This window comes from Microbacterium sp. bgisy189 (assembly GCF_057707225.1).
In genome coordinates this window covers 1-113,386 of the sequence record NZ_JBYIPT010000007.1, presented here as the reverse complement: position 1 = coordinate 113,386, position 113,386 = coordinate 1, and the positions used below count along the sequence as shown (strand labels likewise).

The 113,386-nt window shown below is 69.1% G+C and carries 114 protein-coding genes (1 of these 114 cut by a window edge); 29 read left to right on the top strand and 85 right to left on the bottom strand.

Annotated features, from left to right (window positions below):
• Positions 1-522 carry the beginning of a tyrosine--tRNA ligase gene (gene tyrS / locus AC3ENX_RS10450; RefSeq protein WP_434811820.1) on the bottom strand. It extends 783 nt beyond the left edge of the window, so the window shows 522 of its 1,305 coding nt (coding positions 1-522); it begins with the start codon at positions 520-522; its stop codon lies off the left edge, out of view.
• A gap of 66 nt (positions 523-588) precedes the next feature.
• Between tyrS and AC3ENX_RS10445 the strand changes: the two genes are divergently transcribed.
• On the top strand, positions 589-1,185 hold the full coding sequence (locus AC3ENX_RS10445) for a hypothetical protein (RefSeq protein ID WP_434811819.1): 597 nt from the start codon (positions 589-591) through the stop codon (positions 1,183-1,185).
• 7 nt (positions 1,186-1,192) lie between these two features.
• Here AC3ENX_RS10445 and AC3ENX_RS10440 read toward each other — a convergent pair whose 3' ends face one another.
• The 8 genes from AC3ENX_RS10440 to argC all read right to left on the bottom strand — a co-directional run bounded on the left by AC3ENX_RS10440 (position 1,193) and on the right by argC (position 9,663).
• Positions 1,193-1,822 (bottom strand): SatD family protein, encoded by a 630-nt coding sequence (locus tag AC3ENX_RS10440; protein WP_434811818.1) that lies wholly within the window; start codon positions 1,820-1,822, stop codon positions 1,193-1,195.
• 64 nt (positions 1,823-1,886) lie between these two features.
• Positions 1,887-3,320: an argininosuccinate lyase gene (argH, locus tag AC3ENX_RS10435; RefSeq protein ID WP_434811869.1), complete on the bottom strand. Its 1,434-nt coding sequence runs from the start codon at positions 3,318-3,320 to the stop codon at positions 1,887-1,889.
• Between the two features lie 18 nt (positions 3,321-3,338).
• A complete protein-coding gene (locus AC3ENX_RS10430; RefSeq protein WP_434811868.1) occupies positions 3,339-4,421 on the bottom strand; it encodes a heparan-alpha-glucosaminide N-acetyltransferase domain-containing protein in 1,083 nt (360 codons plus the stop codon).
• The gene (gene argF, locus AC3ENX_RS10425; protein ID WP_434811817.1) at positions 4,421-5,344 is read right to left on the bottom strand and encodes an ornithine carbamoyltransferase; all 924 of its coding nucleotides are present in this window, start codon (positions 5,342-5,344) and stop codon (positions 4,421-4,423) included. The genes AC3ENX_RS10430 and argF overlap by 1 nt, the downstream gene beginning before the upstream one ends.
• A complete protein-coding gene (locus AC3ENX_RS10420) occupies positions 5,341-6,564 on the bottom strand; it encodes an acetylornithine transaminase (RefSeq protein ID WP_434811816.1) in 1,224 nt (407 codons plus the stop codon). Before AC3ENX_RS10420 ends, argF begins: the two co-directional genes overlap by 4 nt.
• A complete protein-coding gene (gene argB, locus AC3ENX_RS10415) occupies positions 6,561-7,463 on the bottom strand; it encodes an acetylglutamate kinase (RefSeq protein WP_434811815.1) in 903 nt (300 codons plus the stop codon). Before argB ends, AC3ENX_RS10420 begins: the two co-directional genes overlap by 4 nt.
• On the bottom strand, positions 7,460-8,617 hold the full coding sequence (gene argJ, locus AC3ENX_RS10410) for a bifunctional glutamate N-acetyltransferase/amino-acid acetyltransferase ArgJ (RefSeq protein ID WP_434811814.1): 1,158 nt from the start codon (positions 8,615-8,617) through the stop codon (positions 7,460-7,462). Before argJ ends, argB begins: the two co-directional genes overlap by 4 nt.
• Positions 8,614-9,663, bottom strand: coding sequence for an N-acetyl-gamma-glutamyl-phosphate reductase (argC, locus tag AC3ENX_RS10405; RefSeq protein WP_434811813.1), 1,050 nt, complete (start codon positions 9,661-9,663; stop codon positions 8,614-8,616). Before argC ends, argJ begins: the two co-directional genes overlap by 4 nt.
• Before the next feature lie 284 nt (positions 9,664-9,947).
• Between argC and AC3ENX_RS10400 the strand changes: the two genes are divergently transcribed.
• Positions 9,948-11,072: an AAA family ATPase gene (locus AC3ENX_RS10400; protein ID WP_434811812.1), complete on the top strand. Its 1,125-nt coding sequence runs from the start codon at positions 9,948-9,950 to the stop codon at positions 11,070-11,072.
• A gap of 71 nt (positions 11,073-11,143) precedes the next feature.
• Entirely contained in the window at positions 11,144-11,461 is a 318-nt protein-coding gene (locus AC3ENX_RS10395) for a hypothetical protein (protein WP_434811811.1), read from the top strand.
• Between the two features lie 10 nt (positions 11,462-11,471).
• Here the strand turns inward: AC3ENX_RS10395 and AC3ENX_RS10390 are convergent, their stop codons facing one another.
• The 12 genes from AC3ENX_RS10390 to infC form a co-directional block, all read right to left on the bottom strand.
• Positions 11,472-13,052 (bottom strand): hypothetical protein, encoded by a 1,581-nt coding sequence (locus AC3ENX_RS10390; protein ID WP_434811810.1) that lies wholly within the window; start codon positions 13,050-13,052, stop codon positions 11,472-11,474.
• Complete coding sequence (locus tag AC3ENX_RS10385; protein ID WP_434811809.1) at positions 13,034-13,804, bottom strand: ABC transporter ATP-binding protein; 771 nt, start codon at positions 13,802-13,804, stop codon at positions 13,034-13,036. Before AC3ENX_RS10385 ends, AC3ENX_RS10390 begins: the two co-directional genes overlap by 19 nt.
• 63 nt (positions 13,805-13,867) lie before the next feature.
• Positions 13,868-16,375, bottom strand: coding sequence for a phenylalanine--tRNA ligase subunit beta (gene pheT / locus AC3ENX_RS10380; RefSeq protein ID WP_434811808.1), 2,508 nt, complete (start codon positions 16,373-16,375; stop codon positions 13,868-13,870).
• Positions 16,375-17,436 (bottom strand): phenylalanine--tRNA ligase subunit alpha, encoded by a 1,062-nt coding sequence (gene pheS / locus AC3ENX_RS10375; RefSeq protein ID WP_434811807.1) that lies wholly within the window; start codon positions 17,434-17,436, stop codon positions 16,375-16,377. The genes pheT and pheS overlap by 1 nt, the downstream gene beginning before the upstream one ends.
• A gap of 52 nt (positions 17,437-17,488) precedes the next feature.
• The gene (locus tag AC3ENX_RS10370) at positions 17,489-18,418 is read right to left on the bottom strand and encodes an amino acid ABC transporter permease (RefSeq protein ID WP_434811806.1); all 930 of its coding nucleotides are present in this window, start codon (positions 18,416-18,418) and stop codon (positions 17,489-17,491) included.
• On the bottom strand, positions 18,415-19,062 hold the full coding sequence (locus tag AC3ENX_RS10365) for an amino acid ABC transporter permease (RefSeq protein WP_434811805.1): 648 nt from the start codon (positions 19,060-19,062) through the stop codon (positions 18,415-18,417). The genes AC3ENX_RS10370 and AC3ENX_RS10365 overlap by 4 nt, the downstream gene beginning before the upstream one ends.
• A gap of 71 nt (positions 19,063-19,133) precedes the next feature.
• Positions 19,134-20,051 (bottom strand): glutamate ABC transporter substrate-binding protein, encoded by a 918-nt coding sequence (locus AC3ENX_RS10360; protein WP_434811804.1) that lies wholly within the window; start codon positions 20,049-20,051, stop codon positions 19,134-19,136.
• A gap of 59 nt (positions 20,052-20,110) precedes the next feature.
• Positions 20,111-20,905, bottom strand: coding sequence for an amino acid ABC transporter ATP-binding protein (locus AC3ENX_RS10355; RefSeq protein ID WP_434811803.1), 795 nt, complete (start codon positions 20,903-20,905; stop codon positions 20,111-20,113).
• Between the two features lie 86 nt (positions 20,906-20,991).
• Entirely contained in the window at positions 20,992-21,792 is an 801-nt protein-coding gene (locus AC3ENX_RS10350) for a TrmH family RNA methyltransferase (RefSeq protein ID WP_434811802.1), read from the bottom strand.
• Between the two features lie 82 nt (positions 21,793-21,874).
• A complete protein-coding gene (gene rplT / locus AC3ENX_RS10345; protein WP_434811801.1) occupies positions 21,875-22,255 on the bottom strand; it encodes a 50S ribosomal protein L20 in 381 nt (126 codons plus the stop codon).
• 29 nt (positions 22,256-22,284) lie between these two features.
• Positions 22,285-22,479 carry a 50S ribosomal protein L35 gene (gene rpmI, locus AC3ENX_RS10340; RefSeq protein WP_005048908.1) on the bottom strand — a complete coding sequence of 65 codons (195 nt, stop codon included), beginning with the start codon at positions 22,477-22,479 and terminating at the stop codon, positions 22,285-22,287.
• A 48-nt stretch (positions 22,480-22,527) separates the two neighbouring features.
• Complete coding sequence (gene infC, locus AC3ENX_RS10335; RefSeq protein WP_434811867.1) at positions 22,528-23,142, bottom strand: translation initiation factor IF-3; 615 nt, start codon at positions 23,140-23,142, stop codon at positions 22,528-22,530.
• A gap of 262 nt (positions 23,143-23,404) precedes the next feature.
• On the opposite strand from infC, the gene AC3ENX_RS10330 reads away from it, so the two are divergent.
• A complete protein-coding gene (locus AC3ENX_RS10330) occupies positions 23,405-23,812 on the top strand; it encodes a DUF1844 domain-containing protein (RefSeq protein ID WP_434811866.1) in 408 nt (135 codons plus the stop codon).
• Positions 23,813-23,827: 15 nt separating this feature from the next.
• On the opposite strand, the gene AC3ENX_RS10325 is transcribed toward AC3ENX_RS10330, so the two are convergent.
• The 6 genes from AC3ENX_RS10325 to AC3ENX_RS10300 are packed head-to-tail and all read right to left on the bottom strand — an operon-like array spanning position 23,828 to position 28,165.
• Positions 23,828-24,607, bottom strand: coding sequence for an SseB family protein (locus tag AC3ENX_RS10325; RefSeq protein ID WP_434811800.1), 780 nt, complete (start codon positions 24,605-24,607; stop codon positions 23,828-23,830).
• Entirely contained in the window at positions 24,591-25,337 is a 747-nt protein-coding gene (gene priA / locus AC3ENX_RS10320) for a bifunctional 1-(5-phosphoribosyl)-5-((5-phosphoribosylamino)methylideneamino)imidazole-4-carboxamide isomerase/phosphoribosylanthranilate isomerase PriA (RefSeq protein ID WP_434811799.1), read from the bottom strand. The genes AC3ENX_RS10325 and priA overlap by 17 nt, the downstream gene beginning before the upstream one ends.
• 50 nt (positions 25,338-25,387) lie before the next feature.
• Positions 25,388-26,053: an imidazole glycerol phosphate synthase subunit HisH gene (gene hisH, locus AC3ENX_RS10315; protein WP_434811798.1), complete on the bottom strand. Its 666-nt coding sequence runs from the start codon at positions 26,051-26,053 to the stop codon at positions 25,388-25,390.
• Positions 26,050-26,661 carry an imidazoleglycerol-phosphate dehydratase HisB gene (hisB, locus tag AC3ENX_RS10310; protein WP_434811797.1) on the bottom strand — a complete coding sequence of 204 codons (612 nt, stop codon included), beginning with the start codon at positions 26,659-26,661 and terminating at the stop codon, positions 26,050-26,052. Before hisB ends, hisH begins: the two co-directional genes overlap by 4 nt.
• Positions 26,658-27,743 carry a histidinol-phosphate transaminase gene (locus AC3ENX_RS10305; protein ID WP_434811796.1) on the bottom strand — a complete coding sequence of 362 codons (1,086 nt, stop codon included), beginning with the start codon at positions 27,741-27,743 and terminating at the stop codon, positions 26,658-26,660. The genes hisB and AC3ENX_RS10305 overlap by 4 nt, the downstream gene beginning before the upstream one ends.
• Before the next feature lie 56 nt (positions 27,744-27,799).
• Positions 27,800-28,165, bottom strand: coding sequence for a LysM peptidoglycan-binding domain-containing protein (locus AC3ENX_RS10300; protein WP_434811795.1), 366 nt, complete (start codon positions 28,163-28,165; stop codon positions 27,800-27,802).
• 255 nt (positions 28,166-28,420) lie between these two features.
• Here AC3ENX_RS10300 and lexA point away from each other — a divergent pair, with 255 nt between their 5' ends.
• Together lexA and AC3ENX_RS10290 are read left to right on the top strand one after the other, a co-directional pair.
• Positions 28,421-29,086 carry a transcriptional repressor LexA gene (gene lexA, locus AC3ENX_RS10295; RefSeq protein ID WP_434811794.1) on the top strand — a complete coding sequence of 222 codons (666 nt, stop codon included), beginning with the start codon at positions 28,421-28,423 and terminating at the stop codon, positions 29,084-29,086.
• A gap of 55 nt (positions 29,087-29,141) precedes the next feature.
• Entirely contained in the window at positions 29,142-31,073 is a 1,932-nt protein-coding gene (locus AC3ENX_RS10290) for a S9 family peptidase (protein WP_434811793.1), read from the top strand.
• Positions 31,074-31,172: 99 nt separating this feature from the next.
• On the opposite strand, the gene hflX is transcribed toward AC3ENX_RS10290, so the two are convergent.
• Positions 31,173-32,693, bottom strand: coding sequence for a GTPase HflX (hflX, locus tag AC3ENX_RS10285; RefSeq protein ID WP_434811792.1), 1,521 nt, complete (start codon positions 32,691-32,693; stop codon positions 31,173-31,175).
• A gap of 72 nt (positions 32,694-32,765) precedes the next feature.
• Between hflX and AC3ENX_RS10280 the strand changes: the two genes are divergently transcribed.
• Positions 32,766-33,407, top strand: coding sequence for a class I SAM-dependent methyltransferase (locus tag AC3ENX_RS10280; protein WP_434811791.1), 642 nt, complete (start codon positions 32,766-32,768; stop codon positions 33,405-33,407).
• Positions 33,408-33,416: 9 nt separating this feature from the next.
• Here the strand turns inward: AC3ENX_RS10280 and dapF are convergent, their stop codons facing one another.
• The 16 genes from dapF to AC3ENX_RS10200 all read right to left on the bottom strand — a co-directional run bounded on the left by dapF (position 33,417) and on the right by AC3ENX_RS10200 (position 49,146).
• A complete protein-coding gene (dapF, locus tag AC3ENX_RS10275; RefSeq protein ID WP_434811790.1) occupies positions 33,417-34,283 on the bottom strand; it encodes a diaminopimelate epimerase in 867 nt (288 codons plus the stop codon).
• Positions 34,284-34,425: 142 nt separating this feature from the next.
• Complete coding sequence (gene miaA, locus AC3ENX_RS10270; protein WP_434811789.1) at positions 34,426-35,346, bottom strand: tRNA (adenosine(37)-N6)-dimethylallyltransferase MiaA; 921 nt, start codon at positions 35,344-35,346, stop codon at positions 34,426-34,428.
• The gene (gene miaB / locus AC3ENX_RS10265) at positions 35,343-36,890 is read right to left on the bottom strand and encodes a tRNA (N6-isopentenyl adenosine(37)-C2)-methylthiotransferase MiaB (RefSeq protein ID WP_434811788.1); all 1,548 of its coding nucleotides are present in this window, start codon (positions 36,888-36,890) and stop codon (positions 35,343-35,345) included. Before miaB ends, miaA begins: the two co-directional genes overlap by 4 nt.
• A gap of 59 nt (positions 36,891-36,949) precedes the next feature.
• Positions 36,950-37,630, bottom strand: coding sequence for a regulatory protein RecX (locus AC3ENX_RS10260; protein WP_434811787.1), 681 nt, complete (start codon positions 37,628-37,630; stop codon positions 36,950-36,952).
• Positions 37,627-38,685, bottom strand: coding sequence for a recombinase RecA (gene recA, locus AC3ENX_RS10255; RefSeq protein ID WP_434811786.1), 1,059 nt, complete (start codon positions 38,683-38,685; stop codon positions 37,627-37,629). Before recA ends, AC3ENX_RS10260 begins: the two co-directional genes overlap by 4 nt.
• A 256-nt stretch (positions 38,686-38,941) precedes the next feature.
• Entirely contained in the window at positions 38,942-39,166 is a 225-nt protein-coding gene (locus AC3ENX_RS10250; protein WP_434811785.1) for a DUF3046 domain-containing protein, read from the bottom strand.
• A 10-nt stretch (positions 39,167-39,176) separates the two neighbouring features.
• The gene (locus tag AC3ENX_RS10245) at positions 39,177-39,497 is read right to left on the bottom strand and encodes a helix-turn-helix domain-containing protein (protein ID WP_434811784.1); all 321 of its coding nucleotides are present in this window, start codon (positions 39,495-39,497) and stop codon (positions 39,177-39,179) included.
• A gap of 143 nt (positions 39,498-39,640) precedes the next feature.
• Complete coding sequence (locus AC3ENX_RS10240; RefSeq protein ID WP_434811783.1) at positions 39,641-40,174, bottom strand: CinA family protein; 534 nt, start codon at positions 40,172-40,174, stop codon at positions 39,641-39,643.
• An 8-nt stretch (positions 40,175-40,182) separates the two neighbouring features.
• The gene (gene pgsA / locus AC3ENX_RS10235; protein WP_434811782.1) at positions 40,183-40,758 is read right to left on the bottom strand and encodes a CDP-diacylglycerol--glycerol-3-phosphate 3-phosphatidyltransferase; all 576 of its coding nucleotides are present in this window, start codon (positions 40,756-40,758) and stop codon (positions 40,183-40,185) included.
• Positions 40,759-40,790: 32 nt separating this feature from the next.
• The gene (locus AC3ENX_RS10230) at positions 40,791-43,472 is read right to left on the bottom strand and encodes an FtsK/SpoIIIE family DNA translocase (protein WP_434811781.1); all 2,682 of its coding nucleotides are present in this window, start codon (positions 43,470-43,472) and stop codon (positions 40,791-40,793) included.
• Positions 43,473-43,547: 75 nt separating this feature from the next.
• Positions 43,548-44,036, bottom strand: a complete 489-nt coding sequence (locus AC3ENX_RS10225) for a GNAT family N-acetyltransferase (RefSeq protein ID WP_434811780.1) — start codon at positions 44,034-44,036, stop codon at positions 43,548-43,550.
• A 23-nt stretch (positions 44,037-44,059) separates the two neighbouring features.
• Positions 44,060-45,736, bottom strand: coding sequence for a ribonuclease J (locus tag AC3ENX_RS10220; RefSeq protein WP_434811779.1), 1,677 nt, complete (start codon positions 45,734-45,736; stop codon positions 44,060-44,062).
• A 62-nt stretch (positions 45,737-45,798) separates the two neighbouring features.
• A complete protein-coding gene (gene dapA / locus AC3ENX_RS10215; protein ID WP_434811778.1) occupies positions 45,799-46,776 on the bottom strand; it encodes a 4-hydroxy-tetrahydrodipicolinate synthase in 978 nt (325 codons plus the stop codon).
• Between the two features lie 270 nt (positions 46,777-47,046).
• The gene (locus AC3ENX_RS10210; RefSeq protein ID WP_434811777.1) at positions 47,047-47,811 is read right to left on the bottom strand and encodes an SDR family NAD(P)-dependent oxidoreductase; all 765 of its coding nucleotides are present in this window, start codon (positions 47,809-47,811) and stop codon (positions 47,047-47,049) included.
• Between the two features lie 25 nt (positions 47,812-47,836).
• Positions 47,837-48,334 (bottom strand): dihydrofolate reductase, encoded by a 498-nt coding sequence (locus AC3ENX_RS10205; RefSeq protein ID WP_434811776.1) that lies wholly within the window; start codon positions 48,332-48,334, stop codon positions 47,837-47,839.
• A complete protein-coding gene (locus AC3ENX_RS10200; RefSeq protein WP_434811775.1) occupies positions 48,331-49,146 on the bottom strand; it encodes a thymidylate synthase in 816 nt (271 codons plus the stop codon). Before AC3ENX_RS10200 ends, AC3ENX_RS10205 begins: the two co-directional genes overlap by 4 nt.
• A gap of 108 nt (positions 49,147-49,254) precedes the next feature.
• Here AC3ENX_RS10200 and AC3ENX_RS10195 point away from each other — a divergent pair, with 108 nt between their 5' ends.
• The 4 genes from AC3ENX_RS10195 to AC3ENX_RS10180 all read left to right on the top strand — a co-directional run bounded on the left by AC3ENX_RS10195 (position 49,255) and on the right by AC3ENX_RS10180 (position 51,676).
• A complete protein-coding gene (locus AC3ENX_RS10195; RefSeq protein ID WP_434811774.1) occupies positions 49,255-49,692 on the top strand; it encodes a TlpA family protein disulfide reductase in 438 nt (145 codons plus the stop codon).
• Positions 49,685-50,284, top strand: coding sequence for a DUF4395 domain-containing protein (locus AC3ENX_RS10190; protein WP_434811773.1), 600 nt, complete (start codon positions 49,685-49,687; stop codon positions 50,282-50,284). The genes AC3ENX_RS10195 and AC3ENX_RS10190 overlap by 8 nt, the downstream gene beginning before the upstream one ends.
• A gap of 80 nt (positions 50,285-50,364) precedes the next feature.
• Positions 50,365-50,790 (top strand): OsmC family peroxiredoxin, encoded by a 426-nt coding sequence (locus tag AC3ENX_RS10185; protein WP_434811772.1) that lies wholly within the window; start codon positions 50,365-50,367, stop codon positions 50,788-50,790.
• Positions 50,783-51,676 (top strand): TIGR01777 family oxidoreductase, encoded by an 894-nt coding sequence (locus tag AC3ENX_RS10180; RefSeq protein WP_434811771.1) that lies wholly within the window; start codon positions 50,783-50,785, stop codon positions 51,674-51,676. Before AC3ENX_RS10185 ends, AC3ENX_RS10180 begins: the two co-directional genes overlap by 8 nt.
• A 13-nt stretch (positions 51,677-51,689) precedes the next feature.
• On the opposite strand, the gene AC3ENX_RS10175 is transcribed toward AC3ENX_RS10180, so the two are convergent.
• The gene (locus AC3ENX_RS10175; RefSeq protein ID WP_434811770.1) at positions 51,690-52,127 is read right to left on the bottom strand and encodes a hypothetical protein; all 438 of its coding nucleotides are present in this window, start codon (positions 52,125-52,127) and stop codon (positions 51,690-51,692) included.
• Complete coding sequence (gene dapB, locus AC3ENX_RS10170; protein ID WP_434811769.1) at positions 52,124-52,936, bottom strand: 4-hydroxy-tetrahydrodipicolinate reductase; 813 nt, start codon at positions 52,934-52,936, stop codon at positions 52,124-52,126. Before dapB ends, AC3ENX_RS10175 begins: the two co-directional genes overlap by 4 nt.
• A gap of 84 nt (positions 52,937-53,020) precedes the next feature.
• Here dapB and AC3ENX_RS10165 point away from each other — a divergent pair, with 84 nt between their 5' ends.
• A complete protein-coding gene (locus AC3ENX_RS10165) occupies positions 53,021-53,491 on the top strand; it encodes a GNAT family N-acetyltransferase (RefSeq protein ID WP_434811768.1) in 471 nt (156 codons plus the stop codon).
• A gap of 25 nt (positions 53,492-53,516) precedes the next feature.
• Here the strand turns inward: AC3ENX_RS10165 and AC3ENX_RS10160 are convergent, their stop codons facing one another.
• The 4 genes from AC3ENX_RS10160 to AC3ENX_RS10145 form a co-directional block, all read right to left on the bottom strand.
• Positions 53,517-54,365 carry an aminoglycoside phosphotransferase family protein gene (locus AC3ENX_RS10160; RefSeq protein ID WP_434811767.1) on the bottom strand — a complete coding sequence of 283 codons (849 nt, stop codon included), beginning with the start codon at positions 54,363-54,365 and terminating at the stop codon, positions 53,517-53,519.
• 2 nt (positions 54,366-54,367) lie between these two features.
• Entirely contained in the window at positions 54,368-54,967 is a 600-nt protein-coding gene (locus AC3ENX_RS10155) for a histidine phosphatase family protein (RefSeq protein WP_434811766.1), read from the bottom strand.
• A gap of 81 nt (positions 54,968-55,048) precedes the next feature.
• Complete coding sequence (locus AC3ENX_RS10150; protein ID WP_488184911.1) at positions 55,049-56,080, bottom strand: aldo/keto reductase; 1,032 nt, start codon at positions 56,078-56,080, stop codon at positions 55,049-55,051.
• A 196-nt stretch (positions 56,081-56,276) separates the two neighbouring features.
• Positions 56,277-58,526, bottom strand: a complete 2,250-nt coding sequence (locus tag AC3ENX_RS10145) for a polyribonucleotide nucleotidyltransferase (protein WP_434811764.1) — start codon at positions 58,524-58,526, stop codon at positions 56,277-56,279.
• A gap of 294 nt (positions 58,527-58,820) precedes the next feature.
• Between AC3ENX_RS10145 and AC3ENX_RS10140 the strand changes: the two genes are divergently transcribed.
• Genes AC3ENX_RS10140 through AC3ENX_RS10130 form a run of 3 tightly spaced genes read left to right on the top strand, consistent with a single transcriptional unit; the run spans position 58,821 to position 60,589 of the window.
• Complete coding sequence (locus tag AC3ENX_RS10140; RefSeq protein ID WP_434811763.1) at positions 58,821-59,000, top strand: DUF5302 domain-containing protein; 180 nt, start codon at positions 58,821-58,823, stop codon at positions 58,998-59,000.
• 55 nt (positions 59,001-59,055) lie between these two features.
• A complete protein-coding gene (locus tag AC3ENX_RS10135) occupies positions 59,056-59,760 on the top strand; it encodes a gamma-glutamyl-gamma-aminobutyrate hydrolase family protein (protein ID WP_434811762.1) in 705 nt (234 codons plus the stop codon).
• A gap of 31 nt (positions 59,761-59,791) precedes the next feature.
• A complete protein-coding gene (locus AC3ENX_RS10130; RefSeq protein WP_434811761.1) occupies positions 59,792-60,589 on the top strand; it encodes a DNA/RNA non-specific endonuclease in 798 nt (265 codons plus the stop codon).
• Positions 60,590-60,592: 3 nt separating this feature from the next.
• On the opposite strand, the gene AC3ENX_RS10125 is transcribed toward AC3ENX_RS10130, so the two are convergent.
• Together AC3ENX_RS10125 and AC3ENX_RS10120 are read right to left on the bottom strand one after the other, a co-directional pair.
• Positions 60,593-61,237, bottom strand: a complete 645-nt coding sequence (locus tag AC3ENX_RS10125) for an FMN reductase (protein ID WP_434811760.1) — start codon at positions 61,235-61,237, stop codon at positions 60,593-60,595.
• Positions 61,234-62,433 carry an LLM class flavin-dependent oxidoreductase gene (locus AC3ENX_RS10120; protein WP_434811865.1) on the bottom strand — a complete coding sequence of 400 codons (1,200 nt, stop codon included), beginning with the start codon at positions 62,431-62,433 and terminating at the stop codon, positions 61,234-61,236. The genes AC3ENX_RS10125 and AC3ENX_RS10120 overlap by 4 nt, the downstream gene beginning before the upstream one ends.
• 155 nt (positions 62,434-62,588) lie before the next feature.
• On the opposite strand from AC3ENX_RS10120, the gene AC3ENX_RS10115 reads away from it, so the two are divergent.
• A complete protein-coding gene (locus tag AC3ENX_RS10115) occupies positions 62,589-63,752 on the top strand; it encodes an acyltransferase family protein (protein ID WP_434811759.1) in 1,164 nt (387 codons plus the stop codon).
• A 152-nt stretch (positions 63,753-63,904) separates the two neighbouring features.
• Complete coding sequence (locus AC3ENX_RS10110) at positions 63,905-64,918, top strand: isopenicillin N synthase family dioxygenase (RefSeq protein ID WP_434811758.1); 1,014 nt, start codon at positions 63,905-63,907, stop codon at positions 64,916-64,918.
• Between the two features lie 192 nt (positions 64,919-65,110).
• Here the strand turns inward: AC3ENX_RS10110 and rpsO are convergent, their stop codons facing one another.
• Positions 65,111-65,380 (bottom strand): 30S ribosomal protein S15, encoded by a 270-nt coding sequence (gene rpsO, locus AC3ENX_RS10105; protein ID WP_239277182.1) that lies wholly within the window; start codon positions 65,378-65,380, stop codon positions 65,111-65,113.
• Positions 65,381-65,549: 169 nt separating this feature from the next.
• Between rpsO and AC3ENX_RS10100 the strand changes: the two genes are divergently transcribed.
• The gene (locus AC3ENX_RS10100) at positions 65,550-66,860 is read left to right on the top strand and encodes an MFS transporter (RefSeq protein WP_434811757.1); all 1,311 of its coding nucleotides are present in this window, start codon (positions 65,550-65,552) and stop codon (positions 66,858-66,860) included.
• 78 nt (positions 66,861-66,938) lie between these two features.
• On the opposite strand, the gene AC3ENX_RS10095 is transcribed toward AC3ENX_RS10100, so the two are convergent.
• From AC3ENX_RS10095 to AC3ENX_RS10085, 3 genes are all read right to left on the bottom strand, one after another.
• On the bottom strand, positions 66,939-67,496 hold the full coding sequence (locus AC3ENX_RS10095; protein WP_434811756.1) for a YceI family protein: 558 nt from the start codon (positions 67,494-67,496) through the stop codon (positions 66,939-66,941).
• A 141-nt stretch (positions 67,497-67,637) separates the two neighbouring features.
• Positions 67,638-68,006 carry an FKBP-type peptidyl-prolyl cis-trans isomerase gene (locus AC3ENX_RS10090; RefSeq protein ID WP_434811755.1) on the bottom strand — a complete coding sequence of 123 codons (369 nt, stop codon included), beginning with the start codon at positions 68,004-68,006 and terminating at the stop codon, positions 67,638-67,640.
• 136 nt (positions 68,007-68,142) lie between these two features.
• Positions 68,143-69,315: a PrsW family intramembrane metalloprotease gene (locus tag AC3ENX_RS10085; protein WP_434811754.1), complete on the bottom strand. Its 1,173-nt coding sequence runs from the start codon at positions 69,313-69,315 to the stop codon at positions 68,143-68,145.
• Between the two features lie 81 nt (positions 69,316-69,396).
• Here AC3ENX_RS10085 and AC3ENX_RS10080 point away from each other — a divergent pair, with 81 nt between their 5' ends.
• On the top strand, positions 69,397-70,263 hold the full coding sequence (locus tag AC3ENX_RS10080) for a fumarylacetoacetate hydrolase family protein (protein ID WP_434811753.1): 867 nt from the start codon (positions 69,397-69,399) through the stop codon (positions 70,261-70,263).
• A gap of 52 nt (positions 70,264-70,315) precedes the next feature.
• Here the strand turns inward: AC3ENX_RS10080 and AC3ENX_RS10075 are convergent, their stop codons facing one another.
• The 5 genes from AC3ENX_RS10075 to AC3ENX_RS10055 form a co-directional block, all read right to left on the bottom strand.
• Positions 70,316-70,780 (bottom strand): DUF4190 domain-containing protein, encoded by a 465-nt coding sequence (locus AC3ENX_RS10075; RefSeq protein WP_434811752.1) that lies wholly within the window; start codon positions 70,778-70,780, stop codon positions 70,316-70,318.
• Between the two features lie 38 nt (positions 70,781-70,818).
• Positions 70,819-72,285 carry an aspartate ammonia-lyase gene (locus AC3ENX_RS10070; RefSeq protein WP_434811751.1) on the bottom strand — a complete coding sequence of 489 codons (1,467 nt, stop codon included), beginning with the start codon at positions 72,283-72,285 and terminating at the stop codon, positions 70,819-70,821.
• A 123-nt stretch (positions 72,286-72,408) separates the two neighbouring features.
• Positions 72,409-73,308, bottom strand: a complete 900-nt coding sequence (locus AC3ENX_RS10065; RefSeq protein ID WP_434811750.1) for a metallophosphoesterase — start codon at positions 73,306-73,308, stop codon at positions 72,409-72,411.
• A gap of 44 nt (positions 73,309-73,352) precedes the next feature.
• The gene (locus AC3ENX_RS10060; RefSeq protein ID WP_434811749.1) at positions 73,353-73,688 is read right to left on the bottom strand and encodes a peptidase; all 336 of its coding nucleotides are present in this window, start codon (positions 73,686-73,688) and stop codon (positions 73,353-73,355) included.
• Positions 73,685-74,983, bottom strand: a complete 1,299-nt coding sequence (locus AC3ENX_RS10055; protein WP_434811748.1) for an inorganic phosphate transporter — start codon at positions 74,981-74,983, stop codon at positions 73,685-73,687. The genes AC3ENX_RS10060 and AC3ENX_RS10055 overlap by 4 nt, the downstream gene beginning before the upstream one ends.
• Before the next feature lie 199 nt (positions 74,984-75,182).
• On the opposite strand from AC3ENX_RS10055, the gene AC3ENX_RS10050 reads away from it, so the two are divergent.
• Entirely contained in the window at positions 75,183-77,288 is a 2,106-nt protein-coding gene (locus tag AC3ENX_RS10050; protein WP_434811747.1) for a S9 family peptidase, read from the top strand.
• A gap of 94 nt (positions 77,289-77,382) precedes the next feature.
• Here the strand turns inward: AC3ENX_RS10050 and AC3ENX_RS10045 are convergent, their stop codons facing one another.
• From AC3ENX_RS10045 to AC3ENX_RS09985, 13 genes are all read right to left on the bottom strand, one after another.
• Positions 77,383-77,649 carry a DUF559 domain-containing protein gene (locus AC3ENX_RS10045; RefSeq protein WP_434811746.1) on the bottom strand — a complete coding sequence of 89 codons (267 nt, stop codon included), beginning with the start codon at positions 77,647-77,649 and terminating at the stop codon, positions 77,383-77,385.
• 766 nt (positions 77,650-78,415) lie between these two features.
• On the bottom strand, positions 78,416-79,444 hold the full coding sequence (locus AC3ENX_RS10040) for an ATP-dependent 6-phosphofructokinase (protein WP_434811745.1): 1,029 nt from the start codon (positions 79,442-79,444) through the stop codon (positions 78,416-78,418).
• Positions 79,445-79,540: 96 nt separating this feature from the next.
• Entirely contained in the window at positions 79,541-81,715 is a 2,175-nt protein-coding gene (locus tag AC3ENX_RS10035) for a DEAD/DEAH box helicase (RefSeq protein ID WP_434811744.1), read from the bottom strand.
• A 213-nt stretch (positions 81,716-81,928) separates the two neighbouring features.
• A complete protein-coding gene (locus tag AC3ENX_RS10030) occupies positions 81,929-84,115 on the bottom strand; it encodes a heavy metal translocating P-type ATPase (RefSeq protein WP_434811743.1) in 2,187 nt (728 codons plus the stop codon).
• A 7-nt stretch (positions 84,116-84,122) separates the two neighbouring features.
• A complete protein-coding gene (locus AC3ENX_RS10025) occupies positions 84,123-84,329 on the bottom strand; it encodes a heavy-metal-associated domain-containing protein (protein WP_434811742.1) in 207 nt (68 codons plus the stop codon).
• A gap of 63 nt (positions 84,330-84,392) precedes the next feature.
• Positions 84,393-85,274 (bottom strand): glycerophosphodiester phosphodiesterase, encoded by an 882-nt coding sequence (locus tag AC3ENX_RS10020; RefSeq protein ID WP_434811741.1) that lies wholly within the window; start codon positions 85,272-85,274, stop codon positions 84,393-84,395.
• Between the two features lie 85 nt (positions 85,275-85,359).
• A complete protein-coding gene (locus AC3ENX_RS10015) occupies positions 85,360-86,223 on the bottom strand; it encodes an aldehyde dehydrogenase family protein (RefSeq protein WP_434811740.1) in 864 nt (287 codons plus the stop codon).
• Entirely contained in the window at positions 86,220-87,662 is a 1,443-nt protein-coding gene (locus AC3ENX_RS10010; protein WP_434811739.1) for an aldehyde dehydrogenase family protein, read from the bottom strand. Before AC3ENX_RS10010 ends, AC3ENX_RS10015 begins: the two co-directional genes overlap by 4 nt.
• Before the next feature lie 20 nt (positions 87,663-87,682).
• Complete coding sequence (gene deoC, locus AC3ENX_RS10005; protein ID WP_434811738.1) at positions 87,683-88,702, bottom strand: deoxyribose-phosphate aldolase; 1,020 nt, start codon at positions 88,700-88,702, stop codon at positions 87,683-87,685.
• A 51-nt stretch (positions 88,703-88,753) separates the two neighbouring features.
• Entirely contained in the window at positions 88,754-89,911 is a 1,158-nt protein-coding gene (locus tag AC3ENX_RS10000; RefSeq protein ID WP_434811737.1) for an ROK family protein, read from the bottom strand.
• A gap of 47 nt (positions 89,912-89,958) precedes the next feature.
• Positions 89,959-90,708, bottom strand: coding sequence for a hypothetical protein (locus tag AC3ENX_RS09995; protein WP_434811736.1), 750 nt, complete (start codon positions 90,706-90,708; stop codon positions 89,959-89,961).
• A 114-nt stretch (positions 90,709-90,822) separates the two neighbouring features.
• Complete coding sequence (locus tag AC3ENX_RS09990) at positions 90,823-91,782, bottom strand: bifunctional riboflavin kinase/FAD synthetase (protein WP_434811735.1); 960 nt, start codon at positions 91,780-91,782, stop codon at positions 90,823-90,825.
• Complete coding sequence (locus AC3ENX_RS09985; protein WP_434811734.1) at positions 91,779-92,228, bottom strand: hypothetical protein; 450 nt, start codon at positions 92,226-92,228, stop codon at positions 91,779-91,781. The genes AC3ENX_RS09990 and AC3ENX_RS09985 overlap by 4 nt, the downstream gene beginning before the upstream one ends.
• Positions 92,229-92,411: 183 nt before the next feature.
• On the opposite strand from AC3ENX_RS09985, the gene AC3ENX_RS09980 reads away from it, so the two are divergent.
• Positions 92,412-93,512: a peptidoglycan DD-metalloendopeptidase family protein gene (locus AC3ENX_RS09980; protein WP_434811733.1), complete on the top strand. Its 1,101-nt coding sequence runs from the start codon at positions 92,412-92,414 to the stop codon at positions 93,510-93,512.
• Between the two features lie 6 nt (positions 93,513-93,518).
• Here the strand turns inward: AC3ENX_RS09980 and AC3ENX_RS09975 are convergent, their stop codons facing one another.
• The 3 genes from AC3ENX_RS09975 to AC3ENX_RS09965 are packed head-to-tail and all read right to left on the bottom strand — an operon-like array spanning position 93,519 to position 95,439.
• Positions 93,519-93,887: a hypothetical protein gene (locus AC3ENX_RS09975; RefSeq protein ID WP_434811732.1), complete on the bottom strand. Its 369-nt coding sequence runs from the start codon at positions 93,885-93,887 to the stop codon at positions 93,519-93,521.
• Positions 93,884-94,771 carry a tRNA pseudouridine(55) synthase TruB gene (gene truB, locus AC3ENX_RS09970; protein ID WP_434811731.1) on the bottom strand — a complete coding sequence of 296 codons (888 nt, stop codon included), beginning with the start codon at positions 94,769-94,771 and terminating at the stop codon, positions 93,884-93,886. The genes AC3ENX_RS09975 and truB overlap by 4 nt, the downstream gene beginning before the upstream one ends.
• A 23-nt stretch (positions 94,772-94,794) precedes the next feature.
• Entirely contained in the window at positions 94,795-95,439 is a 645-nt protein-coding gene (locus tag AC3ENX_RS09965; protein ID WP_434811730.1) for a nucleoside/nucleotide kinase family protein, read from the bottom strand.
• 36 nt (positions 95,440-95,475) lie between these two features.
• Between AC3ENX_RS09965 and AC3ENX_RS09960 the strand changes: the two genes are divergently transcribed.
• Entirely contained in the window at positions 95,476-96,342 is an 867-nt protein-coding gene (locus AC3ENX_RS09960; RefSeq protein ID WP_434811729.1) for an HhH-GPD family protein, read from the top strand.
• Positions 96,343-96,430: 88 nt separating this feature from the next.
• Here the strand turns inward: AC3ENX_RS09960 and rbfA are convergent, their stop codons facing one another.
• The 4 genes from rbfA to nusA all read right to left on the bottom strand — a co-directional run bounded on the left by rbfA (position 96,431) and on the right by nusA (position 101,044).
• Positions 96,431-96,868: a 30S ribosome-binding factor RbfA gene (gene rbfA / locus AC3ENX_RS09955; protein WP_434811728.1), complete on the bottom strand. Its 438-nt coding sequence runs from the start codon at positions 96,866-96,868 to the stop codon at positions 96,431-96,433.
• Between the two features lie 67 nt (positions 96,869-96,935).
• Positions 96,936-99,686: a translation initiation factor IF-2 gene (infB, locus tag AC3ENX_RS09950; protein ID WP_434811727.1), complete on the bottom strand. Its 2,751-nt coding sequence runs from the start codon at positions 99,684-99,686 to the stop codon at positions 96,936-96,938.
• A gap of 92 nt (positions 99,687-99,778) precedes the next feature.
• On the bottom strand, positions 99,779-100,045 hold the full coding sequence (locus AC3ENX_RS09945) for a YlxR family protein (protein ID WP_434811726.1): 267 nt from the start codon (positions 100,043-100,045) through the stop codon (positions 99,779-99,781).
• Between the two features lie 9 nt (positions 100,046-100,054).
• Positions 100,055-101,044, bottom strand: a complete 990-nt coding sequence (gene nusA / locus AC3ENX_RS09940) for a transcription termination factor NusA (RefSeq protein WP_434811725.1) — start codon at positions 101,042-101,044, stop codon at positions 100,055-100,057.
• 122 nt (positions 101,045-101,166) lie between these two features.
• Between nusA and AC3ENX_RS09935 the strand changes: the two genes are divergently transcribed.
• Together AC3ENX_RS09935 and AC3ENX_RS09930 are read left to right on the top strand one after the other, a co-directional pair.
• The gene (locus AC3ENX_RS09935) at positions 101,167-102,675 is read left to right on the top strand and encodes an alanine/glycine:cation symporter family protein (RefSeq protein ID WP_434811724.1); all 1,509 of its coding nucleotides are present in this window, start codon (positions 101,167-101,169) and stop codon (positions 102,673-102,675) included.
• 10 nt (positions 102,676-102,685) lie between these two features.
• Complete coding sequence (locus AC3ENX_RS09930) at positions 102,686-103,486, top strand: DUF1206 domain-containing protein (RefSeq protein ID WP_434811723.1); 801 nt, start codon at positions 102,686-102,688, stop codon at positions 103,484-103,486.
• An 8-nt stretch (positions 103,487-103,494) separates the two neighbouring features.
• Here AC3ENX_RS09930 and AC3ENX_RS09925 read toward each other — a convergent pair whose 3' ends face one another.
• The 4 genes from AC3ENX_RS09925 to AC3ENX_RS09910 form a co-directional block, all read right to left on the bottom strand.
• Positions 103,495-104,559 carry an LOG family protein gene (locus tag AC3ENX_RS09925; RefSeq protein ID WP_434811722.1) on the bottom strand — a complete coding sequence of 355 codons (1,065 nt, stop codon included), beginning with the start codon at positions 104,557-104,559 and terminating at the stop codon, positions 103,495-103,497.
• Between the two features lie 62 nt (positions 104,560-104,621).
• Positions 104,622-106,379, bottom strand: coding sequence for a proline--tRNA ligase (locus AC3ENX_RS09920; protein WP_434811721.1), 1,758 nt, complete (start codon positions 106,377-106,379; stop codon positions 104,622-104,624).
• Positions 106,380-106,415: 36 nt separating this feature from the next.
• Positions 106,416-106,955 carry a pyridoxamine 5'-phosphate oxidase family protein gene (locus tag AC3ENX_RS09915; RefSeq protein WP_434811720.1) on the bottom strand — a complete coding sequence of 180 codons (540 nt, stop codon included), beginning with the start codon at positions 106,953-106,955 and terminating at the stop codon, positions 106,416-106,418.
• A 32-nt stretch (positions 106,956-106,987) separates the two neighbouring features.
• The gene (locus AC3ENX_RS09910) at positions 106,988-108,001 is read right to left on the bottom strand and encodes a hypothetical protein (protein ID WP_434811719.1); all 1,014 of its coding nucleotides are present in this window, start codon (positions 107,999-108,001) and stop codon (positions 106,988-106,990) included.
• Positions 108,002-108,136: 135 nt separating this feature from the next.
• On the opposite strand from AC3ENX_RS09910, the gene AC3ENX_RS09905 reads away from it, so the two are divergent.
• The 5 genes from AC3ENX_RS09905 to AC3ENX_RS09885 form a co-directional block, all read left to right on the top strand.
• On the top strand, positions 108,137-109,552 hold the full coding sequence (locus tag AC3ENX_RS09905; RefSeq protein ID WP_434811718.1) for an RNB domain-containing ribonuclease: 1,416 nt from the start codon (positions 108,137-108,139) through the stop codon (positions 109,550-109,552).
• On the top strand, positions 109,549-110,190 hold the full coding sequence (pcp, locus tag AC3ENX_RS09900; RefSeq protein WP_434811717.1) for a pyroglutamyl-peptidase I: 642 nt from the start codon (positions 109,549-109,551) through the stop codon (positions 110,188-110,190). Before AC3ENX_RS09905 ends, pcp begins: the two co-directional genes overlap by 4 nt.
• Positions 110,191-110,337: 147 nt before the next feature.
• The gene (locus AC3ENX_RS09895) at positions 110,338-111,930 is read left to right on the top strand and encodes an isocitrate lyase (protein WP_434811716.1); all 1,593 of its coding nucleotides are present in this window, start codon (positions 110,338-110,340) and stop codon (positions 111,928-111,930) included.
• Between the two features lie 92 nt (positions 111,931-112,022).
• Positions 112,023-112,670 carry a GntR family transcriptional regulator gene (locus tag AC3ENX_RS09890; protein ID WP_434811715.1) on the top strand — a complete coding sequence of 216 codons (648 nt, stop codon included), beginning with the start codon at positions 112,023-112,025 and terminating at the stop codon, positions 112,668-112,670.
• A gap of 28 nt (positions 112,671-112,698) precedes the next feature.
• Positions 112,699-113,386, top strand: a 688-nt coding sequence (locus AC3ENX_RS09885) for a pyridoxal-phosphate dependent enzyme (RefSeq protein WP_434811714.1), incomplete at its 3' end; no start/stop codon positions are given.

Below are 113,386 nucleotides of genomic sequence, written 5' to 3'. Positions count from 1 at the left end.
GTTCAGGCGCGCGGCGACGGCATCCTTCTTGAGCATCGTGCCGACGCGGTAGTGCTTGCCGATCTCACGCAGGAAATCGATCGCACTCATCGGCGCGGTCCAGTCGAGGTTGTTCACCATGCGCGCGGCGTTGTCGCCCTCGAAGCTCAGGAACCGCTCGACCTGCGCGCGCAGGTACCCGACCCACTCGGCAACCGTGTCCTTCGTGTTGAGCGTGCGCTCGGACGACGGACGAGGATCACCGATGAGACCGGTCGACCCGCCGACGAGACCGAGCGGCTTGTGGCCGGCCAACTGCAGACGACGCAGCAGAAGGAGCTGCACGAGGTTGCCCAGGTGCAGGCTCGGCGCTGTCGGGTCGAACCCGCAGTAATACGTGATCGGGCCGCCGGAGAGCAGGGCGCGCAGCGCCTCCTGGTCGGTGGACACGTGCACCAGGCCGCGCCAGACGATCTCATCCCAGACGTTCTCGAACGTCGGATCGTTGGCGGGCGCCAGGGCGCTCACGATGGTTTCGGACACGCGTTCCAGGCTATCAGCGGGCGTGTGTCCGCCAGTCGCATCCGGGGCCCGTGTCAGACTGGCGCCATGGACCTCCCCGTGCCGGACATCGTGCTGATCACCGCCCTGTCGATCACCGTGTTCGGTGCACTGTGCACCGCGCTCGTGCTGACGATGCTCAATCTGCGGACGCCGCGAACCGCACCGCTCGCCGTCGCGGCGGGGCTGCTGGTGCTCGCCGTCGTCGTCGTTTCGGTGACCCCCGTCGGCGTTCCGGCGCTTCTCGGCGCGATCATCGCGCTGCTGGCCGTCGCCGTCGCCGTCTTCGGCGGAAACCCGATCACCCGACGCGTCCTCGACATCGCCACCGGCGGGCGCGTGCGCGAGACGGCCGACGGTGGCATCCTGCTGCCTGCGCGACGTGATCCGGCGGCAGCAGCGGGCGAGATGGAGCCGCTGCTGCGCGGAGGGACGACGATCGGCTACCTCGAACGACTCGCCGTCGCCGTGGGCGTGATCTCGGGCTATCCGGAAGCGATCGCCGTCATCGTGGCGATCAAGGGCATCGGGCGATTCTCCGAGCTGGCCGCCGCTGAGGCGCGCGAACGGTTCATCATCGGCACACTCGCGAGTCTCGTCTGGGCCTGCGTGTGCGGCGCGATCGTGCGTCTCGCGCTGTGGTGAGCTTCTCTCAGGACTGACGCAGCACGGCGAAGCCCTCGATCAGGGCGGTCGCTCCCCCCCGCGACAGCGCCTGCGAGACGGCGGACTGCGTGATGCCTTCGTCTGCGGCCAACTGCCGCTGCGTGCGACCCAGGCACCTGCCGTACGTGAGCCTGCGCGTGCGTTCGGTCATGTCGGCGACGATGCGGTCGCGCGCGAGGAGGTAGGCGTTCACGGCCGGCAGACCGGTCCCGTCGATCCCGTCCGCAGCGACCACCCACGTCCGGGCCTCCGGCGCAGCGCGCTGCTCGAACGCGTGGACCTTCTCGATCGCAGCGCGTGCAGCCCACCAGCCCGGCCCGTCCGGGATGGGACCGTCGACCGCGGGCACCTCGCCGAGCTCCCCCACGCCGATGCCGAAGCGCAGATCGACCCCGTCGGGAAGTGCGAGTCGCACGAGCAGCGTGCCGAGCAGTGCCGCAGTGAGGTCGGGGTACACGCCCTGCTGCTCGTCGCCGACCGTCGGACGCAGCTGCCGAGAGGCCAGCGGCAGATCGCGCTCCGCTGCCGCGATCGCGTCGTCGATCGCGCGCTGCGCACCGGTTCGATCCTCGAGCCGGCGCGAGCCGACGATGTCGGCGGTCACTGCGACGTTCATGACATCAGGGTATCACTTATCTTTTCGAGATATTAGTGAAAGTCTAATGTTCTCGGGATATCAGTCAGACCCCGACCGCGAGAGCAGCCGACTGCGCGCGGGAGACCAGCTCGGCGCGCTGCTCCGCAACACGGACGCCGGCCGTCCCGCCCGCGCCCGTCCGCGACGCGACGGAGCCCTCGATCGACAGCACACTGCGCACATCTGCGGTCAACCGCGGCGACACCGACGCGAGCAGCGCGTCGTCGGCATCCTCCAGCCCGATCCCCCGCTCCTCGCACGCGCGAACGAGCGAGCCCGAGATCTCGTGCGCGTCACGGAAGGGGACGCCCTGCTTGACGAGCCACTCGGCGACATCGGTCGCCAACGAGAAGCCCTGCGGTGCCAGCTCCGCCATCCGCGCGGTGTCGAACCGCATCGTCGCGATCATGCCGGCGAAGGCCGGGAGGACGACTTCGAGTGTCTGGACCCCGTCGAAGACAGGCTCCTTGTCCTCTTGCAGGTCGCGGTTGTACGCGAGCGGCAGCGCCTTCAAGGTGGCCATCAACCCGGTCAGGTTGCCGATCAGGCGCCCCGCCTTGCCACGAGCGAGTTCGGCGATATCGGGGTTCTTCTTCTGCGGCATGATGCTCGAGCCGGTCGAGAAGCCGTCATCGAGGGTGACGAACCCGAACTCGCGGGTGTTCCAGATGATGACGTCCTCCGCGAAGCGCGACAGGTCGACGCCGATCATCGCGGCGATGAAGGCGAACTCGGCCACGACATCGCGGGCCGATGTGCCGTCGAGCGAGTTCTCTGCCGGCCGACTCAGCCCCAGCGACTCGGCCACGAGCTGCGGGTCGAGGCCGAGCGTCGCCCCGGCGAGCGCTCCCCCGCCGTACGGCGAGACCGACGCACGTGCCGACCAGTCGCGGAGGCGTTCGAGGTCGCGCACGAGCGGCCACGCGTGCGCCTGCAGATGGTGCGCCAGCAGGATCGGCTGCGCGTGCTGCAGGTGGGTGCGGCCCGGCATGATCGCGTCGGGGTGCGCATCGGCCTGCGCGACGATCGCGTCGATGACGCGCAGCACATCACGGGCGATGACCCGTGCGTGATCGAGCAGATACAGCCGCACGAGCGTCGCGATCTGATCGTTGCGGCTGCGCCCGGCACGCAGCTTTCCGCCGAGCTCGGCACCGACTTCGGCGATCAGCGCTGCCTCCAGCGCGCCGTGCACGTCTTCGTCTTCGGGCGCCGCAACGAGCGACCCGTCCTGGACGGCCCGCCCCAGCGCGTCGAGGCCCGCGTGCATGCGCGCCGCTTCATCGGCGGTCAGGTAGCCGGCAGCTTCGAGCGCCGTCGCATGCGCGTGCGAGCCTGCGAGATCGTAGGAAGCCAGCGCCCAGTCGAAGTGCGTCGAGCGACTCAACGCGGCGAGCTCGGGTGAAGGCCCCGACGCGAAGCGCGCACCCCACAGCGCCCCTTCGTTGGTCCCCTGGCCGTCGGTCTGTCCCGTCATGTCACTCACCTGACCAGCCTACCGACGGCCGGAACCGACGACCGCGCGGGTGACTGCGGCGACGAGTCGCTCCAACGGCCCCCGACCCACCAGCAGCGCCCACACGGTGCACACCAGCAGCGTGCCGATCACGAACGGGACGAACGGATCAAGATCGCGGAACCCTGCGAGCTGCCCGCTGTCGCCGAGGACGCCGGCCGCCCAGATCGCCCACACCACCAGCTGCCCGGCATAGGCGGTGAGCGGCATCGTGCCGACCGCCCGCACCGGCAGCACGAGCCAGGTCAGCGGTGTGCGGCACAGCAAGAGACAGAGCCCGATCACGGCGACCGCGAAACCACCGGAACCGAATGCCTCCAGGATGCCGCTGGAGTGCGCATCGGCTGTCCACACCTGCGCCACCAGCGAGCCGTCTTGCACGGGCGACAGCCGCTCGGCGGCCACGGCATCGAGTCCGTACGCGACCATCGCCACCGCGCCGCCTCCGACGAGCAGTCGGACCGCGACCGCAGCGCTGCGCAGTCGGCTGCGACCGATCGCGAGCCCTGCGGCGACGAACGCGATCCACAACGGGAACGGGTAGTGCCAGCCGACGAGGGTGCTCGCTTCGGATCCGAGTGCCGATGACCAGATCGGCAGGGCGTTCAGCATCGGGACGAACCACGGCACGACCAGCGCAACGGCGACCGCGACGGCCCAGAGCACCGGCGCCGACAGCGTCAGCAGCGGCAGCGCGAGCAGAAAGAGGATGCCGTAGGCGGGCAGGATCACGAACACGGGAACGCCCGTGAACACCAGCGCAACGCCGATCGCCCAGATCAGTCCCGCGCGCACGGCGAGCGAGCGTCGCGCGCGTCGCAGCCGCTCACCGCGGACCGGTGACGCACCGCCGGTCACCAGCGCGATCGAGACCCCGGCGAGCGTCGCGAACAGGATCGACGAACGGCCGTTCGCGACGTCGATCCACGTCGCGGGTCGGGTCCAGTCGAACGGGTCGATCCACAGCAGGTGCGCAGCGAGCATGCCGAGCACCGCCAGCCCGCGGGCAAGGTCGATACCGTGTATGCGTCCCGGACCGTTCCAGGACGCAACGGCACGCATCACTGCTGGCGCAGCAGCCACACCAAGAGTGCCTTCTGGGCGTGCAGGCGGTTCTCCGCCTCATCCCACACGACACTCTGCGGTCCGTCGATCACGTCGGCATCCACTTCGTACCCGCGGTCAGCGGGCAGGCAGTGGATGAAGATGGCGTCGTCCTTGGCGAGCCCCATGGTCTCCTGAGAGACCTTGTAGCCGCCGAGGTCGCGAAGCCGCGCGGTCTTCTCCTCCTCCTTGCCCATCGACACCCAGGTGTCGGTGACGATGACGTCGGCACCGGCGGCGGCTTCGAGCGGATCGGTGAACAGTGACACCGATCCCCCAGTCTGCGCGGCGATGCGATCGGCATCGGTCACGACATCGGCGCGCGGCGCGTACGCGTCGGGCGACGCGACCCGCACGTGCATGCCGGCGGTGACGCCGGCGAGGATGTAGGAGTGCGCCATGTTGCACTCGCCGTCGCCGAAGAAGGTGAGGGTGAGCCCCGCGAGTTCGCCCTTGTGCTCGCGGATCGTGAGCAGGTCGGCGAGCAGTTGGCAGGGGTGGAAGTCATCGCTCAGCGCGTTGACGACCGGCACCCGCGTGCCGCGCGCCATCTCTTCGAGGCCCGCCTGCGCGTAGGTGCGCCAGACGATCGCGGCGACCTGACGTTCGAGCACGCGTGCCGTGTCGGACGGTGTCTCTTTGCCGCCGAGCTGGCTGTTGGCCGTCGAGATGATCAGCGGTGAGCCGCCGAGGTCGGCGATGCCGACCGCGAACGAGACCCGCGTGCGGGTCGAGGACTTGTCGAAGATGACGGCGACCGTCTGCGGACCTTCGAGGGGCTTCAGCTTCCAGCGGTCCTTCTTCAGCGCGAGCGCGAGATCGAGGATCTCGGCCTGCTCTGCGGGGCTCAGGTCGTCGTCGCGCAGCAGGTGGCGGGTCATGCGGGCACCTCCGTGGTGGTGTCGGTCAGCAGGAGCGCATCGGTGACGGTGGCCAGTGCGCGGGCGAACAGGTCGGCGAACTCGTCGATCTCGACGTCGCCGATCGTGAGCGCCGGGGCGATGCGGATGGTGGTGTCGTTGGCGGCGTTGACGATCAGCCCGTGCGTCTGGGCGGCGGCGACGACGGCAGGAGCGACCGGGTGGCGCAGCGCGATGCCGATGAGCAGGCCCTGGCCGCGGGTGCCTTCGACAAGCGGCGAGCCGATCGCCTCGATCGCGGCGCGCACCTGCGGCCCGCGGGAGGCGGCATTGCCGACGAGATCAGCCCGCTCGATCTCCCCGATGACGGCGCCGGCGACGGCTGTCGCCAGCGCATTGCCACCGAAGGTCGAGCCGTGCGTGCCCGGATAGAACAGCTCGCTCGCGGCGCCGAAGGTGATGAGCGCCCCGATCGGGAATCCTCCGCCGATGCCCTTCGCGACCGTGATGGCGTCAGGGGTGATGCCGGCGTGCTGGAACGCGAACCACTCGCCGGTGCGACCCGCGCCTGTCTGGATCTCGTCGATGATCAGCAGCGCACCGTGACGCTCGGTCAACTCGCGCGCCGCGGCGAGGTAACCCTCGGGCAGTTCGAGCACCCCAGCTTCGCCCTTGATGGGTTCGAGGAACAGCGCCGCGACCTGATCGTTCATGGCGGCTTCGAGCGCTTCGATTGTCGAATCGAGGAACTCCACACCGGGGACCATCGGGCCGAACGGCTCCTGCATCCACGGCTTGCCGGTGAGGGCGAGCGTGCCCATCGTGCGGCCGTGGAACGCGTCACGAAGCGCCAGGATGCGGGGGCGCTCGGCGCCGCCGTGGAGTCGTGCGAGCTTGAAGGCAGCCTCATTGGCCTCGGCGCCGGAGTTGCCGAAGTAGACGCGACCGGTCTCACCCGTGCCCGCCAGCCGCTTCAGCGTTGCCGCGAGTTCGAGCTGCGGCGGGGTCGCGAAGTAGTTCGAGACATGCGACAGGGTCGCGGCTTGTCGGGCGACGGCATCCACGAACACCGGGTGAGAGTGACCGATCGAGGTCACCGCGATGCCGGCGAGGAAGTCGAGGTAGCGTGCGCCGTCGGCATCCCACAGGTACGAACCCTCGCCGCGCTCGAGGAGCGCGAAGCGCGCCCCCGCGTTGCGCACGAGATCCTGATCGACTGCGTCCTGCCATGTCGCGCTCACTTCGCGACCACCTCCGTACCGATTCCCTGCTCTGTGAAGATCTCGACGAGCACCGAATGGGGCTGACGTCCATCGATGATCGCCGCCGTGTCGACGCCGCCGTCGACCGCGTCGAGGCAGGCCTGCATCTTCGGGATCATGCCCGACTCCAGTCGCGGCAACATCTCGCGCAACTCAGCGGCGGTCAGGTGCGAGACGAGCGAGTCACGGTTCGGCCAGTCGGCGTAGAGCCCTGCGACATCGGTGAGGACGACGAGCTTGGTGGCCTCGAGCGCGACGGCGAGCGCCGCAGCGGCGGCATCAGCGTTGACGTTCAGCGACGCACCCGGACTGTCGAGGTCGGGCGCGATCGAGGAGACGACGGGGATGCGGCCCGCCTCGAGGTGGTCGAGCACGGGACGCGGGTCGACCGTGACGACGTCGCCGACGGCGCCGAGATCATGGTGCTCGCCGTCGATCAGGATGCCCTTGCGACGCCCGCCGAACAATCCGGCATCCTCACCCGAGAGCCCCGTCGCCAGCGCAGCGCCGTGCGTGTTGATCTTGCCGACCAGCTGCGGGTTGATCTGACCGGTGAGCACCATGCGCACGACGCCGATCGCCTCGGTCGAGGTGACGCGGTACCCGCCCTTGAACTCGCTCGGGATGGCGAGTCGGTCGAGCATCTGCGAGATCTGCGGTCCGCCGCCGTGGACGACGACCGGCTTGACGCCGACGTAGCGGAGGTAGGCGATGTCTTCTGCGAACGCATCCTGCAGCTGTTCGGAGACCATGGCGTTGCCGCCGTACTTGATGACGATGATCTGGTCGCGGAAGCGCTTGAGCCACGGCAGCGACTCGACGAGCACGCCCGCCTTGGCGGCCGCCTCTTCGGGGGTGGTGTGCTGGATGTCGGTCATGAGGAGTACGCGCTGTTCTCGTGGACGTAATCGTGCGTCAGGTCGTTCGTGAGGATCGTCGCCGCTGCGTCGCCCGTGCGCAGGTCGATGAGGATGTGCGTGGCGCGGGGCGTCAGGTCGACCTCTTCGCGCGGGCGGTCGGGGCCGCCGGCGTGACACACGCGCACTCCGTTGAACGAGACGTCGACGTCGTACGGGTCGAACGCGGCATCCGTCGTGCCGATCGCCGCGAGCACCCGGCCCCAGTTGGGGTCGTTGCCGAAGATCGCGGCCTTGAAGAGGTTGTTGCGGGCAACCGAGCGACCGACGGTGACGGCGTCGTCCTCGGACGCGGCACCGACGACCTCGATCGTGATGTCGTGGCTGGCGCCCTCGGCATCCTGCTGCAGCTGCGACGCGAGGTCGCCGCAGATCGTGATGAGCGCTTCGCGGAAGGCGTCCGGGTCAGGATCGGCACCGGATGCACCGGAGGCCAGCAGCGTCACCTGGTCGTTGGTCGACATGCAGCCGTCGGAATCGAGCCGGTCGAAGCTCACGGCCGTGGCAACGCGCAGGTGGGCGTCTGCCTCCTCGGCGCCGAGGACGGCGTCGGTGGTGAGGACCACGAGCATGGTCGCAAGACCGGGGGCGAGCATGCCCGCACCCTTCGCGATGCCGCCGATCGTCCAACCTTCGCCTGAGACGGTTGCCGTCTTCGACCGGGAGTCGGTCGTCATGATCGCTTCCGCGGCGGCCTGTCCCCCCTCGGGGTCGAGATCAGCGATCGCCGCTTCGGTGCCGCTGAGGACCTTGCCGCGGAACACCTCGTCGCCGGTGCCGATGAGCCCGGTGGAGCACACCAGGATGTCGCCGGCGCTCACCCCGAGCAGGTCGGCCGCCTTCTCGGCGGTTTGGTGCGTCGTCTGGAAGCCGAAGGACCCGGTGAAGCAGTTCGCGCCGCCCGAGTTGAGGACGATCGCCTCGACGGTGCCGTCGGCGATCGCCTGCTGCGACCACAGGATCGGGTTCGCCTTGGCGCGGTTGCTCGTGAAGACGGCCGCGCCGACCTTGAGCGGGCCGCGGTTGACGATGACCGCGACGTCGGGCTTGCCGGTCGACTTGAGGCCTGCGGCGACGCCTGCCGCTTCGAATCCCTTGGGTGCGGTGACGGTCACGGCGCGACTCCATTCACGCTCAGGCCCGTCGCCTCGTCGAGGCCGAGGGCGATGTTCATCGATTGGACGGCTGCTCCCGCGGTGCCCTTGACGAGGTTGTCGACGGCGGTGACGACCACGACGCGGTTCGCGGCGCGGTCGATCGCGAGCCCCATGAGCGCCGTGTTGGCGCCCTGCACGTCGGCGGTGCGGGGGAAGTGGCCCGCCGGCAGCAGCTGCACGAATGTCTCGTCACCGTACGCCTGCTCCCACGCGGCACGGATCTCGGCATCCGTCACCCCCTGCGCGATCGGGGCGGTCGAGGTCGCGAGGATGCCGCGGGACATCGGTACCAGGACGGGCGTGAACGAGATGCGGATGCCGTCGGCGGGCGCCCCGGCCGCGGCGAGCGCCTGCGCGATCTCGGGGATGTGCCGGTGCGTGCCGCCCACAGCGTACGGGTTCGCACTGCCGAGGATCTCGGCGGCGAGCAGGTTGGTCTTCAGCGACTTGCCGGCACCCGACGGGCCGACCGCGAGGACCGTGACGATGTCGCCCGGATCGATCACGCCCGCGGCGACCCCGGGCGCCAGTGACAACGCGACCGTGGACGCGTTGCAGCCGGGCGCGGCGATCCGTGTCGCACCGACGAGCGCGTCGCGCTGCCGGGCACCGCCGACCGGCAGCTCGGGCACGCCGTACGTCCACGGCTCGTGGAAGGTGCCGCCGTAGAACGCGTCCCACGCGTCCTGCGAGGTGAGCCGGTGATCGGCGCCTGCGTCGATGACGAGCGGGGCGCCGGCGAGCGCGTCGGTGTATTGACCGGACTGTCCATGCGGCAGCGCGAGGAAGACGACGTCGTGGCCTGCGAGGATCTCGGGTGTCGTCTCTTGCAGCGTCAGGTGCGCGAGCGAGCGCAGGTGCGGTTGGTGTTCGATGAGCGGCTGCCCCGCATTGGAATGCGCGGTGACGGTGCGGATCTCGATGTCGGGATGTGCGGCGAGCAGGCGCAGGATCTCGCCGCCGGCATAGCCGGATGCGCCGGAGACGGCGACCGAGTAGGTCATGGATTCCACCTTATTGTCTGAAGCAGGGCCACCCGATCCGGGTGACAGAGCACGGCAACGGCGACTCCGGCGGCTCGACCCGGTTCCGTGCAGAATCGGGGAGCTCGCGGGGGTCGCCTAGCGTCGGCGGCCGCGGGTGCTCAGACGACGTCGGCGCGCGCGGAGAACCGTGGGAACGGTGGTGATCGCGGCCGAGGGCATGCCATGACGGTAGCGCCGCGGATCGCGTGCCGCAAATCGCGGCGCACGAAGCCGGTGTCGGCACCGGCGGGCAGGATGGTCGCATGCTCACCACACTCGCCGTCGCCGGGTATCGCTCGCTGCGTGACGTGATCGTGCCGCTCGGGCAGTTGACGGTCGTCACGGGCCCGAACGGGTCGGGCAAGTCCAATCTGTACCGCGCCCTGCGGCTGCTGGCCTCGGCCGCGCGCGGTGAGGTGATCGGTGCGGTCGCGCGCGAAGGCGGACTGCCGTCGGTGCTCTGGGCGGGCCCCGAGCAGGGCGGCACGCAGGGCACGGTGCGCAAGAAGCCCGTCGCCGTGCAGCTCGGATTCGCGTCGGATGAACTCGGCTACCTGCTCGACCTGGGCATCCCGCAGGTCGATCAGGCGAGCCCCTTCGCGCGTGACCCCGAGATCAAGCGGGAGCAGGTGTTCTCCGGCCCTGTGGCCAAACCCGCGACCCTGCTGATCGACCGGACCCGGCAGAACACCCGCGTGCGCGACGGCGGCTGGATCGACCTGCGACAGCAGCTCGCGCCCTACGAGAGCATCATCACCGACCTCGCCGAAGGCGACACCGCGCCCGAGCTGCTGGCCCTTCGACGGCTTATGGGAGCGTGGCGGTTCTACGACCACTTCCGCGTGGACCCTGACGCCCCTGCGCGTCGTGCGCAGATCGGCACGCGAACCCGGGTGCTTTCGCACACCGGCGATGATCTCGCAGCGACCTGGGCGACCATCGTCGATGCAGGCCACGGAGCCGCCCTCGACGCAGCGGTGGATGCCGCGTTTCCCGGGGCCCGCGTCGACGTGACCGCCGAGGCCGGGCTGTTCCGACTGCAGCTGCGGCAGCGTGGCTTGCTGCGCCCGCTGGAGACGGCCGAATTGTCGGACGGCACGCTGCGGTTCCTGTTGCTGTGCGCGGCGCTCCTGCCGGCTCGCCCTGCTCCCCTGCTGGTGCTCAACGAGCCCGAATCGAGCCTGCACCACTCGTTGCTGCCGGCACTCGCGGAGTTGATCCGTGCGGCCGCCGAGCGGACGCAGGTCATCGTCGTCAGTCACGCAGCACCGCTGGTGGGCGCCCTGCCGGAGCCGGCCCGTGTCGAACTCGCCCCCGATCTCGGCGGCACACGCGTCGTCGATCAGGGATTCATGGACGTCCCCGCATGGAACTGGGGCCGTCGCTGAATCGGGGTTGACGACCGCTGGCTTGCAGCGCAAACGACTTTGCATGGACGACGACACCACCCGAGACGACCATGTCGACTCCGGCGCTGATCGGAGCGATCATCGGCGCGACGATGAGCGCGAAGGCCGCGATCGCGGTGGAGCAGGTCGCGATGTTCCTCCTCGCGTTCGGCGGCGGGCTGTTCCTCCCGCCGATGATGTTCCCCGACTGGCTGGACGTCGCGTCGCGGTTCCTTCCCGTCCGGCAGGCGCGAGAGATCGTGGTCGGTGCCGCGAGCGGCACCGAGATCCCGTTGTGGGCGGTGCTCGGCATCGCCGCGTGGATCATCGTGCTCGGCGCCCTCGCCGTCTGGCTGTTCCGCCGCGACGAAGGCCGACGCTACCGCTGACGCGGCAGGGTCAGCGCGGGAACGCGCGGATGCGTGCGAGCAGGCTCGGTCCGGTGCGATCCAGGGTGCGACCGCCCACGTGCACCCCGACTGCGACGGTCACGCCGCCCAGCACCACGCCGACGGCGAGCGCGGTCCACCCCAGCATGGCCGAACCGCTCGTGATCGACACGATCGACAGGACGAGCGCCGGCGAGGAGACCACCGCGATCGCGGCGAGCACGACGAACACCAGCAGACTGCCCACGAACGTCTGTCCGGGCACACTCTTGAACGGGCTGTCACCGGGCGCGGCCACGGGCGAGACGATGAGGGCCGACGAGACCGCTGACACGCCGTACCCGACCAGCAGCACGCTCAAGGCCGCCCCGAGCACGGCAGGGGTCGCGGTCGCACTGCCCGACACGGCAGCCGTCACGACGGCGACGAGGATGACGAGCGGTACGCCGAGGCAGGCGGCGCCCAGCACACGGCCGAGTCGGTCGTCGCGGCCTCGGATGCCGGTGGCCAGCACCGACGCGAACGCGGTGCCGTCGTAAGAGATGTCGGTGTAGCACGCGATCGCCAGCACGAGCGCGACCAGCACCGCAGAGGCTGCGAACAATGCCCCCTGTGTGCCGGAGGTGAACAGGAACAGCACCGGGAACAGCGGGACGAGCAGCAGTTGCCGAAGGTATCGCGGATCGCGCAGCCACGCGGTCAGTGAGCGCGCCCATGTTGCACCGACCGGTCCCGTCGGCATGCGCCCGAACCAGCCGACTGCACCGGAGGCGACCGTGCGACTCGCGCGCCCCGCCCCGGCGGAACGCGACAATTCGAGCGCGCGCGCCCACAACAGCCAGAGGATGATCGGGGTGCCGATGGCGATCGCCAGGCGGGCGACGGCCGGCAGCCAGAGGCCTGCCGCAACGTCGGCCGGTACCGACCAGGCAGCGCCGAGGGGCGTCCAGGCGAGCACGTCGGCCGCGGTCTGCATCCTCGTGCCGAGGTCGCCGCCCGCGTCGAGCAGCACAAGCAGCCCTGTCACGATCGGCCCCGACAGCATGAGCACTGCGAGCACCAGTGTGCCGACGAGTTCGCGTCCGCGACGGCTCCCGCCGAGCCCCGTTGCGAGGGTGGTCGTCAGTCGCGCGGCGATGACCGCGGTCACGACGCCGAGCAACGCCATCGGCACTGCCACGACTGCCGCAGCAGGCCACCGCACCCACAGGATCACCGTCATCAGCGCGACGAGCGTCGTGACGATACCGGGAACCCCCGTCAGACCGACTGCGGCCAGCGCCACCTGCACCTGCCTGCGGGTGAGCGGAAACGGTGCGAGACGTTCCGCGTCGACGGTCGATTCCATGCCGGCGACGACGATGGGCCCGACCACCCAGCCGAGCGTGAGCACCGCCCCACCCACGACGACGATGAGGCGTGCCGTCTCCGCACCCTGCAGCAGCGCTGCGGCCACGAGCCCCGTCGCCACGAGGACCAGGATACTGATGGCCCACAGCACGCCGGCGCAAAAGCCGACCAACTGCCACGGGTTGCGCAGCAGGGTGTTCGCGAGTGCGCGGTATCGCAGCCTCAGGACGGTCGCAACCACTGCGGCCCCTCCGTCGCGTGACGCCCGCCCACGAGGGAGACGAATCGGTCCTGCAGGGTCTGTCCGTCACGCACCTGGTCGATCGTGCCGGCCGCGAGCACCCGCCCCGCAGCGATGACGGCGACGTGGTCGCACATGCGCTGCACGAGATCCATCGAGTGGCTCGAGACGATGACGGTGCCGCCGGCCGTGGTGTAGCCGCGGAGCACGTCCTCGATGTTCGCGGCCGAGACAGGATCGACGGATTCGAACGGCTCGTCGAGCACGAGCACCCTCGGCGCGTGCACGAGCGCACAGGCGAGCGCGGTCTTCTTCGTCATGCCGGCCGAATAGTCCGCAACCATCGTTCCGGCAGCCTCACGCAGATCCATCATCGCGATGAGGTCGGCGACGCGCCCGGCAATCTCATCGCGCGCGATGCCGAACATCATCGCCGTGTAGGTCAGCAGCTGCTCGCCGGTGAGTCGGTCGAACAAGCGCACCCCGTCGGCGAGATTGCCGATCATCGACTTCGCACGCACCGGCTCGGCCCACACGTCGACACCGTGCACGAAGGCGCGACCGCCGTCGGGGCGCAGAAGTCCCGTGGCCATGGACAGGGTCGTCGTCTTGCCGGCGCCGTTCGGACCGACGAAGCCGTAGAACGAACCTTGCGGCACATCCAGGGTGAGCGTGTCGACGGCGAGCTTCTCACCGAACCGCTTGGTCAACCCCTCCCAATGGAGGGCGGGCGGCGTCGGAGCATCGGTCATGCTCCGAGCCTATGGGCGCGGCAGAGCGACACGCCTCCCCCGCGAGTCTGATCTCGTGCTGGTTCAGTCGCGGATCGCGGCGCCGAAGCGCTCCGCCGCGACCGCAACCCCCGCGAGCTTCGCCTCAGACGCCTCGGCCGCAGTCAGTGTGCGGTCCTCAGCGCGAAAGCGCAACGCGAACGTGAGGCTCTTCGAGCCCTCCGGCAGTCCCGCCCCGCGATAGTCGTCGACAAGACGGAGCGATTCGAGCAGTGGACCGGCACCGTCCACGAGTGCGGTGCGCACAGCGGCGGCTGAGACTGCGGCATCCACGACCAGCGACACATCCTGCGTCGCTGCGGGGAACGTCGTGAGCGACGCTGCGGCCTCGGGGTCGCCCGCGAGGGAGAGGATGCCGTCGAGATCGAGTTCTGCGACGTACACCCGACCCGGCAGGTCGGCCTCGGCGGCCACCGCGGGCAGCAGTTCGCCGACGTAGCCGACCTCGACGTCGCCGACCGACAGGACGCCGGTGCGGCCGGGGTGCAGCGCTGCGCGCTGCCCCTGCGCGACGTCGATGCGGACCCCGGCTGCGGTCGCGATGGTCTGGACGGCGCCGAGCGCGTCGGCCAGTTCGAACGCCGTGGCCGCGTTGCCGGGAGCCTTCGCCACGGCGTTGCCGGACAGCAGCACCGCGACGTGCCGCGGCTGCGGCGGCAGCGACGCGTTCAGGTGCGCGAGCGTCGCGTCGTCGGGACGCTCGGCGAGCGGCGGAACCGTCTCGGTGCCGTAGACCACTCCCGGCTCCGGGCGGAAGACGATCCCGGTTTCGAACAGGGCGAGGTCGGTGAAGCCGCGTGACACGTTGCGGTGCGCGACCTGCATGAGGCCGGGAACGAGCGTGCGACGCAGGAACGGCGCCTGCCCGTCCAGTGGGTTCGCGAGCTTGACCGAGGGCAGGTGCTCCCCGGACGCCGATGCGTGCAGGTCGTTGGTCGCCTCAGTCGTGAACGGGAACGACGGCGTCTCGACGTAGCCGGCCGCTGCCAGCGCGTTCGCGACGCGGCGACGCCCCTTCTGCAACGCCGTCAACCCGCGCCCGGATGGCGGGGTCGGGACGATGGAGGGGATGCGGTCGAGCCCGTGGATGCGGGCGACCTCTTCGGCGAGCGTCCACTTGTCGGTGAGGTCGGGTCGCCACGACGGCGGGATGACGCTCCACGTGTCCCCCGCGTCGGAGACCTCGCAGCCGATCGTCTCGAGCGCGCCGGTGATCTCGGCATCCGTGTAATCGACACCGATCAGCTGCGGCACGAACGCCTTGGGCAACGCGATCTCGGCGAGGAACACCTCGCCGAACAGGGCACCGCCGACCTCCTGATCGAGGGTGCCGCCGGCGTGGGCGACCATGAGGTCGGCGACGCGGCGCGCTGCCACGAACGGGATGAGCGGGTCGACGCCACGCTCGAAGCGACGCGACGCCTCGCTGGGCAGCTTGTGACGGCGGGCGGTGCGCGCGATCGAGACGGTGTCGAAGATGGCCGCTTCGATGAGGACGTTGCGGGTGGCATCGGTCATCTCGGTCGTGCCGCCACCCATGACACCGGCCAGCCCGATCGGTCCGGACTCGTCGGTGATCAGCAGGTCCTCACCCGACAGGGTGCGCTCCTTGCCGTCGAGCGTCGTGAGCTTCTCGCCCTCGTCCGCGCGACGGACGGTGATGCCGCCGGCGAGCTGATCGAGGTCGTAGCCGTGGATCGGGTTGCCCAGTTCGAGCATCACGTAGTTGGTGATGTCGATGAGCACACCGAGCGAGCGGATGCCGGCGAGCGTGAGCCGCGCGACCATCCAGGGCGGTGTCGGACGGGACGGGTCGACACCGCGCACGATTCGGGCGACGAACTCGGACGCGCCGACCTTGCCGCGGATGGGTGCACGATCGTCGACGGCAACGGGAAAGCCGTTGCCGGGCTCGACGTCTGCCCAGTCCCGCTCGGCGGGATCGCGGAAGGTCGCTCCGGTGGCGTGACCGTACTCGCGGGCGATGCCGCGCACACTCATCGCGTAGCCGCGGTCGGGTGTGACGTTCACGTCGACGGCGACGTCATCGAGTCCGAGCAGCGCGATCGCGTCGACGCCCACCTCGGGGTCGAGGCCGAGCTGGACCAGCCGCAGGATGCCGCTGTGCTCGTCGCCGAGCCCGAGCTCCTTCGCCGAGGCGATCATGCCGTCGGAGACATGCCCGTACGTCTTGCGTGCCGCGATCGGGAACGGACCGGGCAGCACAGCGCCGGGCAGGGTCACCACGACCTTGTCGCCCTCGAAGAAGTTGCCGGCACCGCATACGATGCCGCGGATACCGCCGTTCGCCTCACCGACGTCGACCTGGCACCAGCGGATGGTCTTGCCGTTGGACTGCGGCTCGGGCGTGAACTCGACGACCCGGCCGACCACGATGGGACCTGTCAGGTCGAACCCGTGCACGTCCTCTTCTTCGAAGCCGACCTCGACGAGCGCCGCGAGGACGTCCTCCGGCGTGGTCGCCGCGGGGACGTCGACGTATTCACGCAGCCACGAAAGCGGGACGCGCATCAGACCACCATTCCGAACTGCTCGCTGAAACGGACATCGCCCTCGGCCATGTCACGCATGTCCTGCACGTCGGAGCGGAACATGAGCGTGCGCTCGATGCCCATTCCGAACGCGAACCCGGAGTAGACCTCCGGATCGATCCCCGCCGCGCGCAGCACGTTGGGGTTGACCATGCCGCATCCGCCCCACTCGATCCAGCGCGCCCCGCCCTTGAAGGTCGGGTGCCACAGGTCGAGCTCAGCTGACGGCTCGGTGAAGGGGAAGTAGTTCGTGCGGAACCGCGTCTTCGCCTCGGCACCGAACAGCACCTTCGCGGCGTGGTCGAGCGTGCCCTTGAGATTCGCCATCGTGATGCCCTTGTCGATCACGAGGCCCTCGAACTGGGTGAAGGCAGGCAGGTGGGTCGCGTCGAACTCATCGGTGCGGAACACGCGTCCCGGGCACAGCACGTAGATGCCGCGCCCCTCGTTCACGAGGGCGTCGTGTCGCTCGAGCATCGAACGCACCTGCACGGGGCTGGTGTGCGTGCGCAGCAGCAGATGCCTCGAGACGGGATCGACGAAGAAGGTGTCCTGCATCTGTCGCGCCGGGTGGTCGACGTCGAAGTTGAGCGCATCGAAGTTGAACCACTCGTGCTCGAGCTCGGGGCCTTCGGCGATCTCCCACCCCATGCCGACGAACAGATCGGCGATCTCCTCCTGCAGGAGCGAGATGGGATGCCGCGCGCCCACGCGTGCGCGCGGTGCGAGCGCGGTGATGTCGACGCGCTCGGCTTCGAGCTGCGCCGCCGTCTCGGCCTCGGCGAGCTCGTCCTCTCGGGCGGCGAGCGCCTGGTTCACCTGCCCGCGGGCCCCGCCGACCAGCTTGCCGAATGCGGCCTTCTGGTCGTTCGGCACGTGGCGCATCTGCGCGTTCAGCTGGGCCAGCGGCGAGCCTTCGGCGGTGTGCGCCGCACGCGCGGCTTTCAGCGCGGCGGTGTCGGCGGCCGCGGCGATGGCGCCCAGCGCCGCCGCGACAGCGGACTCGACCGCTTCGGGTGTGATCTGGGGTGCGTCGGACACGAGAGACGAGTCTACCGGCGGGCGCGCGTTCGGCCCGCCGGTGGCGCGTCAATCAGGTGTTTCCGATGTTGAACTTGCCGGCGCCTTTCTGCGCCGCGATGAGTTCGGTGTCGGTGCCGGGTGCGACCGGGTGGTGCAGGGGGTCGACCATCGCCGCGCCTCCGCCGGCGGCATCGCCGCCGCGCGGCGAACGTCGCAGCCGCCGCTCGAGGGTTCTCGCGAGCCACGACAACAACAGACACATCGCGATGTAGATCGCGCCGATGACGATGCCCGACTGCAGAATTGGGCGGCCCGGCTGCGATGTGAGCTGCTTGGCGAAGTAGAGCAGTTCGGGGTAAGTGATGATGAAGCCGAGCGCGGTGTCCTTCAGCGTGACCACGAGCTGAGCGACGATCACCGGGAGCATCGCGCGCACGGCCTGCGGGAGCAGCACGAGTCGCATCACGCCGCTCTTGCGGAGACCGATCGCGTAGCCTGCTTCCTTCTGGCCGCGCGGCAGCGATTCGATGCCAGCACGCAGCGCCTCGGCGAGCACCGAGCCGTTGTACGCCACGAGTGCGATCACCACCGCCCAATACGGCTCCATGCGCACCCCGACCGTGGGCAGACCGTAGTACATGAGCATCATGAACACGAGCACCGGGACGGCGCGGAACACCTCGGTGATCCATGCGACGGGGACGCGGACCCACGCGTGGTCGGAGAGGCGCCCGATCGCGAGGATGAACCCGACGGCGAGCGAACCGATCGCGGCGAGCCCGAAGGCCGCGAGGGTGTTGCCGAGGGCGCGCAGAATGCCCATCCAGACGTTGCTGAACGTGAAGATGTACCACTTCTCTGCGGAGAACTGCCCCGTCACGGCGAACCGGTAGACGATGAAGGCGAGGACTGCGGCGACCACGAGGATCGTCGCGACGCCCAGGATGCGGTTGCGGAGGATCGCCCGGGGTCCGGGCACGTCGTACAGGACGGAAGTCATCGCGCGATCCTCCACTTGTTCTCGAGGTGTCGTTGCAGCCAACTCAGCAGCAGGACCAGGACGACGAAGACGAGCGCGACCCACAGGAGCACGACGAGCGCGTTCTCGCCCCGCTCGCTCAGGTTCGCGCGGATGACTCCGAGTTCCGCCACCGAGAAGCCGGCGGCGACGGTGGTGTTCTTCAGCAGGGCGATGAACACGCTCATCATGGGAGGCACGACCGACCGGAAGGCCTGCGGCATGACCACGAGCGTCATGACCTGACCGAAGGACAGGCCGATCGCCCGCGCCGCTTCGGCCTGACCGACAGGGACCGTATTGATGCCCGCGCGGATGACCTCTGCGACATAGGTGGCCGTGTAGATGCCGAGCGCCCAGATGCCGAGCACCGTGAAGCCCGGACTCGGCAACCCCAACTGCGGGTAGCCGAAGGCGAAGAAGAAGAAGACGAGTGTCAACGGGGTGTTGCGGATCGTGTTGACGTAGAGCGTGCCGAATGCTCGCGCCACCGGTATAGGTGAGACCCGCATCGCTCCGACGATCGTTCCGAGGATCAGCGCGATGGCGCCCCCGGCGAAGAACAGCAGCAACGTGTTGCCGAGTGCCTCGCCCCACAGGTCGAGGTTTTCGGTGATGACGCCCACATCGTCTCCTTGGGTGATTCAGGGTGGGGGCGCGGGCGCCCCCACCCTGGATTCATGTGGTCAGTGGTCGATCAGTACGCGTCCACCGCGGGCTGCTCGACCGTGATGCCCGACTCGCCGAGGTTGGCGTCGAAGATCGCCTGCCACGTGTCGCCGCCCTCCGTGAAGAGGTCGTTGATGTGCGCACGGAGCGCGTCGTCACCCTTGGCGAGACCCACGCCGTAACGCTCCTCGCTGAAGGGTTCACCGACGACCTTGATCTCGTCGGGGTACTGCGCGGCGTAACCGATCAGGATCGCCTGGTCGGTCGTGACCGCGTCGACGGTGCCGTTGATGAGCGCATCGACGCACGCGGAGTACAGGTCGAACTCCTCAGTCGGCACGTCGGGGTAGTTCGACTTGATGTTCTGGATCGGGGTCGATCCGGTCGCGGAGCACACCGTCGTGTCGGCGCTCAGGTCGTCCTCGCCCGTGATCTCGCTGTCGGCAGCGACGAGCAGCCCCTGTCCGGTGAGGAAGTAGGGGCCCGCAAAGTCGATCTGTTCCTTGCGCGAATCGGTGATCGAGTACGTGCCGACGTAGTAGTCGACATCACCGTTCACGATCGCCTGCTCGCGGTTCGCCGAGGCGATCGCCTTGTATTCGATCTTGTCTGCGTCGTAGCCGAGCGAGGCTGCGATCCAACGGGCGATGTCGACGTCGAAGCCTGAACGCTCCCCTGTCGTCGCGTCGAGGTAGCCGAGACCGGGCTGGTCCTCCTTGACGCCGACGATCACGCCGTCACGCTCCGTGATGGCGTCGAACGTGGGGCTGCCCTCGAGGGCGACGTCGGTTGCGACCTCCCACATGGCGCCGGAATCGGTGTCTCCGTCGGTGTCGCCGTCACCGCCCGTGCCGGGGCTGGTCGGGCTGCCGCTGTTGCAGGCGGTGAGAGCGAGAGCCGCGATCGCGATTCCTGCGAGCGCTCCGCCGATACGCATCTTGCGCATGAGATCCTCCTGGTTTCGTATCTCTGGGTGTGACCGCGCCGGTGCAAGGCGCGGACGTCTTAGTGGGTGAGGAGCTTCGAGAGGAAGTCCTTGGCGCGGTCGCTCTTCGGGTTGTTGAAGAACTCTTCGGGCGTCGCTTCCTCGACGATCTGCCCGTCGGCCATGAAGACGACGCGATCGGCCGCCTTGCGGGCGAAGCCCATCTCGTGGGTGACGACGATCATCGTCATCCCCTCCTGCGCGAGGCCGACCATGACGTCGAGCACCTCGTTGATCATCTCGGGGTCAAGCGCGCTGGTGGGCTCATCGAAGAGCATGACCTTCGGCTTCATCGCGAGCGCGCGGGCGATCGCCACACGCTGCTGCTGACCGCCCGAGAGCTGTGCCGGCAGCTTCGCGGCCTGATGCCCGACGCCGACACGGTCGAGCAGCTCTTTGGCGAGCTTGTCGGCCTCGGCCTTCTTCATGCCCTTGACCTTGATCGGCCCGAGGGTCACGTTCTCGAGGATCGTGAGGTGTGCGAAGAGGTTGAACGACTGGAACACCATGCCGACGTCGGCACGGAGCGCCGCGAGCGCCTTGCCTTCTTTGGGCAATTCCTTGCCGTCGATCGAGATCGATCCGCTCGTGATGGTCTCGAGCCGGTTGATCGTGCGGCAGAGCGTCGACTTACCCGACCCCGAGGGGCCGATGACCACGACGACCTCACCGCGACCGACCGTCAGCTGGATGTCTTTGAGGGCGTGGAAGTCGCCGTAGTGCTTCTGCACGTTCTCGACGACCACGAGCGGCTCGCCGCGGCGCACATTGATGTTCGACGTCTTCGGCGCCGAACCCTGATCGGGACTCGTCATGGGTTCACCCTAGGTGCGCTCATACGCTCGCACCCAGGACCTTGACCGCGCCTTTACCGATCTGTAACAGGCGCGGAACAGTTCGGTCAGTCCACGGTGCGCTGCGCGAAGGCGCTTTCGTACAGGCAGACGCTGGCCGCCGTGGCGAGGTTCAGCGACTCGGCTGCGCCGTAGATCGGCAGCCGCAGCGACAGGTCGACGCGCGCGAGCGCCTCGTCGTCGAGTCCCCGCGCCTCGTTGCCGAACAGCCATGCTGTCGGCTCCGCGAGCACCGCGCGGTGGGCGAGGAAGTCATCACCGCCGACATCCGCTGCGATCACGCGGAGTCCGGTCTTGCGCGCACGGTCGACCGTCTCGGCGAGGTCGGCGCCGACGACGATCGGCAGGTGGAACAGCGACCCTGTCGTCGCCCGGACGACCTTCGGGTTGTAGGGATCGACGGTCCGGCCCGTGAGCACCACGGCATCCGCACCCGCCGCATCGGCCGCGCGGATGATGGTGCCGAGGTTGCCGGGGTCGCGCACTTCTTCACAAATGACGATCAGCCGCGGCGACTCGGCGAAGACGTCTTTGGCCGCAGTCGGCGACTGCCGGGCGACCGCCACGATCCCCTGCGGAGTGACCGTGTCGGCCATCGCATCGAGCACCGCCTCGGTCGTGAACACGACCTCCTGCCCCGCATCGCGAGCCGCGTCACGGACGTCCTGATGCTTCTCCATGGCGCTCGGCGTGGCGAACAGTTCGACCAGCGTGTCGGGTCGGAAGGCCAGCACCTCGCGTGCCGCCTGCGGCCCCTCGAGCAGGAACAGCCCGGTCTCCTGACGGGCGCTGCGCTTGGACAGCTTGGCGACCGCGCGCACACGCGGGGAACGGGGGTTCTCGAGCACGTTCTCAGTGTATTGATCCGACGCCGGATACGACGGAAGGGCGCCCTCCCGTGGGAGGACGCCCTTCTCGGACTCGCAGGTGTTACGCCTTGGGAGCGTTGACGTCGGCGGGCAGCGCCTTCTTCGCGGTCTCGACGAGCGAGGTGAAGACGGCGGGCTCGTTGACGGCCAGCTCGGCGAGCATGCGACGGTCGACCTGGACGCCGGCCAGGTTCAGACCCTGGATGAAGCGGTTGTAGGTGAGGCCGTTCTGACGGCTCGCAGCGTTGATGCGCTGGATCCACAGACGACGGAAGTCGCCCTTGCGCTTGCGACGGTCGCGGTACGCGTAGACGAGCGAGTGGGTGACCTGCTCCTTCGCCTTGCGGTACAGACGCGAACGCTGACCCCGGTAACCGGAGGCGCGCTCGAGGATGACGCGACGCTTCTTGTGGGCGTTGACGGCCCGCTTGACTCTAGCCATTTCTCAGTGATTCCTTACGTGCGTCGGCGTCAGATGCCGAGGAGCTTCTTGGCGACCTTCGCGTCACCGGGGGCCAGGATCTTGTCGGCCGACAGGCGGCGCGTGCGCTTCGTGGGCTTGCCCTCGAAGTTGTGGCGCAGGTTCGCCTGCTGCTTCTTGATCTTTCCGCTTCCGGTGACCTTGAAGCGCTTCTTGGCGCCCGAGTGGGTCTTCTGCTTCGGCATGTCTCTTCCTTCGTTGTGGTTCCCGCCGGGGCGGGAGTCTGGGGGCGCTTACTCGGCGGGAGCGGGCGCGGGTTCCGTGTCGGTGGCGCGGGCCTGGCGTGCGGCTTCCTTGTTGGCTGCGCGCTGGGCGTTCTGCTCCGTCTTGACCTCGGACTTGTTCTTGTGCGGTGCGACGACCATCACCATGTTGCGTCCATCGATCGTGGGGTTGGATTCCACGGTGCCGAACTCGGCGACATCCTCGGCGAACTTGCGCAGCAGACGCACACCCTGCTCGGGACGCGACTGCTCACGCCCACGGAACAGGATCATGGCCTTGACCTTGTCGCCCGCCTTGAGGAAGCCCTCGGCGCGCTTGAGCTTGGTCGTGTAGTCGTGGGCCTCGATCTTCAGGCGGAAGCGGACTTCCTTGAGGACCGTGTTGGCCTGGTTGCGTCGGGCCTCTTTGGCCTTCTGCGCCGTCTCGTACTTGAACTTCCCGAAATCCATGATCTTGACGACGGGAGGCTTCGAGTTGGGGGCGACTTCGACCAGGTCGAGGTCTGCCTCCTGAGCCAGACGCTGAGCGACTTCGATGCGGACGACGCCGACCTGCTCTCCGTTCGGCCCGACGAGGCGGACCTCGGGGACGCGGATGCGCTCATTGGTGCGGGGATCGCTGATGCGGAACTCCTAGTGTCGATGCGGGTGACGGCCCCGGGGCACATGGCTGTGCCTCGGGCGGAAGAGGTTCGCATCCACCCAGCTCGACGCACGCGTCGGTCAGTGCAGTTCCAGCACCCTGAATCCCTTGCGGGCTACCCCGTGGTGCGGGGCGGAGTGCGTGACCCGGTAGCCTGGAGCGGCAAGCGCGGGTGGGATGTGATCCTCTTTCGACCCGGAGCAGAACACTCCGGTGCCCGCCAAGTCTAGCAGAGAGCAGCACGTGGACACGACGGCATCCGACGCCCCCCGCCCGAACGACACCGACGAGGCCCGTCAGGCCCGGTGGGAAGAGCAGGAGCAGGCCGCCCGCGCAGCCACGCGCGACATCGCCGACGTACCGGCGGTCGAGGTCATCACGACGGCCGCCGTCCACCTCATGAGCGCTGCGGCGGTGAAGGTCGGACTCGCCGACGATCCCGACCAGCAGAAGGACCTCGACGAAGCGCGAAAGCTCATCAACGCCCTCGCCGGCCTCATCACCGCGGGCGCCCCGGAGATCAGCGACATGCACGCACGGTCGCTCCGCGACGGCCTGCGCTCGGTGCAGCTCGCCTTCCGCGAGGCATCCGTCATCCCTGACCCGATCGGCCAAGGACCCGGCGAGAAGTACACCGGCCCGGTCAACTGACCGCTCCCCCTGGTGTCAGCCGGCCCGGAGAAGCTTGACGGTCAAGCTGTCGACGAGCAACGCGATGCGGTCGTCGGCTGCCCAGCGGGCCGCGAGGCGCTGCAGGATCGCGTCGAGTTCGACGCCGTCGAGACCGTCGACCAGGTGCAGCCGCACGATCAGCTCGGGACCGCGGAGCCGGGATGCCGGATCCCCCGGCGCGACCGACAGGTCGAGCACGCCGAGCTCGCCGCCGATGCTGTGTTGCAGGCCCGCGAACACCTCGGGCGACGTGTGCGCCGGCTCCCATCGCTGGCCCTGACCGACGGCCCACACGGCGGGACGGCGCAGCACGAACTCCGTTGCCGAACCCGGATCGAGGACGATCAGCTCGGTGTCGTCTTCGGCTGCAGCGAGCGCGGTGCGCACCCCGTCGGCGGGCACGGGGCGCGCCGTAGGGTCCCAGGCAGCCATCGCCGCGACCGAGGAGAAGACCGGCAGGATGCGGCGGCCGTCGGGCGCGGCGACAGTGACGATCGAGAGCTCCTGCGTCTTGTCGACGCGCAGGCCTGTCGGCCCGACCCCCTCATCACCCTTCTCAGCCACCAACGGAATGAGCAGGCGCGCCGACCGGTACGCGTCGACGACGGCACCGGCATCCCCCGAACCGTCTCGGAAGGCGGTCAGTGCGCCCAGCAGCGCCGGATCGGCCGATCCGTCATCGTCTGCGTGGCGGTTCGGTTCGAAACTGCGACCCTGCCAGGGCACGCCCGCCGAATCGCCCGGGGTGCAGGAGTGGTCAGCCTCCGGCGACATCCAGCGCCTCGGCGAGGGTGAACGCGCCCGCGTAGAGCGCCTTGCCGACGATGGCGCCTTCGACGCCGTGCGGCACGAGCTCGCGCAGCGCAGCGATGTCATCGAGGCTCGAGACACCGCCCGATGCGACGACGGGCTTGGCCGTGCGGGAGGCGACCTCGCGCAAGAGTTCGAGGTTCGGGCCCTTGAGGGTGCCGTCCTTCGTCACGTCGGTGACGACGTAGCGGCTGCAGCCCGCGTCCTCGAGACGTTCGAGCACCTGCCACAGGTCGCCGCCGTCCTGCGTCCAGCCGCGCGCCGCGAGCGTCGTGCCCCGCACGTCGAGCCCGACCGCGATCGCGTCGCCGTAGCGGCCGATCACGTTGGCGGCCCACTCGGGGTTCTCAAGGGCGGCGGTGCCGAGGTTGATGCGCGTGGCACCCGACTCGAGCGCCGCTTCGAGCGTCGCATCGTCGCGAATGCCGCCGGACAGCTCGATCTGGACCCCACGCACCTGCTTGATCACCTTGCGGAGGACGCCGGCGTTGCTGCCGCGCCCGAATGCCGCGTCGAGGTCGACGAGGTGGATCCACTGCGCACCCTGACGCGCCCAGGCCAGCGCAGCGTCGACGGGGTCCCCGTAGTTGGTCTCGGTGCCCGCGGCGCCCTGCGTAAGGCGGACGGCCTTCCCGTCGGCGACATCGACGGCAGGCAGCAGGATCAGTTCAGGGGTTGACGCGAAATCGTTCATGGCTCCAGGGGATTCGGGAGGGTGCGCCCAGACGCGCACAAGGAGTGAGACTAGCCCTGCGGCAGCGACCCAATCCAATTGGTCAGGACACGGATGCCGGCATCACCGGACTTCTCGGGGTGGAACTGCGTGGCCGACAGCGGACCGTTTTCGACTGCCGCGAGGAACGGCGTGCCGTAGTCGCACCACGTGAGCGCGGGCTGCCGGAACGGCTTGATGACGTCGAGCGTCCAGTGCTGGGCGGCGAACGAGTGGACGAAGTAGAACCGTTCGTCTTCGACTCCGGAGAACAGCGTCGATCCTTCACCGGCGCGTACCGTGTTCCAGCCCATGTGCGGCAGCACGGGAGCATCGAGCTCGGTGACGGCGCCGGGCCACTGCCCCATGCCTTCGGTGTCGACCCCACGTTCGACACCGTGCTCGAACAGGATCTGCATGCCGACGCAGATGCCGAGCACCGGAAGGCCGCCCGCCAGTCGGCGCTCGATCAGTTCGTCGCCGCGACTTTCGCGGAGTGCATCCATGACGGCGCGGAACGCGCCGACGCCGGGCACGACGAGCCCCGCAGCATCCTGGATCAGAGCACGGTCGGAGGTCAGACGCGCATCGGCACCGGCCAGCGCGAGCGCTTTGGTGACCGAGTGCACGTTGCCGGAGCCGTAGTCGAGCACGGCGACCAGCGGTCGCTCCCCCGACGACGCGTGCTGCTCCGTCACAGGGCACCCTTCGTGCTGGGGATGCCGACGACCAGCGGGTCGAGCGACTTCGCCTGTCGGAACGCGCGTGCGAAGGCCTTGTACTCCGCCTCGGCGATGTGGTGCGGGTCTCGGCCGCCGAGCAGCATGACGTGCATCGTGAGCCCGCCGTTGAAGGCGATGGCTTCGAACGTGTGACGCACGAGCGATCCGGTGAAGTGGCCGCCGATCAGGTGGTGCTCGAATCCGGCCGGCTCACCGGTGTGAACGAGGTACGGGCGCCCGCTGATGTCGACGACGGCCTGCGCGAGCGCCTCGTCGAGCGGCACGAGCGCGTCACCGTAGCGAGAGATGCCCGATTTGTCTCCGAGCGCCGAGCGGATCGCCTGCCCGAGCACGATCGAGATGTCCTCGACCGTGTGGTGTGCGTCGATATCGGTGTCGCCGGAGGCACGAACGGTCAAGTCGGTCAGCGAGTGCTTCGCGAATGCGGTGAGCATGTGGTCGAAGAACGGCACCGTCGTGTCGATGTGGCTCTGACCGGACCCGTCGAGATTCAACTCGAGTTCGACCGTGGATTCGCTCGTCGCGCGACGGATCGAGGCCGTGCGGGGCGCGGGGGTGCTCATGCGCCCGAGTCTATCGAGGCGAGAGCGTCGAGGAATGCCGTCGTCTCCTGCTCCGTGCCGGCCGTCACGCGGAGGCTGCCGGGGATGCCGACGTCGCGGATGAGGATGCCGCGATCGTAGAGCGCTTGCCACGTGGCGGCCGGGTCGTCGACACCCGAGAACAGCACGAAGTTCGTCCAACTCTCGTACGGCGTGTAATCCAGCGCCTCAAGCGTGGCCGAGATGCGGTCGCGCTGCCCGACGATGTCGTCGACCATGCGCAGCATGGTCGGCGCGTGCCGCAGCGCGGCCGATGCCGCCGCCTGCGTCAGGGCGCTCAGGTGGTACGGGAGTCGCACGAGTCGCAGCGCGTCGATGACGGCGGCGTCGGCGGCGAGATAGCCCACACGCGCGCCGGCGAAGGCGAACGCCTTGCTCATGGTGCGCGAGACGACGAGACGTTCACGCCCGGGCATCAGGGTGAGTGCCGACTGGGTCTCACGCGGTGCGAACTCCTGGTATGCCTCGTCGACGATCACGATGCCCTCGGTCGCCTCGTAGACGGCCTCGATGACGTCGAGGCCGACGGGCGAGCCGGTCGGGTTGTTCGGTGCGCACAGGAACACGATGTCGGGGCGAGCCGCCTCGACCTGCGCGGCAACGCCCTCAGGAGCCAGCGAGTAGTCGGCCTCGCGCGTCCCCGCGACATAGGTGGCGCCGGTCGCGCGGGTCAGCAGCGGATACATCGAATACGTCGGCGCGAATGAGAACGCGGTTCGTCCCGGCCCGCCGAACGCCTGCAGCAGGTGCTGCAACACCTCGTTGGATCCGTTCGCCGCCCAGATCTGGTCCCTCGTGAGCCCGTGCCCGAGATAGTCGGCGAATCCCTCGCGGAGCCCCGTGAACTCGCGATCGGGATAGCGGTTGACGTCACGCAGGGCCTGGGCGACGGCATCGAGGATGTCGTCCGCGACTTCGCCGGGAACCGGATGCGTGTTCTCGTTGACGTTGAGCGCAACCGGCAGTGGCGCCTGCGGCGCACCGTACGGTGTCAGTCCGCGCAGATCGTCACGGATGGGTAGATCATCGATCCTCGTGCTCACTCCCCCATGCTAGGACGCCGCCGCGGAGGGTTGACGCCGCATGACGCCTTCGGCTATCAGTCGACATACTCCGCAGGGATGGCGAGCGACTGGCCCGCTTCGAGCTGCGTGGAACCGAGCACGTTGAGCCGGATGATCGCATCGACGACATCACGGGGGTCGGCCCCGGGAGCGACCCGCTCGGCGATCGCCCACAGGCTGTCGCCGGGCATGACCGTGACCATCTCGAACGCTCCCGCCGGTGCACCGTCGACCGACGTGGCGATCGCGCCACCGCCGGAGACGATCGCGATGCTCAGCGCGACGACAGCCGGGAGCGACGCCAGAACGGCGAGGACCCGACGCCCGCGGACGGTCAACCGCAGCCGCGTCGACGGCACGGTGCGGAATGCGGGGCTGCCTGCGATGTCGATGGCGGTCATGGTGTCCTCCTCGGGAGTCGAGAGATTCGCATCCGACACTCGGCCGGGAGGGCCGGATGCGAATCTCTTTTCCGAACGTATCTTCGATATAGTCGGATGTCAAGTGGCCGGTGTGATCGGACATCGATCGAAGGCGACACGCGGCCACCTGCCGATCGGTGGGCGAAACAGCGGATACCGTTTCGACGAGAACACCCCATCACCGACCTCCGACATTCGAAGAAGCATCGGAGCGGGACGAAGGAGCACGGGACCATGAGCGAGAAGCCGCAGACCCGCCGGCGCAAGAACCTGAGCGACAAGCAGCTGGCGATCCTCGAGGTGATCCAGCGCTCCATCGCGCACCATGGATACCCGCCCAGCATGCGCGAGATCGGGGATGCCGTCGGCCTGAAGTCGCTGTCGAGCGTGACGCACCAGCTCAACCAGCTGGAGCTGAGCGGCTACCTGCGACGCGACGCCGGCAAGACCCGCGCCATGGAGGTGCTGATCGACCTGCCCGGCGTCAGCGGCGAGAACCCGGCCGACACCGCACCGGCGGTCGGCGACGCAGCGCTCGTGCCCCTCGTGGGGCGCATCGCCGCGGGCGTGCCGATCACGGCGGAACAGCAGGTCGAAGAGATCTTCCCACTCCCGCGTCAGCTCGTCGGCAAGGGCGACCTCTTCATGCTGAAGGTGAGCGGCGATTCGATGATCGACGCCGCCATCTGCGACGGCGACTGGGTCGTGGTGCGCTCGCAGGCGACCGCCGAGAACGGCGACATCGTCGCGGCTATGCTCGATGAGGAGGCGACCGTCAAGACGTTCCGCCAGCGCGACGGCCACACCTGGCTGCTCCCCCGCAACTCCGCCTTCGAGCCCATCCTCGGCGACGACGCCGTCGTGCTCGGGAAGGTCGTGGCGGTCCTCCGAACCGTCTGACGCCACTCGAGCGCCGCGAGCCCGCCGATCAGTCACGCGGGCGTAGCGTGGACGCGTGACCGAGACAGCACCATACGGATCCTGGCCCTCCCCACTCACCGCCACACAGGCATCAGCGGGCTCGCGGCGCCTCGACGGCGCCGCGTTCGTGGGCGATGAGATCTGGTGGGGCGAAGGCATTCCCGCAGAGGGAGGGCGCACCAGCGTGCGCCGACGCACCGTGACAGGCGACATCGAGACGGTGCTGCCGGCTCCTTGGAACGCACGCTCGCGGGTACACGAATACGGCGGCGGGTCGTGGGCGGCGGCATCCGACGGCAGACTCTTCTTCGTCGAGAAGACCGACCAGCGCGTGTGGCTGTTCGCACCGGGTGCCGACCCCGTGCCGTTGACGGCAGACACCGACGGCGCCGTTCGCTACGGAGGCCTGTCGTGGCAGCAGGGACTGCTGCTGGCGATTCGCGAAGACCACGCCGCGGCCCGCATGCCGGAGGGCCACGTCGGCGTTCCGGTTCCGCTCCGCACGATCGTGACGATCCCGACCCACCCGGGCGGCGAGGTCGCCGAACTCGCGGGCGGCACCGACTTCGTCGCACAGCCGGCGCTTTCCGCAGACGGGCAGCGCCTCGCGTGGGTGGGATGGGATCACCCGGCCATGCCCTGGGATCGCACGCGCGTGTTCGTGCGCGATCTGGGCTCGCCCGATGCCCCGGCCGCAGTGACTTCGGGAGCGACGTCCGCACTGCAGCCCGAGTGGGTCGACGACGACCTGATGCTGATCGACGAACCGCAGGGTCGGTGGAACCTGCAACGTCTGCGCCGCAGCGACGCCGGCGGATTCGCGGATGCCGAGGCGTTCGCACCCGCCGACGCCGACACCGGCGGTGGGCTGTGGGTGCTCGGCCTGCGCTGGTACGCGCCGATGATCGACGGCGGTGTCGTCGCCACCCGCACGAACGGCGCCGATGCCGTCGTGCGAATCGATCCCGACGGCAGCGTCCGCGCGCTCGAGGTGCCCGTCGCCTCACGCGCCGTGATCGAGGACAGCGACGGCGAGCGCGTGCTCGTGTCCGGCGTCGCCCCGGGGGTCACGGGGCTGTGGGTGATCGCCGCCGATGGCGCGGTCGAACTCGTGCACGGCGGATCGACGGGTCTCGAGGAGGCCTGGCTTCCCGAGGCGCGCCCGGTGACGTTCGCGGGACGACACGGCGACGTGCACGCGTTCGACTACGCGCCGACCAGTCCCACGCACGCCGCCCCTGACGGCGCCCTCCCCCCGTATGTCGTGCTCGTACACGGCGGCCCGACGGCCCATGTCGGCCCGATCGCCGACACGAAGACCGCCTACTACACCAGTCGCGGCATCGGCGTGCTCGACGTCAACTACGGCGGCTCGACCGGGTACGGCCGTGCCTACCGTGAGCGACTGCGCGGCCAGTGGGGAGTCGTCGATGTCGACGACGTCGCCACGGCCGCCGAGGGCCTCGCCGCCGAAGGCCGTGCGGATGCGGCACGGATCGCGATCGAGGGTGGTTCGGCCGGCGGCTGGACCGTCCTCGGCGCGCTGACCGCGACCGACGCGTTCGCCGCCGGGATCAGCCGCTACGGTGTCGGCGACGCGCGCATGCTCGCCGAAGACACCCACGACTTCGAAGCCCGCTACCTCGACGGTCTCATCGGCCCGCTCCCTGAGGCGGAGCAGCGCTACCTGGAGCGGTCGCCGCTCAGCCGCGCGGACCGCTTCCGCGTGCCGCTCCTGCTGCTGCAGGGCGCCGACGACGCCGTCGTCCCGCCCTCGCAGTCCGAGGCCATCCGCGACGCGCTGGCCGCACGCGGCATCCCGCACGCCTACGTGCTGTACGAGGGCGAGGGACACGGCTTCCGCAAGGCGGAGACCATCGTGCACGCGCTCGAGAGCGAACTCGCCTTCCTCGGCGAGGTGTTCGGCTTCGAAACGCCCGGGGTGGCGCCGATCGAGCTGGCCTGACCGTTTCGTCTCGGCGCTGCGCGCCTCGCTCAACGACCGGAACGGCATCCACCCGGTCGCTGAGCGAGCGCAGCGAGACGAAGCGCCACGGACCCCGGCTCAGTCGACGGCGAACGGCGCGAGGTCTGCGGCGAGCTTCTCGGAGACGTGCGCGTGCACGGCCGTGCCGCCCTCCTCGTGCTTCGTCGAGACGATGTGGCCACTCGAGTGGACGGCGGAGACGAGATCGCCCCGGTCGTAGGGCACGAGGGCGCGCACCTCGACCGCCGGCAGCGGCAAGGCGGCTTCGATCGCCGCCCGAAGCTCGACGACACCTTCGCCCGTGCGCGACGAGACGAAGTGCGCCTTGGGTTCGAGGCCGCGCAATACCAGGCGGGTGTCATCGTCGAGCAGGTCGGCCTTGTTGAACACGACGATCTCGTGCGTGGACCGCGCACCCACATCGCCCATCACGTCGCGCACCGTCGCGAGCTGTGCCGCAGGGTCAGGGTGTGCACCGTCGACGACGTGCACGATGACGTCTGCGTCGCCGACCTCCTCGAGCGTCGACCGGAAGGCCTCAACGAGCTGGTGCGGCAGGTTGCGCACGAACCCGACCGTGTCGGTCAGCGTGAACACGCGACCGTCGGCAGCTTCGGCGCGGCGGACCGTGGCATCCAGTGTTGCGAACAGCGCGTTCTGCACGAGCACGCCCGCGCTGGTCAGCCGATTCAGCAGACTCGACTTGCCGGCGTTGGTGTAGCCGGCGATCGCCACCGAAGGGATCGTGTTGCGCTTGCGCTCGGCACGCTTGGCCTCACGGCCCGGCTCGAACCCGCGGATCTGCCGGCGCAATTGCGCCATGCGGGTGCGGATACGGCGACGGTCCAGTTCGATCTTCGTCTCACCCGGGCCACGCGAGCCCATGCCTGCGCCGCCGGCACCCACCTGACCACCGGCCTGCCGGCTCATCGACTCACCCCAGCCGCGCAGGCGCGGCAGGAGGTACTCGAGCTGGGCGAGTTCGACCTGGGCCTTGCCCTCGCGACTCTTGGCGTGCTGGCTGAAGATGTCGAGGATGACGGTGGTGCGGTCGATGACCTTGACCTTCACGACATCTTCGAGGGCGCGCCGCTGGCTGGGTGCGAGCTCGGTGTCGGCGATGACCGTGTCGGCGCCGACCGCTGCAACGAGGTCGCGCAGCTCGGCCGCCTTGCCGCGACCGATGTAGGTGGCGGGGTCGGGATGCGGACGACGCTGCAACACACCGTCGAGGACGACCGCGCCGGCCGTCTCGGACAGCGCGGCGAGCTCTCGCAGCGAGTTCTCCGCGTCTTCATGCGACCCCTGCGGGTAGACGCCGATCAGCACGACGTTCTCGAGACGCAGCTGACGGTATTCGACTTCGGTGACGTCTTCGAGCTCGGTGGACAGGCCGGGAACGCGGCGCAGCGCTGCGCGCTCCTCGCGGTCCCACTGTTCGCCGTCGGTGTCGCCGTACGCGACGGTCGACTCGTCCTGCAGTGCCTGGGCCCCGCCGAACACGCGAACGCCCGACCGCGCGTCGGCGCGCGAGAGCACACGATCGACCGGGTCCACCGGCGTCTCGTCCGTGCTGTGGGGGGTTGTGGTGTCGGTCATGGGGTCCTTTCGATGCTGAGCCTTGCAGTCTAGCTTCCCGCGGAGTCCTGCGGCTCCGCTACGATCGCTGACGTGGGGAGCGACCATTACTTCAGCGCCGCCCCGTCCAGTGCCGAGCACCTCCGCCGCATCCGTGTGTCCATCGCCGGTCGCGACATCGAGGTGACGACCGCGGGCGGGGTGTTCAGTCCCGACCACGTGGATTCCGGCACCGCCGTGCTGCTGGCGAACACGCCCCCGCCGCCGCCGGGCGGCAATCTGCTCGACCTCGGCTGCGGATGGGGACCGATCTCGCTCACGCTCGCGACGCAGTCACCGCACGCGACCGTGTGGGCCGTCGACGTCAACGAACGCGCACTCGACCTCGTGCGCCGCAACGCCGACGCACTCGGGCTCTCCAACATCAACGCCGTGCGACCGGAGGATGTTCCCGTCGACGTCTCGTTCCGCACGATCCGCTCGAACCCGCCGATCCGTGTCGGCAAGAGCGTGCTGCACGACCTCATGGAGACGTGGATCCCCCGGCTGGACGAACGCAGCGACGCGTGGCTCGTCGTGCAGCGCAACCTGGGGTCCGACTCGCTGCAGCGATGGCTCGCCGCGACCTTCGAGGGCGGCTACAGCGTGACGCGCGCAGCCACCGGACGCGGCTTCCGTGTGCTGAAAGTTCGGCGCCACGGCACGCCCCGCACCGAGGCCATCGACCTGCCCTGACAGGTGCGTTCAGGCGAGTGCGACCTCGCCGGAGAACACGAGCGATGCCGGGCCGGACAGCAGCACGTGCTCCCCGTCTTGGTGGGTGACCACACGCACGCCGAGGCGGCCACCGGGAACGTCGACGCTCCAGCGGTCGGGGGCGGCGTTTCCCGCCCAATGGCGCACGGCGAGTGCGGCCGCTGCCACGCCGGTGCCGCACGACAGCGTCTCACCGACGCCGCGTTCGAACACCCGCATCCGGATCGAGCCCACGCCCGCGTGGACGAGGGGGTCCGCCGGGACGACGAATTCGATGTTCGCGCCGGCTGCCGGCGTCGGGTCGAGCATGGGTTGGACCGAGAGGTCGAGGCCCTCGAGCTCGTTCCCGCTCGAGAGGGCGACGACGACGTGCGGGTTGCCGACGTCGATGCCCTGGCCGGGGCGCGCGACCGGGAGCCCTTTGGCGCGCACGAGCACGTCGGCGTCGTCGGCGCGCCAGACGCCGAGGTCGACCTCGAAGCCCGCGTCGGTGCGGGTGACGGCCTTCGTGCCGGCGCGGGTGCCGATGACGACGGCCTCACCCACCGCGAGGTCGACCAGTCCCGCTTCGACGAGGTACTTGGCGTACACGCGGATGCCGTTGCCGCACATCTCGGCGGCCGAGCCGTCGGCGTTGCGGTAGTCCATGAACCACTCGGCGTCGGGCGTCGAAGCGCCCTCGGAGAGCGCGCCGGACCGCACGACGCGAAGGATGCCGTCGCCGCCGATGCCGAACCGGCGGTCGGTGAGGACGGCGACCTGGGCGTCGCTGAGGGTCAACTCGCCATCGGGGTCGGCGATGATGACGAAGTCGTTGCCGGTGCCGTGGCCCTTGGTGAACGCGATGGTGGACACCCGTCGATTCTAGGCGGGCACCACCGGGTCAGTCGGCGATGAGTCGCTTGCCGGTGTTCCAGGTCATCTCGAGCGGCCGCTCCTCCGCCGCTTCCACGAGACGATGCTCGATCGGCGATGTCGAAGGGCCGGATCGTCGGGCTCATGCCGACGAGTCCGCCAGAGCCGCCACATCGGCATCCGGGCCGACCCACTGGATGCCGGGGTACCGCTTGAACCACGACACCTGCCGGCGCGCGTAGCGGCGGGTGAGCGCCTGGGTCTGGGCGATCGCCTCGGTCTGGTCGAGTGTGCCGTCGAGTTGCGCGAGCGCCTGCGCGTAGCCGATGGCGCGGCGGGCGGTGACGCCGTCATCGAGTCCGCGTGCGCGCAGTTCAGCGGCTTCGGCGACGATCCCGGCGCGCCACATGCCTTCGACGCGCGCACCGAGCCGCACGACGAGGTCGGCACGGTCGACGTGGACGCCGACGATGCGAGTGTCGGGGCGCCAGAGCGTGGGCTCTGCAGGCAGCGCCGCACCGTGATTCTCGCCACCGGCGAGGGCGACTTCGAGCGCCCGCACGATGCGCCGCCCGTTCCTCGGATCCACACGGGCCGCGGTCGTCGGGTCGATGTCCCGCAGCCGGGCGAGGAGCGCGCCGGGCCCGTCACGCTCGAGGTCGGCCTCGAGCTGCGCGCGCAGGTCGTCGTCGTGCGGCGGAAACCGGAAGTCGAACACGACGCTTGAGACGTACAGCCCCGAGCCGCCGACCAGGATCGCGTCGGCGCCGCGGCCGAAGATGTCGGCGACGACGGTGCGGGCACGCAGTTGATAGGCGGCGACGGCGGCTTCTTCAGTGACGTCGAGCTCGTCGAAGAGGTGATGCGGGATGCCGCGGCGCTCATCAACCGGCAGCTTGGCCGTGCCGATCTCCATGCCGAGATACAGCTGCATCGCGTCGGCGTTGACGATCTCGGCTCCGCGCCCGGTCGCGCGGAGGTGCTCGGCCAGGTCGAGCGAGAGCGCGGTCTTTCCGGTGCCGGTCGCCCCGACCACGGCCCACAGCCGCGGGGCTGCGCTCACTGTCCGCGAAGACGCAGCGTGGGAAGCCCCAGCGACACGGCGCCGCCGCCGTCGCCCGCCGGTGTCGGCACCGCGCAGGATTCCGCCTGCGAGCGATCCCACGCGTCGCCGGCGCGCGTGCGACGGATGCGCAGCGGGGCGCCGTCGGTACTGTCGGCGAGCAGGTGGAACGGCGCGCCGTGGGTCACGGTGACCGAGACGATGTCGCCCGGCCGCGGGATCTCTGAACCGGCGGGCACTTCGAAGTGGACGAGACGGTTGTCTTCGGCGCGCCCGGTGAGGCGGTGGGTCTCGGCATCCTTCTTGCCTTCGCCGGTCGAGACGAGCACCTGCAGTTCACGACCGATCTGACGCTGGTTCTCTTCGAGGCTGATGCGCTCCTGCAGCGCGACGAGCCGCTCGTACCGTTCCTGCACGACGGCCTTGGGCACCTGGTCGGGCATCGTGGCTGCGGGCGTGCCCTCACGGATCGAGTACTGGAACGTGAACGCGCTCGCGAACCGTGCCTGCTCGACGACGCGCATCGTGTCTTCGAAGTCCTCGTCGGTCTCGCCGGGGAAGCCGACGATGATATCGGTGGTGATCGCGGCGTGCGGAATGCGCTCGCGAACCCGGTCGAGGATGCCCAGGAACCGTTCGCTGCGGTATGAGCGGCGCATCGCCTTGAGGATGCGGTCGGATCCGGACTGCAGCGGCATGTGCAGTTGCGGCATGACGCCGGGGGTCTCGGCCATCGCGTCGATGACGTCGTCGGTGAAGGCGGCTGGGTGGGGGCTCGTGAAGCGGATGCGCTCGAGCCCATCGATCTGCCCTGCCGCGCGCAGCAGCTTGCCGAACGCCTGACGGTCGCCGAACTCGACGCCGTAGCTGTTGACGTTCTGTCCGAGAAGGGTGACTTCGAGGGCGCCGTCGTCGACGAGCAGTCGGATCTCGCTGAGGATGTCGCCAGGACGGCGATCCTTCTCCTTGCCGCGCAGGCTCGGGACGATGCAGAACGTGCAGGTGTTGTTGCAGCCGACCGAGATCGACACCCACCCGCTGTAGACGGAGTCACGCTTGGTGGGCAGCGTCGACGGGAAGACCTCGAGGGATTCGAGGATCTCGAGTTCGGCGTCGCCATTGTGGCGAGCGCGCTCGAGGAGGGCCGGGAGCGAACCCATGTTGTGCGTGCCGAAGACCACATCGACCCACGGCGCTTTGTCGAGGACGGCGTCCTTGTCCATCTGCGCGAGGCACCCACCGACGGCGATCTGCATCCCGTCGTGCTTGTCCTTGCGCGACTTGAGGTGCCCGAGGGTGCCGTAGAGCTTGCCCGCCGCATTGTCGCGGACGGCGCAGGTGTTGATGACGATGACGTCGGCCTCGTCGTCGGCTTCGGCGCGAACGTAGCCGGCCGATTCGAGCGAACCGGAGAGTCGTTCGGAATCGTGGACGTTCATCTGGCAGCCGAAGGTGCGCACCTCATAGGTGCGTGCACGGCCGTCTGCGGTGACGGCTGCCGACGACGGCGCGATCAGAGTCGGGGATGCGGACGGGGAAGTCATGATCGCACCATTCTACGAGCCGCACCTGCACACGGCCGCGCTCGCGCTGACCGTGTGCGTCAGTCGAATCTGACCCGCGACCGAGGCGAGGACACTTCATCGAGCGCCTGTCGAGCCGCCGAGAGCGCGACTGCTCCGTAGCCACGGCGTGCGAGTTGCCCTGACAGTCGCCGGAGGGCGACGTCGCGCTCGAGATCACCAAGCCCGGACGCCTTCTTGCGGGCGAACTCGAGGGCGCGCTCCGCCTCGTCGTCGGGGAGGGTGCCGAGCGCGGCGTCGACGATCTCACGCGGGATGCCGCGAGAGGAGAGCGTCTGCGCGATCATCTGGCGCCCCTGCGCTTTGCGCTCGGTCGCCGCATGCGCGAGCTGCTCCGCGAGCCGCGCATCGTCGAGGTAGCCGTTGCGTTCCGCGCGCTCGATGAGTGCGTCCGACGTCTCGGGATCGAGCTCGGATTCGGCCAGCACGGCCCGCGCCTCGCGAATGGAGAGCGATCGCGTGCGCAGTCGCTTGAGGAGGCGCTTCTCGGCATCGACGGCAGCTTCGCTGTCGATGCCTGGCCGCTCGTCGTCGATCCAGGTCGCGTGCCAGTCGGGTGCAGATTCGACCGTTGACGGCTCTTGCGTCACCGCACGGCGGGCCGCTGCACGGTCGTCGGTGGCGCCGAACAGCGGGATGACCGGGGCGAGGTCAGCGGATCGCTCCGTGCCCTCGCCCCGCATGTCGTCCGTCATGATCATGCCGGGCGACGGGCAGCCAGTTCGTCGGAGACCGGCCCGTCGGCGGCGGCGGGTCGAGGCTGGCCGATGCCGAGCTTCTGCTTGATCTTGCCTTCGATCTCGGCGGCGATGTCGTCGTTCTTGATGAGGAAGTTGCGGGCGTTCTCCTTGCCCTGCCCGAGCTGCTCCCCCTCGTAGGTGTACCAGGCGCCCGACTTCTTGACGATGCCGTGCTCGACACCGAAGTCGATCAGGCTGCCTTCGCGGGAGATGCCGACACCGTAGAGGATGTCGAACTCGGCCTGCTTGAACGGCGGGGCCATCTTGTTCTTGACGACCTTCACACGGGTCCGGTTGCCGACCGCGTCGGTGCCGTCCTTGAGCGTCTCGATACGGCGGATATCCATGCGCACGGAGGCATAGAACTTGAGCGCCTTTCCGCCGGCGGTTGTCTCGGGCGAACCGAAGAACACACCGATCTTCTCGCGCAGCTGGTTGATGAAGATCGCCGTCGTCTTGGTCTGGTTGAGGCCACCGGTGAGCTTTCGCAGCGCCTGCGACATGAGGCGGGCCTGCAGACCGACGTGCGAGTCGCCCATCTCACCCTTGATCTCAGCCTCGGGCACGAGCGCGGCGACGGAGTCGATCACGACGAGGTCGATGGCGCCCGAGCGGATCAGCATGTCTGCGATCTCGAGTGCCTGCTCGCCCGTGTCAGGCTGCGACACGAGCAGTGCGTCGATGTCGACGCCCAGCTTCTGGGCGTAATCGGGGTCGAGGGCGTGCTCCGCGTCGATGAACGCGGCGATGCCGCCGGCGCGCTGCACGTTCGCGATCGCGTGGAGGGTGAGGGTCGTCTTTCCCGACGATTCCGGGCCGTAGATCTCGACGATGCGTCCACGCGGGATACCGCCGATGCCGAGCGCGACGTCGAGCGCGATGGAACCGGTCGGGATGACCTCGACGGGGGCGCGCTCGTCGCTGCCCAGGCGCATGACCGAGCCCTTTCCGAACTGACGGTCGATTTGAGCGAGGGCCGATTCGAGGGCCTTTTCGCGGTCTGCGGGTGATGGCATGGTGTGCTCCTTCTGCACCTCGTCCGTCGGCGGTCTGTCCGCTCCCGGTATCCGTGTCGCCTGTAGGCTGTCGCGCTCCTCGCTGAGGAGACTGCGACAAGGCGGGGTGTCATGGTGACGTCGAACACGCTATGGGCGACCTCCGACATTGCGTCGATGATCGACCCGGATTGTGGACAACGTCCTTCCGAGACCCGTTGTGAAGGAGCCTACGTTCGAATCGAACGAATCTTCGATGACACGCCGTGGCGCATCGTCACCGATCGCGCGGGTCCAGCCGTCCGACGCCGTAGCGGCGATCACGCGGCACATCGGCTTCCTCGCAGAGCGCGAGCCAGACGTCGCGCGTCGAGATGCCGGCCTTGAGCGCTTCTGCTGCGGTGCGATAGCCGACCCGCGCGAGCGCGAGGTCGTCGAGCATGGCGCGGCCGCGAGCACCGAACTCGGCGTCGACGGCGCGATCGAATTCGCTCAGCCGCATCCGTGCCGACTCAGTGCAACGAGAGCTCGGGAGCGACGAGGTCGTCGCCGAGACCCGCGAGGTCGTCGGGCACGACGTCGGGGAAGGTCTGCAGTCCCTCGAGCACGGAGATGCGGTCGCCGACCTCACGCATGACGGCCGAGATCGGCACGTCGAGCGCCTCGGCCACGGCCGCGAGGATCTCACTCGAGGCCTCTTTCTGACCGCGCTCCACCTCGCTGAGGTAGCCGAGCGCGACGCTTGCGCGCCCCGCGACCTGACGCAGGGTGCGGCCCTTCTGGAGGCGGAAGTCGCGCAGGACATCGCCGATCTCTTGACGAACCAGGATCATGTCGGGCTCCCTCCTCGGTCAATCACGCACGTGTCCGGGTGGACAACAGTACCGGATGTGATCCTCACCCTAGACCTCGGGTGCTGTGGAACGGGTGGGAATCACTGAGACGTAACCGAGCCGAAACAGCCGGTATTCCCGGATCACAGTGCGTCGATGATCAGCCGTAGCGAGCGGGCGACCGCCTCGGCTCGGATCTGCTCGCGATCGCCCGCGAGCAACAGCGACTCGACACGCGATCCCAGCGGCGTCGACACGGCCACGTGCACCGTGCCCACCGGCTGCCCGTCCGGAGACAGCGGTCCCGCGATGCCCGTCGTCGCGACGCCCACGTCGGTCGGGACACCACCCTGCCCGAGCGCACGGCGCACGCCGTCGGCCATCTGCCGCGCCACGCGAGGATGCACGGGCCCGTGCGCCTCGAGCAATGTCTCGTCGACACCGAGGATGCTCTGCTTCACATCGGTCGCGTACGCGACAACTCCCCCGCGCAGCACCGAACTCGCGCCGGCGACCGAGACGATGGATGCGACCAGGAGGCCTCCGGTGAGCGACTCCGCGACACCGATCGTCCAGCCCAGTTCCTTCAGCCGCGCGACGAGGCGCTCCGGATCGGTGCGGCGTACCGCAGAGACGAGCGTGCTCTCCAGCTCCTCCGGGAGGTCGCTCGCGGGCATCTCACGCCTCATGCGCGGGGCCCGCGTGCCGAGCGTGCGCCGCGCACCTCGGTGACGACGTAGTCGATGCCGCTGGCGACGGTGAGCGCCACGGCGATCGTCATCGCGACAACGTTGACCACATGGATCCAGTCGCCGACGACCGTCCACAGCGGCAGGAGCGCCAGCGAGAGCGCGACCGCCTGCGCGAGTGTCTTCAGTTTGCCCATCCAGGCAGCGGCGACGACGTGGTCGCTGGCGACCGCGAGCCGGTGCACGGTGATCCCGATCTCGCGCACCAGCACGACGATCGTGATCCACCACGGCAACTCGCCGAGGATCGACAGGCACACGAACGCGCAACCCGTGAGCGCCTTGTCGGCGATCGGATCGAGCAGCTTGCCGAGGTCGGTGACGATCTCGTACCTGCGCGCGAGATACCCGTCGATGCCGTCGGTCGCGATCGCGACGATGAACAGCATCGCCGCCCACCAGCGCAGCGCACCGTCGGCGCCCGCGTCGGCGAGCAGCATCCAGACGAAGACCGGGGCGCACAGGATGCGCACGATCGTGATCGTGTTTGGCAGTTGCCGGGGAATCGCCACGGATCGAGCCTACTCAGTGCGCGGCGGCGACGTCAGTCGCGCCCGGTGAGGCCCCATGCGTCCTCGGAGTCGTCGTCGCCGTCGACCACTTCGAGGCCGTCGAACTGGGCATCGACCGCGTCGGGGCCGTATCCGTCGCCCTGGCCGTCCGCGGCGGCGGGTGCCGAGGCCGGTTCCGGTTCGCCCCGCAGGCGCGCGAGCACGGCCGGCAATTCGTCGGGCGTGACGAGCACGTCACGCGCCTTCGATCCTTCGGACGGGCCGACGATCTCGCGGGACTCGAGCAGGTCCATGAGCCGCCCCGCCTTGGCGAACCCGACGCGGAGCTTGCGCTGCAGCATCGACGTGGAACCGAACTGCGTCGAGATGATCTGCTCGGCCGCTGCCAGCAGCAGTTCGAGGTCGTCGCCGATGTCGGCATCGATCTCGCGCTTCTCCACGACCGCTTCGACGTCCTTGCGGTACTCGGGCCGCGCCTGGTTCTTGACGTGCGCGACGACCTTCTCGATCTCGGGCTCGGCAACCCACGCACCCTGCACGCGCAGTGCCTTCGACGCCCCCATCGGCAGGAACAACCCGTCGCCCTGGCCGATGAGCCGGTCGGCGCCGGGCTGGTCGAGGATGACGCGCGAGTCGGTGACGCTGGTGACGGCGAATGCGAGACGGGAGGGCACATTGGCCTTGATGAGGCCCGTGACGACATCGACCGAGGGTCGCTGGGTCGCGAGCACCAGGTGGATGCCCGAGGCACGCGCGAGCTGCGTGATGCGCACGATCGAATCCTCGACATCGCGAGGGGCGACCATCATGAGGTCGGCGAGCTCGTCGACGACCACCAGCAGGTAGGGGTACGGCTTGAGCACCCGTTCGCTGCCGACCGGGAGGTTGATCTCACCGGCCACGACGGCCTTGTTGAAGTCGTCGATGTGGCGGAACCCGAACGACGCGAGGTCGTCGTACCGCATGTCCATCTCCTTCACGACCCACTGCAGCGCCTCGGCGGCCTTCTTGGGATTCGTGATGATGGGGGTGATCAGGTGCGGCACACCGGCGTAGCTGGTGAGCTCGACCCGCTTGGGGTCGATGAGCACCATGCGCACCTCGGACGGCTTGGCACGCATGAGGAGGCTCGTGATCATCGAGTTCACGAAGCTCGACTTTCCGGAGCCCGTGGAACCGGCCACGAGCAGGTGCGGCATCTTGGCGAGGTTCGCGATGACGAACCCGCCTCCCACGTCCTTGCCGACACCGATCGTCATCGGATGGGTCGACCCGGTCGCCGCCGGCGAGCGGAGCACGTCGCCGAGCGTGACGATCTCACGGTCGGTGTTCGGGATCTCGACGCCGATCGCGCTCTTACCGGGGATCGGCGCGAGGATGCGGACCTCGTTCGATGCCACGGCGTACGCGATGTTGTTGGTCAGCGCCGTGATGCGCTCGACCTTGACGCCGTGGCCGACGGCGATCTCGTACTGCGTGACGGTCGGGCCGCGCGAGAAGCCGGTGACCTTGGCATCCACGCCGAACTGGTCGAACACACCGGTGATGGCGCGCACGACGGCGTCGTTGGCCTCGGAGCGCGCCTTGTGCGGCGTGCCCTCCGACAGGGCGTTCACCGCGGGAAGTCGGTACGGCGCGGACGGCGGCCGGCCGTCGTGGTCGCTGCCGAGCCCGGAGAGACCGGGCAGGAACTCGTCGTCGGACTGCTCGACGGCGTCCTCGCGGATGCCGGTGTCGGCCTTGCGGGCAGCACGCTTGGCGCCCTCGACCACCCGCGGGTCGATGATCTCGGTCGGCGCGTCCTGGGCGGGAACCGGAGTCGTGACGGCCTGCTCGAAGCTGCCGTCGGACGACGGCGTCAACAGCGCCGTGAGGTCGTCGGAGCCGAGCGTGCCGTCTTCCTCCTCCTCGCGACCCGACTTCGTGCGGCGCCACCACGGCAGTCCCGGATCCTTCTCGTCGTCGTCCTTCGAGAAGGACACCGACGTCGCATCGGCCGCTTCGCGCTCGACGCGCTCGGTGCCGAACATCCAGGCGTACAGATCTCCCAGCCGCGCGCCGATGCGGTTCGGAGGCGTCTTGGTGATGATGAGGATGCTGAGCACCGCCAGCAGGCCCAGGATGATGCAGGCGACGACCTCGGTCAGCATGGCGAGCGGTTCGCCGACCATCCACCCGAACTGGCCGCCGGCTTCGCTCAGTGCAGGCAGCCCGCCCTTCGGCTGCGGACGCCCGCCGACCACGTGGCAGAAGCCTGCGATCGTCAGCACGAACAGGCCGAACCCGATGCCGATTCGGCCGTTGTCGTGCACGGAGGCGGGATGCCGGAACAGCCAGCCAGCGAGGATCAGGAGGAGCACCGGGAGGATGAACGCCTCGCGGCCGACGAGCGCGCCGACCGAATACGCCGAGATGTTCGTGCCGACCTCGGTGCCGATGAGGAACCATTCGACGACCGCTCCCGCGACTGCGAGGAGCACCAGGAGGAACGGGAACCCGTCGCGGCGCTGGTCCTTCTCGAGACTCTCGGGACCGAACGTGCGGAACATGCCGCCGACCCCGTGCGCAAGACCGAGCCAGGCGCGGACGATGACAGGCGGCTTGTCGACATGATCGACGTATCGCTTGGGGGCCGGTGCCGGTTTCTTCGCGCGCGACGACGAGCTCTTCGCGGACGCGCGCGAGCTCGAGGTCGGACTGGTGCTCCTGGCCATTCCTCCACGGTAGGCGCGAGGTGTGACATTTCCGCGGATTGACGCGGCGTTCGGCCCACACGCGGCCGCCTCGCGTCAGCTCAGCCGTTTGACCATCGTGTCGCGTCCGATGCCGCTGCGGACGACCGCGAACCCCTCGCTGCGATACAGGGTTCGCGCGAAGTTGCCTCGCTCCACCGACAGACTGATGCGCCCGTACCCGCGTTCCCCGGCGTGTTCGCACAGCGCCTGCAGCAGCACCCGCCCCACACCGTGAGAGCGCCAGATCGGCCGCACGCCGATGATGAGCTCCGGCACCCCCGTGCCGACGTACCCGAACCCGGGGTCGGTACGCGGCAGCATGCGATACCAGGCGGCACCGATCGGCTGGCCACCGGCGGTCGCGATGAATCCGGCATCGCTCGGCCGCATCCACCCCGCGAGGTAGCGGCTGTGGTCGGGATCGCTGATCACCTCGTGACGCGAACGGGCCGCGCCGGGTCGCCAGGTCGCCGCCTCCAGGACCATGTCTGCGAGGAAGGCGCCGTCGACCTGCGTTGCGGCCCGCAGCGCGATCTGACTCATGGCCAGAGTGTAGTGATGCGGTGTTACGCCTCGATGACGAGCGGCACGATCATCGGCCGGCGACGCAGTGACTGGTTCACCCAGCGGCCGATCGTGCGGCGCACGATCTGCGAGAGCGCGTGGTTGTCGCGGACACCGTTGCCGGCCGCCTCGGCGAGCGCGGCGGCGATCTTCGGCTTGACCGCGTCGAACACCTTGTCGTCCTCCGCGAAGCCGCGGGCGTGGATCTCGGGGCCGGTGATGACCCGACCGGTCGCCGCATCGACGACGACGATGACGGAGATGAACCCCTCTTCGCCGAGGATCCGGCGGTCCTTGAGGTCGGCATCCGTGATCTCGCCGACGGTCGAACCGTCGACGTAGACGAAGCCGAGGTCGAGTTGGCCGACCACGGTCGCGACGCCGTCCTTGAGGTCGACGACGGTGCCGTTCTCGCCGAGGATCGTGCGCTCGGCGGGGATGCCGGTGTCTTGCGCGAGCTTGGCGTTGGCCATCAGATGGCGGTACTCGCCGTGCACGGGCAGGACGTTGCGGGGTTTCAGGATGTTGTAGCAGTACAGCAGCTCTCCGGCCGCGGCATGGCCGGAGACGTGCACCTTCGCGTTGCCCTTGTGCACGACGTTGGCGCCGAGCTTGGTGAGCCCGTCGATCACGCGGTACACGGCGTTCTCGTTGCCCGGGATGAGGCTCGAGGCGAGGATGACGGTGTCGCCCTCCCCCGGCTCGATCGCGTGATCGAGGTTCGCCATCCGGCTGAGGACGGCCATCGGCTCGCCCTGCGAACCCGTCGACATGTAGACGATCTTGTCGTCAGGGAGGTCCTTGGCCTTCTTGTAGTCGATCAGCACGCCGTCGGGCACGTTGAGATAGCCGAGGTCTTCGGCGATCGTCATGTTGCGCACCATGCTGCGGCCGAGGAACGCGAGCCGGCGTCCGTGCGCGTGCGCTGCGTCGATGACCTGCTGCACGCGGTGCACGTGACTCGAGAAGCTCGCGACGATCACGCGGCGCGGCGCCTTGCCGATCACCTGGTCGAGCACCGGCCCGATCGAACGCTCCAACGGCGTGAACCCGGGGACGTCGGCGTTCGTGGAGTCCACGAGGAACAGGTCGACGCCCTCTTCGCCGAGGCGGGAGAATGCGCGCAGATCGGTGAGGCGACCGTCGAGCGGCAGCTGATCCATCTTGAAGTCGCCGGTGGCGAGCACGAGCCCGGCGGGCGTGCGGATCGCGACGGCGAGCGCGTCGGGGATCGAGTGGTTGACCGCCACGAACTCGAGGTCGAACGGTCCGACCTTCTCGCCGTTGCCCTCGCTCACCGTCAGCGTGTACGCCTTGATGCGATGCTCCTTGAGCTTCGCCTCGATGAGCGCGAGCGTCAGTCCCGATCCGATGAGGGGGATGTCCCCCTTCATCTTGAGCAGATACGGAACCGCGCCGATGTGGTCCTCGTGACCGTGGGTGAGCACGACGCCGACGATGTCGTCGAGCCGGTCCTTCAGCGGTTCGAAGTCGGGCAGGATCAAGTCGACGCCCGGCTGGTGCTCCTCGGGGAACAACACGCCGCAGTCGACGATGAGGAGCTTTCCCTCGTACTCGAAGACGGTCATGTTGCGGCCGACCTCCCCGAGCCCGCCGAGGGGGGTCACGCGGAGTGTGCCCGCTTCGAGCGCGGGCGGGTCGTACACGGTGGTGGGCATGGCATGCCTCCTGGGGATGCCGTCTGCGGCATCCATTGTTCGGTTGTCGTTCGTCCGACGGGTCAGCGGGTCGTGCCGTGCACCTTCGGGAGGGCACCGCCGGCGGCCGCATTGCGGTCGGGGCGGAAGTTGGAGAAGTCGGCGCCGGCGATCCCCTGCACGAGTGCGAGCTCGTCCTCGATGATCGCGGCCTCCCACTCCTCCGGGCCCACCAGCGGCAGGCGCACGCGGGGGCTCGAGATACGGCCGAGGCCGTGCAGGATGTACTTCGCGCTGACGGTGCCCGGCACGTGCGTCATCACCGCGCGCACCAGGGGCTCGAGCTGCTTGTGCGCGGCCGTCGCCGTCGCCAGATCGCCGCGGTTGACGGCATCGACGATGACGCGGTACGGCGCAGCGGTGATGTTGGCCGTGACGCCGATCATGCCGGTCGCGCCGATCGCGAGGTGCGGCAGCACGTTCGCGTCGTCGCCGGAGAAGTACATCAGGTCGGTCTGGTTGAGCACGCGACTGACCTCACTGAAGTCGCCCTTGGCGTCCTTCACGGCGAGGATGTTCGGGTGCTTCGCGAGACGCAGGATCGTCTCGTACTTGATCGGCACACCGGTGCGACCGGGGATGTCGTAGAGGATGACCGGCAGGTCGGTGGCGTCGGCGACGAGGCGGAAGTGCGTCAGGATGCCGGCCTGGGTGGGTTTGTTGTAATACGGCGTGACGATCATGATACCGTCGGCGCCGGCCTTCTCGCTCGCCTTGTAGAGCTCGATGGCGTGCGCGGTCTCGTTCGAGCCGCCGCCGGTGATGATCTTGGCGCGGCCGGCCGAGACGCTCTTGCCGACCTCGACGAGCTTGAGCTTCTCGGCATCCGTCAACGTGCTCGTCTCGCCCGTCGTGCCGGTGACGACGATGCCGTCCGCCCCGCCGGTGATCACATTGTCGATGTGCTTCTCGACGGCGGGCCAGTCGACCTCGCCGTCGGCCGTCATCGGGGTGACGAGCGCGACGAGTACCTGTCCGAAGGGGTTGCTCGTGTGCGTCATGCGTTCAGGCTATCGGTTCGCGCTGTGCGCCCGGTGCCGTCGGGGATGCGCGACAAGCGACGGTTCGTCCCGGCGCGGCCGGGGTGCGACCGGGCCGGTCGTCGGAACGGTGTGGCGGATGTCACCCGTCGCGACTCAGAGAACGACACCAACCCCACCATTCCGACGACTGGTACGCCGAAGGCGACCGAGGCGCGCGAGGATCGCCCGCTCGACGGTCGGCCAGTCGTGGATGATGAGGGCATCGTCGACCGGCGCGAACTGGCGGGATCAGCGGCCGGTTTTGGCGAGGCGGGTGGCGAGGCCGTTCGGGAGCAGGCGGGCGACGGCGACGAGCACCTTGTAACGGGTCGAGGGGATGGAGACCGGCTTGCCGCGGGCGGCGTCGGAGAGGGCCTCGGCCACGACGTCGCGGGCGTCGAGCCACATCGGGCCGGGGATGCCCTCTTTGCCGGGTGCGAGCCCCATGCGCTCGTGGAAGTTCGTGTGGGTGAAACCGGGGCACACCGCGGTCGTCGTGACGCCGCGCGCGGCGTATTCGGCGTTGGCCCACCGGCTGAACGAGACAATCCACATCTTCACAGCGCCGTACGTGCCGCGCGGCAGGAAAGCCGCGACCGATGCGACGTTGAGGATGCGACCTCGGCCCCGCTCGAGCATCGCGCCGAGGGCCGCGTGGGTCAGCCGCATCGTCGCCCGCACGTGGAGGTCGAGGTGTCGTTCCTCGTCGGCGATGTCGTTGCGCGCGAAGTCGAGATCGAGGCCGAAGCCCGCGTTGTTGACGAGCACGCCGATCGGACGCGTCGGGTCGGTCAGGCGTGCGGCGACGGCATCCAGGCCCTCGGTGGTGACCAGGTCGGCGGGCAGCACCTCGACCTGCACGCGATGGTCGCTGCGGATGCGCTCGGCGATGTCGTCCAGCGCGGCGCGGTCGCGGGCGACGAGCACGACGTCGGCTCCACGTGCGGCGAGTTGGCGGGCGAACTCGGCACCCAGACCAGAGCTGGCTCCGGTGATCAGCGCGGTCTTCGGCATGCGGCCTCCTCAGGGGTGGACGAGTTCAGGGGCGGACGAGCGTGAGGATGCGGTACGGCACACCGGTGCGCGAGACGTGCCACCCGTCGCCCGGATCGACCGACGCCACGGCGAAGCCCTCACGGCCCGGGGCTGTGGTGTCGCCGTCGACCTGTAGGTCGAGTTCGGTGACCACCAGCACGTCGGCGCGGCCGATCGCCTCGCGGTACAGCATCCCTCCCCCGATGATCCAGACGGTCTCGGCGCCTGCGGTGAGGGCGAGGGCGTCGTCGAGGGATGCCGCGCGCTCTGCGCCGTCGGCCTGCCACGCATCCGATCGCGTGACGACGATATTCCGCCGTCCGGGAAGCGGCCGGAATCGCTCGGGGAACGACTCCCACGTGCGTCGCCCCATGATCACGGGCGCATCGAGGGTCGTCCGCTTGAAGTGCGCAAGGTCTTCGGGCACGTGCCACGGCATGCCGCCGCGCGCACCGATGACACCGCCACGCGCCTCGGCCCAGATCAGGCCGATCCGGCTCATACGGCGACGGCCGCGCGGATCGCGGGGTGGTGCTGGTAGTTCTCGACCACGACGTCGTCGAAGGTGTAGTCGAAGATCGACTCGGGTGTGCGCGCGAAGCGCAGGGTCGGATACGGGTACGGGTCGCGGCTGAGCTGTTCTTGGACCTGTTCGAGGTGATTGTCGTAGATGTGGCAATCGCCACCGGTCCACACGAAGTCGCCGGGCTCGAGTCCCGTCTGCTGCGCGATCATCAAGGTCAGCAGCGCGTAGGAGGCGATGTTGAAGGGCACCCCGAGGAACATGTCCGCACTGCGCTGGTAGAGCTGGCACGACAGCTTGCCGTCGGCGACGTAGAACTGGAACATCGCGTGGCAGGGTGCGAGCGCCATGTCGGGGATGTCAGCGGGGTTCCACGCCGACACCAGCAAACGACGCGAGTCGGGGTTGGCCCGGATCTGTTCCACGACCTGCGCGATCTGGTCGATCTGCTCGCCCGACGACGTCGGCCACGAACGCCATTGCACGCCGTACACCGGGCCGAGTTCACCGTCGGCATCGGCCCACTCATCCCAGATGGTGACGCCGTGCTCCTGCAGCCACTGCACATTGGATTCACCGCGCAGGAACCAGAGCAGTTCGTAGACGACCGACTTGAGGTGCACGCGCTTGGTGGTGATGAGCGGGAATCCCTGCGACAGATCGAAGCGGATCTGACGACCGAACACGCTCGTCGTGCCCGTGCCGGTGCGGTCGTCCTTGTGCGTGCCGGATGCCAGCACCTCCCGCAGCAGATCCTCGTAGGGAGTGGGGATGATCGCGGCGTCGGTCATGGCATCCAGGCTACCCGCGGCAGCCGACATCACGGCGGTCCGTGCGCATGTTACGCGGCCGGCGTCACACAGCGATCACCCGGCCGGTCCGGGTTAGGCTGTCCGGTTGTGAACCTCGTCGACGCCCTCCTCGTGCTCGCCGGCCTGCTCGTGGCCACGGCGGGCATCGGCGTGTTGTCGCTGCGGCTGCAGAACCGGGCTCGCCGGCAGGTCTCGGGTGAGATCGTCGATCCGCGCCGGCTCGGCGCGACGGTGCTGGGCCACGAGGCGACGCTGCTGCAGTTCAGCACGGAGACCTGCAGCCGCTGCCCCGGCATGCACCGCATGCTCGCGCAGATCGCGGACCAGCGCGACGGCGTGCTGCACCTGGACGTCGACCTGACGGAGCGCCCCGACATCGCCAAGCACTTCCATGTGCTGCAGACGCCGACCACCTTCATCCTCGACCGCGACGGCGTCATCCAGACCCGGTTCGGCGGGACACCCGGCCGGGATGTCGTCGAACTCGAGTTGAGCCGGATCACCGCGGGGAGCGTCCATGCCTGAGATCGGCAAGATCGACCCCCGCGGTCCCCGGTTCGTGGCCGGCATCACCGCGCTCCTGCTCGCCGTGACGGTCGTGCTCGGTCTCACCGGCCTGAGTGCCGCGCGCGGCGCGTGGTGGATCGGATTGGAGGGCGAACCCGCATCATTCGGCTGGTTCGCATACCAGCCGCTCACCGACTCGACGTTCACGCCGGGCACCTGGGCGGTCTCGGCCGTGCCGTTCACGGTGCGTCTGCTCGATCCCGGATTCCTGCTGCTGCTCGCGGTCGCGCTGCTGTTCGTCTGGGGCGTCGCCTCGCCCCGCACCGCACCGTGGGGTGTGCTGTACCGCACCCTCGTGCAGCCGCGACTCGCCCCGCCCACCGAACTCGAAGACCCCCGCCCGCCGCGGTTCGCCCAGGGTGTGGGCCTGTTCGTCACCGGGCTCGGCGTCATCCTGCACCTGGCCGGCGTGCCCCTTACCGTGCCCGTCGCGGCCGGCATCGCGTTCGTCGCCGCCTTCCTCAACGCCGTCTTCGGCCTGTGCCTCGGCTGCCAGATGTGGCTGCTGCTGCAGCGCGTCGGCCTCGTTGGACGCGCCCGTCCGGCCTGACCCGTTCCGCCGCCGGTGACCGCCGTCTAGGCTCGTGACAGGAGCGCATCCGCGCCCGGACAACGCCGAGGAGGGCACACATGAGCGTCACGAGCGAAGCCAGCACCACCTGGAAGGGCAGCCTCATCGAAGGATCGGGCGAAATCGCCCTCGAGAGCTCGAACCAGGGCCCGCTTGCCGTCAACTGGCAGGCCCGCAGCGAGGGCTCCGCATCGGTGACGACGCCCGAAGAGCTGCTGGCCGCCGCGCACAGCTCGTGCTTCAGCATGGCGCTCTCGCATGCACTCGCTGGCAACGGCACCCCGCCGGAGCGTGTCGAGACGACCGCATCGGTCACCTTCATCCCCGGCACCGGGATCACGGGGTCGCACCTCAACGTGAACGCGGTCGTGCCGGGCCTGTCGGCCGACGACTTCGCACGCATCGCGAATGAGGCGAAGACCGGCTGCCCCGTCTCCGCCGCGCTCACCGGCATCGAGATCACCCTCGAGGCGACGCTTGCCTGAACCCAGGATCGTCATCGCGGGCGCGTCCGGCCTCATCGGCGGCGCGCTCGCGGACTCCCTCGCCGCCGACGGCGTTGTGGTCACCAAGCTCGTGCGCCGCGACCCGATCGCGGACGATGAGGTCGCCTGGGCCCCTGGCGACAGGGACCTCGACCCCGACGTGCTGCGCGGCGCACGCGCCGTCGTCTGCCTCAACGGCGCCAGCATCGGCCGCTTTCCGTGGACCCACCGCTACAAGCACGAACTGCTGTGGTCGCGCATCGCCCCGACGCGCACCCTCGCGACCGCCCTACGCGCGCTCGGCGACGACGCCCCGCAGTTCGTGTGCGCGTCCGCCGTCGGCTACTACCCGTCGGCGCCGGGCGTCGAGTTGACCGAGGACGCCCCGCAGGGCGATTCGTTCCTCGCGGACCTGTGCGGCGAGTGGGAGGCGGCGGCCCGCGGCGCCGGATCGCGCGTGGCTCACCTGCGCACGGCTCCCGTCGTGCATCCTGACGGCGTCCTGAAACCGTTGATGCTCCTTACCCGGTTCGGGGTGTCGGGGCGGATCGGACGCGGCACACAGGTGTGGCCGTGGATCTCGCTCGTCGATGAGGTCCGCGCGATCCGCCACGTCATCGACGCGGGCCTCACGGGCGCGGTGAACCTGTCGGGTCCCGTGCGCGCGACCGCGAACGACATGGGCCTCGCCCTCGCAATGCGGATGAACCGTCCCTACGTCCTGCCCGCACCGGTGTGGGGCATGAAGCTCGCGCTCGGACGCGACGCCACCGAGGCGCTGCTCACGAGCGACATGCACGTGGTCCCGACCGCCCTGGCCGACAGCGGCTTCGTGTTCGAGCATCCATCGGTCGAAGACGCGATCGCGGCCGTCGTCCCGGCCTGAACCCCGAGGCGCGTCAGCCGCGGGCCAGCTTGATCGCCCGCCTCGCGGCTTCGCGGGCGCGCTTGCGGTCGCCCGCCCCGTCGTAGGCGAGGCTGAGCCGGAACCAGGCCCGCCAATCCTCGGGATGCTGCTCGACGTCGGCACGGTAGGCGGGGAACAACTGGTCGGCCTGGTCGCGCAGCGGCCTGCCGCTCGTGCGCACGTCGATCTGCTCGGTCGGCAGTGCGTCTTCGGCTTCGAGCCGGCGGGCGAGCTTCTCGGCCTGCACGCCGAACAGCAGCTCACGCCCGACCGCCCACGCACCGATGATCGGAATGACGACGAGCGCGACGCCCATCGTGATGGCAACGGCATCCCCCGAGGTCAGCAGCAGCCACGCTCGCTGCCCGATCAGCACGAGGTAGAGCGCGAGGATCGCCGTCATGACGACGACGCCGACGCGTGCGCTCATGCGCCCGTGGCGCGCGCGACCTGACCCGGCACACCGCCCTCGGCGACGGGCTTGTCGACCCCGGGCTTGGGGATGCGGATGCCGATGTCGATGAAGCTGTCGAGGCCGACCGACACACCGCGGGCGTCGCGCGCTGCGGCGAGCGCGATGCGGATGCCGGGGGCGTAGGCGCGGGCAGGGTCGATCGTGTCGTGCACGATACTGAGCGACTCCCCCGGACCCGAGGCGATGACCTCTTGCTTCGCGACGACGCCCGGGCGGCGCAGCGAGTGGATCGGCACGCTCGCGACCTGCTGCCCGCGGGCACGCTGGTCGACGTGGGGCGACTCGACGGGGCCGGCGTCGGCGCGGGCGGCGGCGATCATCTCGGCCGTGCGCACTGCAGTGCCACTGGGCGAATCGATCTTCGTTTCGCGGTGGGCCTCGATGATCTCGATCGACGGGAAGAACGGCGCCGCCGCTGCTGCGAGCGCACTGCCGAGCACCGAGCCGATGGAGAAGTTGGGGACGAAGACGACTCCGGTCTCGGCCGCGGCCACGGCGGAGCGGATGCCGGCGATGCGCTCCGCGGACCACCCGGAGGTGCCGACGAGCACGTTGATGCCCCGTTCGGTGGCGGCGCGCACGACGTCACCAGAGACGGCCGGGGTGGACGCGTCGACGACGAGGTCGACGCCGTCGAGCTCGGCCAGGTCGCTGCCCGAACCGAGGGTGCGGGTGACCTCGAAGCCGTCTTCTGCGTCGATGACCGCATGGATGATGCGACCGAGCTTGCCGCTCGCGCCCACGAGCGCCACTGTCGTCGTCATGCCTCCAGCCTAATGCGGCGGCCCCCTGCGGCGGTCCGATACTGCGGTCCGAGCGGCACGGTGCACGGGCGTAGGCTCAGTCGCATGGTGACCCTCGCATCCGCGCCCGCTGACAGCCCGCGAGCGAAGGCACTGCTGGACGAGTACTTCGGCATCCGTGCCGAGTCCTTTCCCGGCGGCACCTACTCCCCCACGTATCCGAGCGCCGCGATGTTCGAAGCGCCGGCAGGGGTGTTCCTCGTCGTGGTCGATGAGGACGGGCGCGACGTCGGCTGCGGCGGCATCCGTCGGATCGACCACGGCCCTGCCGGCATCCGCTACGAAGTGAAGCACCTCTACCTGCGGCCCGAGACCCGCGGCCGCGGATGGGGGCGACTGCTGCTCGACGAACTCGAGGCGCGCGCCCGCGCATGGGATGCCGCCGAGCTGGTGCTCGACACCCACCACACCCTCGAGGCCGCGGGCGGGCTATACGCCCGCTCCGGCTTCACCGCGATCGAGCCCTACAACACCAACCCCAACGCGACCCGCTGGTACGGCAAGCCGCTCACCTGACCTGCGCCACCCGAGCCGCGAGCGGTCAGGCCACCAACTGTGCGGTTGTGTGGGCGGCCATGCGGGCGAGGCCCCGATCACCGGAGTCCGCGAGCAACGTGGCGATGGCGGCGGCCCACCCGCGGGACCGCTGCCACATCGCGTCGTCGTGGACGGGGCTGAGTGCCGAACGGAAGCGGGCGCGACCCGCCGGGGTGAAGGCGTACCAGGCGACCGCGAGGTCGCACGCAGGGTCGCCGGCGCAGACATCGCCGAAGTCGAGAACCGCGGCGAGCGCCCCTTCTTGCAGGAGCAGGTTGCCCAGGTGCAGGTCACCGTGGACCCAGAGGGCATCTCCCGACCATTCGGGTGCGGCGAGCGCCGTCTGCCACACGGCTGCCAGCGCCGGATGCTGCTGCATCCGCGCATCGACCGCCTCGGCTCTGGCCGCCAGCGGCACGCCGCGGTACGGATTGGTCGGCGCGTCGGCAGGCGCCGGGCGGTGCAGGGCGTTCAGGAACCCGGCGAGCTGCTCGGCGACGGCATCCCTCACCGCGGCGTCGACATCGGTGGCGCGCTCGCCCGGAAACCACGGCACGACGCTCCAGTGCCACGGGAACGACCCGTCGGGCACGCCGACCGCCACCGGCGCCGGCACCCGCACGGGCAGCACGGCCGCAAGCTCGGGCAGCCAGCGCTGCTCGTGCGCGATGAGCTGCGCGGCCGCCGCCCGCCGGGGCAGTCGCACTGCGAGGTCGTCGCCGAGCCGGAACATGTCGTTGTCCCACCCGTGCGAGACCAACCGCACGGGCGCGCGCAGGCGTGGATGCTGTGCCGCCAGCAGCCGGTTGACGTCTGCCGCGGTGGTGTGCACCTCTGCCGGCGGATGCGACACGGTCAGACCGGCGGCAGCTCGGGCAGGCCGGTGCGCAGTTCGACCGGCAGGTGCGAGAGGTCGTTGTGGGTCACGACCGTCCACGGCCGGCCCGGTCGCTGGGCGAGCACCGTCAATCCGCAATGGGCCTGGTTGATGGTCAGCCAGCGCCAGGACGGCGCGTCGAGCACCTCGCGCACGAACCAGGCGATCACGAAGTTGTGCGTGATGAGCAACTCATGGGCGTCGGGTTTGCGCGCCAGGAACTCCGCGACGGCGTCACCCATCTGCGCGCTGCCGGCATCGGCGTCGGCGTCGGTATAGCTGCCGAAGAACGGCTCGTACGCGGACGGGGTGTCGGCAGTCATGCCCGTCGGCAGGCAATCGAACAGCAGTGCCGACGGCTGAGGCGTGAGCGCCGGAAGCCGCTCCGACACCGCCCGCGCAGTCTCTGCGGCCCGCTCGAGGGGCGAATGCCAGACACTGCTCAATGGCACGCCCGACAGGCGATCCGCCAGCAGCGCGGCCTGCCGCCTGCCGCGCGGCGACAGCGGCCCGTCTTCGAGGCCGTGCTCGGCGTCGAGGTGCTCTCCATGGCGCACCAGGTACAGATAGTGCGTCATGGGGATTCTGCTCGCTTCGTCGAGGTCGGCGCTGTCGGGCACCCCCAGCCTACGTCAGCCCAGCGACACCGGCTGCCTGCCTCAGACGGCTGCCCGCTCGATCTCGGCCATGTGCGCGCGGCTGAGCTTCGCGCCCACACCCTGCACGAGTTCTTCGATGTGGTCGACGGCGTACGCGCTCACGATGGGTGCCGTCACGATGCGCTGCGCGAGCAGCCACGCGATCGCCACCGCGGCCGTCGGGATCGACAGTTCGGCACCGACCCGGTCGAGTGCGCGTAGCACACGGGCACCGCGTCGATTCATGCTGGCCGCCAGCTGCGCACCGCGCACCGACTGACCGGCCGCCGCGCGAGAGCGCAGCAGACCCGAGAGGTAGCCGTGTTCGAGTGCCTGCGACGGCGTGACCGCGATGCCCTGCGCACCGGCGACGAGCTTGAGGTCACCGTCGAGCTCGCGCCGCCGCAGCACGTTGTACGGCACGTCGAGCACCGTCAGACGCGGATACCCGGCGGATGCCAGAATGCGCGCCTCGACGAGCTGCGCCGCGGTGTGACCGAACGCGCCGAGGGCACGCACCTTTCCGGCCTCGACGAGCCACTCGGCCGTCGCGAGCGTGTCTTCGAGCGACGTGGTCGAATCGCTCGTGGCATCGAGGGAGAGCACATCGATGCGATCGGTTCGCAAGCGCGTGAGCGATGCTTCGACAGCGCGGATGAGGTTGACCGAGCCCAGCCCCGGGTTGTCGGGGTGCGACCCGACGCGAACACCGATCACGAGGTCGTCACGCTGCCCGCGGTCGCGCACCCAGCGGCCGATGATGTGCTCGCTGCGCCCCGACGAGAACCCGTCGGAGGTGAAGACGGCGTTGCCGCCCTGCTCGCGATAGGCGTCCAGAATCCGGTGCGCCGCGGCCATGTCGACGTGCCAGCCGAACTCGGCGCCCCCGAGGATGAGGGGGAAGACGGAGACCCCCGACTCGCCCAACGCGACACGGATCGACTCGCCGAGCGGCGGACCCTGCACCGGGATGGGAGCGGACGGGTGCGCGACGCCTGCTGCGCGCGTCACCGACTGGGAACCCGCCTGCGTCACCTCACACCCCCTCGCCATGCGATACGCACCCCCCGATGCGTACTCCGAGGGTAAGCCCTCCCAACGACAGCACCGTGCATTGCGGCCAACGAAGGATGAACTTTGCGTAACACTTCGACCGCGGCATCCGGGGCGCCGCACAAACGGCGCAGAGAAAACGGATGCCCGCCCCTCCGAGACGGGAGGGTGCGGGCATCCGTGGCGGTGACGAGGATCAGGCCTCGGCGGGAGCCTCCGCCTCGGCGGCCTCCTCGAGGACCGGCTCCAGCGACAGCTTGCCGCGGTCGTCGACCTTCGTGATGCGCACCAGCAGCTTCTGGCCGACACCGAGCACGTCTTCGACGTTCTCGACGCGCTTGCCACCGGCGAGCTTGCGGACCTCGCTGACGTGCAGCAGGCCGTCCTTGCCGGGCAGCAGCGAGATGAAGGCGCCGAAGGTGGCGATCTTCACGACGGTGCCGAGGAACTGCTCGCCGACCTCAGGATTGGTGGGGTTGGCGATCGCGTTGACCTGGGCACGGGCGGCCTCGGCCGACGGGCCGTCGACGGCGCCGATGTAGACGGTGCCGTCCTCCTCGATGGAGATGTCGGCGCCGGTTTCATCCTGGATGCCGTTGATCGTCTTGCCCTTGGGACCGATCAGCTCACCGATCTTGTCGACCGGGATCTGCACGCTGATGACGCGCGGCGCGGTCGGCGCCATCTCGTCGGGCGCGTCGATCGCCGCGTTCAGCACACCGAGGATCGTGGTGCGAGCCTCCTTGGCCTGGGTGAGCGCAGCCGACAGCACCGACGACGGGATGCCGTCGAGCTTCGTGTCGAGCTGGATCGCGGTGATGAACTCGCTCGTCCCGGCGACCTTGAAGTCCATGTCGCCGAGCGCGTCCTCGGCGCCCAGGATGTCGGTCAGCGCCGCGTAGCGGGTCTGCCCGTCGACCTCGTCGGAGACCAGACCCATCGCGATGCCGGCGACGGGGGCGCGCAGCGGCACACCCGCGTTCAGCAGCGACAGGGTCGAGGCGCAGACCGAGCCCATCGACGTCGACCCGTTGGAGCCGAGCGCCTCGGAGACCTGACGAATCGCGTAGGGGAACTCGTCGCGTGCGGGCAGCACCGGCACGAGGGCGCGCTCGGCGAGGAAGCCGTGGCCGATCTCGCGACGCTTGGGGCTTCCCACACGGCCGGTCTCACCGGTCGAGTACGGCGGGAAGTTGTAGTGGTGCATGTAGCGCTTGCTGGTCGTGGGCGACAGCGAGTCGATCTGCTGCTCCATCTTCAGCATGTTCAGCGTGGTGACACCCATGATCTGGGTCTCGCCGCGCTGGAAGATCGCCGAGCCGTGCACGCGCGGGATGACCTGCACCTCTGCGTCGAGCGGGCGGATGTCGGCGAGCCCACGACCGTCGATGCGCACGCCCTCGGTGAGGATGCGGCCGCGCACGATCTTCTTGGTGACCGACTTGTAGGCGGCCGAGAACTCGAGGGTCGCCACGGCGGGCAGCTCCTCGGCCTCGACTGCGGCGATCAGCTCGGCCTTGACGCGGTCCTTGACGGCGTCGTCGGCGTTCTGGCGCTCGACCTTGTCGGCGATCTGGTAGATGCCGACGAGCTCGTCGTAGGCGCGACCGGCGACGAAGTCGTAGGTCTGCTGGCTGTGCGGCGCGAAGACCGGGTAGACGCCCGGCTCCTTCGACGAGGTTGCGGCCATCTGCGCCTGCGCCTCGACGAGCTGCTTGAGGAAGGGCTTCGCGGCCTCGAGGCCGCTGGCGACGACCTCTTCGGACGGCTTGACAGCGCCGCCCTTGATGAGGTTCCAGCTGTTCTCGGTGGCCTCGGCCTCGACCATCATGATCGCGACGTCGCCGTCGGGCAGGACGCGACCGGCGACCATCAGGTCGAACACGGCCTCCTCCACGACCTTCTGGCTCGGGAACGCGACCCACTGGTCTTCGTGCTCGCCGTGACCGGGCACGAGCGCCAGGCGGACGCCGGCGATCGGGCCGGAGAATGGCAGACCCGAGATCTGGGTCGACGCGGATGCCGCGTTGATCGCGAGGGCGTCGTAGTACTCGCCGGGAGCGATCGAGAGGACCGTGACGACGATCTGCACCTCGTTGCGGAGGCCGTCGACGAACGACGGGCGCAGCGGGCGGTCGATGAGGCGGCACACGAGGATCGCCTCGGTGGAGGGGCGGCCCTCACGGCGGAAGAACGAGCCGGGGATCTTGCCTGCTGCGTACGAACGCTCTTCGACGTCGACGGTCAGCGGGAAGAAGTCGAAGCCTTCGCGCGGATGCTTGCCGGCGCTGGTGGCCGACAGGAGCATGGTCTCCTCGTCGAGGTAGGCGGCGACGGCGCCCTGCGCCTGCTGGGCGAGGCGTCCGGTCTCGAACCGGACGGTACGGGTGCCGAAGCGGCCGTTGTCGAGGACGGCTTCGGCGGCGGTGATTTCAGGACCTTCCAAGAGGTCTCTCCTTCTTTGTTTAGACTCGCACGCGCGTTTCGCGCACGAGATCGTGCGAAGGAGCGGGACACATCGGTTCGGGCGCACACCGCGTCACTGCAGACGCGAGCGTGATCGTCGCTTGCGCTGGCCACCAGTGAAAGATCACCGTTCGGGACGGGAATCCACCACAGGGGACCAGCTCGCCGCTGGACCTGCTCCCTGAGCTCTTTGATTCGAGCGGTCGACACGGAAGACCCGTGACAACCCGATCCAGCCTACCAGCAGGCCTTTCCTGTGCGTATCGTTGGGAACATGAGCACCGAGAACGGCGATGCCGCCGCAACCGACGACATGAAGCGCAAGTTCCGCGAGGCGCTCGAGAAGAAGAACGCCCACCACCGTGAGGGTGAGGCGCACCTCGACGGCGACTCCGCGGTCCACGGGACCCACGGCGCGATGACCAGGCGCGAGTTCCGCCGCAAGAGCGGCTGACCCGCACGACGCGGAACACGACGGCCGGGGGGCTTGCGTGCCCCACAATGGTCACGTGAACCCGCCCCGAATCGCGATGCCCGTACGCCTGTCAGACGGTCGCGCCGACGCGCGCATCGACGTCGCGAACCGCATCTTCGCCGACGTCGTCACCCTCGTCGAACGCGCAGGCGGCACGCCGATCCTCATCGACACCGTCGACCTCGCGGGCATCGACGCCGTCGTGCTCCCCGGCGGCGGTGACGTGGACCCTGCGCGGTACGGTGGCGAGGTCATCGACGCGCTGTACGACGTGAATCCGGCACAGGACGCGCTCGACTTCGGGATCGCGCATGCCGCGCTGGCCGCAGGGCTCCCGGTGCTCGGAGTATGCCGCGGGCTGCAGGTGCTCAACGTGGTCTACGGCGGCACCCTCGCCGAAGACCTCCCTCCGACCGACGTCGTGCACACCGTCAGCGGCGACGGCGCGCAGATCGTGTGGGCCTGGCATCCGGTGGCCGTCTCACCGGGGTCGCTGCTCTCTTCGCACACGGACGCAGAACTGCAGGTCGCTTCGGGACACCACCAGGGGATCGCGAGGCTCGGCGACGGGCTGACGGCGAGCGCTGTGGCCGCCGACGGACTGGTCGAGGCCTTCGAACGCGCCGAAGACCGCGTCATCGCCGTGCAATGGCACCCTGAGGCGGAGGGCACACCGGCCGCGCATGCACTGGCGCCGTTCTTGACACTGATGCAACTGGTGGCGCAGCGCTCGCACTGACAGCGTCGGATGCACCCGGCACACTGGTGGCATGAACGGGGAGACCGGCGACACACTCGGGTACGACGACTGCTTCTTGCGGGTGGCGGTGCCGCTCCCGGTGCCGTCGACGCCTGCGACGAGACTCGATTACCCGCACTTCACGGTGCTGCTGGACGATGCCCGGCGGCTCGCGTCTGTGACGGCCGTCATGATCGACGGCGCGAGCCTGGTCGATCTCCCCCGCTCCGGCGAGTGGCACCTCGACTCTCGCCTGCCGGCCGAGCGGCAGACCGGGGGTGACGTGTATGCACGCAACGACCTGGATCGTGGCCACCTCGTGCGCAGGCGCGACCCCGGGTGGGGCGATCGCGCCGCCGAGGCGATGGAGGCAACCTTCGCCTACCCGAACGCCGCTCCGCAGGCGGCCTCGTTCAACCAGTCACGCGAACTGTGGCTCGGCCTCGAAGACCATGTGCTCGCGTACGCCGATGCGCTCGATCACCGGGTGGTGGTCTTCACAGCGCCGGTGCTCGACCCCGAAGACCCGCCGTACCGCGGCGTCCTGCTCCCCCGCCGCTTCTGGAAGGTGGCCGTCTGGCGCGACGGCGCGGGCGGCCCGGCTGCTGCCGCGTTCGTGCTCGACCAGTCCGACCTGCTCGACGAGTCGCAAGGGGTCACGGTCGAACCGCTCGGCGAGTACCGCACCTTCCAGGTCGCCGTCGCCGATGTTGAGGCGATCGCCGGGATCGACCTCGGCCTCCTCGTCGACGCCGACGTGCGCGGGGCATCGGTGCGGGGCGAGCCGTGGGTCGAACTCGCGAGCATCGCCGACATCCGACTCTCGTAGCCGCTACTCGCCCGACAGGCCGCCCAGCAGGTGGCCGAAGCTCTTCCCCTCCCCGAGGTAGCTTGCCGGATCGAACGCGTCGGATGCGGTCGCCGGTGCCTTGCGCGAGATCGCCTCGGCCAGCTCGCGTGCGCCGCGCTCGACGCGGGAGCTGAGCGGTGCGACCTCGTCGGCGTGCGCGCCCCAATCGCTGGATGCCGCGAACACACCGGTCGGCACCGGCTCGGCATGCAGGTAGGTGAACAACGGCCGGATGGCGTAGTCGATCGCGAGCGAATGCCGGGCGGTGCCGGCGTTCGCGCCGATCAGCACCGGCATGCCGGTGAGCGCGTCGGGGTCGAGCACGTCGATGAATGACTTGAACAGGCCCGAGTAGCTCGTGGAGAAGATCGGCGTCACCGCGATCAGCGCGTCCGCCGACACCACCGTGTTGATCGCGGACTCCAGCGCGGCGGGCGCGAAACCGGTGAGCAGGTTGTTGGTGATGTCGTGTGCGAGGTCGCGCAGTTCGATCGTGTCGACCGTCGCCTCGATGCCCCGATCACGCAGGTCGGCGACGGTCGCCGCAGCAAGCCGGTCGGCGAGCATACGGGTCGACGACGGGTTGGAGAGCCCTGCCGAAACGACGGCGATGCGACGCGCGCTCATGACTGCGCTCCCGTCACGCCGACGGCGGCGCCCGCGGGAGCCGGCGCATCCTGGTAGGGCGACGGGCCACTCAGGTTGTCACCGCGGTTCGCGCGGGGCGTCGCCTGCCGGGTCGGGCCGTCGCCGTAGGTCGCGGCGACCAGGCGGGCGTGCGTCGGTGCGTCTGGCACGGCTGCGGGACGGTCCTTGGCGAGCTCCTTGCGCAGCACCGGCACGACCTCGCCGCCGAGCAGGTCGAGCTGCTCGAGCACGGTCTTCAGCGGCAGTCCGGCGTGGTCCATGAGGAACAGCTGGCGCTGGTAGTCGCCGTACAGATCGCGCATCCCGGCGTAGCGGTCGATGACCTGCTGGGGCGAGCCGACGGTGAGCGGCGTCATCTCGGCGAAGTCCTCCATCGAGGGTCCGTGACCGTAGACGGGCGCGTTGTCGAAGTACGGGCGGAACTGGTCGACGGCATCCTGCGACTTCTTCGCGAGGAACGCCTGACCACCCAGGCCCACGATCGCCGTCTCGGGTGCACCGTGGCCGTAGTGCTCCCAGCGCTGCCGGTACAGCGCGATGAGTCGCTGGTAGTGCTCGGCCGGCCAGAAGATGTTGTTCGCGAAGAAGCCGTCGCCGTAGTAGGCGGCCTGCTCGGCGATCTCGGGCGTGCGGATGGAGCCGTGCCACACGAAGGGGGCGACGCCGTCGAGCGGGCGCGGTGTCGAGGTGAAGCCCTGCAGCGGGGTGCGGAACTTGCCCTCCCAGTCCACGACGTCCTCACGCCACAGCTTGTGCAGCAGCGCGTAGTTCTCGATGGCCAGCGGCAGCCCCTGACGGATGTCCTTGCCGAACCACGGGTACACGGGCCCCGTATTGCCGCGGCCGAGCATGAGGTCGACGCGGCCGCCCGAGACGTGCTGGAGCATCGCGTAGTCCTCGGCGATCTTCACCGGGTCGTTCGTCGTGATGAGGGTCGTCGCGGTCGAGAGCACGAGCCGCTCAGTCTGCGCGGCGATGTACGCGAGGGTCGTGGTCGGCGAGGACGACCAGAACGGCGGGTTGTGGTGCTCGCCGAGCGCGAAGACGTCGAGTCCCACCTCCTCGGCGTGCTTCGCGATCGTGAGGGTCGCCCGGATGCGCTCGGCCTCGCTGGGCGTGTGACCGGTCGTCGGGTCGGTCGTGATGTCACTGACGGTGAAGATGCCGAACTGCATGGCGCCGCCGGTCGTGCTGTCGGCGCTGCCGGTGGTCTCGCTCACGATCTCTTCCTGATTCTGGATGCCGCGGCATCCGGGTCTATGCAATTGAATGTATCTGGTGCAACGCGACCTCGTCCAGAGTATTCCCGGCCGGTAGGGTGGCCTGCGTCATGACCGAGTCCTCGACCCCGCGCACCGGCCCTGTCGCAACGCAGAAGCGTCGCCGGGTGCCGCTCTGGGACAACGCCCGCTTCGCCTGCATCGTGCTGGTCGTGCTGGGGCACGCCGTCCAGCGGCTCACGTACGACTCCGACATCGCCCTCGGCCTCTACCTGCTGGTGTACGCGTTCCACATGCCCGCGTTCGCGATCATCTCGGGCTACTTCTCCAAGTCGGACTCGCCCTCCCGCCGCCAGATGGCGCGCGTGATCACCGACATCGTCGTGCCGTACATCATCTTCGAGGGGCTCTGGACCCTCACGAAGCTGCTCGTCGAAGGGCGGGCGAATCCGAACATCACGGAACCGTCTTGGACGCTCTGGTTCTTGCTCGCGCTCGCGATCTTCCGACTCGTCCTGCCCTATCTCGCGCTGCTGCGCTGGCCGCTGGCGTGGACCGTGCTGATCTCACTGAGTGTGGGCTACCTGCCGAACATCGACTCGACGCTCTCGCTGTCGCGCACGCTCGGCCTGCTGCCGTTCTTCACCTTGGGATGGTGGTTGAGCCACCACGGGATCCTGGAACGATTCGACCTGCTGCGCAGGCAGCGGTGGTGGGTGCGTGGCGCTGCCGCGGTGACGTTCGTCGTCGCCGGGTGGGCGGCGTGGTTCTTCGTCGACGCCTGGCGCGAGATGAGCCTGCGCGATTGGCTGTTCTACGACGACAGCTATGCCGAGATCGGCGGCACGCAGTGGTGGGCGGCCGGCGTGCGCCTGGCGCTGATGGCCGTTGCGCTCATCCTCAGCGTCGCCTTCTTCGCGCTCATCCCCCGCGGCCAGCACTGGTGGACCAAACTCGGGCAGTACACGATGTACGTCTACCTGCTGCACTCGTTCGTGCTGTACCCGTTCCGCGAATCGGGCGTGCTGCGCGATCTCGACCCGACGTGGCTGTGGCTGCCGATCGTCATCGTCCTCTCGGTGCTGATTGCGATCGGGCTGGCCACGAAACCCGTCCGATTCGTGTTCCGCCCCGTCATCGAACCGCGCCCCGCGTGGCTGTTCGCCGACCCGACGCTCGCCGGCAAGGAGGGGCGCCGCAACGACCCCACCGGATCGAAGCGCCCCGCGCCGCCGATACCCGTCGCGCGACGCATCGACCGACCGCCGGTGTGAGCTACCGCGCGGGCTGAGCGGGCGTCACGGCGAAGACCGCCCGCCAGGCGAGCAGGACAGGCCCAGGATGAGGCCGAGGACCGCACGCTCGCCAGCGGTAACGAACGGCAACAACCGCCCGCGGCACAACGGACCGTGCATATTCTCGGTGCATGTCTGACCTGAACCTGCCCGTGCTCGACCTCTCACTGCTCGACCAGGGGCCCGATGCGGCCGCACGGTTCCGCGACGATCTGCGCCGGGCGACCCACGACGTCGGATTCTTCTACCTGACCGGCACCGGGGTCTCGCCCGAGCTCGAAGCGCGCCTACATCGCACCGCGCGCGCCTTCTTCGATCTGCCCGAGGCGGACAAGCTCGAGATCGAGAACGTCAAGAGCCCGCACTTCCGCGGCTACACGCGCGTCGGCGGCGAGCGCACGCAGGGCAAGGTCGACTGGCGCGAGCAGATCGACATCGGCCCCGAGCGCGAGCCGGTCACCGACCGCGCGGCCCCGGACTACGCCGTGCTCGTCGGCCCGAACCTGTGGCCCTCGGCCCAGCCCGAACTGCGCGACGTCGCCGATGAATGGGTCGCGCACCTCTCCGGCGTCTCGCGCAAGCTCCTGCGTGCGTGGGCACTCGCGCTCGGCGCCCACGAGTCCTACTTCGACGAGCACTTCGGCGACCCGCAGACGCTCCTGAAGATCGTGCGGTACCCCGGCAAGGAGAACCCGTCGCAGGGCGTCGGCGCGCACAAGGATGCCGGTGTCCTCACGCTGCTGTGGGTCGAGCCAGGAAAAGGTGGCCTGCAGGTCGAGCGGGACGGCGTCTGGGTCGATGCCCCGCCCGTGCCTGGAGCGTTCGTCGTGAACATCGGCGAACTGCTCGAGCACGCGACGAACGGCTACCTCACTGCGACGAAGCACCGGGTCATCTCGCCCCGGCATCCGGACGACCGCATCTCGGTGCCGTTCTTCTTCAACCCGTCGCTCGAGGCACGGTTCCCGCTCATCGACCTGCCGCCCGAGCTGGCCGCCGAGGCGCGCGGCGTCACCGACGACCCGGCCAACCCCATCCACGGCCTGCACGGCACCAATGCCCTGAAGTCGCGACTGCGCGCGCACCCCGACGTCGCCGAGATCTGGCACGCCGACCTCGTGGCCGCCCGCGCCGCGCAGGTCTGACCGTCGCCAGCTCTCGGACGCAGGAGAAATCCTCGCAACAGGACGATTCGTCTGGAATCGTCCTGCGCCGGTGATTTCTCCTGTGTCGGAGCTGCGTGAAGGCGCGGCGTGAACAGAAAGAAGACCTCCCCACACCGTGGGGAGGTCTTCGCAAGAATGTTTCGCGCGATTGAACGCTGGCGACGATGCTGCTTATCGACGCAGGCCGAGACGCTCGATGAGCGAGCGGTAACGGTTGATGTCGATGTCCTGCAGGTAACCCAGCAGGCGGCGGCGCTGACCGACGAGCAGGAACAGGCCACGACGCGAGTGGTGGTCGTGCTTGTGTGCCTTGAGGTGCTCGGTGAGGTCCTTGATGCGCTGCGTCAGCATCGCGACCTGCACCTCGGGGGATCCGGTGTCACCGGGGTGCGTCGCGTACTCTTCGATGATCGCCTTCTTGACGTCTGCTTCCAGTGCCATAGGTGATCCCCTTTCTTGTCGTTGCGCGGCGCCCGACGCCTGATGCGTGGGGCTCTCTTTCTCCGCGGCCGATCGAACGGCAACCGCTACAGCCTACCAGCCCTCGGGCCGAGCGGCGACCTGAGCGAGGGTAGCCTCGAATGGTGCCCCTCCCCCTGAGTTCCGCGTCATGATGGCGCGCCTGCGACGCGACCACTTCATCGATCTGCGCCCACTCACCGCGAGTCCGGCGTTCGCGCGGATGTCGGTCGGGTCGACGCTCGCCGGGCTCGGCGGCCAGCTCACGATCGTCGCGATCATGCTGCACATGTACGACCTGACGGCGTCGACCTTCGCGGTGTCGATGATCGCCGTCGCGGGACTCGTGCCGATGATCATCGCGGGACTGTACGGCGGCATGCTCGCCGACGCGTTCGACCGGCGACGGGTCGCCCTCATCGCGGCGACCGTGACGTTCGGCTCGACAGCCGTCCTCATGACGCTGACGTGGATGGGCGGCGAGACCGTGGCCGCGCTCTACGTGATCGCCGTCGTCAACTCCGCCGCGAACTCGGTCGTCATGGCCGCCCGCCAGTCGATCGTCCCGCGCTTGATTCCGCGTGAGCTGCTGCCGGCGGCCTCGGCGCTCGGTGGCATCACGATGGGCATCATGGTCTCGATCGGGCCTGCCGCGGCCGGTGTGCTCGTCGCGTTCACGGGCTACGGCTGGACGTACACGATCGATCTCGTGCTCATGTCGGCGCTCTTCCTCGGCCTGTGGACGCTGCCACGCATCCATCCCGAAGGCGAGACGGTCCGGCCGGGACTTCGGTCGCTCGCCGACGGCTGGGCGTTCTTGCGTCGCGCGCGCAACATCCGGTTGCAGTTCGTGCTCGACATCATCGCGATGACGTTCGGACAGCCGCTCGCGCTGTTTCCCGCGATCGGCACCCTGCTGCTGGGCGGCGGACCGATCACCACCGGGGTGCTCACCGCGTCGATCGCGATCGGTGCCTTCTTCTCGAGCCTGTTCTCGGGGCCCGTGGCCCGATACCGCCATCACGGTGTGGGCATCGAGCGCGCCATCATCGGCTACGGCGCCGCCATCAGCGTCTTCGGCGCGGTGCTGCTGCTCGCGGCGCTCGGCGTCGCAGCTCCGGCGGTCGTCGATGCGTCGTCGGCGAACATCACACTGCTGGTCGCCGCAGCCGTCGCCCTGGCGGCGGCGGGCGCCGCCGACAACATCAGTTCGATCTTCCGCAACACGATGGTGCAGGCCGCTGTGCCCGACGCCATCCGCGGCCGCCTGCAGGGCGTCTTCATCGTCGTCGTCGCGGGAGGCCCGCGGCTCGGAGCGCTCTACGCCGGCGCGCTCGCGACCTTCACGACGCTGTGGTTTCCGCCGCTGCTCGGCGGTTTCGTGATCATGGGGCTCGCGCTGATGCTCGTGCGCCTGAACCCCCGGTTCCGCACGTACGACGCCGACGAACCGACGCCCTGAGCACCGGCCTGAGGCGCGACGAAGGGGTGGATGCCGCGGCATCCACCCCTTCGCGTCGCGTGCTGGAACGCGGGTTCCTCAAGCCTGCAGCGCGCCCTGCAGGTCGAGGGTGATCGTGACGTCCTTGCCGACCAGCACGCCGCCGGTCTCGAGCGCGGCGTTCCAGGTGAGGCCGAAGTCCTCGCGGTCGATGACGGTGGATGCCGTCGCACCCGCCTTGTAGTTGCCCCACGGGTCGGTGCCGAAGCCGCCGAATTCGACCTTGAAGGTCACCGGCTTGGTGACGCCACGGATGCTGAGGTCGCCGTCGACGAGGAAGTCGCCGCCCTCGATGCGCACGCCGGTGGAGGCGAACTCCATCGTCGGGTAGTTCTCCACGTCGAAGAAGTCGGCGGAGCGGAGGTGGGTGTCGCGGCCCTCATCCTTCGTGTCGATCGAGGTCACGTCGACGGAGGCGTCCACGCGCGCCTCGAGCGGGTTCTCGGGCGCGATGATCGTGGCGCTCTTGACGCCGAAGGTGCCGCGCACCTTCGAGATCATCATGTGGCGGACGCTGAAGGTGACCTCGCTGTGCGAGGGGTCGAGCACCCAGGTGCCCGCCTTGTAGCCGGGGATATCGATCGCGGTGGTCGTCATGAGGGGCCTTCCGTTGGTGAATGGTCTGCAGGGTGCAACCACTCGCGATCGGATCTATTCCCGTGAATACGAAATTCGTGCGCAGAAGAGGGCGGGTGGTCATGCCACCCGCCCTCTCGCTGCTCGGTTCAGCCGATCCGGTCAGCCGACCTTGAGCAGGTCGATGATGAAGATCAGGGTCTTTCCGCCCAGGAAGTGACCGCCCGCGGGGCCGTACGCCAGGTGCGGCGGAATGACCAGCTCGCGCCGTCCGCCGACCTTCATGCCGGGGATGCCGTCCTGCCAGCCCTGGATCAGGCCGCGCAGCGGGAACTGGATCGACTCGCCGCGTCCCCACGACGAGTCGAACTCCTCGCCGGAGTCGTACTCGACGCCGGCGTAGTGGACGGTGACGGTGTCGCCCGGCTTCGCCTCGTCGCCGTCGCCCACGATGATGTCGCGGGTGACGAGCTCCTGCGGGGCCGGGCCGGACGGGGCGTCGAACTCGGGCTTGGTGCGCTCATCAGTCATGACTCCATCCAAGCACCTCATGACCGCGTGCGGACCCTCTTGACACGGCCGAGCGCCCGCCTCGACAATGGGTCAAGGCCAACTCAGCGCCCGGGAGTCATGCAGGCATCGCCGCAGCACCGGGCGCTGAGTCTTGTCAGCGGGACAGCAGCGCGACCCGCGCGGCACCCGCCCGAGCGAGGAAGACCTTCTCGTCTTCGGCCGCGTGCGGATCCCGCCCCGTCAGCGCCCGTTGGCGCGCCGCGGCGAGCGCAGTCGAATCCGCGATGAAGTCCTTCATGTGTCGGACTCGATCACCGGGAAGCGTCCTGGCCCACGCGATCCCCGCTCGGCGCCCCCACGACGTCGCGAGCATGTCGACCTCCTGCGGGGCGAACCAGCCGGCGGCTGCATACTCCCCCAGTCGTTCGCGCGTGAGCCGGGACTCCTCCCGTCGCAGCAGCACGACCCCGACGATGAACCCGATGAACAACGGCACCTGCAGCGTCACGTACAGCTCGAAGAAGTCGCCGAACATCGCCGACCCGTTCCACAGTGCGTGCAGCGCGATGGCGCCGACCAGGCCGAGCAGCCCGGGGCCGAGCGCCGCCGCCGCGCCCCGCCCGGACCGTGCGGCGCGGCCGAGCGCGTACCCCGTCACGGCCGTGAACATGACGTGGGCGAACGGCGAGAGGATGCCGCGCAGGAAGAACGTGATCGTCGTTCCGTCGACACCCTCGTCGATGAGGCTCGTCGCGAAGTAGAGGATGTTCTCGGTGAACGCGAACCCGGCACCCACGAGCGCGCCGTAGACGACACCGTCGACAGGGCCGTCGAACGCGCGTCGCGCGACGGCGAAGATGAGGAAGACGCCGAGTCCCTTCGCGAACTCCTCGACCACGGGAGCCTGCACGACTGACGACAGCGCTTCGCCGAAGGTCGAGTCGTCGCGACCGAACAGCGCGACGAGTCCGATGTCGACGCCGAGTGCGATGCCCACCGACACGATGGCACCCCATGCGATCGCGAAGATCACGAGCGAGCGGGGCTCGGGCTCCCATCGGTCGACGAGGCGAACGGCCAGCAGAACCCCCGTCAGCGGCAGCAGCGCGAGGACCATCCCGATGGTTGAGGCGGCCGCTCCGAGGAAGGTCAGCAGGTATGCCACGAGCCCGATGAGAAGCACGATGAGCACCGCGAACACCCAGATGGGTGTCGAGCGGCCCTTTCGCGTCGGCACCGGCAGGGCCGGCGCGGCTGGTGCGGGCGGCGGGACGATGGAAGCGGGAGCGCCGTGCGGCTCCTGGGCCAGCGGCGAAGGGAAGGTCACGGCCCCAGCCTAGGGGCGCACACGGAGCGCGAACCGTGTCACCTCGCGCGCCACTTCTCCGCGCGCCGGTAGCCTGGAAGGATGCGCTTCGCCCACGTCACCCTGCCCGGAGAGGCGGCACCGCAGCTCGTCCTCGTCCGCGATGGACACGCCGTCGCGGTGGGTTCGCTGTGGGACGGCGCACCCACACGCCTCCAGCAGCTGATCGACGGCGGCGACGAGGCACTCGACCGGGTTCGGCAGTCCGCCGAGCATGCCCCAGCGGGGCACCCGATCGACGGGCTCGCGTTCGCGGCGGCGGTGGATACGCCGCCCATCGTCCTCGCCATCGGCCTGAACTACGCGGCCCACTCCAGCGAACTCGGCCTCAAAGCCGACACCGCCCCGACGGTCTTCGTGCTGTGGCCGAACTCGCTCAGCGGGCACGGGCAGACCACGACCTGGCCACGGACCCTGAGCGAGTCGGTCGACTACGAAGCCGAACTGGGCGTCGTCATCGGCAGCGCCGCGAAAGACGTCTCCCCCGACGACGCGCTGGCGCACGTGTGGGGCTACACCGTCGTCAACGACATCACGGCCCGTGACATCCAGTTCTCGGAAGCGCAGTGGTCACGGTGCAAGTCGTTCGACGGATTCACTCCGAACGGCCCCTTCGTCGTGACCGCCGACGAGATCGCCGATCCGCAGGACCTGCATATCTGGGCGGTGGTCGACGGTCAGACCGTGCAGGACGGCAGCACGGGGCAGATGATCCGCTCGGTGCCGACACTCGTCTCCCACTTGTCGCAGTCGGCGACACTGCTGCCCGGCACCCTCATCTCCACCGGCAGCCCCGGCGGCGCAGGCTACTCGCGCGACCCGCAGATCTTCCTGCGGGACCGATCGACCGTCACCGTCGGCGTCGACGGGATCGGCGAACTCACCACCCGCTGTCGCATCATCGGCTGAAACGGCGACGGCGGATGCCCCCGAGGGGACATCCGCCGCATTGGAACGCCGATCAGTCGAGCTGGCCCTGATCCACCTGCTCACACGGGATCTGCTCGCCCATGTACTCGATGTACCCGGAGCCGCCCGTCGAGCAGTTGTCGAGGTACTGCTGGTAGATGTCCGTCGACGCGTTCATGAACAGCGAGAACACGACGATGCCGACGATGATGCCGACGATGCCGAGCACGACGCTGATGATGATCGCGGCGAGTGCGAAACCGTTCTTGTGGCCGGCCTTGCGGCTCTGGACGAGCGCGATGATGCCGAGGATGAGGCCGATCAGCTGCGCGAAGAACGACAGCACGAACGCGACGATTCCCATCGTGCGCCCGGGGATCGGGCCGCTACCGGCGGCGGGCGAAGCGGGCGGTGCGGAAGCGTAGGCCGGGGCCTGATAGGCGGGCGGCTGGTTCGACGGCGTCGAGTTCTGCGGATCGGTCATGTTCGTGGTCTCCTCGTACAGGGGGCCGGACATCGGCCACCGTCGACGCTATCCAGCCGAGGCCCTCCCGGTCAAAGGCGGTCGGCCTCGACGACGTTCTCGGCGGGCTGCACGATCGGGATCGCCTGCGTGATGGCTTCGAGGCCCGACAGCCGAGCGGGCGAGAGCTGCTTGTCGACCTCTTCGCGCGACATGAGGCCGGCCTCGACGACGAGGTCGCCGATGTTGTGGCCGGTCAGCAGCGCTGTCTTCGCGAGCGCCGCCGAAGCCGCGTAGCCGATGTACGGCGTGAGCGCTGTGACGACACCGACCGAGGAGCCCACCATGGCACCGAGGCGCTCACGGTTGGCGGTGATGCCGTCGACGCAGTTGACCCGCAGCGTGCGCATGGCGCGCCGCATCCACGTGATCGACTGGAAGATCGAGTGCGCGATGACGGGTTCGAACGCGTTGAGCTGCAGCTGCCCGCCCTCGACGGCCATCGTGACGGTGAGGTCGGCGCCCGCGACGGCGAATGCGACCTGGTTGACGACCTCGGGCACGACCGGGTTCACCTTGCCGGGCATGATCGACGAACCCGCTTGGCGGGCCGGCAGGTTGATCTCACCGAGTCCGGCCTGCGGGCCGCTGGAGAGCAGGCGCAGGTCGTTGCAGATCTTCGACAGCTTGATCGCGTTGCGCTTGAGCGATGACGAGAACGACATGAACGAGCCGGTGTCGCTCGTGGCTTCGACCAGGTCGTCGGCCGTGACCAGGTCGAGCCCGGTGATCTCGCGCAGGTGACGTACGACGGCGGGTGCGTACGCCGGGTGTGTCGTGATGCCGGTGCCGATCGCGGTCGCGCCCATGTTGACCTCGTACAGCAGGTAGGCGTTCTCGTTCAGCCGCTGGTGGTCGTATGCGAGGGTCGTCGCGAATCCGTGGAACTCCTGCCCGAGCGTCATCGGGACGGCATCCTGCAGCTGCGTGCGACCGATCTTGAGGACGTCGTGGAACTCGACCGCCTTGGCGAGGAACGACTGCTTGAGCAGATCGAGCTCCTCCAGCAGCGACTGCAGGTCGAGGGCGAGCCCGACCTTGATCGCGGTCGGGTACACGTCGTTGGTCGACTGGCTTCGGTTGGTGTGGTCTATCGGCGACAAGAAGTCGTAGTCGCCCTTGTCGCGGCCGGCGAGTTCGAGCGCGATGTTGGTGATGACCTCGTTCGCGTTCATGTTCGTCGAGGTTCCGGCGCCGCCCTGGATGACCCCGACGACGAACTGGTCGTGGAACTCGCCGTCGATCACCCGCTGCGCGGCGCGGTCGATGAGGTCGGCGCGCTCGGCGTCGAGCACGCCGATGTCGCGGTTCGCGCGGGCCGAGGCCTGTTTGACCATCGCGAGCCCACGCACCAGGTCGGCGTACACCGAGATAGGTCTGCGCGAGATCGGAAAGTTCTCGAGCGCTCGGGCGGTGTGGATGCCCCAGTAGGCATCGGCCGGGATCTCCATCGAGCCCAGCGAGTCGGATTCGGTTCGCGTCGTCGCGTCCAGAGCCATGTGTGCAGTCCTTGTGGGTCGTCACAGCGAGGAAGGGATGCTTCGAGCCTACCCACGTCGCGCGACGCACCGACCGGACACGGCGTATAGTTCTGCACGCTCGATACGCCGCGGTGGCGCGTGTCATCGCTTGCGCGAGAACTGCTCCAACCGCTCCTCGGGCGTGAGGGTCGCCATGCGCGCCGTCCACGCATCGCTGAAGTACTCGACGGTGTCGGCCGAGGCCACCGGCACCACCGTATGGGTGATCGTGTCGCGGTAGACGTGCACGAGCTGGAACGACTGCCCGGCATCCATGCCGTTGACCCGGTTGGCGGGGCGCTGCAGGTTCATCGTGTAACAGGTGGCCGCCGCGACGCTCACCGGCACCCCCGCGAACATGCCGCTCATGCCGTAGTGCAGGTGCCCCGCGAGGATACCGCGCACGTCGGTGCCGGCGATCACCGCCGCGAAGCGATCCTGACCGCGCAGTTCGAGGATGTCGAACAGCGGCACGTGGCTCGGCAGCGGCGGGTGGTGCAGCGCGAGGAGCGTGCCCAACGGCGCCGGTTCGGCAAGTTCCGCCCGCAGCCAGTCGAGCTGGTCGTCGTCGAGATCGCCGTGATGCCAACCCGGCACGGTCGTATCGAGGGCGATCAGCCGAAGCCCCCGCAGATCCCACACCCCCGTGATCGGCTCCTGCGACCCGATGGCGTCGAACAGCCCTTCGCGCATCGCCGGGCGCTCGTCGTGATTGCCCGCCACCCACACGAGGGGTGCACCGAGCGACGCCGCGAACGGCTCGACACGCTCGCGCAGCGCGCGGTACGCGTCGGGCTCACCCAGGTCGGTCAGGTCGCCCGTGAAGACGATCGCGTCGGGCCGGATGCCGGTGGCCCGCACCGCCTCGAGTGCACGTTCGAGTCCGTCGACGGTATCGAACCGGTCACCCAACCGCGCATCGCCCGCGAGCAGGTGGGTGTCGCTGAGATGCACGAGCACCCGCTCGGCGGGCGGGTGCGCTCCGAACTGCACGGCATCCATGTCGCCAGCCTACGACCCGGTACCGACCTCGACTGTGGACCGCGTCAGTGGTTGAAGACGATCAGCAGCAGGCCGACAAGCACCGCGCCCCCGGCGACCGCGAACGATGCGATCGCGCCGACGAAGGCGAACTGCTTCTGCCCGTCGGTGAGGGGGCTCTTCTTGGCGGCCTTGGCAGCGGCCTTCGCCGCCCGCTTGGCCTCCTTCTCAGTGATGATCGTGATCGCATCGGTGAACTCTGCCGGTGCGACGACCGGCGAGCGACCCGCGAGCACGAGCAGACGCAGCCCGATCGCGTAGAACGACACGACCGCGACGGCACCGATCATGGCGGCGATGAACACCTGCAGGAAGGCGATCCAGTTGATCTCGATGTTCATCGCTCGCCTCCCTTGGCCGCACGCGCGGCGTCTTTCGCGGCCTTCTTCTGTGCGGCGCGCTCACGCGCCTCGGCCTCAGCCTTGCGCTTGGCCTCTTCGCGCAGCGCGACACGCTGGCGTCGCGTGGGCGGCGGGTTGCGCTTGACTTTGATGGCGTGACCCGAGTCGGCGACCTCGCTCATCGCGTTGGCGTGGTTGACCTCGTTGCGCCGTGAGCGGAGGAAGATCGCGAGGATGATCGCGACCGCGGCGACTGCGCCGATGAGCACGCCGACGACCTGCCCGAGCCACACGACCACCAGCGCCGCGAGCGCACCGACGGCACCTGCGGCGGGCAGCGTGAGCACCCAGCCGATCATGATGCGACCGGCGGTGCGCCAGCGCACCTTCGACCCGCGGCGCCCGAGTCCCGAACCGATGACCGATCCCGACGCGACCTGCGTCGTCGACAGCGCGAAGCCGAGCGCGCTGGAGGCGAGGATGGTCGATGCGGTCGATGCCTCGGCGGAGAAGCCCTGCGCCGGCTTGACGTCGGTGAGTCCCTTGCCGAGCGTGCGGATGATGCGCCAGCCGCCCATGTAGGTGCCGAGCGCGATCGTCACGGCACACGCGATGATGACCCACAACTGCGGCTCGTGGTGCGCTGCCGACTGCCAGCCGACGGTGATCATGGCGAGGGTGATGACACCCATCGTCTTCTGCGCGTCGTTGGTGCCGTGCGCCAACGCGACGAGCGACGACGTGAAGATCTGGCCCCAGCGGAAGCCGTCGCGGCCGTCCGGCTTGGCGTCGTAACGACGCGTGAGCGCGTAGGCGAGCTTCGTGACGGTGAAGGCGATGATGCCCGCCGTCAGCGGCGCGATCAGCGCCGGGAGGACGACCTTGGTGAGCACGACGCCGAAGTCGATCGCCGCCGCGCTGGCACCGACGAGCGTCGCGCCGATCAGCCCGCCGAACAGGGCGTGCGAGGAGCTGGACGGCAGCCCTAGCAGCCACGTGAGCATGTTCCACGTGATCGCGCCGATGAGGCCGGCGAAGATGATGGCCGGAAAGATGCTGCTCGAGAGCTGATCTTCTCGGATCATGCCGCCGGAGATCGTCTTGGCGACCTCCGTCGACAGGAACGCCCCGACGAGATTGAGCACGGCGGCCAGCAGCACGGCGGTCTTCGGCTTGAGCGCGCCGGTCGCAATGGGCGTCGCCATCGCGTTCGCGGTGTCGTGGAAGCCGTTGGTGAAATCGAAGAACAGCGCCAGTGCGATGACCAGCACGACGATCAGGGCTGCTGTTTCCACAGGTCGCTTTCCGTCGGGGTGTTGAGGGGGAAATGGCCGATGATGATCGGCGGTGCGAACGAAGAGTTCACCGTGGTTTCAGTGTCCGGCAACCGGACCAGAATGTATCCTGTCACACCCTCCTGGGAACAGGGAACCAACCGCATCTGCGATCGCCCAGCACGCCGCACGACGGCGCGCGGGCGTTAGCGTTGAGCCTGTGACCGAGCAACTCTCCGCACCCGTCGCCGACCGCCGCCCCTCCCCCCGTGCCCACCACGGCGACACCTTCGCCGATCCGTACGAATGGCTGCGCGAGAAGGATGCCGCGAGCGTGCGCGCCCACCTCGACGCCGAGAACGCGTATACCGACGCGCGCACCGCGCATCTCGAAGGACTGCGCGGTCGCATCTTCGACGAGATCAAGGGCCGCACCCAGGAGACGGACCTGTCCGTCCCCACCCGGCACGGGTCATGGTGGTACTACAGCCGCACCGTCGAGGGACGGCAGTACGGCATCCATTGCCGTGCACCCCTGGCATCCCCCGATGATTGGACGCCGCCGCAGCTCACCCCGGGCGTCGACGTGCCGGGCGAGCAGGTGCTGCTCGACGACAACGTCGAGGCCGAGGGGCACGAGTTCTTCTCGCTGGGCACCTTCGACGTCTCGACCGACGGCGCGCTGCTGCTGTACGGCGTCGACACCGAGGGCGACGAGCGCTACACGCTGCGCGTCCGCGACCTCGCGACGGGCGAGAACCTGCCCGACGTCATCACCGACACGTTCTCCGGCGCGACCCTCTCCCCCGACGGCCGCTTCGTCGTCTACACGACCGTCGACGACGCCTGGCGTCCCGACACCGTGTGGCTGCACGAGCTTGGTGCAGACCCGGCCGCGGCGCAGCAGTTGTTCCACGAGCCCGACGAGCGCTACTGGGTGGGAGCCGGCTTCACGCGAAGCGAACGCTACCTCGTGATCGAGACCGGTTCGTCGATCACGTCGGAGGAGTTCCTGGTGCCCGCCGACGACCTGCGCGCCGAACCACGGTCGGTGTGGCCGCGCGTCGAGGGCGTCGAGTATTCGGTGACCCACGCCGTGGTCGACGGCGAGGACGTGCTGTATGTGCTGCACAACGCCGACGCGCTCGATTTCGAGCTCGTGCGGGTGTCGGCATCCGACCCTGCGGGCGCGCGCGAGGTGGTGCTGGGCCACGAACCGGGTCGCCGGCTGCTGCACATGTCGGCGTTCCGCGACTGGGGTGTCGTGTCATACCGGCGCGAAGGGCTCCCCCGCGTCGGCCTGCTCGACTACGCCAGCGGTGCCGTCGATGAACTCGATTTCGACGAACCGCTGTACTCGGCGGGCGCGTCGGGCAACCCCGAGTGGGCGCCGCCGGTGCTGCGACTGGGGTACGGCTCGTTCGTGACGCCGGGCACCGTGTACGAGTACGTCATCGGCAGCGGCGAACTGCTGCTGCGCAAGCGCCAGCCCGTGCTCGGTGGGTACGACCCGGCCGACTACGACCAGCGCCGCCTGTGGGCCACCGCCGAGGACGGCACCCGCATCCCGATCTCACTCGTCTGGAAGCGCTCGTTCGGCGACCCCGCCGACGGGCCGCGCCCCGTGCACCTGTACGGCTACGGCTCATATGAGCATTCGATCGACCCCGGCTTCTCGGTCGCACGCCTGTCGATGCTCGACCGCGGCGTCGTCTTCGCCGTGGCGCACGTGCGCGGCGGCGGCGAGATGGGCCGCCAGTGGTACGAGGACGGCAAGCTGCTCGCCAAGCGCAACACCTTCACCGACTTCGTCGCCGCGGGCCGTCACCTCGTCGATGCCGGGGTGACCGTGCCCGAGCGCCTGGTCGCCGAGGGCGGATCCGCCGGCGGCCTCCTGATGGGCGCGGTGGCCAACCTCGCACCGGAGCTGTTCGCCGGCATCCTCGCCGATGTGCCGTTCGTCGATGCGCTGACGACGATCCTCGACCCGTCGCTGCCGCTGACCGTCATCGAGTGGGACGAGTGGGGCGACCCGCTGCACGACCCCGAGGTGTACGCGTACATGAAGTCGTACACGCCGTACGAGAACGTACGCGAAGGCGTGACGTACCCCCGCATCCTCGCGTCGACCTCACTCAACGACACCCGCGTGCTGTACGTCGAGCCCGCCAAATGGGTCGCGCGCCTGCGCGAAGTCGGCGCCGACGCACTGCTCAAGTGCGAGATGGCGGCCGGCCACGGCGGTGTCAGCGGCCGTTACAACGCCTGGCGCCAGCGCGCCTTCGAACTCGCCTGGCTGCTCGACGTGTTGGGCCTGGCCGACTGAGGCGCGGCGTCTCCCGAAGACAGGAGAAGTCGCCGGAACAGGCGAATTCGGCTCCCATGCTCCTGTCTCCGTGATTTCTCCTGTTGAGGCGACGTCAGCGGTGGAGTCCCTGCGCCATTGCCGCAGCGATGGTGGAGATGACGTACTCGGGGTCGAACAGCAACTGTTGGAGGTCGAACCGCAACACGGTGTACCCCCGCAGCGCCAGCCGCGCATCGGCGCGCAGATCGCGACGGCGGTCGGCTCCCTGGTGATGCGCGAACCCGTCGAGCTGGGCCACCAGGTGGCGCCCGATGAGCGCGTCGACAGGATGATCGTCGAGCCACACCTGCTGCCGGATCTCCACGCCGATCGATCGCATGAGTGTCGCGAAGCGAGTCTCCAACCCGGAGTCCGACAGCTCGGATGCCAGGTCTCCGATCCGCCGAGCACGTTCGCTTCGCCACCGCACACGTGACAGCACCTGCGGATCGATGAGCCGCTTGCGGATCGCGGATTCCCAGACGCTGAGCGCGTCACCGAGCGGTACGCACCGCGCGACATGGAAGAGGACGTTGATGATCGGGTCCTCGAGCGCATGGGGGTGGCCACAGGCGCCGGTCCCCGTGACCAGTGCAGTCGGAGCCCGGCGTCATCCACTCGAGACGCCGTCGGCGGAACGGCGACATGGAGGGCATCGTGCGCAGGCGTCCACAGTCCCGCGCGCTCGGCCTGCGTCAGGCACGTCACCCGGCCGCCGCTGAGCGCCGCCCGCCGAAGCGACCAATCGCAATCCGGGCTCACCAGCCACGATCGACGAACGCGTTCGGCCGCACCGGTCGCCACCGCGCACCGAATCCCGTGGGTCGTGAATCCTGACTCTCGGGCCACTGTCGTGTGGGCGACTCCGCCCTGTTCAGCGAGCCACAGGCTGAATTGTCCGATCGACCTCATGCCGACCACGGTGCCGCGGTGCGCCGCTGCTGTGCCCGGCGGCGGCATGATCTGGGGACAACTCCGCTGACCTCACCGTTGGGGAGGAGCCGGCGCGTCTCACGCACACAGGAGATATCCCCGAAGCAGGACGATCGCCGAGATTTGGTCCTGTCCCAGGGATTTCTCCTGTTCTCGGCGCGCGGCCCCGCGGGTCAGCCGAAGAGCGCGGCGGCCTCTTCGTAGCGGTAGAGCGGCACGGTGTGCAGTTCGCCGAGGGCGTCGGCGAACGGGACGCGGACGATGTCGGTGCCCTGCAGCGACACCATCTGCCCCCAAGCCTCCTCGACGACGGCGTCGGCCGCGGCCAGGCCCAGACGGGTCGCGAGCACGCGGTCGAACGCCGACGGCGAACCGCCGCGCTGGATGTGGCCGAGCACGGTCGAACGGGTCTCGATGCCGGTGATGCGCTCGATCTCGGGCGCGAGGATCTCGCTGATGCCGCCGAGGCGCGGACGGTTGAACGCGTCGAGGCCCTTGTCGCTGTAGGCCTCGTCCATGCCGGAGAGGGTGAAGCCCTCAGAGACGACGACGAGCGGCGCGCGGCCGCGGTCGTGCGCCTTCTGCACCTGCGCGGCGATCTCCTCGATCGACATCGGCACCTCGGGGATGCAGATGACGTGGGCACCGGCGGCGATACCGGCGTGCAGCGCGATCCAGCCGACGTGGCGGCCCATGACCTCGGCCACCATGCAGCGCTGGTGCGAGTCTCCGGTGGTGCGCAGCCGGTCCATCGCGTCGGTCGCGATGTTGACGGCCGTGTCGAACCCGAACGAGTAGTCGGTCGCACGCAGGTCGTTGTCGATCGTCTTCGGAACGCCCAGCACGTTGATGCCGTCGTTCGCGAGGCGGTTGGCTGCAGCCAGCGTGCCTTCGCCGCCGATCGCGATGATCCCGTCGATGCGGTGACCGTACAGCGTCTTCGAGATGTTCTCGGCGCCGCCGCGGGGACCCTCGTACGGGTTCGTGCGGCTCGTGCCGAGGATCGTGCCGCCGACCTTCGACAGCCCCTTCACCTCGTGGCGCGTCAACGGAAAGAAGTCGCCGTCGACGACGCCTCGCCAACCGTCGCGGATGCCGACGAACTCCACGTTGTACGTGGTGGTGCCCTTGAGCACGACGCCGCGGATCACCGCGTTGAGGCCGGGGCAGTCGCCGCCGGACGTGAGGATGCCGATCTTCATGTGGTGAGGATCCCTTGGTGTTTCGTGGATAGCGCGGCGCCGTTGCCTCGCACAGAGACTATCGCCGTGCGAGCACCGCGTGCCACACGTGACGGATCAAGCAGCGCCGAGCGCCTGCCGCAGCAGGTGCTTGAGCGCCGACAGTTGCACCGACTCACCGGACTCGGGCCCGACGGCCGCGCCGTCGAGGGCTCGGGCGGCAAGCCCCTCCTTCGAGTCGATGAGCTCGGCGATCTTCGTGTCGAGCGTGTGCGCCGCGATGATGCGCCACGCCGTCACCGGCTCGTCCTGCCCGATGCGGTGCACGCGGTCGATCGCCTGCGTCTGCTCGGCGGCGGTCCACGACAGCTCCGCAAGCACGACGTTGGAGGCCGCCTGCATGTTCACACCCACACCCGCCGCCGTGAGCGAACACACGGCAACGGCGACATCGGGGTCGTTGTTGAACGCGTCGATCGCCTCCTGACGGGCGGGCGTCGACTGATCGCCACGCAGCGACACCGTGCGCAGGCCCGCCGCGGCGAAGTGCGCCTCGGCGGCGTCCATGACGTCGATGTGCTTGGCGAAGAAGACCACCTTGCCGACAGACCGCTGCAGCTGCACGGCGTAGTCGGCCGCGAGCACGGCCTTGGCCTGACCGATGCGGCGGACCATCGTGAAGACGTTTTCGCCGCCTGCATCCGATGCCCGCGACTCCTCCAGCTCGCCTTCGGCGACCAGCCGCACGATGTCTTCATCGGCCTCGCCGTAGACGACCCGATCGCCGCGCGCCTCGATGATGCGACGGTACTTCGCCGCCAGGCGCTCGCCGAGCTCACGCTCAGCGGCACGGATCGAGCGTCCGAATTCGTCGTCGAGCTCGACCGGCAGATCGGCGACGAGCTTGTCGGGCAGGTCAGCGGCGACGTCCTTCTTCTTGCGGCGGACGATACCGAGCGAGATGACTGCTGCGCGCGCCTCGGGGTAGAAGGCCTTGTCGGCAGGGGTGAGGCCGGTGGCGTCGAGCTTCTCCATCAGCACCGGGCCGGGCTTCTCGCCGTTGGTCCAGCCGAGGAAGCGCCAGATCGCATCGAAGTCTTCGACGTCATTGATCAGCGGGGTGCCGGTGAGGGCGAGCATGAGCGGGTCGCGCACCTGCTCGCGGATGCGGCCGGCGAGGGCCAGCACGTTCTGCGAACGCTGCGACGTGAGGTTCTTGATGAAGTGCGCCTCGTCGACGACGAGCCCCTTCAGGCCCAGTGTGCTCAGCCACGACAGGTGCCGGTCGAGCACCTCGTAGTTGACGATGAACACGTCGGCGAACGCGTCGACGGTGGCGCCGTCACCCTGGATGACGGTGGCGCGGCGCTGCGGCGTCCACCGCTCGACCTCGCGCGCCCAGTTCATCTTGACGACGTTCGGCACAACGGCCAGGAGCGGGTAGGCGCCGGCGACCGATGCCGCCAGCACCGACTGCGCCGTCTTGCCCAGACCCGGCTCGTCTGCCAGCAGGAAGCTGCGGTGCCCCTCACGGACGGCCTCGAGGAACCGCGACTGGTGCGGCATGATGTCGAGGCCCTTGGGCGACAGACGGTCGAGCTCTGGAACGGGCGGCAGCTCCATGGATGCCGCTCCCCCGCCGGCGCCGATCTCGAACGACTTGTACAGCGGGCCCATGAGTTCCCAGCCGTCGAGACGCCGACGCTGCGAGGCGACCGGCGCGCGCAGCGCGAGATCGGGGGCGAGGAACGGGTTGGCCTCGCGCCGCGCCTCGATCTGCGGCGGCACGACCTGTCGCTCAGCGAGCGCGGCGGGCACGACGGCCGCCTGCACCGGCTTGACGTCGGTGATGATGAGTTCGTCCTCGGGGAGTTCGGCACCGGATTCGAGCAGCCAGTCACGGCGCATGCGCTTGGCGACCGGCGACGTGGCCTGGTCGACCTCGAGCAATTGGATGAGCGACGTGTCGCGGGCAGCCGTCTTCGCGAGGATCGTCGCGACACCGTCGAGGCGCTTGAGCAGCTCGACGCGCGCGCCGTCGGCGATCTCGCCGTCGGCCTTGACGCGGGCGCGCTCCTCGCGAACGAGGAAGGCGATCACCTGGAACTTGACGCGGTTGGTGGGGCCCAGCTTGCCGCGCTGCGCCTTCGCCTCGACTTCGCGCACTTTGCGGGCGAGGATCGGGATGAGGGGGGCCTCGTCGTCGCGGCGCGAAGACGAGCCCTTGCGGCGGCGGGCCGATGATGTGGACGCGCCTCGAGTGGCGGGCGCGGCGGGTGCCGTGGTCGGCATGCTCCTCCTGAGCGTGTGGGCCGGGTCGACCCGGCGGCCGGATCGACGGGTCGATCGGCGGTTCGGTGCCCGTGACGCCCAGACGTCGCGAGCGGGAGTGCGTGAGGCTCGTCGGTGCCGGCTGCGGGTACTCGCTTCTGCGAGCTGCAACGTCGGAGCGACGGATCCCTCGTCACCAGTGTAGCGCGCACGCCCCGATCGGCGCGGGATGTGTCAGCCCGCGCGCCGCAGTCGCAGGCTGTTGAGCACGACGAACACGCTCGAGAAGGCCATCGCGGCACCGGCGAGCATGGGGTTGAGCAGGCCTGCAGCGGCGAGCGGGAGCGCCGCGACGTTGTAGGCGAAGGCCCAGAACAGGTTGCCGCGGATGATGCGCATCGTGCGGCGACTGAGCGAGATCGCGGTGGCGACGGGTGCCAGTCCGCTGCCGGCGACGGTGATGTCGCTGGCGTGCATCGCGGCATCCGTGCCGCCACCCATCGCGATGCCGAGGTCGGCGGTCGCGAGCGCTGCGGCGTCGTTGACACCGTCGCCGACCATCGCGACGCGGCGCCCTTCGGCGCGAAGTCGCTCGATCTCGGCGACCTTGCCCTCCGGCAGCACGCCCGCGACGACGCGGTCGATACCGACTTCGGCGGCCACGGCCGCGGCTGCGCCGGCGTTGTCGCCGGTGAGGAGGACGACGTCGAGTCCGAGTCCGCGGAGTCTGGTCACCACGTCGGCGCTGTCGGCGCGCACCGTGTCGGAGACGGCGATCACCGCCGTCACCTCGCCGTCCCATCCGGCGACGACGGCGGTCGCACCGTCGGCTTCGAACCCAGCGATGCGCGCGGTGACCTCTGCATCGAGGGTCGCGTGCTCGGCCGCGAATCCCGCCCGCCCGACAAAGGCGACGTGGCCGTCGACGACGCCTGTGACTCCCCGCCCGGCGTGCGCCGTGAACTGGTCCACGTCGCTGCGCGTGTCGGCGAGGGCGGCGAGCGCACGCGCGATGGGGTGCTCTGAGCCGTGTTCGAGGGATGCGACGATGCGCCCGACGGCGACCGGGTCTGCGTCGCCGAACGGCACCACATCAGCGACGCTCATGCGCCCCTCGGTGACGGTGCCGGTCTTGTCGAGCACGACGGTGTCGATGCGGTCGGCGTTCTCGAGCGCCTCGGGTCCGGTGACGAGGATGCCCAACTGCGCGCCGCGTCCGGTGCCGACGAGCACCGCGATCGGCGTCGCCAGTCCGAGTGCACAGGGGCAGGCGATGATGAGCACCGCGACGGCGGCGGTGAACCCGGTGGCGACGGGCTGCCCGGCGAGAAGCCACCCGGCGAGCGTGAGCACCGACAAGGCGATGACGATCGGCACGAAGACGGCCGAAATGCGGTCGGCGAGCTTCTGCACGCGGCTCTTGCCGGTCTGGGCGTCTTCGACCAGCCGCGCCATGTGCGCAAGGCGGGTGTCTGCCCCGACGCCGGTCGCCCGGACGAGAAGCTGCCCGTCTGCGGCGATGGTTCCGCCGGTGACCGGGTCGCCGACGGCGACGTCGACGGGGACGGACTCTCCCGTCATCATGCTCTGGTCAACGGCTGCCCGCCCCCCTTCGACAATGCCGTCCGTGGCGATCTTCTCGCCCGGCCGCACGACGAAGCGGTCGCCGACGACGAGGTGGTCGACCGGCACCCGGCGACCGTCGTCACGCTCGACGTCCTTGGCCGCCATGTCGAGCAGGGCGTGCAGCGCAGCGCCCGCCCGCCGCTTCGAGCGGTGTTCGATGTGCCGCCCCAACAGGAGGAACGCGGTGACGGCCGCCGCGACTTCGAAGTAGACGAGCGCACCGGCGTCATGAACGGGCCCGAACAGGACGACATCGTGCGTGAGGCCGATGCGCCCCGCGGTGCCGAACAGCAGTGCCCAGACGCTCCAGCCGAACGCGGCGAGCGTGCCGAGGGTGATGAGCGTGTCCATCGTGGCGGCGCCGTGACGCGCGTTCGCGACGGTCGCACGGTGGAACGGCCAACCACCCCACAGCACGATCGGTGCGGTGAGGACGAGCGAGACCCACTGCCACCCGGGGAACTGCCAGGCCGGCACCATGCCGAGTGCGACGACCGGCACCGCGAGTGCCGCCGAGACGAACAGCCGCGTGCGCAGCGAGCCGTCGGCGTCACCTTCCGGCGCGGCCGGTGCCTGCTCGCGGCGCACGCGCGCGTCGTATCCGGCTTCACGCACAGCGCTCACGAGCGCACCCGGGTCGGTGCCCTCGGGAAAGACGACCCGCGCCGACTCGGTGGCGAGATTGACGGATGCCGTCACCCCGGCCACGGTCTGCAGCCGCTTCTCGACGCGCGCGACACAGCTGGCGCACGTCATTCCCTCGATGTCGAGGACGGCTTCACGGGTGTCTGTCATGGCAGCCTCAGGCGCGACCGGCGAACGCGTAGCCGGCTTCGGCGACGGCAGCGGCGATGGCCTCGTCGGATGCGGCGCCGGCGACGGTGACGGTCCCTTGCGAAACGTCGACGGCGACGTCGGTGATGCCGTCGACGGCGCTCACCTCACGCGCGACGGCCTGGGCGCAGTGCCCGCAGGTCATGCCTTCGACGGTGTAGGTCTGGGTGCTCATGGCTGCTCCTTCGAGTTCAGGGATAGCAACATGATACCCCCTAGGGGTATTCCCGGCATCCCATCACTCGGCGGCGAGCGTCTGCTGCCAGGAGTCCAACCGCACCGGGTCGTCGGTGACGATCCCGTCGACGCCGAGGGCAGTGACCTCGCCCCACTGGTCATCGGAATTGAGTGTGAACACGATGACGCGCATTCCCGCGGCCTGGAGCGCGTCGACCGCCTCGGGTCGTGCGAGGAGGGCTTTTCGATCCACGATGATGCCGCGGGCGCCGACCTGCACGGCCGCCTCGACGACATCCGCGGGCAGCTGCTTGAGCAGCACGAGCCGGGCGATGACGTCGGATGCCGCGCCGAACAGCCCCAGCACCCGGGCATCGAAGGACGCGACGGCGACGGCGCGCTCGAGTCCGCGATGCTCGATCGCCGCGACGAGGGCGGCGGCGCCCGCGGCATCCCACTCCCCCTTCAGGTCGAGCAGCGCGCGACCGTCACGGCGTGCCAACAGATCGAGGAACTGCTCCGCAGTCGGCACTCGCGTGCCACGGAATGAGGCGTCGTGCGACGCGCCCGCGTCGAGCCGCTGCACCTCGGCGAGCGTGAGCTCGGCCAGTGCGCCTGCGCCGTCGGTCGTGCGATCGACGGTCGCATCGTGGAAGAGCACCGGATGACCGTCGGCGGTGAGCGACACGTCGACCTCGACATAGTCGAAGCCACCCGACAGGGCCGCCTCGACAGCGGGCAACGTGTTCTCGGGCGCGAGTGCCGCGCCGCCGCGATGGCTGGCGATGAGGGCGCGGTCACCGGGGTCGCGCGCCTCACCGAGCAACTCGTGCGCGCTCACGCGCGTCGGGACCGCCGCCAGCAGCGCAAGCGTGACGGCCGCCACGGCCAGTGCCGCGAGCCAGAGCGCAGAGAGCCGTTCGGCTCGGAGCGTGCGGGGCATCGGGTATGTCCTTCGCTCGACGTCGTCGTCGAGCCCACCCTACGCCACAGCGTTACCTTTTCGTTACCCTTTTTTCGCTCGGCGTTCAGACCATGCTCTTCGGATGCCACACCGTTTTCGTCTCGGTGAACGCCGTGATGCGAGCCAGGCTCGGGGCCGCGGCATCGTCACCGCCCTCCGGCGGCAGCACACGCGTGAGCGTCTCAGCCGCAGCGATCTGCAGATCGACCCAGTCCAGGTCGCCGGCGCCCACCAGGTCGAGTGCGTGCACATCGGGGTGGGACGCGAGCCACGGTGCGAGTTCTGCGGGTGAACCGGTGAGCACGTTGACCACACCCCCGGGCACGTCGCTGGTCGCGAGCACCTCGGCGAGGCTGATCGCCGACAGCGGGAAGCGCTGCGCGGCGACGACCACGACCGTGTTGCCGGTCACCAGTGCCGGCGCGATGGCAGAGACCAGCCCGAGCAACGCGGTGTCCTGCGGCGCGATGACGGCGACGACGCCAGTCGGCTCGGGCACCGAGATGTTGAAGTAGGGGCCCGCGACGGGGTTGCCGTTTCCGGCGACCTGGCCGTACTTGTCGCACCATCCGGCGTACCAGACCCAGCGGTCGATGGCCTCGTCGACCTCAGCGCGCGCCGCCGTCGCGGTGGCGCCGGTCTGCTGCACGATCTCGTCGACGAACTGCGCGCGTCGCCCTTCGAGCAGTTCGGCCACGCGGTACAGCACCTGACCTCGGTTGTACGCGGTCGCGCCGGCCCACCCCTTGCCCGCCGCGCGCGCGGCGGTCACGGCATCGCGGGCGTCCTTGCGCGACGCGAGTGCAGCGTTGGCGAGGAACTCGCCTGACGTCGAACGCACTTCGTAGGTGCGCCCCGACTCGCTGCGGGGGAAGGCCCCGCCGATGAAGAGCTTGTACGTCTTCGGCACGGTCAGTCGCTTGCTCACGCCGACGCTCCCTTCAGGTACGCGAGCAGGCCGTGGCGGCCGCCCTCCCGGCCGTAGCCGGATTCCTTGTAACCGCCGAACGGGCTCGACGGGTCGAATCGGTTGAACGTGTTGGCCCACACGACACCCGCGCGCAGCCGGTCGGCGACGGCGAGGATGCGCGAGCCCTTGTCGGTCCAGATGCCCGCAGACAGGCCGTAGGGCGTGTTGTTGGCCTTCTCGATCGCTTCGGCCGGCGTGCGGAACGTGAGCACCGAGAGCACCGGACCGAAGACCTCTTCGCGGGCGATGCGGTGGCTGGCCTGCACGCCGGTGAAGATCGTGGGGGCGAACCAGAAGCCGTTCTTCGGAATCTCGCAGTCCGCGCTCCAACGCTCCGCGCCCTCTTCTTCGCCGATCTTGCTGAGCTCGGTGATCCGCTGGATCTGTTCGGCGGAGTTGATCGCCCCGATGTCGGTGTTCTTGTCGAGGGGGTCGCCCAGGCGCAGCGTCGACAGCCGGGCCTTGAGCCGGTCGATGACCTCGTCGTGCACGGACTCCTGTACGAGCAGACGACTGCCCGCGCAGCAGACGTGCCCCTGGTTGAAGAAGATGCCGTTGACGATGCCCTCGATGGCCTGATCGATCGGCGCGTCCTCGAACACGATGTTCGCGGCCTTGCCGCCGAGTTCGAGGGTGAGCTTTTTGTCGGTGCCGGCGACCGACTTCGCGATCTCGCGGCCGACGGGGGTCGACCCGGTGAAGGCGACCTTGTTCACGTCGGGGTGACGCACGAGCGCCGCGCCGGTCGCTCCGGCGCCCGTGATGATGTTGACGACGCCCGGCGGCAGGTCTGCCTGCTGCAGGATCTCGGCGAAGATGAGCGCCGACAGGGGCGTCGTCTCGGCGGGCTTGATGACGACCGTGTTGCCCGCGGCGAGCGCCGGTGCGATCTTCCACGCGAGCATGAGCAGCGGGAAGTTCCACGGGATCACCTGGCCCGCGACGCCGAGCGGCTTGGGGGCCGCGCCGAGGCCGGCGTGGTCGAGCTTGTCGGCCCACCCGGCGTAGTAGAAGAACCAGGCGGCGACGAGCGGCACGTCGACATCGCGGCTCTCCTTGATGGGCTTGCCGTTGTCGAGGCTCTCGGCAACGGCGAGCTCGCGGGCGCGTTCCTGCACGAGACGGGCGATGCGGAAGAGGTACTTGCCGCGATCGCGACCGCTCATCTTCGACCACGTCTTGTCGAAGGCGCGGCGGGCTGCGCCCACGGCGACATCCACATCGGCCTCGGTCGCCGATGCGACCGACGCGATGGTCGATTCATCGGCGGGCGAGATCGTCAGGAACGACTCACCGGACCCGGCGCGGAACTCGCCGTCGATGAACAGTCCGTACTCGTCACGGAGGTTCAGAATGGCCCGTGATTCGGGGGCAGGAGCGTATTCGAGGAAGCTCATGTGTTCTTTCCGTATCCAGATCAGTCGATCGTCACGTAGTCGACGCCGGTGTAGTGGCCGGTGCGCAGCTTCTGACGCTGCAGCAGCACATCGTTCAGCAGGCTCGATGCGCCGTAGCGGAACAGGTGCGGCTGCAGCCACTCCTCGCCGACCGTCTCGGCGACGGTGACGAGGTACTTGATGGCATCCTTCGCCGTGCGGATGCCGCCCGCGGGTTTCACACCGATCTTCTGCCCCGTCGCGCGGTACCAGTCGCGCACGACCTCGAGCATGAGGAGCGTTGTGGGAAGGGTCGCCGCAGGCTGCACCTTGCCGGTCGAGGTCTTGATGAAGTCGCCGCCGGCGAGGATCGCGAGCCACGATGCGCGCTTGATGTTGTCGTAGGTGTTCAGCTCACCGGTCTCGAGGATGACCTTCAGCGACGCGTACGAGCCGTCGGCGCGGCGGCAGGCCTCTTTGACCTGCACGATCTGGTCGAACACGAGCGCGTACCGGCCTGCGAGGAAGGCGCCACGGTCGATCACCATGTCGATTTCGTCGGCGCCTGCCGCGACGGCCTCGGCGGTGTCGGCGAGCTTGATGGCGAGCGAGGACCGACCGCTCGGGAACGCGGTCGCGACGGCGGCGACGCCCACGAGGCCGTCGTCGGGGTCGCCGTGCATGCCGCCGAGGGCCTCGACGGCGAACGGCACCATGTCGCCGTAGACGCAGACCGCCGCAACGCGCGGACAGGTGGGGTCGGAGGCGTCGGGATGCAGCGCCTTGGCGACCAGCGAGCGCACCTTTCCGGGCGTATCGGCGCCCTCGAGGGTGGTGAGGTCCATCAGCTCGATGATGCGGTCGAGGGCCCACGCCTTCGACGTCGTCTTGATCGAACGGGTTCCGAGGCCGGCCGCCCGCTGTTCGAGGCCGACCGCGTCGACGCCCGGCAGCCCGTGCAGGTAGCGGCGCAGCGTGGTGTCGTCTGGGGCGCCGCCCAGAATTTCGACGGCGCGTTCGGTGACGCTCAACTCGCGCGTCGGAGAGGACGAGATCGTCATGTTCATCGTCTTTCGGCTCATCGGGAGGGGCGGACGGGGAAAGGTCTAATTCTAGACATTATGAAGGAGTGCTGCCGTATGCGGCCAGGCGAACGCGGCATCGCCCGCCAGTTTCACGGCTCCGGTGAGACCGGCTTCGGCGCCGAGCGCACCGAGTTCGATGCGCAGATTCTTCGTCGCGAGCGGATGCGAACGCTCCGCGACCCGCTCGCGGATGGCATCGAGCAGTGCCGGGCTGGCGGGGGCGAGGTTGCCGCCGACGATCACGAGCGTCGGGTTCAGCATGCCGACGGCGTCGGCCAGCACGTCGCCGAGCCGGTGGCCTGCGCGGCGCAGCAGGTCGAGCACGAGCGGGTGCCCGTCGCGGGCGAGCGCGACGATGTCGGCGCTCGTGGCAACAGACATGCCCCCGTCCCTCTCGAGGACCCGCGCAATGGCCCACCCGCCCGCGGTCGCCTCCGCGCAGCCGAACTGTCCGCACCGGCAGCGCTCGCCACCCGGCCGTGGGAGATGCCCCAGGTCGCCGGCAGCGCCCTGTCCGCCGCGCAGGATCTCGCCGTTGGCGATGATGCCGGCGCCGATTCCCATGCCGACCTTCAACAGGAGCACGTCGCGGACGGCGGGCGGAACGTGTGCGTATTCACCGATCGCGATGATGTTGGCATCCTTGTCGACCACGATCGGTGCGTCGAAACGTTCGGTGAACGCGGCAGGCACGTCGATCCCGTCCCAACCGCGCATGGTCGGGGGGCTGACGACGCGCCCCGTCGACTGCTCGATCGGGCCGGGGATGCCGACGGCGATTCCGGCCACTCGAGCCGGCGTCGCGGACTGCCGCTCGAGCAGTTCGAGGAATGCGGCCTGCACGGTGCCGAGCACGGCATCCGGTCCGTCGTTGACGTTGATGTCGTGATCGGTGACCTCGATCAGGGTGCCGAGGAGGTCGGCGATCGCGACGCGCGTGTGACTGCCGCCGACGTCGGCACCGAGCAGGAATTTTCGGGCTCCATCGATCACGAGACGGTCGGCAGGGCGCCCGCCGGTGCCGCGGACGTACGCGTCGGCGCGGACGAGCCCGCTCGACTGGAGCGCATCCAGTCGCCGCGCGACGGTCGCCCGTGCAAGGCCCGTCGAGCGCACCAGCTGCGCCTGACTGGTCGCCGCGCCGGAACGGATCAGCCCGAGCAGGCTCGCCGCGATCTCATCCACCCATCGATCTTCGCAAGCGGCCGACGCCGTGTCGACCCTCGCGCTCCCTATTGCGTCGGCGCGTCGGGATGCCCGGGTGCGGCGAACACGGGCGCCACCAGCGCGTCGACCGAAATGCCGCGACGACGCGCCTCGTCGGTGAGCTGCTGGGCGAGCTGTGCGCTCACGATCGTGGGGTCTGCCGGCGCCACGGGTGCCGCAGCGGCGGCCGCGACGTCATCGCGCAGCAGCAGCGACATGACCGGCACGACCACGACGCCGAGGGCGGCGAGGATCAGCGCGATGCCGAGGACCCGCCAGTACGCGTCACCGAACGCATCCTCGTTCCAGATGCCGAACGTCGCCACGAGGAATGTGACGCCGAGCAGCGCCAAGGTCGTGACGAGCGCCACCCGCACGGGTGTGCGGCGACGGTCGACCAGCAGGAGCAGCAACGATGCCACGGCGAAGTGGGCCGTCGCGATCGATCCCGTCACGGCCAGCTTCGTGACGATGTCGTCCCAAGGGATCAGCTCCCACACGAGCCCGAGCAGCAGGACGAGCGTGACGATGGAGACGCCGATGCCGATTGCCCCGAACACCTTCGTGCGGCGCTCGAGGAGCGTGGCACAGCACAGCACCGCGATGCTGAAGACACCCGACAGGGCCGTCGTGCCGAGGATCCGCCAGACGGTCTCGTCCATGCCACCGCCGAGCAGCGCAGCGATGCCGGCCACTGCCGCCAGCACGAACGAGACGACCACCACCCAGACGACGACCCGCCTGACAGTCTTGGCCCGGTTCACCGGTTCACTCATCGTCGCGCCCCCTCTCGGCCTGCGCCTTCGCGATCGGCCGCCTGTGCGCGACTCTAGCGCCTCGGATGCCACGTGCAGGCGCCCGCCACACCAGCGGTTCGGGCAGGGTGACGGTCAGCGCAGCAGCGACCGCACGCGCGCGACGTCGTCGCCCATCTGTGCGATGAGGGTCTCGATGCCGTCGAACGCCATCATCGGCCGCACCCGGTGCGTGAACCGGACACGGACGGTGTGGCCGTACAGATCGAGGTCGTGCTCGTCGAGCACGTAGGCCTCGACCTGGCGCGCCAGCACATCGTCGAAGGTCGGATTCGTGCCGACCGAGATCGCTGCCGGGTAGCGCGTGACCGCGTGCGACGGCGCCCCTGCGCCAACTCCTTCGTCGAGCAGCCAGCCCGCGTACACGCCGTCCGCCGGCACGAACCCCTCGAGTTCAGTGGACAGATTCGCCGTCGGATAACCCAGCTCGCGGCCGCGCTTGAGGCCGTGCACGACCTCACCGCGCACCTCGTGTGCCCGGCCCAGCAGACGCGCCGCGTCTTCGACATCACCCGCCGCGAGCGCTTCGCGCACCCACGTCGACGAAACCCGCCGTCCGCCGCCCTCGATGTCGCCGACGACGGCGGCACGGAAGCCGAACTCGGCGCCGAGGTCGACGAGCAGGTCGGGGTTGCCGGCGCCGCCCTTGCCGAAGCGGAAATCATCGCCCACGAGCACCATGACGACGCCGAGCGCATCGACCAGCACGTGCTCGACGAACTCCCGCGGACTCAGTCCCGCGAGCGCCTCGTCGAAGCGCAGCACGAGCGTCGCGTCGACGCCGGCTCCGGCGAGCAGCCGGAGCTTCTGCTCGAGGCTGACCAGCGGCTCAGGGCACAGCTCGGGACGCAGCAGGCTCAGCGGATTGCGGTCGAAGGTCACGGCGACCACGCGCGCCCCGGCATCCGTCGCGGCCACCCGGGCACGGTCGATCACCGCGCGGTGCCCGGAGTGCACCCCGTCGAACTTGCCGATCGCGACGACGCTCGGGCCGAACCCTACGGGCACCTCCGCCGGCTCACGGAAGACGATCACCAGCTCGACCCCTGTTCGACGGGCTCCTCTTCGACGACGTGCGAACCGTCACGGTGCGTGACCAGCCACCACAGGCCGATGAACGGCAGCACGAGGGGCACCCACACATAGCCATAGCCGTAGCCCGACCAGACCGTCGCGTCGTGGGCGAAGAGGTCGGGCAGCACGAGACTCAGTGTGCCGACGACCAGCACACCGACCAGTTCGAAGCAGATCGCGACCCACGCGATGATGTACCAGGTGCGCGAACCAGACTTCACGAGTGCGACCGTCGCGAGGATGTAGACGAGGGCGGCCGCAGCCGACAGCGTGTACGGGACGGGCGCGGCGTCGAACTCCTGCACGATCTGCACGAACGATCGGCCGGTCGCGGCGAGCGCCATGATCGCGTAGACGATCACGAGGACGCGGCCAATGCCGGTCATGCGGGGGCGGGTCGTAGCCATGACCTGTCCATCCTAGGCGCGTCGATCACGCCGCCTGGACGGTCCATCGACCCATCCAGGGGCCTGCGCGAGCTGGCACATAGACCACTTTCGCCTCGCCGGTAGACAGACACACCAAGAAGTGACAATATTCACAGGCTGGCGTCCGCCACGCACCCCTCTCCCAACCCTGTGAAGTGCACCATGCGATCGATCCGCACCATCTTGCTCGCCTGCGCCACCACAACAGCGCTCATCCTCGGCGTGAGCGCGCCCGCCACGGCCACCACCGGCGCCCCGACGTCGTCGACCGCGCGCCCGGCGGCCTCGACACCGACGCCCGCACCGACGGTGCCTGCGGCCACGAGCTTCAAACTGCCGCTCGTCGCGAAGTCCTACAACGTCTCTTCGTTCTTCGGACCGCGCTGCATCCCCACGCAGGGCGGCGGGACCGTGCACCGTGGCGTCGACATGGCGACGCGCGGCGGGTCGCCGATCTACGCCATCGCGGCAGGCGTCGTGACCGCCACGGTCGACGGCACCTCATCCCGCGAGGGGTACATCAAAGTGCGTCACAAGATCGACGGGGTCGAATACGAATCGGTCTACATGCACATGTGGAAGTCGACGACGCGCGTGAAGGTCGGGCAGAAGGTCAAAGCCGGGCAACGGATCAGTGAGGTTGGAAGCAGCGGCGCATCGACGGGCAACCATCTGCATCTCGAGGTGTGGCGCAAGACGTCGAAGGGCATGGTCGCCGAAGACGCCGCGACGCTCCTCGCTGCCAAGGGTGTGGACCTGCTGGGAGCTGCGACGTCAATCTGGGCGAAGTCCGCACCCGCGACGTGCAAGTACTACACGGTCGGTGGCGTCAACTTCCGCACCGGACCTTCGACCGCGCATGACATCATCAAGCTGCTCCCGAAGGGTACAGCGATGGTGCACGTCCCGGGCAAGGTCACCGACGGGTTCATCCCGGTGAAGGTCGGATCGCGGTCGGGTTGGATCGCGATTTCACTGGTCACGCCTCACAAGCCGGCCACACCCACAACCACGCCCACGCCCACGCCCACGGCGACACCAGCGGCCGCGGCGACACCAGCGGCCGCGGCGAAGGCGCCCACCTACAAGACGACGGCCCCGTTGAACCTGCGAACGGGCGCGTCGACGAGCAAGCAGCGGATTCTCACCATTCCGAAGGGCTCCAGCGTCGGCGCGATCAAGAAGAAGAGTGGGGACTGGCGCAAGGTCACCTACGCAGGCAAGACCGGCTGGGTGCACTCGGACTTTCTCACCAAGCGGTGAATCTGCTCACGCCGCCTGGACGGTCCAGATCACGAACATGCGCCACACCATGACCGCAACCGCGAGCGATGCGACGCCCATGATGACGGTGCTCCAGCGGCTGCGTTCGACGAGCGCCCACACGACGGCTGCGGGCGGCAGCAGCACGGCCGACACCAGGTAGGTCCAGAATTCGAGCAGGCTGCCGCTGGCGGGGTTGCCGACGAGCGGCGCGACGATCCCGACGACCACCTGCGCGATGAGCAGGAGCAGCACGAGCGCGAGGCCGCCGACGCTGAGATCACTCGGCCTGCGCCCGGCAAGGCCCAGCACGACGCAGAGCAGGCCGACCGCGACGGCCACAGTGACCTGGGCGATGGTGAACCACAGAATCACGCGGATTCCTCCTCGGGCATGTTCATGATGCTCTTCACGTCTGCACCGCGCGGGCCCACGATGCCGACCAAACGGCCGTCGGGGTCGATCGCCGCGGGAGACGCTCCGTCGAGACGGAACGCCGCACCGATCAATCGCTTGCCGTGGCGCAGGTCGCGGGCCTCGTCGGCGGTCACGTCAAAGCGACCGAGCACGGATGCCGCAGTCTCCGCCGCGCCGAGCAGCGGCATCCCAGGTTCGAGCTCCGCCACCGCGTCGGCGACGTCGAACGGGCCGATGCGGGTGCGCCGGAGCGCGGTGAGGTGGCCGCCGACGCCGAGGGCGCTCCCGAGGTCGCGGGCGAGGGCGCGGATGTAGGTGCCGCTGGAGCAGTCCACGACGACATCCAGATCGACCACCCGGTCGCCGCGACGGATCTCGAGCACCTCGAAGCGCGACACCGAGACGTCGCGCGCCTTCAACTGCACGTCCTCCCCCGCCCTCGCGAGGTCGTAGGCGCGCTTGCCGCCGACTTTGATCGCCGACACGGTGCTCGGCACCTGTGAGATGGGTCCGGTCAGGTCGCGGATGCCGTCGACGATCGCGCCTTCGGTCACATCACCGGCATCCGTCTCGGCGGTCACCTCACCATCGGCGTCGTCGGAGTCGGTCGAGACGCCGAGCCGGATCGTCGCCTCGTACGTCTTGTCGAGCCCGACGATGAACGTGAGCAGCCGCGTCGCGCCGCCGACGCCCAACACCAGCAGCCCCGTCGCCATCGGGTCGAGGGTGCCCGCGTGGCCGATCTTGCGGGTGTTCAGCGCGCGTCGGGTGCGCGCGACGACGTCGTGGCTCGTGATGCCGCCGGGCTTGTCGACCAGCAGGATCCCGGTGGGAGCAGGCATGCCTTCCAGCCTAGGCGTGCCGCTCAGCAACCGCGCACGACGACGGGGTGGGCGTGATCGGTGTTGTCGACGACGGCATCCGCGAGCCCTTCGGGGGCGACCTGGGCCCGGTACAGCTGCTGACCGACGAAGTAACGGAGATTGCCGGGATGCGTCGGGGCGGGATCGGTGCCATCGCGAACCGCCATGCGGGCAAACCGCTCGGTTGCGGCGACCTCGAGCCACAGCGACCAGTCCCAGAGGCCGCGCAGCTCGGGCCGGTGGAGGAAGATGCCGTCGACGATCAGCACGCAGTCGACAGGCGTCGCCTGTGGCGTGGTGCGCACCGGCGCGTCAGCGCGGACGTCGAAGACCGCGGACCGCACTGGCGCTCCGCGACGAAACGGGTCGATCAGTTCGCGACGGAACGCGTCGAGGTCGTACGAATCGCGGTAGAACCCCTCGGGCGACGTGCGACCGCGGGCGTAGCGCTCGGCTCGAGGCCGGTGGAACCCGTCGATGCTCGCACGCAGCACCGGCTCCCCTGCGGTCACGAGGTGCGATGCGAGTCGGTCCGCAAGGACGGTCTTGCCCGCGCCGTCCTCACCATCGATCGCGACCAGCACTCGGCCTGCCGGGCACCGTTCGCGGATCGCCGCCTGAAGCCGAGATTCGAGCGAGGACGACATCACGCCAGGCTACCTGTGGCCGCATAGGCTGGGCGGATGCCCGACCTCGCCACGCCGCTGATCGCGTGGTACCGCGACAACGCGCGCGACCTGCCGTGGCGCGCACCCGGGTTCGGGGCGTGGGGCGTGCTGGTGAGCGAGTTCATGCTGCAGCAGACACAGGTCGCACGCGTGATTCCGCTGCTTGATGCGTGGCTCAGCCGCTGGCCGACACCGGCAGCCCTGGCATCCGCTCCCCCGGCCGACGCCGTGCGCCACTGGGCGAATCTCGGCTACCCGAGGCGGGCCCTCTGGCTGCACCGGGCCGCGGTCGAGATCCGCGATCGGCACGACGGCGTCGTGCCCCGCGATGTCGAGGCGCTTCTGGCGTTGACCGGCATCGGCGACTACACGGCGCGGGCCGTGGCCGTCTTCGCGTACGGAGACCGGCATCCCGTCGTCGACACGAACACGCGACGTGTGCTCGCGCGCGCGGTCGATGGAAGGTCGCAGCCCGGCCCACCCCACAAGCGCGACCTCGACGCGATGGCCGCGATCCTGCCCGCGGACCGCGCGGATGCCGCGACGCTCAACGCCGCCGCGATGGAACTCGGCGCCGTCGTGTGCACCTCGCGCGCGCCGCGGTGCGAGGCGTGTCCGATCGCGAAGCAGTGCGCATGGCGGGCCGCCGGTTACCCCGACACCGGCGACGAGCGCCGCCGGCAGGCGAAGTACGAGGGCAGCGACCGGCAGACGCGCGGCGCCGTGCTCAAGGTGCTGCGTGAAGCCAAACGGCACGAAGTCCCCGCGGACGCAGTCATCGCCGACTGGCACGACTCCGTCCAGCGCGACCGCGCGATCGACTCGCTCGTCGTCGACGGGCTCATCGAGGCGGCGGATGGAATGCTGCGACTGCCGCGCTGAGCGGCATCACCAACACAGGAAATGTCACCGGGACAGGATGATCCAGCGTGGATCGTCCTGTCCCGGTGATTTCACCTGTGTCCGAGTGTCAGTCCTCGTCGGCCTCGTCTTCGCGCGGCTTGCGGTAGGGGTCGGCTTCGCCGGCGTAGTTCGCCGACGCCGACAGCCCTGCCACCGACGCGTCGCGCTCGCGCGCTTCGCGGAGGAGGTCTTCGATGTGCCCGGCGTTCTCGGGGATGCCGTCGGGGATGAACTCGAGGCTGGGCGTCAGGCGCACGCCGAGCTTCTTGCCGACCTCGCTGCGCAGCATGCCGGTGGCTGCCTTGAGCGCGAGCGCCGAATCGGCGCGCTCCTGGTCGGTGCCGTACACGGTATAGAACACCGACGCATGCTGGAGGTCGCCGGTCACCCGCACGTCGGTGATCGTCACGAAACCGAGCCGCGGGTCGCGCAGCCCCTTCTCGATGCGCTCCGCGATGAGCACGCGGATGCGGTCAGCCAGGCGTGCCTGCCGTTCGTTCGACATGTCCGTTCCTTCCTCGGAAGAGCGAGGGGCGCCGGCGGTTCGCCGGACGCCCCTCGTTCAGATTCGATCAGCCGCGCGGCTTCTCGACCATCTCAGTGGTCTCGATCTCGTCGCCGATCTGGATGTCGTTGTACTTGCCCAGGCCGATACCCGCCTCGAAGTCCGTCCGGACTTCGGTGACGTCGTCCTTGAACCGGCGCAGCGACTCGATGGCCAGACCATCGGCGATGACGACGCCGTCGCGGATGACGCGCGCCTTCGCGTTGCGCGTGATCGTGCCCGAGCGGACGATGACACCGGCGATGTTGCCGAACTTCGAAGAGCGGAACACCTCGCGGATCTCGGCGACACCCGACTGGACCTCTTCGTACTCCGGCTTGAGCATGCCGGTGAGCGACTGCTCCACGTCGTCGATCGCGTTGTAGATGACGGAGTAGAAGCGCACGTCCACACCTTCACGGGCGGCGCGCTCGCGCGCCTTCGTGTCGGGGCGCACGTTGAAGCCGATCACGATCGCGTTGTCGATCGTGGCCAGGTTGATGTCGCTCTCGGTGATCGCACCCACACCGCGGTGGATGATGCGCAGCTGCACGGAGTCGTCGACCTCGATCTTGAGCAGCGACTCCTCGAGCGCCTCGACGGCACCCGAGACGTCACCCTTGATGATGAGGTTGAGCGACTCGACCTTGCCCTCTTCGAGTGCACGGGTGAAGTCTTCGAGCGAGATGCGCTTGCGGGCCTTGGCCAGCTGGGCGTTGCGCTCTGCGGCCTCACGCTTCTCGGCGATCTGGCGGGCGGTGCGGTCCTCTTCGGTGACGATGAAGGTGTCACCGGCGCGGGGCACCGAGTTCAGACCCTGCACCTGCACGGGACGCGACGGGTAGGCCTCTTCGACCGGGTCGCCGTTCTCGTCGATCATGGCGCGCACACGACCGTAGGCGGTGCCAGCGACGATCGCGTCGCCGACGCGCAGCGTTCCGGACTGGATGAGCACCGTGGCGACCGAACCGCGGCCCTTGTCGAGCTTGGCTTCGATCGCGACACCACGGGCCGCCTTGTTCGGGTTGGCCGTGAGGTCCAGCCCGGCGTCGGCGGTCAGCAGGACCGCGTCGAGGAGGTCCTGGATGCCGGTGCCCTGACGGGCCGACACGTCGACGAACAGCACGTCGCCGCCGTACTCCTCGGCGACCAGCCCGTACTCGGTGAGCTGCTGGCGCACCTTGGCGGGGTTGGCCTCGGGCTTGTCGACCTTGTTGACCGCGACCACGATCGGCACGTTCGCCGCCTGGGCGTGGTTCAGGGCCTCCACGGTCTGGGGCATGATGCCGTCGTCGGCGGCCACCACGAGAATCGCGATGTCGGTCACCTGCGCACCACGGGCACGCATGGCGGTGAACGCCTCGTGACCCGGGGTGTCGATGAAGGTGATCGCACGCTCGATCTCGTCGTGCTCGGTCCAGACCTGGTACGCACCGATGTGCTGCGTGATGCCACCGGCCTCGCCTGCCACGACGTTCGTCTGGCGGATGGCGTCGAGGAGCCTGGTCTTACCGTGGTCGACGTGACCCATGACGGTCACCACCGGAGGACGGATCTCGAGGTCGTCCTCGTTCTCCGCCTCCAACTCGGCCTCGAGGTCGAGGCCGAAGCCCTCGAGGAGCTCCTTGTCCTCGTCCTCGGGCGAGACCATCTGGATCTTGTAGCCGAGCTCCTCGCCCAGCACCTCGAAGGTGGCCTCGTCGAGAGACTCGGTCGCCGTCGCCATCTCACCCAGATTGAACAGGATGGTCACGAGCGTGCCGGGCTGCACGGTGTACCCGCGCAGCGCCTCGAGCTTGTCTGCAAAGTCCGCGATCGACGCGCCACGGCGCAGGCGGATGATCTCGCCGTTGCCCTTCTGGACGTTGACGCCGCCGACGACCGGCGCCGACCGCATCTCGAACTCTTGCCGCTTCGCCCGACGCGACTTGCGCTGCTTGGACTTGCCGCCACCCTTGCCGAAGGCACCCGCGGTACCACCGCCGGGGCCACGACCGCGGCCACCGCCACCACCGGGACGACCGGCGAAACCACCGCCACCACCGGGACGACCGGCGAAACCGCCACCGCCCGCACCGGCACCGCCGGGACGACCGGGACCGCCGGGACGCTGCTGGAAGGGAGCGCCGGGACGACCGCCGCCACCGGGACGACCTGCACCGCCGGGGCGCGGGGAACCGGGACGCGGAGCGCCGGGACGCGGGGCCTGCGGGCGCGGGATGTTGCCGGGCGTCGGGCGCTGGCCCATGCCCTGCGCCGAAGCGAAGGGATTGTTGCCGGGGCGGGGGCCGGCGGGACGCTGACCCATGCCCTGCGACGACGCGAAGGGATTGTTGCCGGGGCGCGGCGCTCCGCCACCGGGGCGGGGCGCCTGCGGTGCTGCGCCGCCCGGGGCGGGCGCTGCCGGAGCTGCCGGCTTGGCCGGGCCGGGGCTCGGCGCGCTCGGAGCGGCCGGCGCCTCGGCTGCGGGGGCCGGTGCCGGCGCCTCGGCTGCCGGTGCGGCCTCGGCTGCGGGAGCAGCAGGCTTGGCGGGGCCGGGCTTGGCGGCCGGCTTCGCGGCAGCGGGCTTCGCTGCGGCGGGAGCGGCGGCCGGCGCGGGTGCGTCAGCCTTGCCTGCTCCGTCTGCCTCGAGGGCAGCACGGAGCTTGCGAGCCACGGGGGGCTCGATGGTGGATGAGGGGCTCTTGACGAATTCGCCGAGCTCCTTCAGCTTCGCGAGGGCGACCTTGCTGTCGACGCCGAGCTCGGAAGCGATCTCGTGCACGCGTGGTTTTGCCACAATTCTCCTGTCTGGGGTCCACCCCGGACAGGGCGGACCGTTACTTGCGGACGGGTCTCATTTCGAGCCGTTCACTTTGTGTCCATAGCCGTTCAGCCGTTTCGCTGGTGGTGTTCTGTGTTGGTCCGCGTGACCAGGGCCTGATCACTCAGGGGTCCCGACACACGCAGTGCTCGTCCGAAGGCGCGGCGCCGGATGGCGGCATCCACGCACGATTCCGTGTCATGCACCCACGCACCCCTGCCCGGCAGGACGGCGCGCTCGTCTGGGACGAGGACTCCATCGTGGGCGACGACTCTCAGAAGTGAGGGCCGCGGGGCACGCGCGCGGCATCCCACGCACGTACGAACAGGTTCCATCCTACCCCGTCACGCGTCTTCCAAGATCGAGTCCGGCTGGATGTCGATCTTGGCGCCGGTCAGTTTGGCCGCCAGACGCGCGTTTTGGCCTTCCTTGCCGATGGCCAGCGACAGCTGATAGTCGGGGACGAGCGCCCGCACGGCCTTATTGGCCGCGTCGAGCACGAAGCTGGAGGTCACCTTCGCGGGCGACAGCGCGTTGGCGACGAACTTCGCGAGCTCGGGGTCGTGGTCGACGATGTCGATCTTCTCGCCGCCGAGCTCTTCGGTCACGGCGCGCACGCGGCGGCCGAGCTCGCCGATGCAGGCACCCTTCGCGTTGATCGACGGGTCGTTCGCCTTCACGGCGATCTTGGTGCGGTGTCCGGCCTCGCGCGCGAGCGAAACGATCTCGACGAGCCCGTTCGCGATCTCGGGCACCTCGAGGGCGAACAGCTTGCGGACCAGGCCCGGGTGGGTGCGCGAGACGGTGATCGACGGCCCCTTCGTGCCCTTCGAGACCGACGTGACGTAGACGCGCAGCCGCGAACCATGGGGGTACTCCTCCCCCGGCACCTGTTCCTCGGGAGGAAGCATCGCTTCGACAGTGCCGAGGTCGACATGCACCATGCGCGGGTTCGGGCCCTGCTGCACGACACCGGCGACGATGTCGCCCTCCTTGCCACGGAACTCTCCCAGCACCGCGTCATCGGCGATGTCGCGGAGGCGCTGGCTGATGACTTGCTTCGCGGCGAACGCGGCGATGCGACCGAAGTCGTCGGGCGTGCTCTCCTCCTCGCCGATCACGACGCCCTCTTCGTCGCGCAACGGCATGTACACGGCGACGTGACCGGTCTTGCGGTCGAGCTGCGCTCTCGCACCCTCAGGGAGCTCGCCGTCGGGGGACGTGTGCTTCGCGTATGCGGTGAGGATCGCCTGTTCGATGATCCGCACGAGTTCGTCGAAGGGGATCTCCTTCTCACGCTCGACCGTCCGCAGCAGTCCGAGATCGATGTCCACGGTGTCCTCCCTTTTCACTTCTCCGCCGAAAATCACGCTCCGGCATCCACACAACGTTACCTGATGCCGCCGGGCACCGCCCCGGCCTGGTCTGCACGGGCACGCATCGCCATACTGTTGCGATGGATCAGGTCAACGACGCAGTGCTCTGGGCCGGCGAACAGCTGTGGACGTGGGCAGTGCTGCCCGTCGTCGTGCTGCTCGGCCTGTACTTCACGGTGCGGTCGGGGGTGGTGCAGTTCCGCCTCATTCCCGAGATGTTCCGCACCCTCACCGACAAGACGCCCCGCACCGAGTCCGGTGAGCCGCAGTCCGTCTCGGCATTCCAGGCGTTCACGATCTCGGCGGCATCCCGCGTGGGCGTCGGCAACATCGCCGGGGTCGGCACCGCGATCGCCGTCGGCGGCCCGGGAGCGGTGTTCTGGATGTGGCTGATGGCGTTCGTCGGCGGCGCGTCGAGCTTCATCGAATCGTCGCTGGCGCAGCTGTTCAAGACCCGCGAGAAGGACAGCTTCCGGGGCGGCCCCGCCTACTACATGGAGCGAGGCCTCGGCGCGCGGTGGATGGGCATCGTCTTCGCCATCGTGCTGATCGTGTGCTTCCCGTTCGCATTCAGCTCGTTGCAGGCCAACACGATCGCGGGCACCATCGGCGCAACGGTGGGTGAAGCGCCGGTCTGGCTCGCATGGGTCATCGGCGGCGTGATCGCCCTGCTGACCGCACTCGTCGTGTTCGGCGGCGTGCGCCGGATCGCGTCGGTCACGCAGTTGCTCGTGCCGCTCATGGCACTGGCATACCTCTTCCTCGGTCTCATCGTGGTGGCACTGCACATCGACCGGCTTCCCGAGGTCTTCGGCCAGATCTTCACGCAGGCGTTCGGCTTCAACGAGGTGGTGGGCGCCGCCTTCGGCTACATCGTGCTCACCGGCGTGAAGCGCGGCATGTTCTCGAACGAGGCGGGTCTCGGATCGGCGCCCAACGCCGGCGCGAGCGCCGCCGTCACCCACCCCGTCAAGCAGGGGCTCGTGCAGACGCTCGGGGTCTACTTCGACACGTTCCTGGTGTGCTCGATCACCGCGTTCATCATCCTGGTGTCTGTGCCGGATCTCGCCAACGCCGAGAAGGGCATCGACCTCACCCAGGGCGCCCTCACGAGCACCCTCGGCGACTGGTCGAGCATCGCGCTGAGCATCATCATCTTCTTGCTCGCATTCTCGTCGATCCTCGGCAACTACTACTACGGCGAATCGAACATCGAGTTCATCACCCGCAGCCCCGCCGTGCTCACGGGGTATCGCCTGCTCGTGATTGTCGCGGTGTTCGTCGGCGCGATCGCGTCGGCAGACCTCGTCTGGAACTTCGCCGACGGCATCATGGGCGTCATGGCGCTCATCAACCTGATCGCCATCGGGCTGCTCTCCGGCATCGCCTTCCGCCTGTTGAAGGACTACACGGCGCAGCGACGAGCCGGTCGCGACCCGGTGTTCACCCGCGACCGGCTTCCCGGGGTATCGGGCATCGAGTGCTGGGAGGATGAACTGACGGTGACGGGCCCGCTCGACATCGTCACGAAGGCGCACCAGGCCGACAAGCACCGCGACCACCTGCACCACGACCGACCGACGAACTGATCGGAGCGACATGAGCGACCCCGCCACGCAGGTCGCGCGAGAGGCGACGTCGAAACCCGCCTTCCGTGCGCTTGCCCGCGCCGGCTTCGCCGCGAACGGCGTCGTGCACGTGCTGCTCGGCGCGATCGTGCTCGCCGTCGCGTTCGGCGCCCGCGGCGATGCCGACCAGTCCGGCGCGTTCCGGGCGATCGCGACCGCCCCGCTCGGCTTCGTCGTGCTGTGGGTCATCGCGGCCGCGCTCATCGCCCTTGCCCTGTGGCGCGTGGCCGAAGGCATCCTGGTGCGCGGCGGCGACCTCTCCGACTGGGGCGCCCGCGCCTCGGCGTGGGGGCAGGCGGCCGTGTTCGTGGCCCTGGGTGTCGTGTCGGCGGCGGTCGGCCTCGGTGCGCGGCCGAACGCCGACCGCACGGCAGAGGACACCAGCCGCGGCGTGCTGCAGATTCCAGGCGGCGTGTTCGTCCTGGCCGCCGTCGGTGTGGGTTTCGTCGGGGCCGGGATCGGATTCGCCGTGGCGGGAATGCTGCGCACCTACCGGAAGAAGATGACACTCCCACGGTCGGGCATCGGCCGCGTCGTCGATGTGCTCGGCATCGCGGGGTACATCGGCAAGGGCGCGGCACTCGGGATCGTCGGCGTGCTGCTCGTGGTGGCAGCGGTCAAGGGCGACGCGGATGCCGCGGGCGGCCTCGACGGCGCCGTCGACGGACTCATCCAGATGCCGTTCGGCCCCTTCCTGGCAGCACTGGTCGGCGTCGGACTCATCGCCTACGGCGTCTTCACCGCGATTCGGTCGCGCTACGCCGATCTGTGACGCGCCGCTCACTTCGCGTGCGCGCGCCCTCCCGGCGCCGACCCCAGCGCGTTGATCGCGCCGATGAGCCGGTACAGGTCACCGACCTGGAACTGGTCGAGGTCGAGCACGAGCCGCGGCAAGTCGACCTTGTCGTCGTCCTCGCGCTCAGGGCGCATGGCATCGCGCTTCTCGATGCGCCCGGCGCGCAGCAGCCCACCGAACCGCTCGTTGAGGTCGTCGACCTCATCGTCGGTCGGCTCGGCGCGAAGGCGAAGCACGAGGTGCGAACCGACCCAGCGCAACGAGTCGTAGTTGCGCCAGAACCCCGTGATCGCCTCGGCCGCGGCATCCACCGAGTCGGTGACGAGGACACGGTCGAAGTCGTCGGGCGAGATGACGCCCGCGGGAATCAGGTGCTCGTCGATGTAGTGCTGCAGTCCTGCCCAGAACGTGCCGCCGGGCTCGTCGAGCAGCACGATCGGCACCGGCTCCGCCTTCCCCGTCTGCTGCAGCGTGAGCAGCTCGAACATCTCGTCCAGCGTGCCGAAACCGCCGGGCACGCACACGAACCCGTGCGACTCCTTCACGAGCATGAGCTTGCGGGTGAAGAAGTACTTCATCGCGACGTTGTTCGCGGATGCCGCGATCACGGCGTTGGGCTTCTCTTCGAACGGCAGCCGAATGGAGACCCCGAGTGATCGCTCCGGCCCAGCACCCTCGGCGGCGGCCTGCATGATGCCGGGCCCCGCCCCCGTGACGACCATCCACCCGCGCTCCGCCAGCGCCTGTGCGACCCCGGATGCCTGTCGGTACAGCATCGACTCGGGCTTCGTGCGGGCCGAACCGAACACGGTCACCTTCGGCACACCGCGGAACGGCGCGAACAGCTGGAACGCCGCCCGCATCTCGGTGAGCGCAGCAGAGGTGATCTTGAGGTCGAGCCGATCGGAGTCATCGAGCCCCAGCCCGACGCCGGTGGCGAGGATGCGCGCGATGAGGTCTTGGTCGTGCGTGATGCCGGCTTCGGCGATCACGGTGCGGAGCGCATCCGTGACTTCGGGCGGGATGGACGCGGTGGAACCTGGTGCCATGCCCTCAGCCTGTCACGTCACGATGACGTGCGGTGGCCGCGCGGTGAACACGCGGCATCCGGTCAGCGGGTCGAGAGCGCGGCCACGGCCTCGGCGGCCGGTACCACCTGACGCTCGCCCGTGCGGCGATCCCACAGCTCGACCTGACCGTCGGCCGCGCCGCGACCCACGATGACGATCTGCGGCACACCGATCAACTCGGCATCGCCGAACTTCACGCCGGGCGACACCTTCGCGCGGTCGTCGAGGAGCACGTCGAGTCCGGCCGTCTCGAGCTGCGCCGAGACCTGCTCGGCGAGTTCGAATGCGGCCGCATCCCGGCCGGTGGCGACGACCTGCACGTCGAACGGCGCGATCGCAGCGGGCCAGACGAGGCCCTTGTCGTCGTTGTTGAGCTCGGCGAGGATCGCGAGGATGCGGGTGACGCCGATGCCGTACGAACCCATTGTGACGGTGACGAGCTTGCCGTTCTCGTCGAGCACCTTGAGGCCGAGGGTCTCGGCGAAAAAGCGACCGAGCTGGAACACGTGTCCGATCTCCATGCCACGCGCGAGTTCGACGGGCCCCGATCCGTCCGGTGCGGGGTCGCCTTCGCGCACGTTCGCGATCTCGACGAACCCGTCGCCGAAGAAGTCGCGGCCTGCGACCACGGAGTGCGCGTGCTGCTGATCGATGTTCGCGCCGGTGATCCAACTCGACCCGTCGACGACGCGCGGGTCGAGCAGGTAACGGATGCCGGTGGCCGATTCTTCGCCGAGGACGGCCCCTTCGGGCGACCACGGACCGATGTAGCCCTTCACGAGCAGCGGGTGACGCTCGAAGTCCTCGGGCGTCGCGGCCTCGACCGCAGCCGGTGCGAACGCGACCTCGGCGCGCTTGTCGTCGACCTCACGGTCGCCCGGCAGACCCACGACGACGAGCTCACGCGTGCCGTCGGCGTGCGTCAGCGCCAGGACCACGTTCTTGAGCGTGTCGGCCGCGGTGTACTCCCCCTCCAAGTGCGCGTTGGAGTGGGCGACCAGCGTCTCGATGGTCGGGGTGTTCGGCGAGTCGAAGACGACCGGGGCGCCCGCAGCATCGAAGGGCACGGGATCGGGGGCGATGGTCGTGAACGCCTCGACGTTCGCGGCATAGCCACCCGCGGACCGGACGAACGTGTCTTCGCCGACGGCGATGGGGTGCAGGAACTCCTCGCTGCGCGCACCGCCCATGAGGCCGTTGTCTGCCGCAACGATGACGTACTCGAGACCGAGCCGCTGGAAGATGCGCTCGTATGCATCACGCTGACTCATATAGGAGGCGTCCTGCCCCTCGTCGGTGTAATCGAACGAGTAGGCGTCCTTCATCGTGAACTCGCGGCCGCGCAGGAGCCCGGCGCGGGGGCGCGCCTCGTCGCGGTACTTGTCCTGGATCTGGTAGATCGACAGCGGCAGGTCCTTGTAAGACGAGTAGAGATCCTTCACCAGGAGCGTGAACATCTCCTCGTGCGTCGGGGCGAGCAGGTAGTCGGCTCCCTTGCGGTCCTGCAGGCGGAAGATGCCGTCGCCGTACGAAGTCCACCGGCCCGACTGCTCGTACGGGTCGCGGGGCAGCAGCGCCGGGAAGTGCACCTCGAACGCACCCGCCGCGGCCATCTCCTCGCGGATGATGCCCTCGATCTTCGCCTTGACTCTCAGACCCAGCGGAAGCCACGTGAAGATGCCTGGGGCCGCGCGACGGATGTAGCCGGCGCGCACGAGCAGCTTGTGGCTCGTGACCTCGGCATCGGCGGGGTCTTCGCGGAGGGTGCGGAGGAAGAAGTTCGACAGACGTGTGACCACGAAGATCCAGCTTAGACCCGCGCGATCCCGCCGCTGTCAGAGGGCGGGCAGCCCGTCGAGCGAGACGGCGTTCTTCTCGGCACGGTACTGCTCGAGGCCGTCCGGGCCCTTCTTCTCTGCCCACGGGCGCATGATGTCGCGGTCGGCGACGAAGTCCATCTGCGGCACACCCCACCCGCACGAATCCGACACCCGGTCGACGTCGACGACGATCACAGCCCGCGCCCCGACGTGACCAGGGTGCTCGGCATCCACCACGGCGAACAGCGCCTCACCGGGCAGCACGACGCGGCCGCGGCCGTGGAGCCGCACGATGCGCGGCCGTGCGTCGAACGAACAGAACATGAGGGTGATGCGGCCGTTCTCGCGCAGGTGCGCGATCGTCTCGGCCCCACTGCCGGTCAGATCGAGCCACGCGACGGTGTGGTCGTCGAGGATGCTGAGGCTGTCGAGTCCGCGCGGCGAGACATTGACCCGCCCGTCGCCCGACAGCGGTGCCGTCGCGACGAAGAACAGGTGCTGCGCCGCAATCCACTCACGCAGTGATGCATCGATGCCGTCGAAGACCTTGCCCATGCCTTGAGTGTGGCATGGGCAAGGTCGGTGGGTCAGCCGGCGAGCGCTGCGAGGACCGCGTTCCCGACCACGTCGACGTCGACCGCGACATCGTGCGCGTCGACGAACACGACGTTCACGCCGTCTGAGATGGCGAGATCCAAGTAGCCGTCTCCGGGGAACGTCAGCGCCTCCTCGGCACCTTCGATGCTCACGGGCGCGACGTCACGGCCCTCGATGAAGGACTCCAGTTGCGTCGCCGCTCCGGGGTAGGCCCAGAGCTGCACGGCACGGGCGTCGTCGCCTGCGTATCCGTACCAGTGGCAGGTGCCGATGAGTGAGCCCGATGCCCGGTTGATTTCGGTGTCGACGTCTTCGCCACCGTCGGCGGGAAACCCGAATTCGTACTCGTCGACCCCGAGCAGGGTCGTGAGATCCAAGGCTGCCTCCACGTCGTCGCAACTCGTCGTCCACCATTCGGCGGTCGGTGTCGACGCGTTGCCGGTCGTTCCCGCAAGCGCCTCCGCGACGTGCGCAGCCGCGACGTCGAGACTCGCCGGCGGCTCCTCGTCGGCGGGCGCTCCGAGCGGGGGCGACACAGTCACCAGCGCCCAAGCGTCAGCTTCGCGCACACCGACGCGGCAGCCGTAGCCGTCATAGAGGAACCCTTCGCAAACGGGGGTCTCGTAACGCGCCGCGATGTCGGCGGGGACGATCTCGGACGGGTAGGCGATGACGTCGAGGGAGCCCTCCTCACTCGTCCACCCGCAGCCCAGGCCGCCCAATGTGGCAGTTCCCAGGTCGCGCCCTTCGCGCGGATCACCCGCTGCCCCGATGACCTCTGCGATCGCCTCGCTCGGCAGCACTTGCGCGCAGTCGCCGTCGAACAGCACCTGCGCGACGACGGGCTCGGTCTCGGTCGGTGTGGGCGTTGGCGTGGTCGTGGGTGTCTCGGGTGCCGGCGTCTGCGCGACGGGAGCGGGCGTTGCGCACCCCGTCAACAGGAGCGCGATGATCGAGGCGGCTGCGACGGCGATCGCGTGGCGGCGGCGTGGTGACGAGGTCATGCCATCACGCTAGGGTGCGCCAGGCGACGCCCATCACGAGTTCGCGCAACAATTGCGCAACACCTCGCCGCATACACTGACCTCGTGTCCGTGCACCGCTCCAGACTGCATCCGCCACCTGACCCAGAAGCAGGTATGTCGACAAGCGTTGACGACGCGCTTGCTGCTGCTCTCGCCGCCGCGCGGAGACAGCTCGGGGTGCCCGAAAAGTTTCCGGTCGAGGTGCTCCGTGAGGCAGAGCTTGCCGCAACGGCGACCGCCGTCGAGCCGGGAGGAACGCTCGCGGACCTGCGCGACATCGAGTTCCTGACGATCGACCCGGCCGGATCGACCGACCTCGACCAGGCCGTGCACTTGCAGCGGTCCAGCGATGGTGCGATCTTGCACTACGCCATCGCAGATGTTCCGGCATATGTCGAGCCTGACGGCGCGATCGATCATGAGGCGCGCGAACGCGGGCAGACCCTCTACGCACCCGACGGCCGGGTGCCGCTGCATCCGACTGTGCTGAGCGAGGATGCCGCTTCGCTGCTCCCGGACCAGGACCGGCGCGCGTTCGTCTGGCGATTCGAGCTCGATGCGAAGGGTGTTCCGACCCAGACGTCCCTCACTCGGGGCGTGATCCGCTCGCGCGCCCAGTGGTCGTATGTCGACGCCCAGGCCGCCATCGAGTCGGGCACCGCGCCCGAGACGCTCATGGCGATGCCGTGGTTCGGTGCTGAGCGCGCGGCGCGCGAGATCGAGCGCGGCGGCGCGAGCCTGAACCTGCCGGAGGTGCGCATCGAGCGCGACGGCGACGGCTACCGCCTCGAGATCGACGAGGGCGTGCCGCTGGAGGACTGGAACGCCCACGTCTCGTTGCTGACCGGCATGGCGGCGGCGCGCATCATGCTCGACGGCGGCATCGGCATCTTGCGCACCATGCCGCCCGCCTCCCCCGAAGACGTCGCCGCGTTCCGCGCGCAGACCGTCGCGCTCGGGATGCCGTGGCCCGACGATGTGCCGTACGGCGCGTACCTGCAGAGCTTGGACCGCGGGCCGGTGGCGCGCGCCGTGAAGGAGCACGCGGCCGGATTGTTCCGCGGCGCGGGCTACACGACGTTCGACGGCGACATCCCAGAAGTGAGCGAGCAGGCGGCGATCGCCGCCCCGTACGCCCACACCACGGCCCCGTTGCGTCGCCTTGTCGACCGCTGGTCGCTCGTGGTGTGCGATGCGCTCGCGAACGGGCGCGAGGTGCCCACGTGGGCACGGGAGAGTCTGCCCACGATCCCCGACCTCATGGAGCGGAGCAAGCAGCGCGTGCGCCAGGTCGAGGCCGGCGCCCTCGACCGCATCGAAGCGGCCGTGCTGCATGGGCGCGAAGGCGACGAGTTCGACGCTGTGGTCCTGCGCGAGCGCGGCGACGGCGTGCGGGTGGCGCTGCTCGACCCACCGGTCGAGGCGACGCTCGAGAGGGCGACCGCGCTCCCCGGCACAGAGGTTCGCGTTCGGCTTCGGCGCACGTCGATCGCCGATGGCGTGGTCGAATTCGAGCAGGTGCGAGGGTGACGGAACGCAGGGTCGTGCTGCTGACCGGCTTCGAACCGTTCGGTGGAGACGAGTCGAATCCGAGCGGCGATGCCGTCGAGCGGGTCGCGGCGACCTGGAACGGCGATGCCGAGCTGATCACGGCCGTACTCCCGGTGACCTTCGCCGGGTCTGCCGCAGCCATGCGCGAGTTGGTCGAGGCGCATCGACCGAGCATCGTCATCGCGACGGGACTCGCCGGCGGGCGGACGGCGATCAGCGTCGAGCGCGTCGCCGTCAACCTGATCGACGCGCGGATACCCGACAACGACGGAGCCCAGCCCATCGACGAGCCTTCGGTGCACGGCGCCCCCGCCGGCGCATTTGCGACACTTCCGGTCAAGTCGATCGCGGCGGCCATCCGAGGTGCCGGTATCCGGGCCGAGGTCTCGCACACCGCCGGAACGTTCGTGTGCAACCACGTGTTCTACACGGCGCTGCAGGCCGTGCCCAGTGACGTACGGGCAGGGTTCATCCACGTGCCGTGGGCGATCGAGGGGGCGCCGACGGGGCAGCCCACGCTGCCGCTCGACGACATCGCCGCCGCGCTTCGCATCGCGATCGACACGACGCTCGTCGGCGCTGACGACGGTGGGATGCCGGGCGGCGCAATCCACTGACGGACCCCCAACCCTTCGCAGTCGCAGAATTTCGGCAAATCTTCACGCCGGTTTTGGTCAGAAGACCGTCATTCCTTGGCACACAGTGGAACCAAGCGATTCGCCCACAGCGTCCGTGAGCGAACCACCCACCGCGAAGGAACCAACATGACTGCGTACAACGACGACATCGAAGCCATCCGCGCGCTCAAGGAGCAGCAGGGTTCGAGCTGGGATGCGATCAACCCCGAGTACGTCGCCCGCATGCGGGCGCAGAACCGCTTCAAGACCGGACTCGAGATCGCCCAGTACACCGCCGACATCATGCGGGCGGACATGGCCGAGTACGATTCCGACTCGTCGGTCTACACCCAGTCGCTCGGCGTGTGGCACGGCTTCATCGGGCAGCAGAAGCTCATCTCGATCAAGAAGCACCTCAAGACCACGAACAAGCGCTACCTGTACCTGTCGGGCTGGATGGTCGCCGCGCTCCGGTCGGAGTTCGGTCCGCTCCCCGACCAGTCGATGCACGAGAAGACCGCAGTCCCGGCACTCATCGAGGAGCTCTACACGTTCCTCCGTCAGGCCGACTCCCGCGAGCTCGACCTGCTGTTCACGAAGCTCGACGACGCACGCCTGGCGGGCGACGAGACCGCGGTCGAGTTCATCCAGTCGCAGATCGACACCTACGAGACCCACGTCGTGCCGATCATCGCCGACATCGACGCCGGTTTCGGCAACCCCGAGGCGACGTACCTGCTGGCCAAGAAGATGATCGAAGCCGGCGCCTGCGCCATCCAGATCGAGAACCAGGTCTCGGACGAGAAGCAGTGCGGCCACCAGGACGGTAAGGTCACGGTGCCCCACGAGGACTTCCTCGCCAAGATCGCCGCGGTCCGCTACGCGTTCCTCGAGCTCGGCATCGACAACGGCGTGATCGTCGCCCGCACCGACTCGCTGGGCGCCGGCCTCACCCAGAAGCTCGCCGTCACGGCGCAGCCGGGCGACCTGGGCGACCAGTACAACGCGTTCCTGGATGTCGAGGAGATCTCGGAGGACGAGCTGGGCAACGGCGACGTCGTCATCAAGCGCGACGGCAAGCTGCTGCGCCCGAAGCGTTTGGCCAGCAACCTCTACCAGTTCCGCAAGGGCACGGGCGAGGCGCGCTGCGTGCTCGACTGCATCACGTCGCTGCAGAACGGCGCCGACCTGCTGTGGATCGAGACCGAGAAGCCCCATGTCGCGCAGATCGCCGGCATGGTCGACGAGATCCGCAAGGTGATCCCGAACGCGAAGCTCGTCTACAACAACAGCCCGTCGTTCAACTGGACGCTGAACTTCCGCCAGCAGGCCTACGACGCCCTTGTCGAGCAGGGCGCGGACGTCTCGGCCTACAACCGCGACGAACTGATGAGCGTCGAGTACGACGAGACCGAGCTGGGGCGCCTGGCCGACGAGAAGATCCGCTCGTTCCAGAAGGACGGCTCGGCCCGTGCCGGCATCTTCCACCACCTGATCACCCTGCCGACCTACCACACGGCCGCACTGTCCACCGACGATCTGGCCAAGGACTACTTCGCCGAAGAGGGCATGCTCGCCTACGTGAAGGGCGTGCAGCGCCGTGAGATCCGCGAGGGCATCGCGACGGTCAAGCACCAGAACATGGCCGGCAGCGACATCGGCGACAACCACAAGGAGTACTTCGCCGGCGACGCGGCCCTGAAGGCCGGCGGCAAGGACAACACGATGAACCAGTTCTGACTCTGCCACAAGCGGTTCTGACGAACGCCGATCAGGGGCCCCTGCACCAGCAGGGGCCCCTGATCTCGACTCAGCGCGATATATTGCATATCGTGCCGATTCCCACAGAGACGTTCGCCCCGAGACCGCTGCTGCGCGACACCGTGCTGGGGCGTCTGCGCGATGCGATCGTCGACGGCACGCTGGCACCCGACGAGCAGCTGCGAGACGCGGAGCTCGCGGCCTGGCTCGGGGTCTCACGCACCCCGGTGCGCGAAGCGCTGCTCGAGCTTTCGCGCGCCGGACTCGTGCATGCCGTTCCCGGCCGATCCACCGTCGTCTCCCCCATCGAGCCCGCTGTCCTGCGCGATGCACAGGCGGTCGTCGGGGCGATGCACGCCCTCGCCGTGCGCACCGCCGTACCGCGGCTGACGCCGGCGGACCTCGACGCGATGCGCGCCGCGAACGAACGCTTCCGCGCCGCGCGGGATGCCGACGACCTCGATGCGGCGCTCACCGCCGACGCCGACTTCCACGCGATCGCCCTGGACCGGTGCGGCAACGCGGCCGCGCGCGCTGTCATCGCTCAGTACGAACCTGTGCTGCATCGCGCCGAACGCCTGCGCTTCGGATCGGCCGAGGGTGAGCAGTCTGCCAGGCGCCACGAGCGGCTGATCGAACTGTGCGCCGCCGGCGACGCGGATGCGGCAGCAAGGCTTGCAGCCCAGACATGGCACAGCCTGCACCTCGACACCGCCTGAACCCCGCCACCCACGAAGGACGATCCGCATGAAGCTGCACGAGTTCCCGCGCCACCCGCTCACGTTCGGCCCGAGTCCGCTGCAGCATCTGCAGCGCCTCACGCAGCACCTCGGCGGTGCACAGGTCTGGGCCAAACGCGAGGACGTCTCGAGCGGACTGGCCTACGGCGGCAACAAGGTCCGCAAGCTCGAGTACATCGTTCCCGACGTACTCGCCTCGGGCGCCGACACGCTGGTGTCGATCGGCGGCTACCAGTCCAACCACACCCGGCAGGTCGCCGCCGTCGCCGCACATCTCGGCCTGAAGGCGCGCCTGGTGCAGGAGAAGTGGGTGCCGTGGGACGACCCGACCAACGACCGTGTCGGCAACATCCTGCTCTCACGCATGATGGGCGCCGACTCGCGCCTCGAGGACGCCGGCTTCGACATCGGCATCCGTGATTCGTGGAAGCAGGCGCTGCAGGAGGTGGAGGATGCCGGCGGCACGCCGTATCCGATCCCCGCGGGCGCGAGTGAGCATCGCCTCGGCGGGCTCGGCTTCGCGAACTGGGCGTTCGAGGTCGCCGAACAGGAGAAGACGCTCGGCGTGTTCTACGACACGATCGTGGTGTGCACCGTGACCGGATCGACCCATGCGGGCATGATCGCGGGCTTCGCCGCGCTGGAAGAGCTCACGGGCGTGAAGCGTCGTGTGCTCGGCATCGACGCCTCGGCCA

Coding starts and splice junctions, on each gene's coding strand:
- argC (WP_434811813.1), bottom strand. CDS start 9,663: ATGACCTACTCGGTCGCCGTCTCCGGCGCATCCGGCTATGCCGGCGGC.
- AC3ENX_RS10190 (WP_434811773.1), top strand. CDS start 49,685: ATGCCTGAGATCGGCAAGATCGACCCCCGCGGTCCCCGGTTCGTGGCC.
- pheT (WP_434811808.1), bottom strand. CDS start 16,375: ATGCGCGTCCCGCTTTCGTGGCTGCGTGAATACGTCGACGTCCCCGCG.
- AC3ENX_RS10130 (WP_434811761.1), top strand. CDS start 59,792: ATGAACGGGGAGACCGGCGACACACTCGGGTACGACGACTGCTTCTTG.
- AC3ENX_RS09905 (WP_434811718.1), top strand. CDS start 108,137: ATGTCGACAAGCGTTGACGACGCGCTTGCTGCTGCTCTCGCCGCCGCG.
- AC3ENX_RS10395 (WP_434811811.1), top strand. CDS start 11,144: ATGTCGACTCCGGCGCTGATCGGAGCGATCATCGGCGCGACGATGAGC.
- AC3ENX_RS10355 (WP_434811803.1), bottom strand. CDS start 20,905: ATGACGAGTCCCGATCAGGGTTCGGCGCCGAAGACGTCGAACATCAAT.
- AC3ENX_RS10090 (WP_434811755.1), bottom strand. CDS start 68,006: ATGACTGATGAGCGCACCAAGCCCGAGTTCGACGCCCCGTCCGGCCCG.
- AC3ENX_RS09910 (WP_434811719.1), bottom strand. CDS start 108,001: ATGACCTCGTCACCACGCCGCCGCCACGCGATCGCCGTCGCAGCCGCC.
- AC3ENX_RS10445 (WP_434811819.1), top strand. CDS start 589: ATGGACCTCCCCGTGCCGGACATCGTGCTGATCACCGCCCTGTCGATC.
- AC3ENX_RS10120 (WP_434811865.1), bottom strand. CDS start 62,433: ATGCAGTTCGGCATCTTCACCGTCAGTGACATCACGACCGACCCGACG.
- AC3ENX_RS10070 (WP_434811751.1), bottom strand. CDS start 72,285: ATGGCTCTGGACGCGACGACGCGAACCGAATCCGACTCGCTGGGCTCG.
- AC3ENX_RS10060 (WP_434811749.1), bottom strand. CDS start 73,688: ATGAACATCGAGATCAACTGGATCGCCTTCCTGCAGGTGTTCATCGCC.
- AC3ENX_RS10035 (WP_434811744.1), bottom strand. CDS start 81,715: ATGCCGACCACGGCACCCGCCGCGCCCGCCACTCGAGGCGCGTCCACA.
- AC3ENX_RS10030 (WP_434811743.1), bottom strand. CDS start 84,115: ATGACAGACACCCGTGAAGCCGTCCTCGACATCGAGGGAATGACGTGC.
- AC3ENX_RS09985 (WP_434811734.1), bottom strand. CDS start 92,228: ATGGCTACGACCCGCCCCCGCATGACCGGCATTGGCCGCGTCCTCGTG.
- hisB (WP_434811797.1), bottom strand. CDS start 26,661: ATGAGCACCCCCGCGCCCCGCACGGCCTCGATCCGTCGCGCGACGAGC.
- AC3ENX_RS10175 (WP_434811770.1), bottom strand. CDS start 52,127: ATGAGCGCACGCGTCGGCGTCGTCGTCATGACGGCGATCCTCGCGCTC.
- AC3ENX_RS10150 (WP_488184911.1), bottom strand. CDS start 56,080: ATGGCGAGGGGGTGTGAGGTGACGCAGGCGGGTTCCCAGTCGGTGACG.
- AC3ENX_RS10095 (WP_434811756.1), bottom strand. CDS start 67,496: ATGACGACCACCGCGATCGATATCCCCGGCTACAAGGCGGGCACCTGG.
- AC3ENX_RS10020 (WP_434811741.1), bottom strand. CDS start 85,274: ATGCCCCGCACGCTCCGAGCCGAACGGCTCTCTGCGCTCTGGCTCGCG.
- AC3ENX_RS10205 (WP_434811776.1), bottom strand. CDS start 48,334: ATGAGCCGGATCGGCCTGATCTGGGCCGAGGCGCGTGGCGGTGTCATC.
- AC3ENX_RS09965 (WP_434811730.1), bottom strand. CDS start 95,439: ATGTCGTCCTCGCTCGAATCTCGGCTTCAGGCGGCGATCCGCGAACGG.
- AC3ENX_RS10230 (WP_434811781.1), bottom strand. CDS start 43,472: ATGGCCAGGAGCACCAGTCCGACCTCGAGCTCGCGCGCGTCCGCGAAG.
- AC3ENX_RS09915 (WP_434811720.1), bottom strand. CDS start 106,955: ATGGGCAAGGTCTTCGACGGCATCGATGCATCACTGCGTGAGTGGATT.
- AC3ENX_RS10240 (WP_434811783.1), bottom strand. CDS start 40,174: ATGCCCGCGAGCGACCTCCCGGAGGAGCTGGAGAGCACGCTCGTCTCT.
- dapB (WP_434811769.1), bottom strand. CDS start 52,936: ATGACGACGACAGTGGCGCTCGTGGGCGCGAGCGGCAAGCTCGGTCGC.
- AC3ENX_RS10080 (WP_434811753.1), top strand. CDS start 69,397: ATGCGCTTCGCCCACGTCACCCTGCCCGGAGAGGCGGCACCGCAGCTC.
- AC3ENX_RS10300 (WP_434811795.1), bottom strand. CDS start 28,165: ATGACCGCCATCGACATCGCAGGCAGCCCCGCATTCCGCACCGTGCCG.
- recA (WP_434811786.1), bottom strand. CDS start 38,685: ATGCCATCACCCGCAGACCGCGAAAAGGCCCTCGAATCGGCCCTCGCT.
- AC3ENX_RS10400 (WP_434811812.1), top strand. CDS start 9,948: ATGCTCACCACACTCGCCGTCGCCGGGTATCGCTCGCTGCGTGACGTG.
- rpsO (WP_239277182.1), bottom strand. CDS start 65,380: ATGGCACTGGAAGCAGACGTCAAGAAGGCGATCATCGAAGAGTACGCG.
- AC3ENX_RS10325 (WP_434811800.1), bottom strand. CDS start 24,607: ATGTCGCCGGAGGCTGACCACTCCTGCACCCCGGGCGATTCGGCGGGC.
- lexA (WP_434811794.1), top strand. CDS start 28,421: ATGAGCGAGAAGCCGCAGACCCGCCGGCGCAAGAACCTGAGCGACAAG.
- AC3ENX_RS10010 (WP_434811739.1), bottom strand. CDS start 87,662: ATGAGCTTCCTCGAATACGCTCCTGCCCCCGAATCACGGGCCATTCTG.
- AC3ENX_RS09980 (WP_434811733.1), top strand. CDS start 92,412: ATGCGATCGATCCGCACCATCTTGCTCGCCTGCGCCACCACAACAGCG.
- AC3ENX_RS10185 (WP_434811772.1), top strand. CDS start 50,365: ATGAGCGTCACGAGCGAAGCCAGCACCACCTGGAAGGGCAGCCTCATC.
- AC3ENX_RS10250 (WP_434811785.1), bottom strand. CDS start 39,166: ATGCGGCTGAGCGAATTCGATCGCGCCGTCGACGCCGAGTTCGGTGCT.
- AC3ENX_RS09945 (WP_434811726.1), bottom strand. CDS start 100,045: ATGGAACCTGTTCGTACGTGCGTGGGATGCCGCGCGCGTGCCCCGCGG.
- AC3ENX_RS10110 (WP_434811758.1), top strand. CDS start 63,905: ATGTCTGACCTGAACCTGCCCGTGCTCGACCTCTCACTGCTCGACCAG.
- AC3ENX_RS10140 (WP_434811763.1), top strand. CDS start 58,821: ATGAGCACCGAGAACGGCGATGCCGCCGCAACCGACGACATGAAGCGC.
- AC3ENX_RS09995 (WP_434811736.1), bottom strand. CDS start 90,708: ATGAGTGAACCGGTGAACCGGGCCAAGACTGTCAGGCGGGTCGTCGTC.
- AC3ENX_RS10040 (WP_434811745.1), bottom strand. CDS start 79,444: ATGAAGATCGGCATCCTCACGTCCGGCGGCGACTGCCCCGGCCTCAAC.
- AC3ENX_RS10125 (WP_434811760.1), bottom strand. CDS start 61,237: ATGAGCGCGCGTCGCATCGCCGTCGTTTCGGCAGGGCTCTCCAACCCG.
- AC3ENX_RS10100 (WP_434811757.1), top strand. CDS start 65,550: ATGATGGCGCGCCTGCGACGCGACCACTTCATCGATCTGCGCCCACTC.
- AC3ENX_RS10165 (WP_434811768.1), top strand. CDS start 53,021: ATGGTGACCCTCGCATCCGCGCCCGCTGACAGCCCGCGAGCGAAGGCA.
- AC3ENX_RS09895 (WP_434811716.1), top strand. CDS start 110,338: ATGACTGCGTACAACGACGACATCGAAGCCATCCGCGCGCTCAAGGAG.
- AC3ENX_RS09935 (WP_434811724.1), top strand. CDS start 101,167: ATGGATCAGGTCAACGACGCAGTGCTCTGGGCCGGCGAACAGCTGTGG.
- truB (WP_434811731.1), bottom strand. CDS start 94,771: ATGCCTGCTCCCACCGGGATCCTGCTGGTCGACAAGCCCGGCGGCATC.
- dapA (WP_434811778.1), bottom strand. CDS start 46,776: ATGACGCACACGAGCAACCCCTTCGGACAGGTACTCGTCGCGCTCGTC.
- AC3ENX_RS10360 (WP_434811804.1), bottom strand. CDS start 20,051: ATGCGCAAGATGCGTATCGGCGGAGCGCTCGCAGGAATCGCGATCGCG.
- argF (WP_434811817.1), bottom strand. CDS start 5,344: ATGACCCGCCACCTGCTGCGCGACGACGACCTGAGCCCCGCAGAGCAG.
- AC3ENX_RS10430 (WP_434811868.1), bottom strand. CDS start 4,421: ATGCGTGCCGTTGCGTCCTGGAACGGTCCGGGACGCATACACGGTATC.
- AC3ENX_RS10245 (WP_434811784.1), bottom strand. CDS start 39,497: ATGATCCTGGTTCGTCAAGAGATCGGCGATGTCCTGCGCGACTTCCGC.
- argB (WP_434811815.1), bottom strand. CDS start 7,463: ATGACCGACATCCAGCACACCACCCCCGAAGAGGCGGCCGCCAAGGCG.
- AC3ENX_RS10155 (WP_434811766.1), bottom strand. CDS start 54,967: ATGACGCACTATCTGTACCTGGTGCGCCATGGAGAGCACCTCGACGCC.
- deoC (WP_434811738.1), bottom strand. CDS start 88,702: ATGACGATCTCGTCCTCTCCGACGCGCGAGTTGAGCGTCACCGAACGC.
- rpmI (WP_005048908.1), bottom strand. CDS start 22,479: ATGCCGAAGCAGAAGACCCACTCGGGCGCCAAGAAGCGCTTCAAGGTC.
- AC3ENX_RS10440 (WP_434811818.1), bottom strand. CDS start 1,822: ATGAACGTCGCAGTGACCGCCGACATCGTCGGCTCGCGCCGGCTCGAG.
- AC3ENX_RS10220 (WP_434811779.1), bottom strand. CDS start 45,736: ATGCCCACCACCGTGTACGACCCGCCCGCGCTCGAAGCGGGCACACTC.
- miaB (WP_434811788.1), bottom strand. CDS start 36,890: ATGACTTCCCCGTCCGCATCCCCGACTCTGATCGCGCCGTCGTCGGCA.
- AC3ENX_RS10225 (WP_434811780.1), bottom strand. CDS start 44,036: ATGAGTCAGATCGCGCTGCGGGCCGCAACGCAGGTCGACGGCGCCTTC.
- AC3ENX_RS10260 (WP_434811787.1), bottom strand. CDS start 37,630: ATGATCATGACGGACGACATGCGGGGCGAGGGCACGGAGCGATCCGCT.
- rplT (WP_434811801.1), bottom strand. CDS start 22,255: ATGGCTAGAGTCAAGCGGGCCGTCAACGCCCACAAGAAGCGTCGCGTC.
- AC3ENX_RS09960 (WP_434811729.1), top strand. CDS start 95,476: ATGCCCGACCTCGCCACGCCGCTGATCGCGTGGTACCGCGACAACGCG.
- AC3ENX_RS10115 (WP_434811759.1), top strand. CDS start 62,589: ATGACCGAGTCCTCGACCCCGCGCACCGGCCCTGTCGCAACGCAGAAG.
- AC3ENX_RS10075 (WP_434811752.1), bottom strand. CDS start 70,780: ATGTCCGGCCCCCTGTACGAGGAGACCACGAACATGACCGATCCGCAG.
- rbfA (WP_434811728.1), bottom strand. CDS start 96,868: ATGTCGAACGAACGGCAGGCACGCCTGGCTGACCGCATCCGCGTGCTC.
- AC3ENX_RS10385 (WP_434811809.1), bottom strand. CDS start 13,804: ATGACCGATGCTCCGACGCCGCCCGCCCTCCATTGGGAGGGGTTGACC.
- AC3ENX_RS09925 (WP_434811722.1), bottom strand. CDS start 104,559: ATGGCACCAGGTTCCACCGCGTCCATCCCGCCCGAAGTCACGGATGCG.
- priA (WP_434811799.1), bottom strand. CDS start 25,337: ATGAACGATTTCGCGTCAACCCCTGAACTGATCCTGCTGCCTGCCGTC.
- AC3ENX_RS10045 (WP_434811746.1), bottom strand. CDS start 77,649: ATGCGATCGATCGGCGTGGAGATCCGGCAGCAGGTGTGGCTCGACGAT.
- AC3ENX_RS10370 (WP_434811806.1), bottom strand. CDS start 18,418: ATGACTTCCGTCCTGTACGACGTGCCCGGACCCCGGGCGATCCTCCGC.
- AC3ENX_RS10210 (WP_434811777.1), bottom strand. CDS start 47,811: ATGCCGAAGACCGCGCTGATCACCGGAGCCAGCTCTGGTCTGGGTGCC.
- AC3ENX_RS09930 (WP_434811723.1), top strand. CDS start 102,686: ATGAGCGACCCCGCCACGCAGGTCGCGCGAGAGGCGACGTCGAAACCC.
- hflX (WP_434811792.1), bottom strand. CDS start 32,693: ATGACCGACACCACAACCCCCCACAGCACGGACGAGACGCCGGTGGAC.
- AC3ENX_RS10200 (WP_434811775.1), bottom strand. CDS start 49,146: ATGACCGACGCCGCGATCATCCCCACTCCCTACGAGGATCTGCTGCGG.
- AC3ENX_RS10025 (WP_434811742.1), bottom strand. CDS start 84,329: ATGAGCACCCAGACCTACACCGTCGAAGGCATGACCTGCGGGCACTGC.
- argH (WP_434811869.1), bottom strand. CDS start 3,320: ATGACGGGACAGACCGACGGCCAGGGGACCAACGAAGGGGCGCTGTGG.
- AC3ENX_RS10065 (WP_434811750.1), bottom strand. CDS start 73,308: ATGGATGCCGTGCAGTTCGGAGCGCACCCGCCCGCCGAGCGGGTGCTC.